The following is a 113,919-nucleotide window of genomic DNA, read 5'->3' as shown; positions in this document are numbered from 1 at the left end:
AAAGCCCGTACTTGCGTACGAGCTCTTCTTAAAATATGGCGGTGAGGGGGGGATTCGAACCCCCGATACGTTGCCGTATACACACTTTCCAGGCGTGCTCCTTCAGCCACTCGGACACCTCACCATATTGTTTTGTCGCTCACCTTGGGTGGGCAACGGGGCGCTACTATAGGGAGTTGCGCTAAAACGGTCAAGCAGTATTTATGCTTTCGCTATCGTTCGGTTAAGCAATGAACACTGCCCCGCCGTAGCACGGCGGGGCAGTCATTTTAACGCTGTGAATCAAGCTGTTCGTTATTCTTCACCACGTCCTGAGCTTTGGCGTAGCTCTCAATCAGCAGCTGGTATGCCGGGAAGACCTTGGTATACACCTCGGCCCACTCAGCGGCATCCGGGCGATTCCAGGTGCGCTGCAGTTCAGAAGCAACCGCTGCGGTATCCATCGGTACGACGCCCGCCTGAACAACCCGGGCGAGGGTGATTTCCTGCGCCATCTTGCTATAGGTACCGGAAGCATCAATGACGGCAAAAACCTTATAGCCATCGGCGACGGCGGCAATGGACGGGAACGCCATGCAGACGCTGGTAATGGTACCGGCGATAATCAGCGTTTTACGCCCGGTTGCTTTTACTGCGGCAACAAATTCCGGGTTATCCCACGCGTTAATCTCTCCTTTACGCGCAATATATTGCGCATGGGGCGCGTTCGCATGAATCTCAGGGATCAGCGGGCCGTTTGGTCCCTGCGGCACTGACGCCGTGGTGATCACCGGGATCCCGGCTAATGAAGCCATCTTCGCCAGCGCGGCGGCGCGCGCCCGCAGCTCCGGCATCGGCATATCACCCACGGTCTGGAACAGACCGCTCTGGTGGTCAATCAGCAGCATGGCGGTATCATTGACATCAATAACCGGACGAGAACCATTAAAGTTAGCTGGGGTAGACATATTATTCACCTCATTCAATATCAGATTTGGCCGAAGCGGCCGCTATTAAAATCACGAACCGCTTCCGCGATTTGTGCTTTGGTATTCATCACAAAGGGGCCATAGCCCACGATCGGCTCCTGCAGCGGTTCACCGGCCATCAGCAGTACTTTTGCGTTGCTACTGGCCGAGAGGTGGAGCGCTTCTCCTTTCTGGCTGAGCACCACCAGCTGACCCTCGCGGGCGCTACCCTCGCCGTTCACCACCACTTCACCTTCCAGAACGACCAGCGCCGTACTCCAGCCGGCAGGCTGATGCAGCGTGATTTCCTGGCTCTGGTTAAGCTGCAGGTCCCAGACGTTAAGCGGAGAAAACGTGTGCGCAGGGCCGACAATATCTTCGTAGCGCCCGGCAATAACCCGCATATGGCCCGCATTATTCGGCAGCTCAACGTCCGGAATCACATCAGCAGTGATGCTCTGGTATCCCGGCTGCGTCATTTTGTCTTTCGCCGGGAGGTTGACCCAGAGCTGAATCATCTTCAGCTCGCCGCCGGTACGGGTAAATTCCGCCGAGTGGAACTCTTCATGCAGGATCCCGGCGCCTGCGGTCATCCACTGCACATCGCCCGGTCCAATGACGCCGCCTCTGCCGGTAGAGTCACGATGTTCAACTTCGCCGGAATAGACCACGGTGACGGTTTCAAATCCGCGATGCGGATGTTCGCCGACGCCGCGTTTGCCTGTCCCCGCCGGGAAGTGATGGGGGCCAGCGTAGTCGAGCAGCAGGAAGGGGCTTAGCTGTTCGCCGTGAGTCTGGTAAGAGAACATTGAGCGAACCGGGAAACCATCGCCTACCCAGTGCTGTGAAGGCGCGGTGTAGATACCTGTAATTTGTTTCATGGTAGTCTCCTGAATAGCTGTTTCTGATGTGAATAAGCATATATTCGCCACTAATAGTCCGCTAGATAGCAAAAATGACCTATACTGTTCTAAAAATGGAACGATGGGGGAAGGATGCAGGATCTCAATGACTTAGCCTGGTTCGTACAGGTGATCGATCACGGTGGTTTTGCCGCGGCGGGCAGGGCGCTCGATCAACCCAAATCCAAGTTGAGCCGTCGTATTGCCCAGCTAGAAGAACGCCTCGGCGTCCGTTTGATTCAACGTACAACCCGGCAGTTTGCGGTAACGGAAGTTGGCCTGACCTTTTATCAGCACTGCAAAGCGATGCTGATCGAGGCGGAAGCGGCAGAACAGGCGGTGGAAACCCTGCGTTCCGAGCCGCGCGGGAGCGTAAAGCTGACCTGCCCGGTAACGCTATTGCATGCGCATATCGGGCCGATGCTGGCACGGTTTATGGTGCGCTATCCGGGCGTGAATCTGCAGCTGGAAGCGACTAACCGACGCGTTGATGTTGTTGGAGAGGGCGTCGACGTCGCGATTCGCGTACGTCCAAGGCCGATAGAAGATAGCGATCTGGTGATGCGTGTTCTGGCCGATCGCGGGCACCGTCTGGTCGCCAGCCCCCGGTTGGTGGAGCGGCAGGGGCAGCCTCAGGTTCCTTCAGCGCTAAGCGATTGGCCGGGGTTAAGCCTGGGGGCGGGCAAGCATCAGCATAAGTGGCAGTTGACCGGCCCGGAGGGGGCAAGGGCGGAAATCTACTTTACTCCCCGGCTGGTCACCACGGATATGCTGGCGCTCCGTGAAGCGGCCATTGCCGGCGTTGGGGTGGTACAGCTTCCTTTATTAATGGTGCGCGATCAGTTGGCCGCCGGAGAGCTGGTGGTTGTCCTCGATGAGTGGCAACCGCGCAGGGAGGTGATCCATGCGGTGTTTGCCTCTCGTCGCGGATTACTCCCCTCGGTCAGGGCGCTGGTGGATTTTCTCAGCGAAGAGTATCAGCGGATGGAGGAGGATTAGCATTTGCCACAATCCCGGCGGCGGCGCGATGCGCCTGTCCGGGCTCGGATTACCGGCGATCTGCGGCCCGGTAGCCCGGCTAAGCGCAGCGCAAGCCGGGAAGAAGCCACCGCAATACCACCTCACGGCATATTCCCCGGGTTGCGGCGTAAACGCCTTACCCGGGCTACGGGCTATCGGCAATCTGCGGTACTGTAGCCCGGGCACGCGCATCGCGCCGCCCCCGGGAGAAGAGCATGGAGTAGAAGAATTTCCCGGAGGCGATGCTGCGCATCTGTCCGGGCTACCGGACGGGGTGCTATATGCGAAAAAAAAGCCCGTACTTGCGTACGAGCTCTTCTTAAAATATGGCGGTGAGGGGGGGATTCGAACCCCCGATACGTTGCCGTATACACACTTTCCAGGCGTGCTCCTTCAGCCACTCGGACACCTCACCATATTGTCTTTCCCGTTGTTGCCGGGAACGGGCGCTAATTTAGGGAAATACGTATCTCCCGTCAATCAACTTTTTTAAAAAATCGCGCGTTTAGCCAAACTTCAAGCAACTTGCTCCCTAAATGGGCGAAAATCGATTTTTTTATCGCCATTCCCTTTTTCGCACGCTCGGCGAATGAAATTTGCTATGCTGGCAATCCAATAGAAAACAACGAGTAAAACGCGACGCTAACCTAACCTGCCAGCAGCGTCGGCTATCAGGAGCCTTTATGGATATCATCTTTTACCACCCCACGTTCGACACCCCTTTCTGGATTACGGAACTGGAAAAACAGCTGCCCGGCTCGCGCGTCCGCGAGTGGAAACCCGGAGATAATCAACCCGCTGACTATGCGCTGGTCTGGCATCCGCCGGTAGAAATGCTCCAGGGCCGCCAGCTTAAAGCCGTCTTTGCCCTTGGCGCCGGCGTCGATTCAATCCTCAGCAAACTGCGGGAACACCCGGAAATGCTGCCGCTGTCAACTCCGCTGTTCCGTCTGGAAGACACCGGCATGGGGCTGCAGATGCAAGAATACGCGGTGAGCCAGGTGTTGCACTGGTTCCGTCGTTTTGATGACTATCAGGCATTAAAACAAGAGGCGCGGTGGCAGCCGCTGGAGGAGTATCAGCGTGAAGATTTCACCATCGGCATTATGGGCGCGGGCGTGCTTGGCGCGAAAGTGGCCGAAGCCCTGCAAAGCTGGGGTTTTCCGTTACGCATCTGGAGCCGCAGCCGCAAATCCTGGCCGCAGGTCACCAGCTTTGCCGGAGAAGAGGAGCTGAATGCGTTCCTCAACGGAACACGAGTGCTGATAAACCTGCTGCCCAACACGGCGGAAACCGTTGGAATTATTAATAGCGCGCGCCTGGCGCAGCTGCCGGATAACAGCTACGTGCTGAATCTGGCTCGCGGTGTTCATGTGGTGGAAGACGATCTGCTGGACGCGCTGAATAGCGGCAAGTTGAAAGGCGCGATGCTGGATGTGTACAGCCGCGAACCGCTGCCTGAAGCGAGCCCGCTTTGGCGGCATCCGCGAGTGGCGATGACGCCGCATGTTGCCGCCGTCACCCGGCCTCTGGAAGCCATGGCTTATATCGCCAAAACCATCGGTCAGTTAGAACGAGGTCAAACGGTCAGCGGGCAGGTCGATCGCCAGCTGGGATACTAAGCGACAGCCCCGCGTGAGCGGGGTTTTTGCTGATCACAGGCGCAGATTCCTGCTATTCTTGCCACAAACAGAGAAGGAGATTGTGATGTATCCTGTTGACCTGCACATGCATACCGTCGCCAGCACCCACGCCTACAGTACCCTGCACGATTATATTGCAGAAGCAAAGCGCAAGGGGATCAAACTCTTTGCCATTACCGACCACGGGCCCGATATGGCCGATGCGCCTCACTACTGGCATTTTATTAATATGCGTATCTGGCCGCGGCTGGTGGAGGGCGTTGGTATCCTGCGCGGTATCGAAGCCAATATCAAAAATACCCAGGGCGAAATTGACTGTACCGGCCCGATGCTCAACTCGCTGGACCTGATCATTGCCGGTTTTCACGAGCCGGTGTTCCCTCCAAAGGATAAAGCAACGCATACCGAAGCGATGATCGCCACGATAGCGAGCGGCGCGGTGCATATCATTAGCCATCCGGGTAATCCTAAGTTTCCCGTTGATATCCCGGCCATTGCCGCGGCAGCGGCGAAGCACCACGTGGCGCTGGAAATCAATAACTCATCCTTTGTTTCGTCGCGCATTGGCAGCGAAGATAACTGCCGTGCCGTTGCCGCGGCCGTACGCGATGCCGGCGGCTGGGTTGCGCTGGGCTCGGATTCCCATACGGCATTCACGCTTGGTGAATTTAGCGAATGTCGCAAAATCCTCGATGCTGTTGATTTTCCGGAAGAGCGAATTCTTAACGTGACGCCGCGGCGTCTGCTTAATTTTCTTGAATCGCGTGGGATGCCTGCGATTCCTGAGTTTGCTGAACTTTAATTTGAATAACTGGAATAAATGAATGAACGAGTTTTCAATCCTCTGCCGCGTGCTGGGCTCTCTCTATTATCGTCAGCCGCAGGACCCGCTGCTGGTGCCGCTGTTTACCCTTATTCGCGAAGGGAAGCTGGCAGCGAGCTGGCCGCTGGAGCAGGATGAACTGCTGGAGCGTCTGCAAAAAAGCTGCGATATGCCGTCTCTGGCCGCCGAATACAACGCGCTGTTTGTCGGTGAAGAGTGCCGCGTGGCGCCTTACCGTAGCGCATGGGTAGAAGGCGCTACGGAAGCTGACGTTCGTACTTTCCTCAGCGCGCATGGTGTCCCCACGGGGGAGGGCGCCGCGGATCATTTAGGCTCCTTGCTGCTGGCCGCTTCGTGGCTGGAAGATCACGCGCCGGAAGATGAAAGCGACGTTCTGGAAACCCTTTTCGCTGAGTATATTCTGCCGTGGTGCGGCGAGTTCCTGGGCAAAGTTGAAGCCCATGCAACCACGCCGTTCTGGCGCGCCATGGCCCCGCTGACTCGTGAAGCCCTCTCCGCCATGTGGGATGAGCTGCAGGAAGAAAATGAGCAATAAATTGTGATTAAAGTCACAATTTAGTTGCAACAAAACATTCTAAATTTCATTTAGTGTGCTCTGTGTCGCATTTGACGGGCGCGTTTCTGCTATGATACGCGCCATGAACATACTCTTCGCAATCGCATTAACGACGGGCATTCTCTCCGGTATCTGGGGATGGGTGGCGGTCGCATTGGGTCTGCTGAGCTGGGCAGGTTTCCTCGGCTGTACGGCTTACTTTGCCTGTCCGCAAGGTGGGTTAAAAGGGCTGCTTATTTCGACCTGTACGGTCATGAGCGGCGTGGTGTGGGCGCTGGTGATTATTCACGGGAGCGCGCTGGCGCCGCAGCTGGAAGTGGTTAGCTATATCATGACCGGCGTCGTGGCGTTTTTGATGTGTATCCAGGCGCGTCAGCTGATTCTCTCTTTTGTGCCGGGTACTTTTATCGGCGCGTGTGCGACGTTTGCCGCCGGCGGCGACTGGCGTTTAGTTGTGCCTTCACTCGCGCTGGGCCTGGTATTTGGCTATGCCATGAAAAATAGCGGCCTGTGGCTGGCGACCCGGGCGGAGAAAAATAAATCTCTGGCTAATCAAAGTCGCGAATCTTTTTAACCTATCCCACTTTTCATCACCAAAGAGCCCGTCGGGCTCTTTGGCTGTTTTTGCTGCCAGGTATTACCTCATCATAAATCTTCCCGCCATTTTGTTTTTCCTTATATATCCGCAACTTTAACTGTACCGGGAGTTAGTGAATCGATTTTGTTAGCACATTTAAACAAATGATATTTTTTGTTTTTAAATTGTTAATATAATTAAATTGAAGTAAAAAAAATTAACTCGTCGCACTCATGGATGGCTGGTGCTCTTCAGTAGCTATACCGATATGCAGAGGAGTTTTATAATGAAAACAATTAGATATGCTTCGCTTGCAGCCCTGTTTATATTACCCTCGTTTATTAGCCCTGCGATCGCCGAACAGACCGTGGCTGGCGTCGTCCATTTTTACGGACGGGTGGTGGAAGCACCCTGCCAGCTCGATGCAATCAATAATCAGGTTATTATGGATTGCCCGCGGGCGGAGACGATTAAAATTTCCGCTCAGCAGCTTGAGAAAGGGAATATCCGCAACGAAAATATCCGTTCTGCGCAATTACGCTATATTAATCCGCAACGGACCCTCGCCATTCTGGATGTTGATTATCGGTAACCCTCTGCCCCCGGGCTTTCGCCCCGGGGGCTATCGTGCCATATTATCCTCCTGTATTCCTTTCAAGACGTATGCCGACAGGAGGAGAAATGGCTGTTCAACCTGAAGTGGTTCTCGGCGATATTACCAGGCTTGAGGTCGATGTTATCGTCAACGCGGCTAATCCGTCGCTGCTTGGCGGCGGCGGGGTGGACGGGGCGATTCACCGCGCGGCAGGGCCGGAACTGCTGGCTGCCTGCAAAGTTGTGCGGCAACAGCAGGGAGAGTGTCCGCCGGGCCATGCGGTGATTACGGCGGCAGGAAATCTGCCCGCCAGCGCGGTGATTCACGCCGTAGGGCCGGTCTGGCACGGCGGTGACAGGCAGGAGGCGGAATTACTGGCTGACGTTTACAAAAATAGCCTGCTGCTGGCCTCGGCAAATAATTACCGATCCATCGCATTTCCTGCTATCAGCACCGGCGTATATGGTTACCCTAAACAGGCCGCCGCGGAGATAGCCGTGCGGACGGTAACTGCCTTTCTCACTCGCTACAATCCGCTGGAGCGCGTTTATTTCGTTTGTTTTGATAGCGAAACCGCCGGCATCTATACCCAATTACTCGAGGCGAGTCGCGCGCAACTCGGCCATCAGAATAAGATATGATAGTTTCCTGCGAAGACGGGAAACTATCATAACGGGAGAGTCATCGGTGACTGAAGGGAAGGTTCTACAAAAACAACGGCTTCGCCGGATGGAAATTGTTGCCGCGGCACAAAAATGTTTCGCGGAAAAGGGCCTGCATGGCGCCTCCGTAGCGGATATTGCGCGTCAGGCTGGCCTTAGCGTAGGCCAGCTATATCGCGTTTTCGCCAGCAAAGAAGAGATCATCGAAGTTATCGTCAGCGAGATCGTTAATGCGAGAGTAGGCGAAATGGTTGCCGGGAATCATGATTTAGCCCGCATGGCTTCAGTTTTAGCCGGCGTGCTCCCCGCGACCGAGTCTACGAAAAACGATAATTATCTGCTGATGGAAATTAACGCCGAGGCGTCCCGAAATCCGCGCCTGCGTGAAATTATGATCCAGGCCGATCGTCGCCTGAAAGAGGAGGGCGGACGGCTTACCCGCCACTACCATCCTGAGATGACCGCGGAGCAAATTAGCGTCGCCTGCGAATTTATCGCAATATTAACGGAAGGGGCGGCATACCGTTGCGACCTGGCGACGGCTCCGACGGTAGATAAAGCGGCGATGGAGAGCCTGTACCGCGATGTCTTTCAGCTGTTGTTTGCGCAAAAATAGCGCTGCTTGTGCGTTCCACACAGCAGCGCCCTGTTTTAACTGGCGGAAATTTGCGGCTTAGCCGTCTTTTGCTGGAATTTTCCGGAAAAAAGAAAGCGCAACAGCGGTATCCGCAGATGAATTTCATACAGCACCAGTGCAATCCCGACAACAAAAACCAGCCCGGTGATAAATCCAAGGGTATTTGATTGAATGACCGGGGTTATCCATGCCCCGTAGAGCAGGGTCAGAGGGTGGTGCACCAGGTAGATAAATAGCGATGCGTTGACGAAGTAGGTCACCCGCGCGGACTGGAAATTCAACAAACGGTGGCCAAGCGAAAAGACCACGTTGACCATCCATAGCCCCAGCACCATCGTAATCACGTACTCCGTTTCGTACATCCAGCCATCGCCCGAGCCGTACTGCTGATTCAGTCGGTAGGCGATAAATCCCAGGAAAGCCGCCACAAAGCACCACGGCGAGGGGGTCGTGAACATCGTCTTCAGCCGCGCGTTAATAAACGTCTGGGCGCCCAGGATAAAGAAAGGCAGATAGAACAGCGTCTGCATCACGATAAAGTTGAACAGACCGTTGCTGAGAATGGGCGGATAGAGAATAAAAATAGTGCGGCGGATGACCGCGTACAGCACGCCCAGAGCGAGAAAAATCATCGACAGCTGGCCTAATGTGACGGTGTCACCAAAGGTGGGCGCAGCGGCAGAACGCGGTCGCGTCAGCCATTTGAACATCACCACGCCCAGCGACGTCAGGACCACCAGCACCAACAAAAACCACAGATGAGAGATCAGCTCCCAGGCGAGGGTGTTGAACTTGTCATAGCCTGACAGCGTATGCCAGTTATCCGCTTTACCGTTGACGTACTGCAGCATAATAAACTGCGGCAGGGTCAGGAGCGGGATCGCCGTTAACATGGGAATGCCGACGCGCTCAACGCGTACTTTCCACCATTTTTTCAGCGGATAGCGCAGAAAAAGCATGTAGGAAAAATAGCCGGAAATCACAAAGAAGACCTGCATGCGAAAGGCATGGATGAAGTCGTTAAATAACGTCAGCCACCACGAGGGCTCGGCGCTGTTAACATGCCAGCTGTGGCTGGAGTAAATGAGCGAAATGTGAAAAGGGATGCCCAATAGCATCAGCCAGGCGCGGATGCTATCGAAAAAATATTCACGCTGTACCGGAGTATTATTCATACAATATCACTACATTCTCAGACAATTCGTCTTATCACTCAACGTGATAACGTTTAAATTCTCTGCAACCCTACATGAACTCTGGTTAACTGTCTCCAGGATAAGCACGCAAAGTGCAAACGGGGCAGTAACTGTGTATTCCCTGTGCCGCGATGCCGAACAATGCAGGGATTATGTTGTCGGAATGCCTGAGTTTCCATTAAAATAGATCGGATCGATTTAAGCACACAAAGGGGGAAGTGCTTACTTATATGAAACATAAACCACAGATGATGAAAATGCGTTGGTTAAGCGCAGCCGTAATGTTGTCCCTGTGTACTTCATCTGCATGGGCATTCAGCATTGATGACGTCGCAAAAGAGGCACAAACGTTAGCCGGCAAAGGCTTTGAAGCGCCTAAAAGTAACCTGCCCTCTGCCTTCCGCGACATGAAGTATGCGGACTATCAGCAAATTCAGTTTAATCACGACAAAGCCTATTGGAATAATCTGAAAAGCCCGTTCAAGCTCGAGTTTTATCACCAGGGAATGTATTTCGATACGCCGGTCACCATTAATGAAGTGACGGCAACCAGCGTACGTAAAATTAAATATAGCCCGGACTATTTTAATTTTGGCAACGTTCAGCACGATAAAGACACGGTTAAAGACCTCGGTTTTGCGGGCTTTAAGGTTCTGTATCCGATCAACAGCAAAGACAAGAACGATGAGATCGTCAGCATGCTCGGAGCCAGCTATTTCCGCGTGCTCGGTCAGGGCCAGGTATATGGGCTTTCTGCCCGCGGACTGGCTATCGATACCGCGCTGCCGTCCGGAGAAGAGTTCCCGCGCTTCCGTGAGTTCTGGATTGAGCGTCCTAAAGCCACCGATAAACGCCTGACGATTTATGCGCTGCTTGATTCCCCGCGCGCAACCGGCGCCTATCGCTTTGTGATCATGCCCGGTCGCGATACCGTGGTGGACGTGCAGTCTAAGGTCTATCTGCGTGACAAAGTCGGTAAACTGGGCGTGGCGCCGTTGACCAGCATGTTCCTGTTCGGGCCGCATCAGCCGTCTCCGACCACCAACTACCGCCCGGCGCTGCACGACTCCAACGGGCTGTCCATTCTTGCCGGTAACGGTGAGTGGATCTGGCGTCCGCTCAATAACCCGAAACACCTGGCCGTCAGCAGCTACGCAATGGAAAACCCGCAGGGGTTTGGCCTGCTGCAGCGCGGCCGTCAGTTCTCGCGTTTTGAAGACCTCGACGACCGCTACGATCTGCGCCCAAGCGCGTGGATTACGCCGAAAGGTGATTGGGGCAAAGGGAAAATCGAACTGGTCGAGATCCCAACCAACGATGAAACCAACGATAACATCGTCACCTACTGGACGCCGGATCAGCTGCCGGAACCCGGCAAAGAGATGAACTTCAAATACACCATCACTTTCAGCCGTGACGAAGACAAACTGCATGCGCCGGATAACGCTTACGTTATGCAGACCCGCCGTTCTACCGGCGACGTCAAGCAATCGAACCTGATCCGCCAGCCTGATGGCACCATTGCCTTTATTGTCGATTTCACCGGCGCCGAGATGAAAAAGCTGCCCGCAGATACGCCAGTGACTGCCCAGGCCAGCATCGGCGATAACGCTGAAATCGTCGAAAATACCGTGCGCTACAACCCAGTAACGAAAGGCTGGCGTATGATCCTGCGCGTCAAAGTGAAAGATCCTAAGAAAACCACGGATATGCGAGCAGCCCTGGTCAATACCGACCAGACGCTGAGCGAAACCTGGAGCTATCAGCTGCCTGCCAATGAATAAGATAACGAAGTACATCGACGCATTGCCGCTGTCGGATGCAGAAAAACGCGCGTTACCTGACGCAAGTCTGCAGGCCGTACATCAAGCACTGGACGCTGAACATCACGTTTACCACCGCGAAGACGACTCCCCGCTGGGGTCGGTAAAATCGCGGCTGGAGCACAGCTGGCCAGATTCACTGGCCGGTAACCAGCTGGTTAAGGATGACGAAGGGCGCACTCAGCTCAACGCCATGCCGAAAGCAAAACGCTCCTCCATGTTTCCGGACCCCTGGCGGACTAACCCGGTCGGGCGCTTCTGGGATCGGCTGCGCGGACGCGACGTGACGCCGCGCTATCTTTCTCGCCTGAGCCAGGAAGAGCAGGAGAGCGAGCAGAAATGGCGTACCGTCGGCTCTATCCGCCGCTACATTCTGCTGCTGCTGACGCTGGCGCAGACCGTGGTGGCGACGTGGTACATGAAAACCATTTTGCCCTACCAGGGCTGGGCGCTGATTAACCCGGCGGATATGGTGGGGCAGAACCTGTGGATCTCCTTTATGCAGCTGCTGCCCTATGTGCTGCAGTCGGGGATCCTGATCCTGTTCGCCGTGCTTTTTTGCTGGGTCTCAGCGGGGTTCTGGACCGCGCTGATGGGCTTCCTGCAGCTGCTCATCGGGCGTGATAAGTACAGTATCTCAGCCTCCACCGTCGGGAATGAGCCGTTGAACCCGGAGCATCGCACGGCGCTGATCATGCCGATCTGCAACGAAGACGTTGACCGCGTATTCGCCGGCCTGCGTGCGACCTGGGAGTCGGTAAAGGCCAGCGGCAACGCCGAGCACTTTGATGTCTATATCCTGAGCGATAGCTACAACCCGGATATCTGCGTGGCAGAGCAAAAGGCGTGGATGGAGCTCATTGCCGAAGTGCAGGGCGAAGGGCAGATCTTCTATCGCCGCCGCCGCCGCCGCGTGAAGCGCAAAAGCGGTAACATTGATGACTTCTGCCGCCGTTGGGGTAGCCAGTATAGCTACATGGTGGTGCTGGATGCCGACTCCGTCATGAGCGGTGAGTGCCTGAGCGGCCTGGTGCGCCTGATGGAAGCGAACCCGAATGCCGGTATCATCCAGTCATCGCCTCGCGCGTCGGGCATGGATACGCTGTATGCTCGCTGTCAGCAATTTGCCACCCGCGTCTACGGCCCGCTGTTTACCGCCGGGCTGCACTTCTGGCAGCTGGGTGAGTCGCACTACTGGGGACACAACGCCATTATCCGGGTGAAACCGTTTATTGAGCACTGTGCCCTCGCGCCGCTGCCGGGTGAGGGTAACTTCGCGGGTTCCATTCTGTCGCACGACTTCGTCGAAGCCGCATTGATGCGTCGCGCCGGATGGGGGGTCTGGATTGCTTACGATCTCCCCGGATCTTATGAAGAGCTGCCGCCGAACCTGCTGGACGAGCTGAAGCGCGATCGCCGCTGGTGTCAGGGGAACCTGATGAACTTCCGCCTGTTCCTGGTTAAAGGGATGCACCCGGTTCACCGCGCGGTGTTCCTGACCGGCGTGATGTCATACCTGTCGGCGCCGCTGTGGTTTATGTTCCTTGCGCTCTCAACTGCCCTGCAGGTGGTGCATGCGTTGACCGAACCGCAGTACTTTCTGCAGCCGCGGCAGCTGTTCCCGGTCTGGCCGCAGTGGCGTCCGGAGCTGGCCATTGCCCTGTTTGCTTCCACCATGGTGCTGCTGTTTCTGCCGAAGCTGCTGAGTATTATCCTGGTGTGGTGTAAAGGGCCAAAAGAGTACGGCGGATTTATCCGCGTGACCCTTTCTCTGCTGCTGGAGGTGCTCTTTTCGGTGCTGCTGGCGCCGGTGCGTATGCTGTTCCATACCGTGTTTGTGGTCAGCGCGTTCCTCGGCTGGGAAGTGGTGTGGAACTCGCCGCAGCGTGATGACGACTCTACCCCGTGGGGCGAAGCGTTTATGCGTCACGGCTCGCAGATGCTGTTGGGTCTGGTCTGGGCGGTGGGCATGGCATGGCTGGATCTGCGCTTCCTGTTCTGGCTGGCGCCGATTGTGGTGTCGCTGATTCTGTCGCCGTTCGTGTCGGCCATTTCCAGCCGCGCCACCATCGGCCTGCGCACTAAACGCTGGAAGCTGTTCCTGATCCCGGAAGAGTACTCCCCGCCGCAGGTGCTTAAAGATACTGACGCTTACCTGACGCTTAACCGTCAGCGTTCGCTGGACGACGGCTTTATGCATGCGGTATTTAACCCGTCGTTTAACGCGCTGGCAACGGCGATGGCCACCGCGCGCCACCGTCACGGGCATATTCTGGATATCGCTCGCGAACGTCACGTTGAGCAGGCGCTGAACGAGACGCCGGATAAACTAAACCGCGATCGTCGTCTGGTATTGCTGAGCGACCCGGTCACGATGTCACGCTTGCACTATCGCGTGTGGGCCGCGCCGGAGAAATACTCTTCGTGGGTAGGCGCCTATCAGCAGCTGACGTTGAATCCGCTGGCGTTAAAAACGAAGTAAGCCGTACGTTAAGGAAAATACCGGCAATGGTGCCGGTATTTTTTTACCTGAAAATCGAGGTTGTTGATGAGAGTTTTACTGGTTATCGCAATGACGCTGTTTCTCAGCGGCTGCGGGAGTATTATCAGCCGCACAGTGCCTGGCCAGGGCCATGGAAACCAGTACTATCCCGGCGTTCAGTGGGATGTTCGTGATTCAGCATGGCGCTATATCACTATTCTCGATCTGCCCTTTTCGCTGGTGTTTGATACGCTACTGCTGCCGCTTGACGCCAGCCACGGCCCCTATAACTAATTAGCGTTCATCCCATTCATCGGCGGCAGCCTGGCCCTCCTCGGTATCGAGAGAGGGTTCAAGCTGAAACTCGCCTTCATCCCATTCATGCAGCGTGTTTTCTTCCAGCCACTCCTGGCGAAGCTCAATCTCATCATAATCGCCGTCAAAGACGCTCTGCGCAGCCTGACCGCTGAGGACCGGCAGACATTCGCCCTGTTCATCCTCGTCGGCGAAAAATTCGGCCTGCCAGGCAATATCACCGTCCTGGAGTACGTACTTCTGGATATTTAGCTGCTCAATGCTGGCGCTCTCTTCGTCGCTATCGGGATTATTAGCCAGAAACTCCTCGCGGGCTGCATCGATTGCTTCTTCAAGCGTGGCATAGAACATCGAATCCTTTGGCATGGCTAACCTCCTAAGATGAATAGAAATGAACACGATTCAATCTATAGAAGGCGGTTGGCAATGCGTCAAGGAGGTGAACGCCACACGGACATTAATTTACCGAATGCGTGCCGGAACCCGGATTGTCCGTTGCCCGGGGGCGGCGGGAGCGACCGAGGGTCAGGGTCGAGTAGACCGCATTGAACAGCACCACACCGGCGGTGACTAAAAAGACTGCCCGGAAGCCGTAGTTGGCGGAAACCGATGCGCCGATGAGCGGGCCCGTGACGTTGCCGATATCGCGGAACGACTGGTTATAGCTGAATATTCTGCCCGAGATTTGGCTGGTGGAGTTGTACACCAGCAGCGTTTGCACTGCCGGCAGCAGCGCGCCGTCGGCGGCGCCTAACAGGAAGCGCAGGATCCCCAGCTGCAGCGGCGTCTGGACAAACGACATGGGAATCAGGAGCAGGACAGAAATCACCAGCGCAACGATCAGGATCTTTTCCGGACCGATACGGTCGCCGAGTTTACCGAGGCGAGGGGCGCTAAGCAGGGCGGCAATACCGGGGACTGAAGCTATCATGCCGCTGATAAACGCAATATTACTGACGTTGCCGGCGAGATCGCGCACGTAAAGCGTCAAAATCGGCGCGATGGAACCGGTAGCCACCTGGATAATCAGCGATGTCACAAACAGACTCAGCACCAGCTTCGGATTTTTAAGCGACGTGAAAACGTCTTTCGCGCTGAGCATCTCTTTTGTACTGACGGCGACAAAATTTTCGCGGATGAGAAAAAGGGTAAATAAGAAACAAATAAACAGCACGCCTGCCGTCATAAAGAAGACGGTACGCAATCCCCAGTGATCGGCCAGGAAACCGCCGGCCAGCGGCCCCAGCAGCGCGCCGCTGACCGCCCCGGTAGAGAGAGTCCCCAGCGCCCAGCCGCTCTTATGACGGGGAATTTGCGTCGCTATCAGCGCATTGGCGTTAGGAATAAATCCGCCGAGCAGACCTAACAGCGCGCGCAGGATCAGAAACTGCCAGATATTCTGCGCCAGGCCCATCAGCAGCATGACGATTGCCATACCGAGGGCCGAGCGCAGCAGCATAATTTTGCGCCCTTTGCGGTCCGCGAGACCGCCCCAGAAGGGGGAGGCCACGGCGGAAAATAAAAAGGTAATGCTGAAAACCAGCCCTGACCACATATTGAGGGCGCTATGGCCGGTTACGCCGAGTTGTTCGACGTAGAGCGGGAGGAACGGCATCACCAGGCTAAAGGCGGCGCCGGTTAAAAAGCAGCCGAGCCAGGTGACGGTGAGATTACGTTTCCAGTTAATGGGGGTATCAGCAGAGGGCATAGGATTCCACTGGCCTGCCGCGCAGGTCAAATAATTGAAAATATGAGCCTGCTAATTATGCGCCTGAGAAATGGTTGCCGCAATGGAGGAGAGCTTTTAAAGCTAAAGGAGGGCTCTGAACGGTGGGGCTTACTCCGCATCCGGATTCAGATGCGGAGCCATTGCGCGAGCGCGCGCCGGGAGGCGCTAGTAACGAGAAGGAATGCCTTCAGGACGCGTTTTAAAGCGGCGATGCATCCACATATACTGTTCCGGCGCCATCAATATGCACTTCTCTACCACTTTGTTCATCCAGACGGCGGTAGTCTCCGCATCGTCCAGCGGCGGATCGCACTCCGGCGGCAGGATAATCAGCTCATAGCCTTTACCGTCCGGTTTACGGCGCGGCACGAACGGCACAACGCAGGCTTTAGACATCTTTGCCAGCATCCAGGTGCCCGAAGTGGTCGCGGCCTGGTCAACGGCGAAAAACGGCACAAATACGCTGGCGGCCGGGCCATAGTCGTGATCCGGCGCATACCAGATCACTTCACCCTTTTTCAGCGCGCGGATCATGCCTTTCAGATCCTTACGATCGATCATGTCTTTGTTGGAGCGCAGGCGTCCCCATGTCTGCAGCCAGTCGATAACCGGGTTATCGTTTGGACGATAAACGCCAATGCCCGGCTCGTTGATACCGAACATGCGCGCGCCCATCTCCAGCGTGAGGAAATGAATGCCAATCAGCAAAATGCCGCGCTTTTGCGCCTGAACATCACGGATATGCTCGACGCCGATGGAGTCAGTCCAGCGCGCAATACGCTTCGTCGGCCAGAACCAGGCCATGCCGGTTTCCATTAACCCCATGCCAACGGATTCAAAGTTTGCCACGACCATGCGGTGACGCTCTTGTTCGCTCTTATCGGGAAAACAGAGCTCCAGATTCCGGTTGGCTATTTTGGCCCGGCGCTTCATTAGCCGCATGGCGAGGCGGCCAAGACCGGTTCCGAGGCGATAAATCAGCGGATAAGGCAGCTGAACAACCAACCAGAGCAGGCCGATCCCGAGCCAAAGCAACCAGTAACGCGGGTGCAGCAACGCTGCGGAAAATTTAGGTAAATGGGTCATCTCATACCTGTTTAATTAAGCAACGTGTTCTATTATCGCATTTTTTTATGCCTCAGCCAAAATACCGGCCGCAGATGGCATTTAATGTTAACGCAAGCAAATATGGGTGAGAAAAATGTAGCGCAAAATGTGGGGATGTAAATTAAGCGTGTTTGCTATATGATGCCCGCCGTTTATTTTACTCATTGACTATGCCGAGCAGGTACACCATGCCAGTGTTACATAACCGCATTTCAAATGAGACGTTAAAGGCGCAAATGTTGGCTGAGACCGAGCCGCGCACGACGATCTCGTTTTATAAATATTTCACTATTATCGACCCAAAAGCCACGCGCGATGCGCTGTGGATTGCGTTGACTAAGCTGAACGTTTTTGGCCGAATTTATCTGGCTCACGAAGGTATTAACGCGCAAATTAGCGTTCCGCAAAGCCGGGTCGATGCGCTGCGCGAATTCTTATACGCTTTTGATCCCGCCCTGAATGGCCTGCGCCTGAATATCGCCCTCGATGATGACGGTAAATCCTTCTGGGTTCTGCGTCTCAAGGTACGCGATCGGATCGTCGCGGATGGGATTGACGATCCGACGTTTGATGCATCGGACGTGGGCGATTATTTAAAGGCTGCGGAAGTCAACGCGATGCTGGACGACCCGGATGCGGTCTTTATTGATATGCGTAACCATTACGAATATGAGGTCGGCCATTTCGAGAACGCGCTGGAGATCCCGGCGGATACGTTTCGCGACCAGCTGCCGAAGGCCGTTGAGATGATGCAGGAACATAAAGATAAAAATATCGTGATGTACTGCACCGGCGGTATCCGCTGCGAAAAAGCCAGCGCGTGGATGAAGCACAATGGGTTCACTAAGGTCTCGCATATTGAGGGCGGGATTATCGAATACGCGCGACGCGCGCGCGAACAGGGGCTGCCGGTTCGCTTTGTCGGTAAGAACTTTGTATTCGATGAGCGTATGGGAGAGCGTATCTCAGATGATGTTATCGCCCATTGCCATCAGTGCGGCGCTCCCTGCGACAGCCATACCAACTGCCTGAACGATGGTTGCCACCTGCTGTTTATTCAGTGTCCTGCCTGCGCGGAGAAATTCGCCGGCTGCTGTAGCGAAGCCTGCATGGAAGAGCATAAGCTGCCGGAAGAGGAGCAGCGAAAACTGCGCGCCGGCCGCGAGAATGGCAATAAGATCTTTAATAAATCTCGCGGTCGGTTGAATACGAAGCTGGGGATCCCGGATCCTGAGCCTTCAGAAAAACCATAGCCAGATAAGATCGATAAACGCCAGCAGAAGCCACAGCGCCAGATAAATCATAAAATGTTCGCGGACGTTGTTAACCAGTAATTCGAACAGGCGACGCATCATCTCTCTCATCATTCACGGCCTCAAGCGAGGCCGTTTCTTTAGCGTGGTTGTCAGGTTGTACGGCGGGCGATTATTTCTTAAACCGCGCCAGTGAAAACGGGGATAGATCAAACCCAAAGGGTTCTTCAAGCGCGAACCGTGTGGCCAGTTCACCGAGTACCGGTGCGAACTTAAAGCCGTGTCCGCTCAGGCCGGTAATCAATAGCGTATCCGGCTGGCCGGGCAGCGTATCAATGATAAAGTCCTCGTCGGCGGTGTTGTCATAGGTACAGGATGCGCCATGCAGGCAGCCGCCGATACCGGGCAACACATTACGCAAGAAGCTAAAAGCTTCAGAGCCGTCCGTTGCAACGGCACCAAACGGCTTACGTTCTTCCGGCGTGGAAATAGGCTGCCCGCCGTTATGCTTGCCGATTTTCAATTCGTTATCTTCTGCCGGGAAACCGTAAAACTGATCGCCATTCGCTAACTCACCGGTAAACGCCGGGAAATTATTTTTGCTGCTGTAGCGGCCATCCGCCTGAAACCAGGCGAAAATTTTACGTACCGGCTGGACAGGGAGTTCTGGCATCAGCCGGGTAACCCAGGTACCGGCGCTAACCAGCAGTTTTTTGCCGCTGTACTCACCATCAAGCGTATCGACGGTTACGCCGTTCGGCGTGTGGTGAATGGCCGACACCGGGCAGTTGAAGAGCTGTGCGGCGCCCGCTTCGCGTGCCAGACGGATCCAGCTTTCAACGGCCAGTTCGCTGCGCAGTATGCCGGATGCGGGTTCAAATATCGCCCGATAATCATCAGGAATACGAATTTCCGGCCAGCGAGTCATCACCGTCTGCGCATCCATTTCTTCGATATTGAGCTGGAACTCGCGCGCGCTGCTGGCAACATTGCGCAGAAAGTCGGAACCGGCAGGCCCGAGGTTAATCACTCCTGTACGTTCAAAGACGGCTTCACCGCTGGCGGCGGCAAACTCATCCCATAGCTGTTGCGCGCGCAGTACCAGGGGGACATATCTTTCGCCTTCGCCGTAGGCGTGACGAATGAGGCGGGTGCTGCCGTGATGGCTGCCTTCCTGATGCGGCGGCTGATGGGCATCAATCATCAGTACATTGAGCCCTGCCTGCCGCGCATAATAGCCTGCGGCAGCGCCGACCGAGCCGCTACCGATAATGATAAGATCGTATTGCATGGTGAGTTCCAGGTTATTGCTTTATTAGCAGGGTAATTAACAACCTGCTGTTATACAAGCCCGAAAATAATTCAGGCACCCGAGGGTGCCTGTTAAGTGAATATTCTGACATTAGCGCTAAATTTTAATGCCTTCGATACTCATTTTCCTGGTATTCGCCAGATTCAATCTTCGCAATACCTGCTTCCAGAATCGAAATAAACTGACGTGCGACGTCCGTCGTTAGCCATAGCGTCTGGCCAATCTCTGCGTCTCTACTGCTTTCTTGAGCGGGGTTTTGGTAGTGCAGGCGCAACATCAGCGCATCGTAACTATCAACGGTGCTGATGTCCCATCCGACGAGGGGATGGGTCTGGATGACTTCATTATTCTTTTCCATCATAACCCCTTATTCATATGTTAAAAGACAACAGTTCTCGAGGTTTAATGCGTGTTTTTTGAAGCAAGTTAATTATATCAGTAGTCAAGAATAAACTCGAGAAATTAAATGAAATAGAGACACATACGCGCTCATGTGCTGATTTTTTAGGCAAATCAGGGAGGGTTATTTGTTATTTATGAAGGTGCTAAGGAAAAGCAATAGGGGAGAGTCTGACTATGAAAAAAATAAAAAAGCCGGGGCGACCCGGCAAAAAATTGCACAATGAGGGAGCAAACTTAATTGACTAGTCGCGGACAAACCAGTCGTCAGCGCTTTCCCAGGTTTCTTGCAGGATTTCGCTAATCCGGTCTTTGTCTTCTTTCAGGCCGCCGATAACCGACAGATTGTTATTAGCCGCGTACCGAACCGTTACCTGACTTGAGGTAGAGGGAAACTGCTGTTCGATACGACGCGAGAGTTCATTGTTCAGCGCATCTAAGGCGCCGTTGGGTAAGGCTGTTGATTTGGCGATAGAGACTTCAATACGCATAATTGCCCCCTGGATAATGTACTGTTTATTTATACAGTACACTCTGAAGATTTACAACAGGGGGCGGGCTATTTATTTTTTCATCGTCCAGCGCACGGTTTCCCCGGCAAGGAACGGCACCAGCGCGTCGCCTGGCAGGGCTATACTCTCGACCACCTGGCTCTCTTCGCGCACCAGCTCCACGTAGCCTTCATTGACCGGCAGGCCATAGAAGCGGGGGCCGTTAAGCGAGCAGAAGGCTTCAAAGTGTTGCAGGGCGTTCATCTCCTCAAATACCGTGGCGTAGCTGCCCAGCGCGGTCGGCGCGTTAAAACAGCCTGCGCATCCGCAGCTGGCTTCCTTACGATGGCGGGCATGGGGAGCGGAATCCGTACCGAGGAAAGCGCGGTCAAAACCGCTGGCAACCAGTTCGCGCAGCGCCTGCTGGTGAATATTGCGTTTCAGGATCGGCAGGCAATATAGGTGGGGGCGCACGCCGCCAACCAGCATATGGTTGCGGTTGAACATCAGATGCTGCGGAGTGATGGTGGCCGCCAGCAGCTCGTTACCGTCGCGTACGTATTCAGCGGCATCTTTGGTCGTGATGTGTTCGAAGACCACCTTCAGGCCTGGCAGGCGCTGACGCAGCGGCTCCATGACCGTTTCAATAAAGCGCGCTTCCCGGTCAAAAATATCGATATCAGCATGGGTGACCTCACCGTGAACCAGCAGAGGCATCCCCAGCTTTTCCATGCGTTCCAGCACCGGCATAATGGCATCCGTACTGGTGACGCCGTGGCTGGAGTTGGTTGTAGCGTTGGCCGGATAGAGCTTGGCGGCAGTGAATACGCCTTCGTTAAATCCGCGCTCCAGCTCAGCCGGGTCGAGCGTATCCGTCAGATAGCAGGTCATCAGCGGCGTAAAATCATGGCCCGCAGGGATCGCATCAACGATACGCTGGCGATAGGCGAGGGCGGCTTCGACGGTAGTGACAGGCGGTACCAGGTTCGGCATCACGATCGCCCGGCCATAAAATTCACTGGTATAAGGCACGACGGTTTTTAACATATCGTCATCGCGCAGATGGATATGCCAGTCGTCAGGGCGGCGGATTTTCAATACCTGGGATTGTGCTGTCATGGAAGGCTCCGGCTAATAGGTTCTGTCATCAGGGCTGTTTTTGCCGGGCACTAAGGATAAGCGTAAACGTTTTCCTTTGCATCAACTTCCGTAAAAAATCGGGCGCTTCAGCGCCCGAGCCATCAGTTGGTGAACGGGATAATAATCTCGCCGGGCTTCACTTCAATCCCTTTAGCATACTTTTTCGCCAGCGCTTCACCGGTGCTGGCATCCTCGCGCAGGACGTAGGCAGGCTGCTGATTGAAGTAGCTACGCAGGGACTGATTCAGGTAAGGGATCAGCGTCTGTACGACAGACTGGAGCTTTTCCGGCTGAACTTTAGCATCGACGACTTCCATCTCCTGCAGGAAAATGGCCCCCTTTTCTTTATTGAAAGCCGGCAGCGCTTTGAGCTTCAGATCGATGGTCGCTTTCTGGTTCCCGAAAAGTGAATTCAGATCTAAATTGGCCACGCCGCTTAACGTGACTTTGTTTGGTTCTTCACGGCCAATAGCGCTGGTAAGATTTTGCAGTTCAATATGGGCATCCGCTACGCCTGGCAGGCCAATATCCTTAGCGAAGTGGTTACGTTTCTGCAGCGCCTGATTGATTTCCTGCTCGCTCACGGAATATTGCGTGAGCTGATTACAGGCGCTAAGCAGGCCGCTAACGATAAGCGCGGCCGCGATAAACATCTTTTTCATTGGATTCCTTAATGTCATGCCATGGGTTCATCCTGACACAAAGCAGCATGGCCCGCCAGCGCAGGAGGTGCTAGCGGAAAAGACTGAAAAAGAGGCGTTCGGCAGCGAAGGGCCAAACCATCCGCTGCCTTGAGGTTAAATAGCCATTGAAGAAAGCAGGTTGATCTGCGTCTGTTTGGCCATGTTGTCACGATAGGCGGCCACCCGACTCGGCCAGTTCACGCCGGCAACCAGCGTCAGATTCCTCAGCAGAGGAAAGAGCTGAATATCATCTTCAGAGAGTTCTCCGTTGACGGCGTTCGGCTGGACAATCAGTTTATCCAGCGCCCGCAGATCGTCGCTGATGTTCTTCACCAGACCGGGGGAATGGGCGAGATGGTCAGCAAAGCTGCCGATAGCCGCCTCTTTCTTTTTCACAAAATAGGCGCGCGCCTCTGGCGTGGCGAATTCATCAAACGCGGATTTGGCAAAGCGGGGGATCAGCAGGCGGTTCGCGTAGACGTTGACCTTCCGCAGCCAGGTTTCCACCGCCGGATTACGCGGGCCGGTAAGCAGCGGTTTGCCGTCCAGCTTATCGACATAGTGCACGATATCCATGCTTTCCGGCATATAGCGGCTATCGTCTTTTTGCAGGATTGGCGCCATTTTCTGGCCGATCATTCGGGTGGGGGTTAATTCATCATCGTTCAGGAGCACAATCAGTTCGACGGGGATATTTTTCAGGCCGAAAATCATGCGGGCTTTAAGGCAGAACGGGCAGTGATCGTAGATATATAACTTCACGTTTCTCCTCCATTGTTGCTGAACATCCTCAATTCAGTATGGAGGAGAAAGGAAGGCCCGGCAAATCAGGTTCGCGGCTCCAGCATTCCGGAGGCCGAACGTTTTGGGCTGAACTGCCACCACAGCGCAATAAACGTCGCGAGGCCGATAATGCCCAGCATCAGCCACGGCAGCTCAGGCTGCCCGACGGCCTTCCCGGCATCGAACAGCCAGCCGCCGCCTGCGTAGCCGAAAGCGCCGCCGAAGGCCAGGCCTAACCGGCTAAAGCCCATATAGCTGCCGCGCGCTCTCGCATCCGCCAGCGACGCCCCCAGCGTCTCACGCGCGGGTTCAGCGATGATTGACCCCATATAAAATACGCAGATCAGCGTAAACAGCTGCTGCAAATTGCTGCTCAGGCCAATTGGCATCATCGCGAGCGTCATGATCAGCAGGCCGGCCATCAGGCGCTGCTCCAGGCGAAAACGCTTTTCGCTCCAGCGGGCAATCGGATACAGCAGCGTTAGCGAAATGGTGGCTTCAATGGCGTACATCCATTTGACCGCCGCCGGAGAACCCGCAATATCATTAACCATAATCGGCAGCATCAGCATCACCTGCACCGCCAGCATATAATACCCGGTCAGCGTCAGCACATAGGTGACAAAGCGTTTGTCGCGCAACACGCGCCCCAGTCCTTCACGAACCGGCGTTTTGACCGTCGACAGCTTCCAGGCGGGAAGATACCAGGCGTTGAATGCCGCACAGGCGATAAACAGCGCCGCTCCGGCGCTGCACACCAGGCGAAAATCATATTGCAGCAGCCAGCTGCCCAGCAGCGCGCCGATCACCGCTCCTGCGCTGTCCTGCATCATCAGGATAGAGAAGAAACGTCCGCGCTGGTGCGGGCGTACCAGCTTGACCACCAGCGCCGCCCGCGGGGGATCGAATAGCGTGCCGCCGAGGCCAGAAAGAATACAGGAGAGCCACAGCACCCAGGGTTCATGAGCGACGGCCATCGCCGCGAAGCCGGCCGCGCGCATCAGCATACCGGTAACGATCATCGGTTTGGCGCCAAAACGGTCGGCAATGGCGCCGCCAAATATTCCTAAGCCTTGCTGCACCAGCTGACGCAGGCCGAGCGCAATCCCGACCATCAGCGCAGCCCATCCCATCTGGTCGACAAAGCGAATGGAGATAAGCGGGAACACAACGAAAAAGCCGAGTACGACCAGCATGTTATCGACTAACAGGAAATATTTACCCAGGCTCCTTGCCTGCGATACGCGGGACATTTCCCCTCCAGGGAAAAATAAGAATAAGCTCTGACATTTTGCGGGGTTAATGGCTATTTTCCCAGCGCGCTCGCGACAATATTTTTTTATCAAAATGCAAGAACGATAGAGGCTATTCATCGAAAAGCAGAGATGGTGCAGAAAATGGTATGTTGCTGTTTTCACACCGCCGTGCAGGACAGGTATAGTAAAGTCAGCAAGTATTGCGTCAGGGGAACAGGAGAGGGGAATGTTTGGCTATCGCAGTAACGTACCGAAGGTGCGTTTGACGACGGACCGGCTGGTGGTTCGGCTGGTGCACGATCGTGACGCCTGGCGTCTGGCCGATTATTACGCGGAAAATAAAGGGTTCTTAAAACCCTGGGAACCGGTGCGCGATGACAGCCACTGTTATCCTTCCGGCTGGCAGGCGCGTTTATCGATGATTTCTGAGTTTCATAAGCAGGGCTCGGCGTTCTATTTTGCTCTGCTTGACCCGGAAGAAAAAGAGATCATCGGCGTGGCGAATTTTTCGAACGTGGTGCGCGGATCGTTTCATGCCTGCTATCTCGGCTACTCCATCGGGGAGAAATGGCAAGGGCAGGGGCTGATGTATGAAGCGCTGACGTCGGCCATTCGCTATATGCAGCGCACGCAACATATCCATCGCATAATGGCAAACTATATGCCGCATAATCAGCGCAGCGGCGATTTGCTGGCGCGGCTGGGCTTTGAAAAAGAGGGTTACGCCAAAGATTACCTGCTCATTGATGGGCAGTGGCGCGATCACGTACTGACGGCGTTGACGACACCGGACTGGACCCCGGGTCGCTAAGGAGACATCATGAAATATCAGTTAACCGCGCATGAGGCGCGGGTCATTGGCTGCCTGCTGGAAAAGCAGGTCACCACGCCGGAGCAGTACCCCCTGTCGGTCAACGCGGTGGTCACCGCCTGTAACCAGAAAACAAACCGTGAACCGGTAATGTCGCTCAGCGATAGTGAAGTTCAGGATCTGCTCGATACGCTAGTCAAGCGCCATTATTTGCGTACGGTCAGCGGTTTCGGCAATCGGGTGACCAAGTATGAACAACGCTTCTGCAACTCTGAATTCGGCGATCTGAAATTCACGCCGGCGGAAGTCGCTATCGTGACCACACTGCTGCTGCGCGGGGCGCAGACGCCTGGCGAACTCCGCGGTCGCGCGCAGCGAATGCATGAATTCAGCGATATGGCCGAGGTTGAAAGCGTCCTCGAAAACCTGGCTTCGCGAGAAGATGGCCCCTATGTTGCGCGTCTGCCGCGGGAGCCTGGCAAGCGTGAAAGCCGCTATATGCATCTGTTCTGCGATGATATGGATTCACTGATTACCGTCGTGGAGGCCGTGTCGCCGCCCGGCGACGATCTTCAGATGCGCGTTGAGGCGCTGGAGGCGGAAGTTGCCGAGCTAAAAGCGCGTCTCGATTCACTGCTGGCTCACCTGGGAGATTAAGCATGTCGGCGAAACTACGTATAGGAGTGGTTGGCCTGGGCGGTATCGCGCAAAAGGCGTGGTTACCGGTGCTGGGGGCCGCAGATGACTGGACGCTGCAGGCGGCATGGTCGCCCGGGAAAGAGAAAGCGCTGCGTATCTGTGAAACCTGGCGTATTCCCTATGCGGATTCTCTGGAACAGCTGGCGGCGCAGTGTGATGCCGTATTCGTGCATACTTCAACGGCTTCACATTATGAAGTGGTTTCCCGCCTGCTCAATGCCGGAGTGCATGTCTGCGTTGATAAACCGCTGGCGGATAAACTCAGCGATGCGGAGGCGCTGGTTGAGCTGGCCGCTCGCCGTCATCTCACGCTAATGGTCGGGTTTAACCGCCGTTTTGCCCCCCTCTATCGCGAGCTGAAGGCCCAGCTCGGGAGCGCTGCGTCGCTGCGGATGGATAAGCACCGTAGCGACAGCGTGGGCCACGATCTGCGCTTCACGCTGTTGGATGACTATCTGCACGTCGTCGATACCGCGCTATGGCTGGCGGGCGATAAAGCGCGTTTAAGCGGCAGTGCGCTGCACACCACCGCTCAAGGGGAGATGCTGTATGCCGAACACCATTTCAGTTGCGGAATGATGCAGATAACCACCAGTATGCACCGCCGCGCCGGAAGCCAGCGGGAGTGGGTACAGGCGGTAACCGACGGCGGATTATATGAAGTCCGGGATATGCGGGAGTGGCAGGAGGAGCGGGGGCGCGGCGTGATCCAGCGCCCGATCCCTGGCTGGCAGACCACCCTTGAGCAGCGTGGATTTACCGGCTGCGCGCGGCATTTTATCGAATGCGTGCAAAATCAGACGGTTCCTGAAACGTCCGGCGAGCAGGCGCTGCTTGCTCAGCGCGTTATAGAGAAACTCTGGCGCGAAGCGATGAGCGAATAATCCGTTGTAACAACTGACAGTAGTAATTCATTATGAACCCGGTAGACTATCGCCACTTTCCAGCGCCCGCATTTGCGGGCGTTTTACTCCAGGGTTGTGGAATAACACGTTAATGAATCTTTTAAAATCACTGGCGGCCGTCAGTTCGATGACCATGTTCTCGCGCGTGCTGGGCTTTGCGCGCGATGCGATTGTGGCGCGTATTTTTGGCGCGGGGATGGCCACCGACGCCTTCTTCGTTGCTTTTAAACTCCCGAACCTTTTACGGCGTATTTTTGCTGAAGGCGCTTTCTCACAGGCTTTTGTGCCGATTCTGGCGGAGTATAAAAGCAAGCAGGGTGAAGATGCGACCCGGGTTTTCGTCGCCTATGTTTCGGGGCTGCTGACGCTGGTTCTGGCGCTGGTCACCGTCGCCGGTATGCTGGCGGCACCGTGGGTGATTACTATCACCGCGCCGGGATTTGCCAATACGCCCGAAAAGTTCGCCCTGACCACGCAGCTCTTGCGCATCACTTTTCCCTATATTCTGTTGATCTCCCTGGCTTCACTCGTGGGCGCCATCCTGAATACCTGGAACCGCTTTTCGGTGCCTGCTTTTGCCCCGACCTTCCTGAACGTCAGCATGATTGGTTTTGCGCTGTTTGCCGCGCCCTATTTTAATCCGCCGATGCTGGCAATGGCGTGGGCGGTAACGGTTGGCGGTATTTTGCAGCTCGCCTGGCAGCTGCCGCATCTGAAAAAAATCGGCATGCTGGTGCTGCCGCGGGTCAACCTTAAAGATGCTGGCGCGGTGCGGGTGGTAAAACAGATGGGCCCGGCGATTCTCGGCGTCTCAGTCAGCCAAATCTCGCTGATCATTAACACGATTTTTGCCTCATTCCTCGTTTCCGGCTCCGTATCGTGGATGTACTACGCCGATCGTCTGATGGAGTTTCCGTCCGGCGTACTGGGCGTGGCGCTGGGGACCATTTTGCTACCTTCGCTGTCTAAAAGCTTCGCCAGCGGCAATCACGATGAATATTGCCGTTTGATGGACTGGGGATTACGCCTGTGCTTCCTGCTCGCGCTACCGAGCGCGGTGGCGTTAGGGATCCTGGCCAAGCCGCTGACGGTCGCGTTATTCCAGTACGGGAAATTTACCGCTTTTGATGCCGCGATGACCCAGCGCGCGCTGGTGGCATATTCTGTCGGGCTTATGGGGCTCATCGTCGTGAAGGTGCTGGCTCCCGGATTCTATTCACGGCAGGACATTAAAACGCCGGTGAAAATTGCCATCGTCACGCTGATCATGACGCAGGTGATGAACCTCGCCTTTATTGGCCCCCTGAAGCACGCTGGTCTGTCGTTGTCGATTGGTCTGGCGGCCTGCCTGAACGCCGCGCTGCTCTACTGGCAGCTGCGGAAACAGAAAATTTTTACGCCTCAGCCGGGCTGGTTCCTGTTCCTGCTGCGCCTGGTCATCGCGGTGATTATTATGTCAGCGGCGCTGCTGGGTGTGATGTACCTGATGCCGGAGTGGTCGCAGGGGACGATGCCGTTCCGCCTGCTGCGCTTGATGGTGGTCGTGGTGGCCGGCGTTGTCGCCTATTTCGCGACGCTGCTGCTGCTGGGCTTTCGCGTGAAAGAGTTTGCTCGCCGCACGGTTTGAGTTGTTCTGATGAAAGAAAAGCCGCTCTGCAGGAATTGCACAGCGGCTTTTTTTACCTGACGGTTCGCTCTTTATCTGGCGGTTCGCTGCGCCGATACGACCCTGGCGCTTTCCAGCAGGCGGATCCCAAGGGCAATCGCACCGGTTACGACGGCGAGGGTCACCACGCCGCTCCAGCCTGCGAGCACATACAGTTTGCTTCCCAGTACTGAACCCAGCGACATCCCAATAAACACGCCGGTGAACAGCAGCGCGTTGAGGCGTCCGCGCGCCTGCGGCTCCAGGCCATACACCAGATTCTGGTGCGCCACGAGGCTGGATTGCAGCCCCAGGTCAAAACCGACGGCCGAGATGGCAATCAGGATTAGCTGACCATGCGGCGGTAGCGCAGGCAGCAAAAACATCAGGGCAAACGAAACCGTCACCAGCGCCGCGCCCATTTGCGTGACTTTTTCTGCGCCGAACTTGTCGGCCAGGCCGCCGGCCAGCGGGGCGGCAAGCGCCCCGGCAGCCCCTGCGATACCGAAGCCACCGGCTACCGCGCTGCCCATCTGATAGTGCGCCAACAGCATGACCGCAAGCGTAGACCAGAAGGCGCTAAAGGCGATAGAGAGGAATCCCTGGGCGAATGCGGCGCGACGCAGTGCCGGATAGCGTTTCCACAGATGCGCCATCGATTTCATCAGCTGCGGGTAGCTGAGGGTTGAGTGAATTTCGAAGCGCGGCAGCACGCGCCACATCACCACGCCAATCATCGCGATGCTGACCGCAGCCGCCTGATACATTACCCGCCAGCCGAATAGCGCCCCCACCAGACCACTAACGGTTCGCGACAGCAGGATCCCCAGCAGCAGGCCGGTCATCACCGTACCCACCATTTTCCCCTGCTTGCCCGCGGGAGCCAGAATCGCGGCTGCCGGTACGATATCCTGCGCCATGGTCGCGGCCATACCGATAAGCAGGCTGACAATCAGCAGAGAGCTTAGCTGAGCGGTAAGGCTGCAGAGCAGCAACAGGACGGCCAGCGCGGCGCTTTTCATCAGGATCAGCTTTCTGCGGTCGTGGCGGTCGCCAAGCGGGAGAAGGAAAAGTATGCCCAGCGCGTAGCCGGCCTGGGTCAGGGTCGGAACCAGACCCATACCCTCAACGCTCAAATGGAGGTTAGCCCCCATCAGCGGCAGCAGCGGTTGCGCGTAATAGATTGAGGCGACGCTGAAGCCCGCGCCCAGCGCAAGGATGAAAATGACCCACCCGGCGGCGCGGGAGGTGAGTGGAGTTGGTGTCATGGTGGATTCCTCTTAGAAGCGATGGCGCTATTTTTCCCGTAATCCGGCTGGCGCGGTAGATAGCCCGGTGGTAAAACGGTTATACGCTAAACGTATAGGCAAAATATAAATGAAGAAGCAAGAGCGTATAGATCGTATCGAACTGATGCGTACGTTCATTCGTATCGTGGAGGCCGGGTCTCTCTCCGCCGCCGCGGTACAGATGAATACGACCCAGGCGACGGTAAGTCGACGGCTTCAGTCTCTGGAGGGGCTGCTTGGCGCAAAGCTGATTCTGCGCACGACTCACGCGATGAAGCTGACCGATGACGGTGAGCGCTGTTATCAGCATGCCCGCCAGGTCGTCGATGCCTGGCTGGCGCTGGAGGACGACCTGCGGATCACCGATGACCGGCCGGTGGGGATTTTAAGGGTGCGGGCCCCGCATGCGTTTGGTCAGCAACAGCTGCTGGGGCCGCTGGTGGATTTTTTGCAGCGCTATCCCCAGCTGGCGGTTGAATGGATGCTGAACGATAAGACGGTCGATTTTCTGAGCGATGGTATCGACTGCGCGATTCGCGTGGGGGCCGAGGTGGATCCGGCTACGGTATCGGTACTGCTGGCCGAGGTTCCCCGCAGCGTGGTGGCATCCCCATCGCTGCTGGCGAACTTGCCGCCGTTAAGCGCGCCGCAGGAGATGTCGTTGCTGCCGTGGATAGCCATCAGCACGTTCTATCAGCATGAGGTGAGGCTGCAGTCGCAGGTGGATGAGCAGCTTATTACCTTTGCCATCGCGCCGTGTCTGAGTACCGATAGCGTGCATGTGGCGCGTAATACCGCGCTGGCGGGGCTGGGCGCGGCGATTGTGTCGAGCTGGGCGGTAGCGGACGATATTGCCGCCGGGCGGCTGGTGGAGCTGTTCCCGCAGTGGCGAGCCTCACCGCTGCCGGTACACCTGGTGTATCCCTGGGCGCGCTACTATCCGACGCGGTTGCGTAAGTTTCTCGATCTGATGCGTGAGGTCATGCCGCAGATTGCGGGGATGCAGCGTCCGGAAGGGGAATAAAAAAAGACCGGCCGCGGGGGCCGGTCTTGTCGAGGTGACGTTACTCTACGGGCTGCGGACGAGTAGGTCCGGCAGCGGCTTTGTGCGTGGCGCTATGACCGCCAGCAGAACCTTTACCGTCAAAATCAAAGTTCGGGCGAACCCACTCGCTTTGACGAGGCGCTTCAGGTACGTAGTCTGGCGCTGGGGCGCGGGTCATCGGCGCCGTGGCGTGACGATTGGCGACCTTAACGACCGGCGCAGCCGTGACAACAGGTTGAGTCGCAACGACCGGCTCCGCCGCTGGTGCAGGTTCAACCACCGGTTCGGAAACAACAGGCGCTTCCTCAACAACCACCGCAGTCTCTTCAACCGCAACAGGTTCAGCGACCGCAGCTTCCGGTTCGACAGCCTCTTGCGCAACGACGTCAACGGCTTCTGCGACAACTTCTTCGGCCACGGCTTCATCGGCTTCGGCAATCAGCTGCGGCTGTTCATCAACCGGGGCGGCGATAGCCTCCGGATGCGTGGTTTCTACGACCGGAACTTCAGGTTCGTTAATCACCGCCACAGGCTCGGTAGTGGCCACTGGCTCGACTGCGCTTTCTGCGGCGACAGCCGGGGCAATGACGTCAGAGACAGCCGGCTCAGCGGCAGCCACTGGCGCGACGACGGGCTCAGCCGCAGTGGTTGAGAACTCCTGAACCTGCACGTCTTCCTGCTGCTGGTCCTGAGGGCGAACCACCGGGTAGCGGATCCACACTTTACCAGACGCCATTTCCGGCGATGCGCAGGCTACGGTCAGCGGCATCGGGGATTGCGTCGGGTAACGCTCATCACGGTAGCGACGACGGCGCTGGCCGCTGACGCGCAGGTGACGAGGGGAACGACGTGAACGACGCGGCATACCGTTAGATTCGCGGGCTTCACCGTTGTCGTCATGTTCCGCAGCGGGTTCAACAACCGCCGGCAGATCGACTTTCGCCAGTTCAGTGCGCGGCGCTGCGGCTTCCGGCTGGACGACCGGCGCTTCGGCGACCTGAGGCGCGGCTACCGGCTCGACAACCTGTTCAGCGGCGGCGGATTCAATACGCACCTTCTGCGCCAGCTGGCGAGGTTTACGACGCGGCATCGTCTGCACGCGCTCTTCCTGCTCGCTCTCCTGAACAACCGGCTCTTCGCGGGTTTGCGCTTTGGCTTCCTGCTGAACCTGACGTTTATCATCGTTACGACGGCGATTACGTTCGCGGCGCGGCTGCTGCTCGTCGCGCGCTTTGCCTTTTTCGCTATCTTCGACCGTTGTCTGGCGGATTTCGCGCGGCTCAGCGTTCTGCTGCTGCTTCTCACGACGGTTGCGGCGGTTTTCTTCACGAGACTCGCGGCCTTCGCTGTTCTCGGCACGACTATCGCGGTTCTCGCGGCTATCGCGATTATCCCGGTTGTCGCGGCGGTCATTGCGATCGCGGCGGTTGTTGGAGCGCGGTTTACGACGATCCTGCTGACGCTCGGATTTCTCTTCCGCTTTTTTCTCAACCTGAACTTCTGCCGGTTTAGTCTCTTCCTCGCTGGAGAACATATTTTTCAGCGCGCTGAAGAAGCGGGCAACCAGGCCAGGCTGCGCCGGCGCTGCCGCTTTCGGTGCGGATGCGGCAGGCGCAACGGTAGCCGCGGCTCTGGCCGGCTCTTCCTGGGCCGGAGCCGGAGGCGCGTCAGGCATGACAAAAGCAGCCAGCGCCGGTTGTTCCGGGAGTTTACGCTCGGCCGGCTCTTCATCAGAAGGCATGGCCATCTCTTCTTCGTGCAGTTTCGGCAGCAGATAGCTCAGCGTGGAGGTCTCTTCGCCCTTACGCACGCGCAGAACAGAGTAGTGCGGCGTTTCCATCTGGTCGTTTGGCACGATAATAACGCGCACATCGGCCTGACGGGTTTCAATCGCGCTTACCGCGGCACGTTTTTCGTTCAGCAGGTAAGAGGCAATCGGCACCGGTACGATAGCGTGAACTTCTTTGGTGTTCTCTTTCAGCGCTTCTTCTTCGATCAAACGCAGAATAGAAAGCGACAGCGATTCGTTATCGCGCACGGTACCCGTTCCGCTACAGCGCGGGCAGACGTGATGGCTGGACTCCCCGAGCGACGGGCTCAGGCGCTGACGCGACATCTCCAGCAGTCCAAAGCGGGAAATATGGCTGATCTGGATGCGCGCTCTGTCCTGACGGACGGCTTCGCGCAGGCGGTTTTCTACCGCACGCTGGTGGCGAACCGGGGTCATATCGATGAAGTCGATAACGATCAGGCCGCCAAGGTCGCGCAGACGCAGCTGACGAGCGATTTCATCGGCTGCTTCAAGGTTGGTATTAAACGCCGTTTCTTCGATGTCGCCGCCGCGGGTGGCGCGTGCGGAGTTGATATCGATAGCGGTCAGCGCTTCGGTGCTGTCGATAACGATAGAACCGCCGGAAGGCAGACGCACTTCACGCTGGAAAGCGGACTCAATCTGCGATTCGATTTGATAGTGGCTGAACAGCGGGATTTCCCCGGTGTACAGTTTGATTTTGCTGCTGAAATCCGGACGACCCAGCGCCGCAATGTGCTGGCGAGCCAGCTCAAGCACCTTCGGGTTGTCGATAAGGATTTCGCCGATATCCTGACGCAGATAGTCGCGGAAAGCGCGCACGATGACGTTGCTTTCCTGATGGATCAGGAACGGAGCAGGGCGGCTGTCTGCGGCTTTCTGGATGGCTTCCCAGTGCTTCAGGCGGAAGCTTAAGTCCCACTGCAGCGCTTCGGCGGATTTGCCGACGCCAGCGGTGCGGACGATAAGTCCCATGCCGTCCGGCAGCTCAAGGCTGGCCAGCGCTTCTTTGAGTTCGGTGCGATCGTCACCCTCGATGCGGCGTGAAATACCGCCAGCGCGTGGGTTATTCGGCATCAGCACCAGATAGCTACCCGCCAGGCTGATAAAGGTGGTCAGCGCGGCGCCTTTATTGCCACGCTCTTCTTTATCGATCTGGACAATCACTTCCTGGCCTTCACGCAGCACGTCCTTGATGTTTGGACGACCGTGAGAATTGTAGTTGGCAGGGAAGTATTCGCGGGCAATTTCTTTGAGAGGGAGGAAACCATGACGCTCGGCACCATAATCAACAAATGCGGCTTCGAGGCTAGGTTCAATACGAGTGATTTTGCCTTTGTAGATGTTCGCTTTTTTCTGTTCGTGCCCGGGGCTTTCGATATCCAGGTCGTACAGGCGCTGCCCATCAACAAGGGCGACGCGCAACTCTTCCTGCTGAGTTGCGTTGATTAACATTCTTTTCATCGTAACTTACTCATTATTCTTACATTGACGACTAAGCTACGGGCAGAGTAACGCCTTACCGGGGAAAACCGATGGCCTCGTGTCTGTTTCACGTCGCCAACCTCACGGCTGTCGCGCGCTTAAGAGGCGCAGAGTGTCGGTCGCCTGTATTTCAAACGGAAACACAGCGCACTTATCAGGGGAACTGCCTGGGATGTATCACCAGAGAAGATTCCATTTATACCCATCGTTTTTCATGCAGCAGGCGTGGCGGCTTAACCTGCTCATCTTAATCATTTGATCCAGATGAGCGCCGGGATATCCCAGTGTGAACGCCTTCCTGCGACGTGAAATCCATAGAGCCTGTACCGGTAAGGACTGCAACCCGCAGCCCGCTAACTGTCTGAAAGATCAATACGTCTTACGCCATTGCTGCGTTGATGATCGGTCAGACAAAATTGGTCATTCCGCTAATTTCTTGTTCTAACAAGTTTCAGCACGGAATACTGCATCATTATTCCATTGCTAAGCTCGTTATAGCAAGTTGACTTTCACCTTTTATCACCCGGTTACTCACAGTTTTTTCACCCGCGTATACAGATTGTTCTAATAACAAACAAAACGATGATGAAGCGTACTGTGAAATCCGGATGATGATAAATATAAGCATATAAAAATGAGTGGCGCTAATGCGTCGGGCTATTTAGAATCGCGCACCATGAAAACTGAGATCCCAAGCGTAAAAATGGTTGCCATTGCTGATGATGAAGCCGGGCAACGTATCGACAACTTTTTGCGTACGCAGCTGAAGGGCGTACCGAAGAGCATGATTTATCGCATCTTGCGTAAAGGCGAGGTGCGGGTTAACAAAAAGCGCGTGAAGCCGGAATATAAGCTGGAAGCCGGCGACGAAGTGCGCATCCCGCCGGTTCGCGTCTCTGAGAAAGAAGAAGAGGCGGTCTCTCCACACCTGCAAAAAGTAGCCGCGCTGGCCGATGTGATTTTATATGAAGACGATCATATCCTGGTGCTTAACAAGCCTTCCGGAACGGCGGTACACGGCGGCAGCGGATTGAGCTTTGGCGTAATTGAAGGTCTGCGCGCGCTGCGTCCGGAAGCGCGTTTCCTGGAGCTGGTGCATCGCCTGGATCGCGACACCTCCGGCGTGCTGCTGGTCGCCAAAAAGCGTTCCGCGCTGCGTTCCCTGCACGAGCAGCTGCGCGACAAAGGAATGCAGAAGGATTACCTGGCGCTGGTGCGCGGGCAGTGGCAGTCGCATACTAAAGTGGTGCAGGCGCCGCTGCTGAAAAATATTCTGCAGAGCGGTGAGCGCATTGTGCGGGTTAACCAGGAGGGGAAACCGTCGGAGACGCGCTTTAAAGTTGAAGAGCGTTATACCCATGCGACGCTGGTGCGCTGCAGTCCGGTGACCGGTCGTACGCATCAAATCCGCGTACATACGCAATACGCCGGCCACCCTATTGCTTTTGACGACCGCTACGGCGACCGTGAATTTGATAAGCAGCTGGCGGGCACCGGCCTTAACCGGCTGTTTCTGCATGCGGCGGCGCTGAAGTTTACCCATCCGGGTAGCGGGGAGATTATGCGCATTGAAGCCCCCTTAGATAATCAGCTTAAGCGCTGCCTGCAGGTCTTGCGTAACGCGAAATGACCGCGCTCAGGCTCAGGGTTTGAGCCACCTGGCAAGCCAGGGGAAAACTTCATCCTGCTGTTGTTGATTAAAAACGTGGCCCAGTTCCGGCCACGTTTTTGTTTCCAGCTTATCCTGCGCGTTTTGCGACGCCCACACTTTATGTACTTTTGCGAAGGCGTCGTTAACGGCTTCCGCCGGGAAGAGCTTATCTTGTCCGCCGCTGTAAATAAGCATCGGTTTTGGCGCGGCAATGCTGGCGATATCGGGAATATCGAGGCGTCCGGATAAGCCAGGGTGAAGCATATAAAACGCCGACTGGCCGCGCAAAACGTTGTTGCCAGGCTGCATCAGGCCGTTCCAGGTTCCAAACCAGGAGATAACCGCAGTCGCGGCGACTTTGTCAGACAGGGCGGCCAGCTGCCAGGCGCGAAAACCGCCCATTGAGAAACCCACGACCCCAATGCGTTGACTATCAACCGTTTTTAAAGTGCTGAGGAAATCGACGGTACGCAGATCTTCATAGGCAACTTCACCAGCCAGCGAGCGCCCCAGGTTAAAGTAGTTGCTGGCGAGGGCCTGCTGCTGCTCGTAGACCATCGGCCCTCGGTCCCCCCAACCCGGGCTATCAATGGCGATGACGACATAGCCGCGCTGCGCCAGTTCATCGCCGATAAACCGACCGCTGAAAAATTTATCCGCCCACGCCTCGGCGCTGGCCAGCCGTGCAGCGTCGTTCCACGGACGGATTAGCTTCTCCTTACCGATATCAAACTTTGAGCCATGGTCGTGCAGCAGAACAATTGCCGGGTGAGGGCCGGGGGAATTTGGCGTCAACATCAGCGCGGCAATCCTGTTATCGTCGGTTACGTTGAAGGCCAGCTTCTCGGCGGTATACGCGCCTCGATTTTCTCTCATCAGCGTTTGCGGCGCGAAGGGGAGTGTCGACGCCGGGGTTAGCAGAGACTGCCGAAGCAGCGTACGAGCCTGCTGTCGCCATTGCTCAAAATCACGGTAGTGGCCAGAGAGCCACGAGTCCGGGTAGGTCATCTGCGCTTTCAACTGCTGCCAGGAGGCGGGGAGATTGCCCTCTACGATGCCCTGGCGCTGCCAGTCATGGGCATTAACGCCGGCGGCGGCCAGCAGGGTGAGGGTCAAAAGCGTAGCGCGGGTTGGCATAGTGGCTCCATTTAAAAATAAAACAACGTTTCATAATGGATTCTAATGGCGCGGGTAAAATAAACTGTGACAGGCGATGCATTAATTAAGTTGGGGTAAACCTGCTCTGCTCCGTTGGGCAGCGGGTAAAACGCGTTGTAAAGTGGCGGCACGCGGCCTCAGGAAGAGACCGCGTGGGATCGGGAGGCCTTTATCATGTTTACGTGAGCAGGGGATTCAACGCTTCCCGGCGCAGCATCTGGCACAGGGCAATGAGCGGCAAACCGACCAGCGCGTTGGGATCGCGCCCCTCAAGCCGTTCGAATAGCGTGATGCCTAAACCTTCGCTTTTAAAGCTTCCGGCGCACTGCAGCGGGTTTTCCTTGCGGATATAGCTCTCAATTTCCTGGTCGCTTAAACGGCGGAAATGAACGTCGAAAGGTTCGCATTCCGTTTGTAGATGACCGTTGGCGGAATTGTACAGCGCCAGGCCGGTATAGAACGTGACGATGGTGCCGCTGGCCTTTCTCAGCTGGCGATGGGCGTTTTCTTCCGTATGCGGTTTGCCGGTAATTTCACCGTCCAGGACACAAACCTGATCGGAGCCTATAATGAGGTGCTGTGGGTAGCGTGCGGCAAGGGCCTGCGCCTTTGCCTGCGCCAGACGCATCACCAGCTGGCGGGCAGGTTCGCCGGGCAGCGGGGTTTCATCAACGTTCGGCGCAGCGCATTCAAAAGGCACCGACAGTTTTTCCAGCAGCATTCGCCGCCACGGCGAGGTTGACGCGAGGATTAGTTCAGACATATTTTTTCATCCACATATAGCGCTTCGCAGAGCATCATTTTAAACTATGCGCCGCAATGTGTGCGAATAAATGGCAAAAGGCAACCTGAGGCTGCCTTTTTCTTTGACTCTATGACGTTACAAAGTTAATATGCGCGCCCTATGCAAAAGGTAAAATTACCCCTGACTCTCGATCCGGTTCGCACGGCTCAAAAACGCTTAGATTACCAAGGTATCTATACCCGTGATCAGGCTGTGCGTGTCGCTGATTCTGTTGTCAGCGTGGACAGCGATGTGGAATGCAGCATGTCGTTCGCTATCGATAACCAGCGTCTTGCCGTTTTAAGCGGCGATGCGACGGTATCGGTAACCCTCGAATGTCAGCGTTGCGGGAAACCGTTCCCCCATCATGTTCACACAACGTATTGTTTCAGCCCCGTCAGAAATGACGAACAGGCCGAAGCACTGCCGGAAGCGTATGAGCCGATTGAGGTTAACGAATTCGGTGAAATCGATCTGCTGGCGCTGGTTGAAGATGAAATCATCCTCGCCTTGCCCGTAGTTCCGGTGCATGATTCTGAACACTGTGAAGTGTCCGACGCGGACATGGTCTTTGGTGAACTGCCTGAAGAGGCACAAAAACCAAATCCATTTGCCGTATTAGCCAGCTTAAAGCATAAGTAATTGAGGAGTAAGGTCCATGGCCGTACAACAGAATAAACCAACCCGTTCCAAACGTGGCATGCGTCGTTCCCATGACGCGCTGACCGCAGTCACCAGCCTGTCTGTAGACAAAGCTTCTGGTGAAAAACACCTGCGTCACCACATCACTGCCGACGGTTTCTACCGCGGTCGCAAGGTTATCGCTAAGTAATCACGCATTACTCCATGGATTTCGCGTTGCAAGAAGACGCAAGCGAGAGAAGCACCAGGAGCATAGCTCACTATGTGACTGGTGTGAACGAGCGCAGTCAACGCACTTGCCGCGTGAAAGACGAAGAGTAAAAGCGTGATGAAGCTTAGTGAGGATCTCCCCGGGTAACTGGGGAATAACCGAACCGAGCAGCGACGATACCTTGACACGTCTAACCCTGGCGTTAGATGTCATGGGCGGGGATTTTGGCCCTTCCGTGACAGTGCCTGCAGCATTGCAGGCACTGAACTCTAATTCACAACTCACACTTCTTTTAGTCGGCGATCCCGACACTATCGCGCCATTACTTGCCAAAGCTGATTTTGAACAACGTTCACGTCTGCAGGTTATCCCTGCGCAGTCAGTTATTGCCAGTGATGCTCGACCCGCGCAAGCGATTCGCGCCAGTCGCGGTAGCTCAATGCGCATTGCGCTTGAGTTAGTGAAAGAAGGGCGGGCGGAGGCCTGCGTCAGTGCGGGTAATACCGGAGCGCTGATGGGGCTGGCGAAGCTGCTGCTTAAGCCCATTGAGGGGATTGAGCGCCCTGCGCTGGTTACTATGTTGCCGCATCAGCTGAAGGGCAAAACGGTGGTGCTGGATTTAGGCGCTAACGTGGATTGCGATAGCACAATGCTGGTGCAGTTTGCCATCATGGGGGCGGTTCTTGCCGAAGAAGCGATCGGTATTAAGGATCCCCGCGTTGCGCTTCTGAATATCGGCGAAGAAGAGATGAAAGGTCTCAGCAGCATTCGCGACGCGGCGGCGGTTTTGAAGACCCTGCCAACCCTCAACTATATTGGGTATCTGGAAGCCAACGAATTGTTGACGGGCAAGACGGATGTTTTGGTTTGTGATGGATTCACGGGCAACGTCACATTAAAAACGATGGAAGGTGTTGTCAGAATGTTCCTTTCACTGTTGAAATCACAGGGAGAGGGGAAAAAAAGGTCGTGGTGGCTGCTTTTATTAAAGCGTTGGTTACAAAAAAGCCTGTCGAGGCGATTCAGTCACCTCAACCCCGACCAGTATAATGGTGCCTGTCTGTTAGGATTACGCGGTTCCGTGATTAAAAGTCATGGGGCTGCCAATCAGCGCGCTTTTTGCGTCGCGATAGAGCAGGCAGTGCAGGCTGTGCAGCGGCAGGTTCCTCAGCGAATTGCCGCTCGCCTGGAATCTTTATACCCTGCAGGTTTCGAATTGCCTGAAGGCGGCAGAAGCGGAAATTCCAGGCCTCAAACCCGGATGACCGGCAACGACTGACGCCTCGCAGTTTGAGTTAACCCGGTATATTACCCAAGAGTGACTGAGCGTACATGTATACGAAGATTATTGGTACCGGCAGCTATCTGCCTGAGCACGTGCGTACGAACGCTGAACTGGAAAATATGGTCGATACGTCTGACGAGTGGATTGTTACTCGTACCGGTATCCGCGAGCGTCGTATTGCCGCACCGAATGAAACAGTTGCTACGATGGGCCTTGAAGCCGCTAAGAATGCGCTGGACATGGCGGGCGTCAAGCCGGAGCAAATTGGTCTGATTATTGTTGCGACCACCTCCGGTACCCATGCGTTTCCTAGCTCGGCATGCCAGATTCAATCAATGTTGGGTATTAAAGGCTGCCCGGCGTTTGACGTCGCTGCGGCCTGCGCGGGGTTCACCTACGCGCTCAGCGTTGCCGATCAATACGTGAAAAACGGTGCGGTGGATTACGCGCTGGTGATCGGCGCTGACGTGCTGGCGCGCACCTGCGATCCTGCCGATCGCGGAACCATTATTATTTTTGGCGATGGCGCCGGTGCCGTGGTGCTGGGCGCTTCTGAAGAGCCGGGCATCATCTCCACCCATCTGCACGCAGATGGCAGCTACGGCGAGCTGCTGACGCTGCCGAACGCCGATCGCGTCGAACCGGAAAACCCCATCTATCTGACGATGGCGGGTAATGAAGTCTTTAAGGTGGCGGTAACCGAGCTGGCGCACATCGTGGACGAGACTTTAGCTGCGAACAACCTCGAGCGCTCTGCACTTGACTGGCTGGTGCCGCATCAGGCCAACCTGCGTATTATCAGCGCCACGGCGAAGAAGCTGGGCATGTCGATGGACAACGTGGTCGTCACGCTCGACAGACACGGCAATACGTCGGCGGCATCTGTTCCCTGTGCGCTGGATGAAGCCGTTCGCGATGGCCGCATTCAACGTGGTCAGCTTATTCTGCTGGAAGCCTTCGGTGGTGGTTTCACCTGGGGTTCCGCGCTGGTTCGTTTTTAGGATAAGGATTTAAACATGACGCAATTTGCTTTTGTGTTCCCGGGACAGGGCTCTCAGAGTGTCGGGATGCTGTCAGATATGGCGGCCGCTTACCCGGTCATTGAAGAGACGTTCCGTGAAGCCTCTGCGGCGTTGGGTTACGATCTGTGGGCGCTTGCACAGCAGGGCCCGGCGGAAGAGTTGAACAAAACCTGGCAGACGCAGCCGGCTCTGCTGACCGCCTCCGTAGCGCTGTATCGCGTCTGGCAGCAGCAGGGCGGTAAAGCGCCCGCTTTGCTGGCGGGCCACAGCCTCGGCGAATACTCTGCGCTGGTATGCGCAGGCGTTATCGATTTTGCTGATGCCGTCCGCCTGGTTGAGATGCGCGGCAGGTTTATGCAGGAAGCGGTACCGGAAGGTACCGGTGCGATGTCCGCGATCATCGGGCTTGACGACGCTGCGATTGCCAAAGCCTGCGAAGAATCTGCTGAAGGGCAGGTGGTTTCTCCGGTAAACTTTAACTCGCCAGGACAGGTGGTTATTGCGGGTAACAAAGAGGCCGTCGAGCGCGCGGGAGCCGCCTGTAAGGCTGCGGGTGCGAAACGTGCCCTGCCGCTGCCGGTCAGCGTACCGTCCCACTGCGCGCTGATGAAGCCGGCGGCGGAAAAACTGGCGGTTGAGCTGCAGAAAATCACCTTTAACGCGCCGACGATTGCGGTGGTAAACAACGTCGACGTGAAAAGTGAAACGGCGCCTGATGCTATCCGTGATGCCCTGGTTCGCCAGCTGTATAGTCCGGTTCAGTGGACCAAAACCGTTGAGTTTATGGCATCACAGGGCGTAGAGCATCTGTATGAAGTTGGTCCGGGTAAAGTCCTCACCGGTCTGACTAAACGTATTGTTGACACCCTGACCGCTTCCGCGCTTAACGAGCCGGCGGCGATGTCTGCGGCGCTTGAGCAATAAAAGAGGAAAACCATGAGTTTTGAAGGAAAAATCGCGCTGGTTACCGGTGCAAGTCGCGGGATTGGCCGCGCAATCGCTGAAACGCTCGTTGCCCGTGGCGCGAAAGTTATCGGTACTGCGACCAGCGAGAGCGGTGCGCAGGCGATCAGCGATTATTTAGGTGCTAACGGTAAAGGTCTGCTGCTGAATGTGACCGATCCTGCATCTATCGAATCTGTTCTGGGAAATATTCGCGCAGAATTTGGTGAAGTTGATATCCTGGTGAACAATGCCGGGATTACTCGTGATAACCTGTTAATGCGCATGAAAGATGATGAGTGGAACGATATTATCGAAACCAACCTGTCATCTGTTTTCCGTCTGTCAAAAGCGGTAATGCGCGCTATGATGAAAAAGCGTCATGGACGTATTATCACTATCGGTTCTGTGGTTGGTACCATGGGAAATGCGGGTCAGGCCAACTACGCTGCGGCGAAAGCGGGTCTGATTGGCTTCAGTAAATCACTGGCTCGCGAAGTTGCGTCCCGCGGTATTACTGTAAACGTTGTTGCTCCGGGCTTTATTGAAACGGACATGACGCGTGCGCTGACCGATGAGCAGCGTGCGGGTACGCTGGCGGCAGTTCCTGCGGGGCGCTTAGGCTCTCCAAATGAAATCGCCAGCGCGGTGGCATTTTTAGCCTCTGACGAAGCGAGTTACATCACCGGTGAAACTCTGCACGTCAACGGCGGAATGTATATGGTCTGACCGAGATTTGTGCAAAACGCTCAGGAACCGCGCAGTCTGTGCGGTTCACCGTAATGTTTTGTACAAAATGATTTGCGTTATGAGGGCAAACAGCCGCAAAATAGCGTAAAATCGTGGTAAGACCTGCCGGGATTTAGTTGCAAATTTTTCAACATTTTATACACTACGAAAACCATCGCGAAAGCGAGTTTTGATAGGAAATTTAAGAGTATGAGCACTATCGAAGAACGCGTTAAGAAAATTATCGGCGAACAGCTGGGCGTTAAGCAGGAAGAAGTTACCAACAATGCTTCCTTCGTTGAAGACCTGGGCGCTGATTCTCTTGACACCGTTGAGCTGGTAATGGCTCTGGAAGAAGAGTTTGATACTGAGATTCCGGACGAAGAAGCTGAGAAAATCACTACTGTTCAGGCTGCCATTGATTACATCAACGGCCACCAGGCGTAAGTGAACATCTCCAGGCGGTCATTCGACCGCCTGAGTTTTATCTATATTTTGTCCCACAAGAATCTATTTTCCCTCCCTGGAGGACAACCGTGTCTAAGCGTCGTGTAGTTGTGACCGGACTGGGCATGTTGTCTCCTGTCGGCAATACCGTAGAGTCTACCTGGAAAGCTCTCCTTGCCGGTCAGAGTGGCATCAGCCTGATCGACCATTTCGATACTAGCGCCTATGCAACGAAATTTGCTGGCTTAGTAAAGGATTTTAACTGTGATGACTTCATCTCGCGCAAAGAACAGCGCAAGATGGACGCCTTCATTCAATATGGAATTGTCGCTGGCATTCAGGCCATGCAGGATTCTGGCCTTGAAGTGACGGAAGAGAATGCTACCCGCATCGGTGCCGCTATTGGTTCCGGTATTGGCGGGCTTGGCCTGATCGAAGAAAACCACAGTTCGCTGGTAAAAGGCGGACCGCGTAAGATCAGCCCGTTCTTTGTTCCTTCCACAATCGTTAACATGGTGGCCGGGCATCTGACCATCATGTTTGGTCTGCGTGGACCAAGCATTTCCATCGCAACCGCCTGCACGTCTGGCGTACACAACATTGGTCACGCCGCGCGCGTTATCGCCTATGGCGATGCTGACGCAATGGTCGCCGGTGGTGCGGAAAAAGCCAGTACCCCGCTGGGCGTAGGCGGCTTTGGTGCAGCGCGCGCGCTGTCCACGCGCAATGACAACCCGCAGGCGGCAAGCCGTCCATGGGATAAAGAGCGTGACGGTTTCGTGCTCGGCGACGGCGCCGGCATGGTCGTGCTGGAAGAGTATGAGCACGCGAAAAAACGCGGCGCGAAAATCTATGCGGAAATCGTCGGCTTTGGTATGAGCAGCGATGCCTACCATATGACTTCGCCACCGGAAGATGGTGCTGGAGCCGCGCTGGCGATGGTGAACGCCATTCGTGATGCTGGCATTGAAGCTAGCCAGATTGGCTACGTCAACGCCCACGGCACCTCTACGCCGGCAGGCGATAAAGCAGAAGCGCAGGCGGTGAAATCTGTCTTCGGTGACGCTGCCAGCCGCGTCATGGTCAGCTCGACTAAGTCAATGACCGGCCACCTGCTGGGCGCCGCGGGCGCAGTAGAGTCTATCTACTCCATCCTCGCGCTGCGCGATCGGGCGGTTCCGCCAACCATCAACCTGGATAACCCGGATGACGGTTGCGATCTGGACTTCGTTCCGCACGAAGCGCGTCAGGTTAGCGATCTGGAGTATACCCTGTGTAACTCCTTCGGCTTCGGCGGCACTAACGGCTCGCTAATCTTTAAAAGGGTGTGATGCGCGCCTGACGCCACGTCTTTGCTGACGTCAATGCTCATCGAAAAACTGGCCCGCTCGTCGGGCCTTTTTTTATTCAGTTTTCTCCGCTTGTTCAATGTATCTCCTCCTGCGAAACTAACCGGCCAGCGATAAGGAGACTTTTATGTATTTGATAAATGGCGCTGAAAGTGAAACGCTTGCGGTGAACGATCGCAGCGTTCAGTTCGGCGATGGCTGCTTTACCACGGCGCGCATCGTCAGAGGCCGGGTTCAGCTGCTGTCAGCCCATCTGGCCCGCCTGCAGAAGGCCTGTGAACAGCTCTTTATCCCCTACGACGACTGGGCGCTATTAGCGCAGGAGATGGCGCATCTGGCACAGCCCCATCAGGATGGCGTGCTGAAGGTCATCATCACGCGCGGGGCGGGGGGGCGCGGATACAGCGCTGCCGGCTGCGTGAATCCCGTGAGAATCCTCAGCGTATCGCCCTGGCCGGAGCACTATCTTCGCTGGCGCGAGGAGGGGATCTCTGTGACGTTGAGCCCTGTCAGGCTGGGACGCAATCCCTCGCTCGCCGGCCTCAAACACCTTAATCGGCTGGAGCAGGTGCTGATTCGTTCTCATCTTGAGCAGACGGACGCCGATGAAGCGCTGGTCCTTGACAGCGACGGGTGGCTTACGGAATGCTGTGCCGCGAACTTATTCTGGCGTAAAGGATGCGACGTCTTTACCCCGCGCCTCGATCAGGCGGGGGTCAACGGTATTATGCGCCAGTACATTCTCGCTAGGCTGGCACCATCGCCGTTTCGCGTTGTCGAAGCCACCATGCGCCCAGAGGCGTTACGCGAAGCCGACGAGGTCCTTGTCTGTAACGCATTAATGCCGCTGGTGCCTGTTCGCCGCTGGAACGATAAACGTTGGTCCACGCGCGAGCTTTATCATTTTTTAGCCCCCTTGTGTGAGCTGTCTGATTAGCCATGAAGAAAATGTTACGTTTCATTCTGCTGTTGGTGGTGGTGCTGGGCATCGCCGCGGGCATCGGTATGTGGAAAGTTCGCCAGCTGGCGGACAGTAAGTTACTGATTAAAGAAGAGACCATCTTTACCCTTGAGGCCGGAACGGGGCGCCTGGCGCTTGGGCAACAGCTGTATAGCGATAAAGTCATTAACCGCCCTCGGGTGTTCCAGTGGCTGCTGCGCATCAAGCCTGAGCTGTCCCACTTTAAAGCCGGGACCTATCGCTTCACGCCTGATATGACGGTACGCCAGATGCTGCAGCTGCTCGCCAGCGGTAAAGAGGCGCAGTTTCCGCTGCGCTTCGTTGAAGGTATGCGGGTGAGTGACTACCTGCGTCAGCTGCGCGATGCGCCTTACGTCAAGCATACGCTGGCGGATGACAGCTATGAAACCGTGGCGAAGGCCCTTGAACTGGAACATCCCGATTGGGTCGAAGGCTGGTTCTGGCCGGATACCTGGATGTATACCGCCAATACCAGCGATGTGGCGATCCTTAAGCGCGCGCATCAGAAGATGGTTGCCGCGGTCGATAAAGCCTGGGAAGGGCGGATGGAGAATCTGCCGTATCATGATAAGAATCAGCTGCTGACGATGGCCTCTATCATTGAAAAAGAGACGGCGCTGCCGGAAGAGCGCGACCGCGTCGCATCGGTATTTATTAATCGTTTACGTATCGGCATGCGTCTGCAAACCGATCCCACCGTGATTTACGGGATGGGGGAGAGTTATAATGGCAAATTGACGCGTAAAGACCTGGAAACGCCGACCGCTTACAATACCTATGCCATTAACGGTATGCCGCCCGGACCCATTGCCGCACCGGGCGAGGCCTCGCTGAACGCCGCCGCGCATCCGGCGAAAACGCCGTATCTTTATTTTGTCGCGGACGGTAAGGGCGGGCATACGTTTAACACCAACCTGGCCAGCCATAACCGCTCGGTTCAGGATTATTTGAAAGTACTTAAGGAAAAAAATGCGCAGTAACTATATCGTCATCGAGGGCCTGGAGGGCGCAGGGAAAACCACCGCGCGTGAATGTGTGGTAGAGACGCTAAAACAGCTGGGCGTTAGCGATATGGTGTTTACCCGCGAACCGGGCGGCACCATTCTGGCCGAGAAGCTGCGCAGCCTGGTGCTGGATATTCAGTCCACCGGCGATGAAGTGATTAATGATAAAGCGGAAGTGCTGATGTTTTACGCGGCGCGCGTACAGCTGGTAGAGACGGTGATTAAACCCGCTCTGGCGCGCGGTCAATGGGTCATTGGCGATCGTCACGATCTCTCTACCCAGGCCTATCAGGGCGGCGGTCGCGGTATCGACCAGACGATGCTGGCGACCCTGCGTGACGCGGTACTGGGAGACTTTCGTCCCCATCTGACGCTTTATCTTGATGTGACTCCGGAGGTGGGCCTGAAGCGCGCCCGCGCCCGCGGCGAACTTGACCGAATTGAGCAGGAGTCGCTGGATTTCTTTAATCGAACTCGTGCGCGCTACCTTGAACTGGCGGCGCAGGATCCCACCATCCGCACCGTTGACGCCACCCAGCCGCTGGAGGCCGTCGAGCGCGACATCCGTGCGGTGGTGAATCGGTGGGTTGCGGAGCAACTCCCATGAAATGGTATCCGTGGTTACGCCCGCCCTTTGAACAGCTGGTTGCCAGCTATCAGGCGGGACGGGGCCACCATGCGCTGATGGTCCAGGCGCTGCCGGGCATGGGGAGCGATGCGCTGATTTACGCGCTTTGTCGCTTTCTGATGTGCCGCCAGCCGGAAGGGCATAAAAGCTGCGGTCATTGCCACAGCTGTCAGCTGATGCAGGCCGGTACCCATCCTGATTATTATGCGTTGACCCCGGAAAAGGGGAAGAGCTCGCTCGGGATCGATGCCGTGCGCGAAGTGAGCGAAAAGCTTTATGAGCACGCCCGGCTTGGCGGCGCGAAGGTGGTGTGGATAGGCGATGCCGCTATGCTGACGGATGCGGCGGCAAACGCGCTGCTGAAAACGCTGGAGGAGCCGCCGGAGAATACCTGGTTCTTCCTGGCCTGTCAGGAGCCAGCGCGCCTGCTGGCAACGCTGCGCAGCCGCTGTCGTTTGTATCACCTTGCTCCGCCTTCAGAACGTTACGCGCTGGCGTGGTTAGAGCGGGAAGTGACGATGTCACAAGACGCGCTGCTCGCGGCGCTGCGGCTGAGCGCCAACGCGCCAGCGGCAGCGCTGGATCTGCTGCAGGATGCTCACTGGGCACCGCGCCAGCAGCTTTGTCAGATCCTGGGTAATATTTTAACTCACGGCGACTGGCTGACGCTGTTGCCGATTTTGAACCATGAACAGGCCGCGATTCGCCTGCACTGGCTGGCATCGCTGCTGGTCGATGCGCAAAAAAGGCAGCAGGGGATTACGCTTATCAGCAATCCGGACGCCTGGCCACTGGTCAATCAGCTGGCCGCTGCGCTGCCGGCGGCGCGCCTGCAGGCGATTGCGCGTGACGTCAGCGCCTGCCGCGAACAGCTTTTGAGCGTTGTCGGCATTAATCGCGAACTGCTGCTAACCGAGCGCCTTCTGCGCTGGGAACATTACCTGCAACCCGGGGCGGTTCTTCCCGTATCCCACCTCTGAGAGAGACATCATGTTTTTAGTCGACTCCCATTGCCATCTCGATGGCCTGGATTATCAAACGCTGCATAAAGATGTGGACGATGTACTGGCAAAGGCTTCCGCGCGCGATGTGAAATTTTGCCTGGCGGTGGCGACGACGCTGCCGGGATACCGCGGTATGCGCGAGCTGGTGGGGCAGCGTCACGACGTCGTTTTTTCCTGCGGCGTCCATCCGTTAAACCAGGATGAAGAGTATGACGTTGAAGAGCTGCGCAAACTCGCAGCAGAGGACGGCGTCGTCGCGATGGGCGAGACCGGGCTCGATTATTTCTACACGCCGGAAACAAAAGCGCGTCAGCAGGCGTCGTTTCGCGATCATATCCGTATAGGCCGGGAGCTGAATAAGCCGGTTATTGTTCACACCCGCGATGCCCGCGCCGATACGCTGGAAATTTTACGCGAAGAAAAAGTGACGGATTGCGGTGGCGTACTACACTGTTTCACTGAGGATAGGGAGACAGCGGGTAAGCTGCTGGATATGGGGTTCTATATCTCGTTTTCCGGCATTGTGACGTTCCGTAATGCGGAGCAACTTCGCGATGCTGCGCGCTATGTACCTCTCGATCGCCTGCTGGTGGAGACCGATTCGCCGTATCTGGCGCCGGTACCGCATCGCGGCAAAGAGAACCAGCCGGCGATGGTCCGGGACGTCGCCGAGTATATGGCGGTCCTCAAGGGCGTATCGCTGGAGCAGCTGGCACAACAGACGACTGAAAATTTCGCGACGCTTTTTCATATTGACCCCTCCCGGCTGCAACCTCTCTGATATTGCTTATTATTTTAAGGCTCGTAATTAATAGCTAAAGCGAGTAAAGTTCACCGCCACAAATGGGGCGGTGAAGGTTTTTTGGCAACATTCAGACACGAGTTATGTAAATCAATGTCAGTTTTTAATGGGTGTCTGATTGAAACGTGATAGCCGTCAAACAATCATCCCGGTAATTATTTTACTCTGTGTAATAAATAAAGGGCGCTTAGATGTCCTGTCCACGGCGCGGTTCTCCCCCCGGGCCAATGCGTGAAAACGTAAAAAAGCACCAAATACTCAGGAGCACTCTCAATTATGTTTAAGAATGCATTTGCTAACCTGCAGAAGGTCGGTAAATCGCTGATGCTGCCGGTATCCGTACTGCCTATCGCAGGTATCCTGCTGGGCGTCGGTTCCGCAAACTTCAGCTGGCTGCCAGCCGTAGTTTCCCACGTCATGGCGGAAGCGGGCGGTTCGGTCTTCGCTAACATGCCGCTGATTTTTGCTATCGGTGTCGCACTTGGCTTCACCAATAACGACGGCGTATCCGCTCTGGCATCGGTCGTCGCTTACGGCATCATGGTGAAAACCATGGCCGTGGTTGCACCTCTGGTTCTGCATTTACCTGCTGAAGAGATTGCGGCTAAACACCTGGCGGATACCGGCGTCCTCGGCGGTATCATCTCCGGTGCCATCGCAGCCTACATGTTCAACCGCTTCTATCGCATTAAGCTGCCTGAGTATCTGGGCTTCTTTGCGGGCAAGCGTTTTGTGCCAATTATCTCCGGCCTGGCAGCGATCTTCACTGGCGTGATCCTGTCCTTTATCTGGCCACCGATCGGTACCGCAATCCAGACTTTCTCCCAGTGGGCCGCTTACCAGAACCCGGTTGTCGCGTTCGGTATCTACGGGTTCATTGAGCGCTGCCTGGTGCCGTTTGGTCTGCACCACATCTGGAACGTTCCTTTCCAGATGCAGATTGGTGAATACACCAACGCAGCAGGTCAGGTCTTCCACGGTGATATTCCGCGCTATATGGCAGGCGACCCGACTGCGGGCAAACTGTCCGGCGGCTTCCTGTTCAAAATGTACGGTCTGCCGGCCGCCGCTATCGCTATCTGGCACTCTGCTAAACCAGAAAACCGCGCGAAAGTGGGCGGTATCATGATCTCCGCAGCGCTGACCTCGTTCCTGACCGGTATTACCGAGCCGATCGAGTTCTCGTTCATGTTCGTTGCGCCGATCCTGTACATCATCCACGCGATTCTGGCAGGTCTGGCCTTCCCGATCTGTATCCTGCTGGGTATGCGTGACGGTACGTCGTTCTCTCACGGCCTGATCGACTTCATCGTTCTGTCTGGCAACAGCAGCAAGCTGTGGCTGTTCCCGATCGTCGGTATCTGCTACGCGATTGTTTACTACGTGGTGTTCCGCGTGCTGATCAAAGCGCTGGATCTGAAAACCCCGGGTCGTGAAGACGCCACCGAAGACAGCAAAGCTGGCGCGACCAGCGAAATGGCTCCGGCTCTGATTGCCGCGTTCGGCGGTAAAGAGAACATTACTAACCTCGACGCATGTATCACTCGTCTGCGCGTGAGCGTGGCGGATGTGGCGAAAGTTGATCAGGCTGGCCTGAAAAAACTGGGTGCCGCAGGCGTGGTTGTTGCAGGTTCAGGCGTTCAGGCTATTTTCGGTACCAAATCCGATAACCTGAAAACTGAAATGGATGAATACATCCGCAACAGCTAAGTTGTGATATGGGGAGACTAAGGCAGCCTACGGGCTGCCTTTTTTAATGGCCGCAGGCGTTAAAAAGCGCGCCCGCGGCTTTTGTCACGTTAAGCCGAGATCAGAACTGATAGCTGGCCGTAATGCTGACGTTGCGCGGTTCGCCGTAGACGATGGAACCATCGACGTTGGTGTCGTAGGTTTTGTCGAACAGGTTATTGACGTTACCCTGCACAGCAAAATTTTTAGTGACCTGGTAGCGAGTGAACACATCCACCAGCGCGTAGCTGCCTTGTTCCGCACGGAACGTCCCGTACGGCGTCGCGGTATCTTTATACACCCGGTTCTGCCAGTTAACGCCGCCGCCGACGGTCAGTTCAGGCATTACCGGCAGACGGTAGCGGGTGAACAGCTTGACGCTGGTACGCGGCAGGTTGGGATTCACCGCATTGCCTTCATTGTCTTCAGCGACAAAACGCGTCGCCCCAAAGGTCATCTGCCAGTTATCGGTAATCGCCCCGTTGATTTCGAACTCCACCCCTTTGCTTACGGTACCGTCGACGGTTTTATAGGCTGCTTCGCCGTTACTGCCGGGGATTTGCCCGCCGGTCGCCTGGCCGAGGTTATCCTGCTCGATGCGGAATAGGGCGAGCGTCGTCGTTAACCGGCTGTCCATCCAGTCCGACTTCAGGCCCACTTCATAGTTGTTTCCGGTAACCGGGGTCAGGTATTTACCGGAACTATCGCGCTTATTCTGCGGCTGGAAGACCGAGGTATAGCTGGTGTAGGCCGACCAGCTGTCGTTGATGTCGTAAACCAGCCCGGCGTACGGGGTGGTATGGTTTTTCTCCATCGTGTAGGTCAGCGTCTCGATGCTCCAGTTGTTATAGCGGACGCCAAGAATCAGATGCAGCGGGTCAAGCAGGGAAAAACGCGTCGCCGCATACAGCGACTTCATTCGCGTGGTATCGTCCTGCGCCAGGCTCTGCGGGCCCCAGCTGGTTTCCGGGAATGTCGCGCTATTGAAGCTATAGAAGCTGCCAACCTCATCGGGAAAGACGTTTGCCCACGAACTGAAATAGCGGTTGTTTTGTTTACTGTAGCTGGTGCCGATCATCAGGTTGTGCTGGCGACCAAACAGGTCGTAGCCGCCGTCGGCGAACAGGTCAACGGCGTCGACTTTACGTTTGCCGCTATTCCAGCCGGTACCGCCGACGTAATCATAGCCCGGGCCGTAGCTGCTATAGGGGCCCACCAGCATTCCGGTCGCTTTGTTGACGTACGCGTCCACGTACATCATCTTGCTGTCGAACGTGATCTCAGAATGGGTGGCATTCATCGTTGCCTGCCAGGTATCGGCAAAGCGCTGTTTTAGCGTGACGAAGACCTTGTTGATCTCTTTGTCGTTATAGGCCCAGTCGGGCGCGGTGCTGTGGGCGCGGTCATAGCGGTTCTTGCTGCCATCGGTATTCCAGCGAGGCAGGCCACCCCATGTCGGGCTATTCACGTCGATACGCTGATACTCGTAGCCAGCGGATAAAGCGGACGACGTACCGAGATCGGCATCAAGAATGCCGGAGAAGAACGTTTTTTCGCTGTTATAGCGATCCAGCCACGAGTCATTATTTTGATAACCGGCGATAATGCGCGCCCGTACGCTGCCATCGTCAGTCAGCGGGCTTTGCATATCAGCAACGTAGCGCTGCTTATTCCAGCTGCCGTACTCCGCAGAGACATTTCCCTTGAACTCCCGACTGGTCGCGTGCTTGCGGATCATATTGACCGACGCGGCAGGGTTGCCGGTACCGGTCAGCAAGCCGTTGGCGCCGCGTACGACCTCAACCCGTTCGAAGAGGGCCATATCGGAAAGCGCGTCGCCCAGATTCCAGCGAGATTCAAACCAGGTCGGAATGCCATCGACCATATAATTGTCGATCTCAAAACCGCGGGAATAATAGCTGGTGCGGTCTGAGTCCGCCTGGCTGCTGCTGATCCCCATGGTATGGTCCATGACGTCGCCCAGCGTTTGCAGCTGCTGATCCCGCATCCGCTGTTCGGTAATGATACTGACCGATTGCGGGATATCGCGCTGGGCCATCTCCATTTTAGTCCCGGCTGAGGTGGTTCTGACGCTGTAGTCCTGCTCTTGTGTCTCCGAGGCGCTATCTGCGGAACCTTCTACAATAATAGTGTCTTCGGACGTGCCGGCTGCCTGACTGAGGTTGGGAAAGATCGCCAGCGCGATACCCATAGCAAGCAGGGACGGCGCGTTACGCCCATCCCGAAAGTTGGTGGAGAGAGACATCATAAGCCCTTGATCGTGTGATTGTTGTTATTTGCTGCGGCGCGATGGCCGCGGTAGATCGTCAGTGCACTGTATTTGCTTTGAATGCAAATGAGAAATATACGCATTAATATTTAATGTGTAAACAAGCGGGAAAACGGCTGTACCCGGGTCTTGTTGACCGGTACCGGGGGGGCATACAGCGAAGAAACGCTTAATCCGTCAGCAGCTAAGCGCTTGGTCGCGTAAGAAAAAACGCATTCAGGTTGAAAGAGGGGGAGTAACTCGCTCATACTCTTAGGGGAATCCTGTGCATCCGCGTTTACCTGCAGAGGCAGGCCAGAGCACGGTATAAAAATTATTAAGGAATCAGTCATGGCAGAAGAAACGATTTTCAGCAAAATCATTCGCCGGGAAATCCCGTCGGATGTGGTTTATCAGGATGAGCTCGTGACCGCTTTTCGCGACATCTCTCCGCAGGCGCCAACCCATATTCTGATCGTTCCCAATATCCTGATTCCCACCGTCAACGATGTGACCGCAGAGCACGAGCTTGCCCTGGGACGCATGATGACCGTCGCGGCGAAAATCGCCCGCGATGAGGAGCTTGCCGACGATGGCTATCGCCTGATCGTCAACTGCAATCGCCACGGGGGCCAGGAGGTCTACCATGTCCATATGCACCTGCTGGGCGGCCGTCCGTTAGGCCCGATGCTGGCTCATAAAGGTTAACATTCATGCGCGCAGCCCACTTCGGCGCACTTCTGGCCGTGACGTTACTGGTCGGGTGCAGTTCACATCCGGAAATTCCGGTCAGCGATCAGCAAAGTCTGGTGATGGAATCAAACGTACTGGCAGCGGGCATCAGCGCTGAAGTACCGACGGTGACCGCATCCGAGATTCAGGCGACGGCGACCACCCGATTGTTCAATGAACGCCAGGTACCGGTGACCGTGCATTATCGCTTTTTCTGGTATGACGCCAGAGGGCTGGAAATGCATCCGCTGGAGTCCGCGCGCAGCATAACGGTGCCTGCGCACTCTTCCGTTACGCTTTATGGCAGCGCCAATATTCTGGGGGCGCACAAGGCCCGTCTTTATCTTTATCTGTAAGAGGTAATCGTAATGATTAAACTATGTCGCTATGCATTAGTTACCGCACTGGCGATATTCCTTGCCGGATGCGTGGGTCAACGTCAGGAACCCGCTCCCGTTGAGGAAGCGCAGCCGAAGCCGCAGCAGCCCGTTCAGCCGCAGCCGACTGTGCCGACTATTCCCGTGATACCTACGCAGCCGGGTCCGATTGAACACGGCGAGCAGCCAGCGCAGCCGGCGCCGCGCGTGCGTCATTTTGACTGGAATTCCGCGGTGCAGCCGATGATTGGGCAGATGCTGCAGGCCAGCGGCGTAAATGCGGGCAGCATTTTGCTGGTCGACAGCGTCAATAACCGCACCAACGGCACGTTGAATGCGGGAGAGGCCACCACGGCGCTGCGCAACGCGCTGGAAGGCAATGGAAAATTCACCCTGGTCTCGCAGCAGCAGCTGGGCGTAGCTAAACAGCAGCTTGGCCTGTCGCCGCAGGATAGCCTTGGCAGCCGCAGTAAAGCGATGGGTATTGCGCGTACCGTTGGCGCACAGTACGTGCTCTATTCCAACGCGACCGGCAACGTCAATTCCCCTGAGCTGAAAATGCAGCTAATGCTGGTCCAGACCGGCGAAATTATCTGGTCAGGCAAAGGTGCTGTTCAGCAACAATAAGCTCACGCGCGATGAAGTGTTGTCGCGCTTTTTCCCGCGCTATACGCCTGTCGCCGCGCCGTCCCAAATCGGGCTGAGCGGCGGCAGCTGCATTCTCAGCGATGGTCGGCAAAAGCGGGTGCTGCGCCAGCCGCACGATCCGCATGCGCCGGCCTGCGACTTTCGCCGTCAATATCACGTCCTGTCACGCCTTCCCGATTCGTTAGCGCCCGCGCCGGTGTTTTATTCTCCCGCCTGGATGGTGGTGGAATATTGCTCAGGCGATGTGGTTACCGCATTACCGGAGTGTCCGGCGCTCGCAGGGTTACTGTATCATCTGCACCAGCAGCCGCGCTTTGGCTGGCGTATCGCGCTGCGGCCGCTGCTTGAGCGGTACTGGCAACAGTGCAGCCCCGCGCGGCGCACACCGCAGTGGCTACGCTGGCACAAACGGCTGCTGCGTCGCGGCGAGCCCCGGCCGCTGCGTCTCGCCCCGTTACATATGGATGTCCATGCGGGCAACATTGTTCACGGCGAGGCGGGACTGCGGCTGATTGACTGGGAATATGCGGGCGATGGCGATGTCGCGCTGGAGCTGGCGGCGGTGTGGATCGAGCCCGCCGCGCATCGTCGGCTAGCCGCAGAATACGCGAGACGGGCGAGCATCGATGAGCTTCAGCTCTGGCGGCAAATTCAGCGCTGGCGTCCGTGGGTGCAGCTGCTGATGGCGGGCTGGTACGAGCGGCGCTGGCAGCAAACCGGCGACCGGCAGTTTATTGCGCTGGCGGATGAGGCATGGCGCCAGTTAGACAAAAAGTAAAAGGATAAGAGAGGTGGATGTGGGCCCGGTAATGTTGGATGTCGAAGGTTTTGAACTGGATGCGGAAGAGCGTGAGATTCTGGCGCATCCTTTGGTTGGCGGGCTGATCCTGTTTACCCGCAACTATCACGATCCGGCGCAGCTGCGTGAGCTGGTCCGCCAGATCCGCGAGGCTTCGCGCAACCATCTGGTGGTGGCGGTAGATCAGGAAGGCGGGCGCGTGCAGCGTTTCCGCGAGGGTTTTACCCGCCTCCCCGCGGCGCAATCTTTCGCCGCGCAGCTCGGCATGGAGGAGGGCGGTAAGCTGGCCGCAGAGGCCGGCTGGCTGATGGCCAGCGAAATGATCGCCATGGATATTGATATCAGCTTTGCGCCGGTTCTGGACGTTGGGCATATCAGCGCCGCTATTGGCGAGCGATCCTATCACGACGATCCCGACAAAGCCCTGGCGATAGCTCGTCATTTTATTGACGGCATGCACGCCGCGGGAATGAAAACCACCGGTAAGCACTTTCCCGGACACGGCGCGGTGACGGCCGATTCCCATAAAGAGACGCCGCGCGATCCGCGCGCGGAAGCGGAAATTCGCGCCAGAGATATGGCCATCTTCCGTACGCTGATTGGCGAGCAGCGGCTTGATGCGATCATGCCCGCCCACGTCATCTACAGCGACGTTGACCCGCGTCCGGCCAGCGGATCTGCGCACTGGCTAAAAACGGTTCTGCGCGGTGAGCTGGGATTTGAAGGGGTGATTTTCTCTGACGATCTGTCGATGGAAGGGGCGGCGATTATGGGCAGCTACGCCGAGCGCGGCCAGGCATCGCTGGATGCGGGTTGCGATATGATCCTTGTCTGCAATAATCGTAAGGGTGCGGTCAGCGTGCTGGATAACCTGTCGCCGATCAAAGCAGAACGTGTTACGAAATTGTATCATAAAGGTTCCTTTAGCCGTCAGGCGTTAAGGGATTCCGCCCGCTGGAAGACGATCAGCGCGCAGCTTGAGCAGCTTCACGCGCGCTGGCAAGAGGCGAAATCCGCGTAATAAACCTGAAAGGCGTTGTTGTCTGGTGAGGATGCGATGATTATCTATTTACATGGTTTTGACTCAAACAGCCCCGGTAACCATGAGAAGGTGCTTCAGCTTCAGTTTATTGACCCCGATGTTCGGTTGATTAGCTACAGCACGCGGCATCCCAAACATGATATGCAGCACTTATTAAAAGAGGTCGATAAGATGCTGCAGCTGAGCGCCGACGATCGGCCGCTGATTTGCGGCGTGGGTCTCGGCGGCTTCTGGGCGGAGCGAATTGGCTTTCTTTGCGATATCCGCCAGGCCATTTTTAACCCGAACCTGTTTCCCAATGAAAACATGGAAGGGAAAATTGATCGGCCGGAAGAGTATGCGGATATTGCCACCAAATGCGTGAATAATTTCCGCGAAAAAAACCGCGATCGCTGCCTGGTGGTGCTATCTCGTCAGGACGAAGCGCTGAATAGCCAGCGTTCGGCGGACCTGCTGCACCATTACTATGAGATAATCTGGGATGAAGAGCAGACCCACAAGTTCAAGAATATCTCCCCGCATCTCCAGCGCATAAAAGCCTTCAAAACCCTCGGCTAAACGCGCGCCGGCCCGCAATGTGAAAACATCGCGGGCTTTTTTTTATTCATTTTTGCGATTCTGCGCTCAAAAAATATGCGGTAAAACTTGATGCATATCAATTTTGGTATGACCAATGCACCGTTCATGTTATTCTCGATCTCGCTGAATGGTTTCACTGCCGTAACCTGTTGTTAATTAAAGGTTATATGTATAACTTTTAGTTAACAATTGGTTAATAATTTTAGGGGGTCGCGTGACTACGCCATTGAAAAAAATAGTGATTGTGGGTGGTGGTGCCGGTGGGCTGGAGCTGGCTACCCAGTTGGGTAAAAAGCTGGGCCGTAATAAAAAGGCCAAAATCACGCTGGTTGATCGTAACCACAGCCACCTGTGGAAACCGCTGCTGCATGAAGTGGCGACCGGTTCACTTGATGAAGGTGTAGACGCGCTGAGCTACCTTGCTCACGCCCGTAACCACGACTTCCAGTTCCAGCTGGGATCGGTGGTGGATATTAACCGTGAAACCAAAACGATCACCCTCGCCGAGCTGCATAACGAGAAGGGCGAGCTGCTGGTGCCCGAGCGTAAGCTGCCGTACGACACGCTGGTCATGGCGCTGGGAAGTACGTCGAACGACTTCAACACGCCTGGCGTGAAAGAGAACTGCATCTTCCTCGATAATCCGCATCAGGCGCGTCGTTTCCATCAGGAAATGCTGGATCTGTTCCTCAAGTATTCGGCGAACCTCGGGGCGAACGGTAAGGTGAATATCGCCATCGTCGGCGGCGGCGCGACCGGCGTTGAGCTGTCGGCCGAGCTGCACAATGCGGTGAAACAGCTGCACAGCTACGGCTACAAAGGTCTGACTAACGAAGCTCTGAACGTGACGCTGGTTGAAGCTGGCGAGCGTATTCTGCCCGCGCTGCCGCCACGCATTTCCGGCGCCGCGCACAGCGAGCTGACCAAGCTTGGCGTTCGCGTATTGACCAAAACCATGGTCACCAGCGCCGATGCAAACGGTCTGCACACGAAAGAAGGCGAATTTATCAACGCTGACCTGATGGTCTGGGCGGCCGGGATTAAGGCGCCGGACTTTATGAAAGAGATTGGCGGACTGGAGACTAACCGTATTAACCAGCTGGTGGTCGAACCGACGCTGCAAACGACGCGCGATGCGGATATTTACGCCATCGGCGACTGCGCGTCCTGCGCGCGCCCGGAAGGCGGTTTTGTCCCGCCGCGCGCTCAGGCTGCGCACCAGATGGCGACCTGCGCCCTGCACAATATTCTGGCGCAGATGAAAGGTAAGCCGCTGAAAGCTTATACCTATAAAGATCACGGTTCGCTGGTGTCGCTCTCTAACTATTCCACCGTGGGCAGCCTGATGGGCAACCTGATGCGCGGTTCAATGATGATCGAAGGTCGCATTGCGCGCTTCGTCTATATCTCTCTGTATCGCATGCACCAGATTGCGCTGCACGGCTACTTTAAAACCGGCCTGATGATGCTGGTAGGACGTATCAACCGCATTATTCGTCCGCGCCTGAAGCTGCATTAATGTCTCTGGGCGGCAAAGCCAGAAGGTTTTGTCCGCCCGTTTGCTTTTCGCATTAAGAGACTCATAACCAGAATATCCTCCTTTCCTTGCCGGGAAACCCTCTCAGATTCCTCCGAATCCCGTTGATTTGCCACACGTTCACGCACTTTTCATCCGCTTTCTTATTTGCAAGCCTGATGCCTGGATTGCAAAATTACGGGCAATAGCAACGAAGGAGGAAGTCCCGTGAATAAATCAATGTTGGCGGGTATAGGAATTGGCGTGGCTGCCGCGCTGGGCGTCGCAGCCGTTGCCGGTCTTAACGTGTTAGATCGCGGCCCGCAGTATGCACAGGTAGTATCCAGTACGCCGATAAAAGAGAGCGTCAAAACCCCGCGTCAGGAGTGCCGGAACGTCACCGTGACCCATCGTCGACCGGTGCAGGATGAAAACCGCATCGCCGGATCCGTGCTGGGCGCGGTGGCCGGTGGGGTTATTGGCCATCAGTTCGGCGGCGGACGCGGCCGCGACGTTGCCACCGTTGTGGGCGCGCTGGGCGGCGGCTATGCCGGTAACCAGATTCAGGGCTCAATGCAGGAAGGGGATACCTACACCACGACGCAGCAGCGCTGCAAAACGGTGTACGATAAATCAGAAAAAATGCTCGGCTACGATGTCACTTACAAAATCGGCGACCAGCAGGGCAAAATCCGTATGGATCGCGACCCTGGTACGCAAATCCCGCTGGACAGCAATGGCCAACTGATTCTGACTAACAAAGCGTAAAAAAGATGTGTATCTTTATTCGCCCCTCAGGCTCTCTGGCTGAGGGGCTTTTTTTATCAGAAGCTCAAAGCGTAGTTCAGGCCGAAGGTGCGTCCGCGACCTTTATACTCGTAGAGAGAGCTGCTGCCGTAGGTCGGGCTATACAGCAGCGGCGCGCGCTGGCCCCAGAGGGTGACATAATCTTCATTGAGCAGGTTCTCAATGCTGAAGGTCAGCTTGCCGAGAGGGAGCGCGTAGCTGCCGATAAAGTCTACCGTATTGTAGCCGTCGAGCTTATTGCCGCTGGCATCGCTGATATCAAACACCTGCTGGCTCTGCACCCGCAGCGACCACGGCTCCGGCGCCCAGCCAACCCACGCGGTGGCTTTTGACGGCGAGGCGAGAGTGACGTCCCACTTCTGCCAGCTACCGTCGCTTTTCACCTGCGATTTCAGTACGTTAAAGTTAGCTCCGGCGCTCCAGTCGCTGTTCGGGAAGTAGTAGTCCACCGCGCCCTCTACGCCATAAATACGGCGTTTATCGGACTGCACATCGATGGTCATATCGGTACGGTTAACGACGATCGTTTTATCGGAGGTCGAGTAGTAAGCCGCCAGCTGAGTGCGTAGATTATCGCCGGTGTAGCGCCAGCCCAGTTCGTACGAGTTAACTTTAATTCCCTGCAGCGGCGAATCGCCAACGTTCACGCTTGAGAGAAGCGGAAGATGGCCGTTGACCGCCGCGCCGTACTTACCGATGCCGTAGTATTTGCCCGGATCCGGCAGCTCAACGCCCTGAGAGAAGTTAAACCAGGTCTGCTGACGATCGGTGAGATGGGCAACAATCCCGGCGTTAAACAGGAAGTTGTCGTAATCGGTTTTTCCGCCCGGAATGGCATCCGCTGAGCTGACCTTGCCGCTGGCGACATCCTGCTGCTGGGCATAGCCGACAAAATCATCGACCCGGTTTTCCGTCCACTGATAACGTACGCCACCGCTGATAGTGAAGATGTCGTTCAGGTCATAGCTGGACTGCAGGAACGGCGCCAGGTTGGTAATGCTGTAGCCGGGATAACGGCCGGTGGTGTAGATAGCCTGGTTATTCAGACCGCCGGAAGACATAGACTGGCCCAAATCGAAGAACATCTGATTGGCGTTGAAGGTTTCGTGGTCGGCGTCCACTCCCCAGGTCAGATCCCAGCCATCCAGCGGCTGGCTATTCAGGGTGATCTTCGCGCCGTACTGATCGGTATCCTGTTTTGAAGAGGAGAAGCTGCTGACCTGGCCTTTGCTGAGCGTAGGGAAAGGGTAAAAAGTCAGGGATTCATCACGATAATAGACCTGGCTGACCAGATTCTGGCCGAGGAAATCGGCATCGGAATACTGCAGGCTTATCAGGTGACGTTCGGTGCCGGGGACGCGGTCGGAGTTCAGGCCATCGGTGGTAAAGGCTTTGCCGTCGCCGGTCACCGCCGACATATTTTTCCCGAGGTACAGACCGTAATCGTCGCCCTGGCTTTTATAGTACTGGGTTACCAGCTGCAGCTGACGGTTCTCGTCAATCTCAATGGTTCCCGTTCCCATCACATCCAGGCGGTCGGAATGCTGAAGCCCGGTCTGGGTATTATCAAGGATCAGCGCATCGTTATTGCCATCATACCAGCCGCCAAAACGCTGATAGGCGACCGATAAACGGCCGGAAGCGTGGTCGGTACCGCCGCTGACCGCTGCCGCCACGCGTTCATGATGATCGTTGCTGTTGGCAAAACCGGTTTTGCTCCCCAGCTCCAGGTCAACCTGGCGCTCCTGCTGGCCCTTTTTGGTGACGATATTAATAAGGCCGCCGGTACTACCGCCGCCGTACAGCGATGTGGCGCCGGAGATCACCTCGATATGCTCAATGTTAAACGGATCGATAGAATCCAGCTGGCGGCTATCGGTACGGGAAGAGTTAAGGCGAACGCCGTCAATCAGCACGACAATCGCGCGGCCGCGCATATTCATGCCGTAGTTGGTGCGTCCCTGGCTGCTGACGTCGATGCCGGGGATCAGCTGCGCCAGCACGTCTTTAAATTCTTTTCCGCCCTGAACTTGCTGTTCAATTTCCTGGCCTTCGATAACCCAGGTGGTCTGGGCCATTTCAGCGACGGTGCGGTGCGTTCGGTTTGCGCTGACGATCATGCTGTCATCAGCGGCCCAGGCGGGCAGGGCGGTTGCCAGCAGCAGTGGGTTAAGCACCCAGAGACGCTTGTTCATGCTCATTCCTTTTATGAGTTTATGCCCCTCATTCTTCAAGTTGCAGGTGTGTTGACTGCGGATTACTCGGCCCATCCATGGGCCTCGCCCCTACGGGGCCAGCGCTAGCGCAGATCAAGGCACAAGCGCCATGTCCTGCAACTCGAATTATTTAGGGCTTACGATATCGTTGTTTTCGTTATTCGGTACGGGCGTACCGGTTGTTACATGGTGAAATATACAGAAACGTTTAAGACTGAATTTTGCCCGTATTGATTATTGTTATCAATATCATTCTCGCGAAATGAACAAAATAAATGACTGAAAACATTGCGTTATGTAGGGATAAAGGGGAGGGGAACCGGTGGGGAGCCCACCGGTAAGCGAGGTCTTAGCGCTGAAGAACCTGGGGCCACAGACGCAGCGTGGTCTCGGCGATTTGCATGATTTTAGTGAAGTCGGCGCCTTCGCGGGCGCTGATCGACATGCCTTGTAATATGCAGTTGAGGAACTGCGCCAGCTGACGTACGTCACCGTCTGGCGGCAGCTCGCCGCGCAGCTGCCGCTGCTGGAGAAACTGCGTTAGCGTCTGTTCCTGCATTGCGTGCCGGGACTTAACGGTATTGGCGATATCGGTGGACGCCGCCGCCAGCGCTGCGGAGGTATTAATCATAAAGCAGCCTGCCGGCGTTTCTTTGCTGGTAAAGCAAGTCGCGACGGCGGTGAAGTAGTCGCGTAACGCCCGATCGACGCTTTTCTCTTCGTCAAAGAGGAGCGCTTCGTGCCTGGCGGCAAAACGCGCGATGTAGCGATCCAGCACCGCGCGAAACAACCCCTCTTTATTCACAAATTCCGCGTAAAGCGTAGGCGCTTTTGCGCCCGTCGCCTCCACTAAATCGGCGAGAGAGGTCGCTTCATAGCCGTGCTGCCAGAAGAGTGTCATGGCCTTATCCAGCGCCGCTTCCCTGTCGAACACTTTAGGTCGGCCACGGCTTTTTTTCGTGCAACTTTGAACGTCAGTTGTCATGGTGCCGCTGTACCTGTGTTGGTTTGTTGAAAGGGCATTATAAAAATAAACCTTACGTGCTACCAGCGATGTTGCTCTAAAAATAAATAATTCATATATGTATGAATTTTAAGCTGTTTATAAATAGTTAAACGGTCGTTATAAAAATAGTTTGACGTGTGATGTGGATCACATTATCATTTCCCTATCGATCGTTAATTAAATGCGTTCGCCCCCTACAAAAACATTCATCTGCACAGGTATAACAATCATGAAAAATGTTAAAACACTCGCTATCGCCGCTGTTCTTAGCTCACTCTCTTTCGCCAGCTTCGCCGCTGTAGAAGTTCAGTCAACGCCGGCGGGTCAGCATAAAATCGGTACCGTTTCCGCCTCAGCCGGGACCAACCTGGGTTCGCTGGAAGATCAGCTGGCGCAAAAAGCGGAAGAGATGGGCGCAACCTCTTACCGTATTACGTCCGTAACCGGTCCTAACACCCTTCACGGGACTGCGGTTATCTACAAATAATTTTTTGAACTACCCCTGTTATGCCACTGACCACGCGCGGATCTGACCCCCTTCAGCAGTCCGCGTAAAGTAAGAAGTACGTTGTTCTCTGACGAGAGGCGGTGCCCACCCCTTATATGGCGCCGCAACCCGCAGAAAAGCAGGACCCTGTTTGATTATTGCCATAAAAAAACCGCCTCAGTGAACTGAAGGCGGTTTTTTTTCGTCGGCAGTTTAGCGAACTAGAGCGGCTGCTCCGTTACGCGATGGTGGCGGGTGACGTCAATCGGCATGCCCGAACGCAGCATCATCGCGCGTTCCATTACCTCGGTGTCGGTCAACTGTGCCTGCTTAAACGCCTGCATGCTGTCGGTAAGGGTAATGGGCAGCGTCTGCGGGTCGTCATCAATATGTTTTGACAGCGGCTGATGGACCTCCACCAGACGGGTGCCGTTCGGCTCCACGGACACCTTGATTGGCGTATTGATAATCGTCACCCTGGTGCCAGGGGTGATTTCGTTGTACAACGCTTTGATGTCGTCATCGCGCAGGCGAATACAGCCGGAGCTGACGCGCATGCCGATGCCGAAGTCGGCGTTGGTGCCGTGCAGCAGATACACGCCGCCGTACGCCGCCAGGCGAATAGCGTGGTGCCCCATGGGGTTATCCGGGCCAGCGGGCATGACGGCGGGCAGGTCAATGCCCATTGCTTTATAGCGGGCGCGAATATTGGCCGTCGGCGTCCAGGTCGGGTTGGCGCGTTTGTCGGAGACGGTGGTGACCATCGTCGGCGTGATGGTATCGCCGCCGAGCTGACCAATGCCGATAGGATAAACGGTCACTTCACTTCTTCCTGGCGGATAGTAATAGAGGCGAAGTTCGGCCAGGTTAAGGACTAATCCTTCGCGCGGCGCGTCGGGCAGCAGGGTTTGCAGCGGAATCGTCAGCACGCTACCGGCTCGTGGAACATACGGATCCACCCCGGGGTTAGCCTGGAGCAGGGCCAGAAAACCGACGTTGTACTTTTTGGCGATCGCTTCGAGCGAGCCGCCGTTATTCTCGACGACATGAAACTGGTTTTGCCCGACCAGACGGCTGCCCGGAGGCGGCAGGGGCCAGGTATTGGCGCGAGCGGGCAGCGCCAGCGCGGCGGCGATAGCCATCATCCCCAGCCAGAGAGAAATTCGCGTAAAGCTTTTCATCACCCTAATTCCATAATAAGTAAGTGGTTATTTTTATACGAAAAGTCCCTGAGATTATGGCGAAGAGAGTGTCTGGAAGTTCAGAGGGATTGCAAAATGTTTGTAAATTTTGCCGAACAAGTGGGGAGGGGCGGGATACGACGCACAGGCCGTATCCCGCTTGCTATCAGGCGGCGGCGTTCTCTTCGAGCTGGCGCATAAACTGGCGCACCCACTCCATCCGCGTTTTACGCTCGGCAAGGTCCTGCGTAAACTTGAGGCGCGTTGGGCCATCCAGGCGATAGTGCTGAGGCTGCTTTTGCAACAGGCCAATCAGCCACATCGGATTCACGTTATTCTTCTCGTTAAACTCAATGGTGCCGCCCTTTTCGTTGCTCTCCAGCTTGCGGATCCCCAGCTTCTGCGCCTGCTGGCGCAGTCGGGCGATATCGAGCAGGTTTCTTGCCGGGTCGGGCAGCAGGCCAAAGCGATCGATAAGCTCGACTTTGATCTCCTCCAGCTCATTCTCGTTCTTCGCGCTGGCAATGCGTTTGTAGAACGACAGGCGCGTATTCACATCCGGGATAAAGTCATCCGGCAGCAGCGACGGCATCCGTAGCTCAACTTCGGTCTGCTGACTGGTAAGATCCTCCAGCGAGGGTTCGCGGCCTGCTTTCAGCGCGTCAACGGCATTTTCCAGCAGCTCCATATAGAGGGAGAAGCCGATGGTTTCCATGGAACCGCTCTGATCCTCGCCCAACAGTTCACCCGCGCCGCGAATTTCGAGGTCATGCGTTGCCAGAGCGAAGCCAGCTCCGAGATCTTCCAGCGATGCAATAGCCTCAAGGCGTTTTTGCGCATCGGTGGTCATCGCCTTCGGATGCGGCGTCAGCAGCCAGGCATAAGCCTGATGGTGCGAACGACCGACGCGACCGCGCAGCTGGTGCAGCTGTGCGAGACCGAAGTGATCGGCGCGTTCGATAATAATGGTGTTCGCCGTTGGAATGTCGATCCCGGTTTCGATAATGGTGGTGCACACCAGTACGTTAAAGCGCTGGTGATGGAAATCGTTCATCACCCGTTCGAGTTCGCGCTCGCGCATCTGGCCGTGACCGATGGTAATGCGCGCTTCCGGCACCAGCTCCGCCAGCCTCTCGGCGGCTTTCTGGATGTTTTCCACGTCATTATAGAGGTAGTAAACCTGGCCGCCGCGCAGTACCTCACGCAGGATCGCCTCGCGGACCACCAGCGCGTCATATTCGCGGACGAAGGTTTTGACCGCCAGACGGCGGGCGGGCGGGGTGGCGATGATCGACAGATCGCGCATACCGCTCATCGCCATATTCAGCGTACGCGGAATAGGCGTGGCGGTCAGGGTCAGGATATCGACGTCGGCGCGCATCGCCTTGATGCGCTCTTTATGGCGCACGCCAAAGCGGTGCTCTTCATCAACAATCAGCAGGCCGAGATCGCGCAGCTTAACGTCCGGCTGCAGCAGTTTATGGGTGCCGATAAGAATATCGACTTTCCCTTCCGCGACCTGCTCGAGGATCTGCGCCTGCTCTTTGGCGCTACGAAAGCGCGAGAGCATCTCGATGCGCACCGGCCAGTTGGCGAAGCGATCGCGAAAGTTATCGAAGTGCTGCTGGGCGAGCAGGGTGGTCGGCACCAGCACTGCCACCTGCTTATGGTTTTCAACCGCCAGAAACGCGGCGCGCATCGCCACTTCCGTTTTGCCGAAGCCGACATCGCCGCACACCAGACGGTCCATCGCCAGCGGCTGACACATATCGCTCAGTACGGCGTTAATAGCCTGCGCCTGATCGGGCGTGGTCTCGAACGGGAAGCCGTCGCAGAACAGCTGATATTGCTCTTTATCATGTTTAAACGCGTAGCCCGCTTTCGCCGCGCGCTGGGCGTAGATATCCAGCAGTTCGGCGGCCACGTCGCGCACTTTCTCGGCGGCTTTCTGCCGCGCCCGCGCCCAGACGTCGCCGCCCAGTTTATGCAGCGGCGCATTCTCTTCCGCGCCGCCCGCATAGCGGCTAATCAGATGCAGCGACGACACCGGCACGTACAGTTTGGCATCGTTGGCGTAGGTCAGCATCAGGTATTCGCCATTGATGCCGCCCGCTTCAAGGGTGGTCATTCCGGCGTAGCGCCCAACTCCATGCTCAAGATGCACCACCGGTTGGCCGATATGCAGCTCCGCCAGGTTACGAATCAACGTATCGGGATTGATGGTTCGGCGAGAGTCCTGACGACGGCGCGCGACGCGCTCGCCCAGCAGGTCGCTTTCGCAAATCAGCGCCAGATTACGCTGGCTATCGACGAAACCATGCTCGGCGGCGCCGATCATCAGATAGCGGCCATTACCCGTCGCCTCTTCAAGACGCAGGATATGCTTTGGCGCGATCTTAATACGCGCCAGCATTTCGCCAAGCGCCTCTCGACGCCCCTCGCTCTCGACCGAAAAAATCACCGGCCCGCTGAAGGACTCGAGGAATCGGCGCAGGTTATCCAGCGGCGCTTTGTTCTGCGCCTGGATCGCCAGCTCGGGTAATTTCTGATAACCGAGATTGGTGTTGGCGGCTTTTTCCGCCAGACGCTCGGTTTTGAGCTGGACGCGCGGCCATTTTTTGAGCTCGCTAAACAGCTCATCGCTGCGCAGCCACAGCTGTTCCGGCGGCAAAAGCGGGCGCATCGGGTCGACGCCGCGGTTTTCAAAGCGGGCGCGGGTTTCGTTCTGGAAGCGTTCGGCGCTGGCCTCCAGATCGCCGGTATTAACGATCAGCGTTTTCGCCGGGAAATAGCTGAACAGCGGCGGCAGCGGCTCGTTAAAGAACAGCGGCTGCCAGTATTCGATTCCCGCGGGCAGCGTGCCTTTACTGACCTGCTGATAAATATGCTCGGCGTCGCGTTTGACCTCAAAGCGGTCGCGCCACTGGCTGCGGAATAGCTCGATAGCGGCCTGATCCGTCGGGAATTCGTGCGCCGGAAGCAGGTTAATGCTGGCGACTTCCTCCAGCGTACGCTGGCTGTCGACGTCGAACAGACGCAGGCTGTCTATCTCATCATCAAAAAAATCGAGACGGTAGGGCTGCTCGCTGCCCATAGGAAAAAGGTCAAGCAATGCGCCGCGCGTGGCGTACTCGCCGTGCTCCATCACCTGGTCGACGTGACGATAGCCGGCGCTATCCAGCTGGGAGCGCAGCGCATCCCGCGACAGGCGCTGGCCTTTTTTCATCACCAGCGCGTGGCCGTGGAGGAAATTATGCGGACAGACGCGCTGCATCAGGGTGCTGACCGGGATAATCAGTACGCCGCGTTCCATGGTCGGGAGCTGGTACAGGGTGGCGAGACGGGAAGAGATAATGTCCTGGTGCGGGGAAAAGCTATCGTAGGGGAGGGTTTCCCAATCCGCCAGGCCCGCCACCATGCTATCGGTAAACTGCCTGATTTCATCATTCAGACGCAGGGCGTTTTGCATATCGGGGGCAATCAGTACCACCGGTCCGCCGTGGCGCTCGGCCATTTCCGCCACCAGAGTGGCGCAGGCCGCGCCGGTCAGTTCGCCAATCTGGCGCTGATCGCCGGCTTTAACCGGCAGAGAGTATCGGTATTGTTCAGGCATAGACGGTATCATGATCTCTTGGGTATTCGCTCTGCCGATATGGAGGGCAACTCGCTGATATTCAATAGTGAGATTATCCGCGATCGACCCGGATTCGCCAACCCGTATCGCAAACATCCTGTCGTGGCCAAAAATGTAACGAACTCCGATAAGCGTAAAGTTAAATAATGACTTACCTGTCTATCTTGTTGTTTATATTGATGTTTTGCTATTTTTGTCAATAAAATCTACAGGTATCAGTCATTTACGCTGCCCATAATCGCTTATATACTCGGGCATCGGCTATCAGCAATCAGATGGATTACATGTATCAACCTGCCGCACTCTTTATCGGCCTTCGCTATATGCGTGGGCGCGCAGCCGACCGCTTCGGTCGTTTCGTCTCCTGGCTTTCGACCATCGGCATTACGCTTGGCGTGATGGCGCTGGTGACCGTTCTTTCGGTGATGAACGGCTTTGAACGCGAGCTGCAAAACAACATCCTGGGGCTGATGCCGCAGGCCATTCTTAGCGCCAAGCAGGGGTCTGTAAACCCGCAACAGCTGCCGGAAAGCGCGGCCAGATTACAGGGGGTCACCCGCGTGGCGCCGCTGACCACCGGCGATGTGGTGCTGCAAAGCGCCCGCAGCGTGGCGGTCGGCGTGATGCTCGGCATCGACCCGGCGCAAAAAGATCCCCTGACGCCCTACCTGGTTAACGTCAAGCAGAGCGATCTGCAGGCCGGCAAGTATAACGTCATCCTGGGTGAACAGCTGGCAGGACAGCTGGGCGTCAATTGCGGCGATCAAATCCGCGTGATGGTGCCTTCCGCCAGCCAGTTTACCCCGATGGGGCGGCTTCCCAGCCAGCGCCTGTTTAACGTGATCGGTACCTTTGCCGCCAGCAGTGAAGTCGATGGTTATCAAATGTTGACCAACATCGACGACGCCTCGCGCCTGATGCGCTACCCGCAGGGAAATATTACCGGCTGGCGGCTGTGGCTGAATCAGCCTTTACAGGTGGATACCCTCAGCCAGCAGACGCTGCCGGAAGGGACCAAATGGCAGGACTGGCGCGAGCGTAAAGGCGAACTGTTCCAGGCCGTGCGGATGGAAAAAAATATGATGGGCCTGCTGCTGAGCCTGATCGTCGCCGTCGCCGCCTTTAACATCATTACCTCTCTGGGAATGATGGTGATGGAAAAGCAGGGCGAGGTGGCGATTCTCCAGACCCTCGGCCTGACGCCGCGGCAGATCATGCTGGTCTTTATGGTCCAGGGCGCGAGCGCCGGGATCGTCGGCGCGCTGCTTGGCGCCGTGCTGGGCGCGCTGCTGGCCAGCCAGCTGAATAATTTGATGCCGATTATCGGCGCGTTCCTCGACGGCGCCGCGCTGCCGGTGGCCATTGAGCCGCTGCAGGTCATTGTGATTGCCCTGGTGGCAATGGTGCTGGCATTACTCTCTACGTTGTATCCTTCATGGCGCGCTGCCGCCACTCAACCCGCTGAGGCTTTACGTTATGAATAAGATCCTGCTGCAATGCGACAACCTGTGCAAACGCTATCAGGAAGGCACCGTGCAAACCGACGTGTTGCATGATGTCAGCTTCAGCATTGAGGAGGGCGAGATGATGGCGATTGTCGGTACCTCCGGTTCCGGCAAAAGTACGCTGCTGCATCTGCTTGGCGGGCTGGATACGCCGACCTCCGGCGACGTTATCTTTTCCGGCCAGCCGATGAGCCAGCTCTCCGCCGCCGCCCGCGCCGATCTGCGCAACCGCGAACTGGGCTTTATCTATCAGTTTCACCACCTCTTACCGGATTTCACCGCGCTGGAAAACGTGGCGATGCCGCTGCTGATTGGTAAGCAGAAGGCGGCGGATATCGAGCGGCAGGCGAAAGCGATGCTGCGCGCCGTCGGGCTTGAGCACCGCAGCGACCACCGTCCGTCGGAGCTCTCCGGCGGCGAGCGTCAGCGCGTTGCGATTGCCCGCGCGCTGGTGAATAAACCGCGCCTGGTGCTGGCGGACGAGCCCACCGGTAACCTTGACGCCCGCAACGCCGACAGCATTTTTCAGCTGCTTGGCGAGCTGAACGTGGCGCAGCGTACCGCCTTCCTGGTGGTGACCCACGACCTGCAGCTGGCAAAACGCATGAGCCGCCAGCTGGAGATGCGCGACGGGCGCCTGACAGCCGAACTCTCCCTGATGGGGGCTGAGTAATGGCTTCTCCGTTATCGTTATTGATTGCCCTGCGCTTCAGCCGTGGACGGCGGCGCGGTGGGATGGTGTCGCTGATTTCGGTTATTTCGACGATCGGTATCGCGCTGGGCGTGGCGGTGTTGATCGTTGGCCTGAGCGCGATGAACGGCTTCGAACGCGAGCTCAACAACCGCATTCTGGCGGTGGTCCCGCACGGTGAGATTGAACCGGTGAACCAGCCGTGGAACAACTGGAACGAGGCGCTGGCGAAGGTTGAGAAGGTCAAAGGCATCGTTGCCGCGGCGCCATATATTAACTTCACCGGGCTGGTGGAGAGCGGCAGCAATATGCGCGCCATCCAGGTGAAAGGCGTTGACCCGCAGCAGGAGAGCCGTCTCAGTTCGCTGCCCAACTTTGTGCAGAACAATGCGTGGGCCAGCTTTAAAGCCGGCGAACAGCAGGTGATCCTTGGTAAAGGCGTCGCCGATGCCCTGCACGTTAAGCAGGGGGACTGGGTGTCAATTATGATCCCTAACTCCGATGCCGAGCATCAGCTGCTGCAGCCAAAGCGCGTCAGGCTTCACGTTGCCGGTATTTTGCAGCTCAGCGGTCAGCTCGATCATAGTTTTGCCATGATTCCCATGCAGGATGCGCAGCAGTACCTTGATATGGGCAGCAGCGTGACGGGGATCGCCATCAAAGTGACCGACGTGTTTCATGCCAACACCCTGGTACGCGATGCGGGCCAGGTGACCAATAGCTACGTTTATATCAAGAGCTGGATAGGCACCTACGGCTATATGTACCGGGACATTCAGATGATCCGCGCCATTATGTACCTGGCGATGGTGCTGGTGATTGGCGTGGCCTGCTTTAACATCGTCTCGACCCTGGTGATGGCGGTGAAAGATAAAAGCGGCGATATTGCGGTGCTGCGCACGCTTGGCGCAAAAGACGGGCTGATCCGCGCGATTTTCGTATGGTATGGTTTACTTGCCGGTTCGGTAGGGAGCCTGATTGGGGTGGCGATTGGCGTTATCTGCGCCTTTAAGCTGACCGCAATCATTAACGGTATTGAGAACCTGATCGGGCATAAATTCCTCTCCGGCGACATCTATTTTATTGACTTCCTGCCGTCTGAACTGCACTGGCTGGACGTCGTTTACGTGCTGGTGACGGCACTGTTGCTGAGTTTGCTGGCCAGCTGGTATCCCGCCCGCCGCGCCAGCCGCATTGACCCGGCGAGGGTGCTGAGTGGCCAGTAATTTATCGTCATGGTCGGCTTTGCTGACCAGTAAAGAGGAATTGCTGAAATGTACTATGGATTTGACATTGGCGGCAGCAAGATAGCGCTGGGCGTATTTGATAAAGCGCGGCGGCTGCAGTGGGAAAAACGCGTCGCCACGCCGAAAGAGAGCTACGAAGCATTTTTGCAGGCGGTAGAGGAGCTGGTTGAGGAAGCCGACCAGCGCTTCGGCTGCCAGGGCTCGGTGGGCATCGGTATTCCGGGCATGCCGGAGACGGAAGACGGCACGCTCTACGCCGCCAACGTGCCCGCCGCCAGCGGCAGGCGGCTGCGGGCCGATCTGAGCGAACGTCTGGGCCGCGATGTGCGGCTTGATAACGACGCCAACTGTTTTGCCCTCTCCGAAGCGTGGGATGACGAGTTCACCCAATATCCGCTGGTGATGGGGATGATCCTCGGCACCGGGGTTGGCGGGGGGCTGGTGCTCAACGGAAAATCGATTACCGGGCATCGCTATATTACCGGCGAATTCGGCCATATCCGCCTGCCGGTGGATGCGCTGGAGGTGGTGGGGCGCGATTTTCCGCTTACGCGCTGCGGCTGCGGCCAGCTGGGCTGCATTGAAAACTACCTTTCCGGACGCGGCTTCGCCTGGCTGTATGAACATTTTTACCAACACGCTTTAACCTCGCCCGAGATCGTCGCGCTATGGCAGCAGGGCGACGCGAAGGCGCGCGAGCACGTCGAGCGCTATCTCGATTTACTGGCGGTATGCCTGGGCAATATTTTAACGATTGTCGACCCGGATCTGCTGGTGCTTGGCGGTGGATTGTCTAACTTTACAGCAATAACCGAAGGGCTGGCGCAGCGCCTGCCGCGACATCTGCTTCCCGTTGCCAGCGTGCCGCGCATTGAGCGCGCGCGCCATGGCGATGCCGGAGGCATGCGCGGTGCGGCCTTCCTTCATCTGACTCAATAACGACAGAGGTAGCTATGCAGTCGCGCCGCTTACATCGATTAAGCCGATTTCGCCGCAATAAGCGTCGGTTACGAGACCGTCTGCGTCAGCGGATTTTCTTCGGCGAAGATAAGGAGACCCCTGAAACGATGGAAAAACCAAGAGTCGTGGTGCTAACCGGCGCGGGTATTTCGGCAGAGTCGGGAATTAAAACCTTCCGCGCCGCCGATGGCCTGTGGGAAGAGCATAGGGTGGAAGACGTGGCGACGCCGGAAGGCTTCGCCCGCGATCCGGCGCTGGTGCAGGCGTTTTACAATGACCGCCGCCGCCAGCTGCAAGGACCGGACATCGTGCCCAACGCGGCGCATCAGGCGCTGGCGCGGCTGGAAGAGGCGCTGGGCGATCGTTTTCTGCTGGTCACCCAGAATATCGATAATCTGCACGAGCGCGCGGGCAATCGCCGGGTGATTCATATGCACGGCGAGCTGCTGAAGGTGCGCTGCTCGTGGAGCGGCCAGGTGCTGGCGTGGACCGGCGATGTGACGACGGAGGACAAATGCCACTGCTGCCAGTTCCCCGCGCCGCTGCGCCCGCACGTGGTGTGGTTCGGCGAGATGCCGCTGGATATGGATGAGATCTACCTTGCGCTGGCCGAGTGCGATATCTTTATCGCCATCGGCACTTCCGGGCACGTTTATCCGGCGGCAGGCTTTGTTCACGAAGCGCGGCTGCAGGGCGCCCATACGGTAGAACTCAACCTCGAGCCAAGTCAGGTGGGCAGCGAATTTGCCGAAAAACACTACGGCCTGGCAAGCGAAGTGGTGCCGGAGTTTATAGGCAAGCTACTGAAAGCGTTTTAACGTTTTAGCGCAGCGGCTTTCTGCTGCTTGCGCGGACCTTCAGGCTGGAGGGGAGCTCAATGGCGCTCTCCAGCGTATTTCCAGCCAGTAAATCCAGCAGCGTTTTACCAGCAACGGTTCCCGCCTCGCTCCATGGAAACTCTACCGCAGTTAACGCCGGCGAGCAGACCGCGGCAAGCGTACCGCCGCTTAGGCTGGCCAACGCCAGGGTATCCGGAACCTTAATTCCCGCGTTATGACAGGCCATAATACAGCCGCAGGCCAGCTCGTCCGAGGTACAGATCAGCGCATCCAGCTCTGGCCAGGTGATGCGAATATCATTCAGCAGATTGAAACCGGTGGTGATCCCTGAAGGTAAATGCGGCGTCACTACCCGGTGCGGAGAGTGGTTGATTGAGAGCATTGCACTATTCCAGCCGCTTAATACCTGCCTGAACATGATGTTGTTTGACGCCGTGCAGAGTAAACCAAGGTTTTTATAGCCCGCCTGTGCCAGCGATGAGACCAGTTTTTTTAGCGCGGCGGAGTAGTCTACTCCAATGCTAATTCCGGCCGTTTCGTGGTTAATCGCGCCGATTTCTACCATCGGTATACCGGCATTCATCAGCATCTGCGAACATCTGTCAACGTTATCGATATTGAACTGAACGATTGCCGCCGGATTATAGGCCAGCATCTGCCGAAAAGCCTTCTCTTCACTTTGCCCGCCCTGACCAGATTCGATAAACATCATGGTATAGCCCTGCGGTGCGAGGACGGTTTGTAGCGTTTCCGAGGCGGCGATAAAACCGGGCGATGAAAAAGAGGGGACAACGCCCATAACCAGCGTTGAGTCCGCTGAAGCCAGACTTCGGGCCTGCAAATTGGGCACATAGCCGAGTTCGCTGACCGCGGCTTCGATGCGCGTGCGTAGTTCTGGGTTGACCTTTTCAGGCATACGTAACGCGCGGGATACGGTCATAGTACTGACGCCCACCAGCTTTGCGACTTCTGCCAGCGTGATTTTGCCGGTGTTCTTTCTGCGTTTTTCTTTTGCGCCGTCATCCGTTTGTAACGTCTGCACTGATTTCCTCCTGTTTACCCAATCGCACCGGTCTATTGTAAATGATGGCGAGCGACCAGGGCACTACTAATGCTCATGCGTAAAGCTCACCAGGAGTATGGTTAATAAAGTTAGCGGTAACAAGTATTTTAACATTTTATCGTGTTAGCGCTAACTTTGCGATACAGATCACGGTAAGTCCGGAAAGTATTCCACTATAGTAGGCCCACATTGAAATAGAGCGGGGGATTTATGATTTCCACCTGGTTAACAGAAAAGAAGATTCAAATCGTTGATAGCGTCAGCGACTGGAAACAGGCGATTACTATTTCTGCGCAGCCGTTGCTAGTCGATGAATCAATTAATGAAAACTATGTTGAAGCTATTTTTCGTAGCCATGAAGAATTAGGTCCGTATTATGTTTTAGCCCCCGGTCTGGCAATGCCTCACGCACGCCCGGAGCAGGGAGCTAAAAAAAATGGGTTATCCTTATTGCACATAAAGGAAGGCGTTTCTTTTGATGCTGATGAAAATGATCCCATCTTTGTCGTGATTATGCTATGCGCGGTTTCTGGCGATGAACATATCCGAATGATTACCGCGCTGGCGGAAATTTTCTGCGACGAAGCGCGTCTTGATGGCCTGCTTAAGGCATCGACGAAAGAAAAAATAAACAATATTATCAATGGCTAATGAGGTTTGTGATGAAAAAGATTTTGATTGTATGCGGTAATGGCTTAGGCAGCAGCTTCATTGTTGAAATGAACGTCAAAAAAATCATTACTGAGTTAGGTAAAGAGGCGGAAGTCTCGCATACCGATCTCACTTCGGCAAAAAGCGAATCTGCAGATATTATTTTAAGCGCTAAAGATATCGCTGAGCACCTGACCGGGCACAGCGCTCAGGTTTTTGGTTTAAATAACCTGCTGGATAATAATAAAATTAAAGAAATTCTTGTGGCTAACCTTTAATTAATTCCTTGTGGCCCTACGGAGTCATTCTATGCTGCAGTTTATTATTCATGATGTGCTTGGCACACCAGCAATACTGGTCGGTCTTTTTTCTTTAATTGGTTTGCTATTACAGAAAAAGGCTATCTCTGATGTTATTTCCGGGACCCTGAAAACGATTATGGGTTTCGTCATATTAACATCAGGGGCGGCGATTATTGCCACGACGTTAACAACATTTAGCCAGCTGTTTGAACATTCATTCCATATTCAGGGCGTGGTGCCCAACACCGATGCGATGGCCGCGCTGGCGCAAAAAAACTACGGTACGGCGACCGCGATGATCATGGTGCTGGGGATGCTGTTTAACATCGTTCTGGCGCGCATTACTCCGCTGAAATATATCTTTTTGACCGGTCACCATACGCTGTATATGTCGGCAATGCTGGCAGTGATCCTGTCCGTTGGCGGCCTGACGCCTTTCTGGGTTGTTGCTCTCGGCGCGGCGATCCTCGGCGCGATGATGGTAGTTTCCCCGGCAATCCTGCAGCCCTTTACCCGTAAAATTACCGGCACTGACGATCTGGCTCTGGGACACTTTGGTTCCACCGGCTATCTGCTGTCGGCGCTGGTCGGTAAAGCGATAGGTAAAGGCAGCCCGTCGATTGAAGAATTGAAGGTACCGAAATCGCTGAACTTTCTGCGTGATTCATCGGTGGCCATCTCGCTGACTATGATGATTCTGTTCCTGATTCTGGTACTGGTGGCGGGGAAAAACTTTGTTGAAACCAGCATTAGCGGCGGTCAGAACTTCATTATCTTCGCCATTATTCAGTCGCTAACCTTTGCCGCAGGGGTATGGATCATTCTTGCCGGCGTACGCATGGTGATTGCCGAAATCGTCCCGGCCTTTAAAGGTATTGCCGATAAGCTGGTCAAAGACGCTAAACCGGCGCTTGATTGCCCAACGGTATTCCCGTTCGCGCCGAATGCGGTCATCGTCGGCTTCTTGTCGAGTTTTGCCGCTGGTCTGGTAAGCATGTTCCTGTGTCCACTGTTTGGCCTCAGCGTGATTGTTCCCGGCCTGGTTCCGCACTTCTTCTGCGGCGCAACCGCGGGCGTATACGGCAATATCTGCGGCGGCCGCCGTGGCGCCATTGTTGGCGCGTTTGCACAAGGCTTACTGATTTCTTTCTTGCCCGCCATTCTGCTGCCGCTGATGGGCGACCTGGGCTTTGCATCCACCACTTTCGGTGATGCGGACTTTGGCGTGGTTGGCATCGTGCTCGGACACGTTGTGGCCTGGTTTAATTAATTGATTTTTTTGGCGGAGGGATACGGCTGCTCAGTTTTCACCCTCGTTGATGTGCATCTGATGGTTAACCACCCGGAAGATATTATTCCGCTGCGGCGTGGTACTGAGCCCGGCTACGCCTGGGATAATAGGATGACTCTCTTCGAGGGTGAGGTTAACGCATAAAATTTACAGCGTCCTCAATCGGCACGTCAATACGGGTTTAAGCAGAGGTCTATTTAACCGGTCCGGCTTTCTGTTTTCCCGCATTGCCGCAGTTGCGTTGGGGACGCTGTAACCTTTCTGTCTGCCAGGAGCAGTATGATGTTCGCAAGATGTGAACTTGCTAACGCTATTCGTACGCTGAGCATGAACGCAGTACAGCAAGCCAAAACCGTTCACCCGGGTGCCCCGATGGGTATGGCTGACATTGCCGAAGTCCTGTGGCGTGCTTTCCTGAATCGTAATTCGCAGAACCTGTCCTGGAGCGACCGCGATTGTTGGCATGACCAGCTTCGGTGAGTCTGCGCCGGCGGAGCCGCTGTTTGAAGAGTTTGGCTTCACCGTGCATGACACCGTTGCCAAAGCGGCAGCGCTGGTATTAATTTGGCCGTTAATATATTTCACATATATGTAACGCTGTGATTAACAAAACAGTATCAGACAGACATTTGTGGCATGTTTCTTCACTCGGACAACAGAGAAGGAATAACACCATGGCCACTGAATATGTTGACTACCTGATCCTCGGCGACGAGCATCACGGCGAAATCCACAGGGATATTAAAAGCCACTCTCTCCGGGTCCGTTCGAAATACGCCGCCGGTTCCGTCCGGGGAGACGCCTCTGCCGAGCAGCCAAAAATGGTGAACTACAACGTCCATGAATATCCGGCGCAGGATGGGCGATTTTATCTGGTGGCGACCAACTATCCGCTGGCCGATTTTGACGTTGAAGACGCGCTGGTTAAATCAAGAATTCATCCGTTGAGAAGCTAGAAACGCACTTCCCGAAGCGGTCGGGTAAGCACCATGCTACCCGACCTGTGAGGTGATTAACGACCCGCTTTCAGCTTCTGATAATACTCTTCATAAAGCGTACTGGCGCTGCCGACATCGTTCTGCCATTCGCCTTTCTGAATCGTTGCGGCGTCCGGGTAGAGCGATTTATCGTTGGCGACTTCCGGGCTTAGCATCTTCCGCGCGGCAAGGTTTGGCGTCGGGTAGCCGATGGTTTCCGCGACCTGTTTAGCCACTTCCGGGCGCAGCAGGAAGTTGATCAGCTTCAGCGCGCCATCGACGTTTTTGGCGTTTGCCGGAATCGACAGGCTATCCATCCAGAAGATGCCGCCTTCTTTCGGCCATACGATTTCCAGCGGCGTACCGGCCTGACGCGCAACCCACGCGGAGCCATTCCACACCATGCCGAGGTTGACCTCGCCTTCCATATACGGGTTCGCCGGGTTATCGGAGTTGAACGCCGCGACGTTCGGCATCAGTTTTTTCAACTCGTTATAGGCCGCTTCAATCTCTTTCGGATCGGTGGTATTACCGGAGTAGCCCAGTTTACGCAGTGCGACCTGGAACACTTCGCGCGCGTCGTCGGTCAGCAGCAGGCTGCTCTTATACTCGGGTTTCCACAGATCCGCCCAGCTGGTGACGGTCTTCGGATCGATCTCTTCGCTATTCACCCCAATGGCCGTCGCGCCCCAGATGTACGGAATGGAGTAGTCGTTGTTGGGGTCGAACGGTTTGTTGAGCATTTCAGGGTCAAGATTGCTGAAGTTGCTCAGTTTGCTTTTGTCGATCTTCTGCAGCATGCCCTCTTTACGCATTTTGTCGACGAAGTAGGTAGAAGGCACGACCAGGTCGTAGGCGCCGTCTTTATAGGTTTTGAGCTTGGCGTACATGGTTTCGTTCGACTCGTAGGTCGAATAGATCACCTTGATACCGGTCTCTTTGGTGAACTGTTCCAGCAGCCCCGGCGGGACATACTCGGTCCAGTTGTAGAAATAGAGCGTTTTGCTATCGTCCGCGTGCGCGGCGCTCATACCGACTGCCAGAGCGCCCGCAGCGAGCAGGTGGCGTGACCATTTTTTCATTTTAACGTCCCCTGAGTTTTATCACGTGCAATTATCTGGCTGGCAATAACCATCACCAGCGACAGAACCAACAGAATGGTCGCCAGCGCATTAACCTCCGGCGATACCCCAACTTTAACCATCGAATAGATCTTCAGCGGCAGGATCTCATAACCCGGCCCGGTGACGAATGAAGAGACCACCACATCATCCATCGACAGGGTAAAGCTCAGCAGCCACCCTGCGGCCACCGCGGGCAGCGCCAGCGGCAAAATGATCTTTCGCAGAATGGTCAGTTCGCTGGCGCCGAGATCTTTCGCTGCTTCCAGCATCCGCACGTCAAAACCTTTCAGGCGCGAAAATACCGTGACCACCACGAAGGGCAGGCAAAAGGTGATGTGGGAAAACAGCAGCGACCAGAATCCCAGCTGAATACCGATCAGCATAAACAGCACCAGCAGCGAAATCGCCATCACGATATCCGGCGACATCATCACCACAAACAGCATCCCGCTGACGAACGGCTTGCCGCGAAAGCGATAGCGGTACAGCGCCACGGCGGTCAGCGAGCCGATAAGCGTAGCGAAGGTCGCCGAGAGCACCGCCATGGTCAGCGAGTGCTGCGCCGCCTGCAGCAGGCTGTCGTTGTTCATCAGCAGGCTATACCAGTTGGTGGTAAAACCCTGCCAGTTAATGCCAAAGCGTGAACTGTTAAACGAGTTAACGATCAGAATAATAATGGGAATATAGAGATACGCGTAAATAGCGGTCATAAAGCCGCCGCGCAGCAGTCGACCGATCATTCCAGCTCCACCTTTTTATTCAGTAAACGCGCCGCGCGCCAGTAAATCAGCAGCATCAGGCCCATCACCAGCGTGAGCGTGATGCTGGTCGCCGCGCCAAACGGCCAGTCGCGGATGTTGAGGAACTGGCTCTTAATCACGTTACCAATCAGCAGGTTCTTCGCGCCGCCCATCAGGTCGGAAACGTAGAACAGCCCCATGGCCGGAAGCATCACCAGCAGACAGCCGGCGATAATCCCCGGCATGGTCAGCGGAATGATGATACGGATAAAGGTTTGTAGCTTACCGGCGCCAAGGTCTTTTGCCGCTTCCAGCAGCGGGCGATCGAGCTTCTCGATGCTCGAGTAGAGCGGCATCACCATAAACGGCAGCAGAATATAGACCAGGCCGATAATCACCGCCGAGGGGGTGTACATGATGCGCAGCGGCGTATCGATGATACCCAGCCATAGCAAAAATTCATTAAGGTAGCCCTTGGTGCTGAGGAAAATCTTCAGGCCGTAGATACGAATCAGCGAATTGGTCCAGAACGGCACGATCAGCAGAAACAGCATCAGCGGGCGCACCTTCTCCGGTAGCCTGGCCAGGAACCAGGCGAAAGGGTAGCCGAGCGCCAGGCAGGCCAGCGTCGCCAGCAGCGCCATATTCAACGAATGCAGCAGCACGTCGTAGTAGAGCGGGTCGAGCAGGCGCGCGTAGTTGTCCAGCGTAAAGACCAGCTTGACGAAGTTGGTGTCGTCGCGGGTCAGAAAGCTGGTGGCGATGATCATCAGGTTGGGCAGAAAGACAAACAGCACAAGCCAGCCCACGATGGTGGCGATCGCCACATTCTGGAATTTACTGGTGTTCTTCATCGGCCAGCACAACCTCCCAGCTTTCTACCCAGTTAATGGCCATTTTCTGGTCGAGAGAGTGGTCAAAATCAGGGTCGTCCTCATTAAAGAATTCGCTGACCATCACCATTTTACCGTTTTCCAGTTCAACCACCGATTCCAGCGTCATGCCTTTATAGTTGCGTTCGCGGATATAGCCTATCAGGCCATCGGCGTCATTACTGTCGTGGATCTCGTCCACGCGCAGGTCTTCCGGGCGCAGCAGAACGTTAAGCCGCTGGCCTTTTTCAACGGCGAAGTTGACGTAGATATTGCACTCGCGGCCTTCGACGCTGGCGCGCACCCGCCGATCGTCAATCCGTTCAATGACCGTGGCGCTGAAAATGTTGATTTCGCCGATAAAGCTGGCGACGAACAGGTTTTTCGGTTCTTCGTAGATTTCGCGCGGCGTACCGTCCTGCTCGATTTTACCCTCGCGCATCACCACGATACGGTCGGACATGGTCAGCGCTTCTTCCTGATCGTGGGTCACGAAGACGAAGGTGATGCCGAGCTTACGCTGTAGCGCCTTCAGTTCGTTCTGCATCTGCTTGCGCAGTTTATAATCAAGGGCGGAGAGGGATTCATCAAGCAGCAGCAGGCGCGGTTTATTTACCACCGCGCGGGCAATCGCCACGCGCTGCTGCTGGCCGCCGGACAGCTGATGCGGTTTACGTTGAGCAAACGCTTCAAGCTGCACCATGCGCAGGGCATCGTGCACGCGGGGCGCGATGTCCGCCGTCGGGGTGTTCTGCATACGCAGGCCGAAGGCGACGTTTTCAAACACCGTCATGTGCGGAAACAGCGCATAGCTTTGAAAGACGGTGTTCACGTGGCGGTTTTCCGCCGGGATATGGGTGATATCGTGATCTTCGAGATGGATTTGGCCGCTATCGACGCTTTCCAGTCCGGCGATAAGACGAAGAACGGTTGTTTTACCGCAGCCAGAGGGGCCAAGCAGGGTGAGAAACTCACCGTTGTTGATGGTCAGATTGAGGTCGGAGATAACCGTTTTACCATCAAAGCTTTTGCGAATTCCCGCCAGCTGAACCAGCGGAGAACGCGAACGCGGTTGTGTATTCAATTTTCGACTCTGTCCCATGTAGACGCAGCGGAAAGCTTACCGATGCGGGGTTTGTGGTTAACCACCTTTGGTTTTGCACATAAAATAATAAGGCCGAGCATTCTACGGCAAACGATTGTAATCGCCAATGATTGATGCGCCATGATGAACTACCTTTACAACATTATCGTGTGAAATGTATTAAATTCTCATTTGCCGGGCTAAAAATGACCTGACGCAATATTTGGTTTTTCCGGCTTATCAATAATGTTGTCACAAAAGAAGAGGGTGGCTACATGGATAAATTGCTTGAGCGTTTTTTGCAGTACGTTTCTTTAGACACGCAGTCGAAACCGGGCGTGCGTCAGGTACCGAGCACGGAAGGTCAGTGGAAGCTGCTACGTCTGCTTCAGGCGCAGCTGCAAGAAATGGGACTGGTGAATGTGACGCTGAGTGAGAAAGGGACGGTCATGGGCACCCTGCCAGCTAACGTTGAGGGTGATATTCCGGCCATTGGCTTTATTTCTCATGTCGATACGTCGCCTGACTTCAGCGGCAAGAACGTGAATCCGCAGATCGTAGAAAACTATCGCGGCGGCGATATCGCGCTTGGTATTGGCGATGAGGTCCTCTCGCCGGTGATGTTCCCGATACTGCACCAGCTGCTCGGGCAGACGCTGATCACCACCGATGGTAAAACGCTCCTCGGCGCCGATGATAAAGCCGGTATCGCAGAGATCATGACCGCGCTGGCGACGCTAAAGGCGAAGAATATTCCTCACGGCGATATTCGCGTGGCCTTTACCCCGGATGAAGAGGTGGGCAAAGGGGCGAAGCATTTCGATGTTGCCGCGTTTGACGCCTGCTGGGCCTATACCGTCGACGGTGGCGGCGTAGGTGAGCTGGAGTTCGAGAACTTTAACGCCGCGTCGGTGACGATTAAGATCGTTGGCAACAATGTTCATCCCGGTACGGCGAAAGGGGTGATGGTCAACGCGCTGTCGCTGGCGGCGCGCATTCATGCCGAAGTCCCAGCGGACGAAGCGCCGGAAACCACCGAAGGCTATGAGGGCTTCTACCATCTGGCCAGCATCAAAGGCACGGTCGACCGGGCCGATATGCACTACATCATCCGCGATTTTGACCGCAAGCAGTTTGAGGCCCGCAAGCGCAAAATGATGGAGATCGCCAAAAAGGTCGGCAAGGGGCTGCATCCGGATTGCTATATTGAGCTGGTCATCGAAGACAGCTATTACAATATGCATGAAAAAGTGATGGCGCACCCGCACGTGGTGGAGATTGCCCGTCAGGCGATGGTGGATTGCCAGATCGATCCGCAGATGAAGCCGATTCGCGGCGGTACCGACGGCGCGCAGCTCTCCTTTATGGGTCTGCCGTGTCCGAATCTGTTTACCGGCGGCTATAACTACCACGGCAAGCATGAGTTTGTGACGCTTGAAGGCATGGAGAAGGCGGTGCGGGTGATTGTACGTATTGCGGAGCTGACGGCGAAACGAGGCGCATGAAGGCTATAAGCTACGGGCCCGGTGAGGCGTCAGCCGTCACCGGGTCATGGCTCGACTCACTCGCGGTATTATATCCGCTACTACGGCTCTACCTGGAAAATAGAAATTATCCAACGTTAAGAGATTTAATCTTCACAGCTAATTTTGTACCGTTGAACGTGTCCCCCTATCCTGAAGGGGGGCACATTATGCGTTGGGGAATGACGTTGAATGCAATATATTATTATCAATATCCTGTTGGGAATGTATATTTTACGGCTTTCTCAAAATAAGAAGCTGTAAACCAAAACCGATGAAGAAAAGAGAGGATATTTTGCTTACTACCCTTTCTGCAGTTTTATTTTTTGCGAAAATATCGGTAATATATTTAGAGAAAAATATGAAAAACAGTTCTATAAATATTTTGACAACAACAACAAGGACGCCGAGAATGAACATTTGGATCTGCGGGTGCGCATTGTCGCTTCGGACGAATACTGGCAGGAAGGCCATAAAAAATAATGCCGCTTTAGGGTTTGAAATATTAACAAGAAAACCGCTGGCAAAGCTTTTAAACCGTCCTTCCTGCACCTGCGTTGCAATTGATATGGTTTGAGCGCTAAAAAATAACTTTATACCCAACCATATTAGATATAAAGCACCAACGTATTTTATCAGCGTGAACATAGTTTGTGAGGCAAAAATAATCGCTGACAATCCGATAGAAACAGCACTGACATGTGTCAGTGCCGCTGTCCATAGACCAACAGCCCCCCAGAAAGCAGTCCTTCTTCCAGAGCGGCCGGATCTAGATAATATGAACAGAAGGTCGGGGCCCGGAGTAATATTGATCAACACGGCGGCTGAAAGAAAGGCAACCCAGTATTCGACAGTCACAATTCAGTCCTTTACTTAAAAGTATTTTTATAACATACCGCTCAATTTTAAATGACGCAACTGAAATTATTTCATGTATTTTTCTTGTCCTGAGACAGCACTTCCGAAATTAAGTCTGTAGTGACTGGCTTCATGTCTGACCTCTTTGGCTGCATTGATTATAATGTCGTAGTTAACAGGGCAATATTTTTCAATATAAGCTCTGGAAATTTCATCGACATTAAATGGCCAGTCATTTTTTGAAAATTTCAAACCATCAGCAATCATTCGTTTCCCGTAGTAATTTTGCGGCGTAGGTAAAATAGGCTGTATTTCTATATCACTAATTAACCCTTCCCGTATAATCTTCTTGATCCATTCTATAGTTTCTCTTAACGTTGATTCGGTTTCAAACTCTGTTCCGAGAACGAATGAACCGTAGACATATACACCTGCGTCTTTAAGTTTTCGCAATGCTGCATAATTTACCTCAACGGAGTCTCTCTTCCCCTTCATCATTTTTAATGTATGGTCAGAACCTGATTCAAGGCCAATGTTCATCTTAAATACATTGAGTTTTTTAAGTGTATTCTCTAAATCTTGATTTCTGACTATATCAAGAGCTTGACCATAAATGAAAAAATAAGGGTCAAAACCTAAATCTAAAGGCTTATACTTAACCAGCTTTTTCATGTATGTAGCAAAACTAGTAAGACTGTCGCAAACTTCGTAAAATAATTCAGCGTGAATCTGTTGGTTTGCAAATCTCACTTCCTCCCAGAAACGATGCGGACTTGAGAAAGAGATATCTAACAACATATCGCAATGTTTACATTTTATTTTTTCATTGGCGCGACTGCATCCTCTCACCCTGTTCATCGTAGTGATACCCGAGGGAAGTCGTCCATGATGTAAATGCCCGAAGGATTTTTTATAGTTATTTAATGCTTTAGCCCATATTTCATCTGGATAAAGTTGGCGATCGGTTACTGGGAAAATATCTAATGCAGTATCTCTATTCCTGCCGTTAAGTAATTCATGGTTAAGAATGCCAAGTGTGTTCTTGTCTGTATCATAATTAAACCCTAAAATGTCACCATTTTCATTTCTCCATGATAATGAAGGGATGTCACCAAATTCACAGTCATCATATGCAAGTTTCCGTATTAATTTTTCTAACGGAAACTCTCCATACTCAGCAGCTAATACAAAATCAACATCTTTTCTATACTGCAGTATCTTATAAGAGAGTTGAGCAGCCTGATCATTTCCAAACGTGGTATATGCACCATGTTTTTTTGCTTCAGAAGCTATACGAAGCGCCGGGGCATATGTTGGTGCAAGGACACTAATGCCGACAAACCAAGGCTTGAGTCTTTTTATGTCTGCTAATATTTCCGCTTCACCAGTGATTCCCCCATCACTACATATAATCTCAAATTCAGGCAGTCTTGCTTTTAACCAAGTGCCAAGCACCAACATATTCAGTGAGGGAAAACAATGCTCATTTGCAATTTTGGACATTGATGGATCGTTGGGTGAGTTAACCAAGTAAATAATCATTGTTAAAATCCATTCCTTTTTTTGTTCAGCAATAATTAATAGCATAATCGCTGAGCTCAATAATGCGGGATAATCCATCCATTTATTGATTTAAAGCAGTTAAAGTAAATTATGAAAAAATGTCATGATTGTATCATCACCCAACAGTGATAACGTAAAAAGTTTAAATGCTAAAAGTAGGCCTAAAAAATCACAATATTAATAATAGAGGAGTGGAATAAATTAGATATGCTTATTATGTGGCTGTGCTTATAAGATATTCAACTGCTTACCGCATTCATTTTGATATACGTATTGGGTTATATTTCTTATCATGATGACTTTTTTAAAATTGCTGAAATCAACCCTACATAGTTGATGGTGATGCCTGCAATGCCTTTACCCTAGCCGTTTTATGCATCGATTGGGGAGTTCAGGGGGCGTGGACTGGAAAAACAGAGCCATTGTGCCAGCGGTCTGATATTGCTGGCTGAGGCGATCTCGCGGCGGGATACGGTGTCAATTTTGACGCCGGAGGGTGCTGATAAAACGCCGGGTGGCGGCTGGCGCCTACCCGGGCAGTCGAAGACTCAGTCTTCAAAGAACCAGTAGCCGCTGTTGACCAGCGCGGCCAGCAGGGCGAGGAAGGAGGGATCTTCCAGCGCATCGCCGAGATGCTCAGCGTTTAGCGTCAGGTGGGTTGCCAGAGCATCCAGCGCCGGACGGTGCGGAGAGTTGATCTTCTCGCCGTTGACGAATACCTGGCCATCAATCCGCAGCACGCGCAGGCCCCCAAGACGCGTCAGCTTATCTCCCTGCAGCAGGGCATCGTAAATTTCATCCGGCTGATACGGTGGCTCCGGCGGCGCCACGTCCAGCTCGTGCCGGGACTGGGTGATAAATTCGCCGAACCACTGCTTAAAGTGCTCCGGCTGATTAATCAGCCCCAGCATCATATCGCGCAGGCGATCCAGCTCCGCGGGCAGAATATCCGCAGGGTGCTCGCGAGACGGTACGTCCGGGTCGGCGTAACGCTGGCTGCCCAGTTCACGCTGCAAAATATAATCAGCAAAGCCGCTGAACAGCTCACGCGCGTTAGGCGCGCGATAGCCAACTGAATAGTTGAGCGAGTTTTCCAGCGAGTAGCCTTCGTGCGGGAACCCCGGCGGAATATACAGAATATCGCCCGGCTCCATCTCTTCATCAATGATGGCTTCAAACGGGTCGACCTGCAGCAGGTCCGGGTGCGGGCAGTGCTGTTTCATCGGCACTTTTTCACCCACGCGCCAGCGGCGGCGGCCGGTACCCTGAATGATAAACACATCGTACTGGTCGAGATGCGGACCGACGCCGCCGCCGGGGACGGAGAACGAGATCATCAGATCGTCGATGCGCCAGTCGGGCAGGGCGCGGAACGGATGCATGAGCGCCGCCGTTGGCTGATGCCAGTTATTGACTGCCTGTACCAGCAGCGACCAGTTATTCTCGCTCAGGTGATCGTAGCTCTCAAAGGGGCCGTGACTGACCTGCCATTTACCGTCTTGATGACTGACCAGGCGACTGTCGACTTCGCTCTCCATCGCCAGTCCGGCCAGTTCGTCCGGGCTTAACGGATCGACGAAATTAGCAAAGCCCCGTTTCAGCACCACCGGGCGTTTTTGCCAGTAGCGTTCGATAAAGTCGGGCCAGTTAAGCGTTAATTGATAATCCATATTTATATTCCACAGCAGGTGTCTGTTAGGGATTATAACGGATGCGGCACCAGCATGATGCAGGCGCCGTTAAAAAACCGACGGTTTTAGCTCTCTTTATCTTCCAGTGCCTGGCGACCAAAAATAACTTCCATGCAGGCGCCGCCGAGCAGGCTCTCTTCGGCGAGGATGCGGCCATCGTACTGGGCTACGATATCGCGGGCAACCGAGAGACCGACGCCCTGTCCGGGGCGCAGCGTATCTGCGCGCTGGCCGCGGTCGAACACCGCGCTGCGCATCGCGGCAGGGATCCCCGGGCCATCATCTTCAACCAGAATATGCAGATGGTTGTCGTTGGTCTGCCGGACGGAGACTTCCACAAACTCAAGGCAGTATTTACAGGCGTTATCGAGCACATTGCCCATAACCTCCATAAAATCATTCTTTTCACCGACAAAACTGATTTCCGGCGAGATATCCAGGGTAATGTTCACGCCTTTACGTTGATAGACCTTATTCAGCGCCGAGGTCAGGCTGTCGAGGAGCGGAGCGATGGGATGCAGCTCGCGACTGAGCAGCGAACCGCCGCTGCGCATGCTGGCGCGGTGCAGATAGTAGCCAATCTGCTGCGAGATGCGGCTAATCTGCTCCAGCATCACCGGCTCTGCTTCATTGACGCTCATTTTCTCACCGCGCATGGAACGCAGCGTGCTCTGCATCACCGCAAGCGGGGTTTTCAGACTGTGGGTGAGGTCGGTCAGCGTCGTGCGGTATTTATCATAGCGTTCGCGTTCGCTTTTCAGCAGGCGGTTGAGGTTGCTGACCAGCCGCGTCAGCTCGCGGGTGGTATTCGGATTGAGCATCTCGCGGTGATGCTCCTCCAGTTCGCGCACCTCTTTGGCCAGCGATTCGATAGGGCGCAAGCTCCACCATGCCGCGACCCACAGTAGCGGGATCACCAGCAGCAGGTTAGCCGCGAGGACATAGATAAACCAGCTCCACACCATGTAGGAGCGCTTAAGCTCTACCGGAATGGTGTCGACAACCACGATACTGAGCTGCGGCATGGTGCTGGTGGCCGGATAGATATTGATCGCCACCGAGTGGGTCATTTCGGAGCCATCGTCCTCTTGCCGAATGGCGTCCAGCTGTTGCTGAATCTCATGGTTGTTGTGCTGCAGCATACTGCTGCTGTCAACGTCGGCCTCAATTTCGTGAAAGCCGTTGTTTTTGAGCCAGTCCGGTTGAATACGTTTTACCAGCCAGGGTACGTCGCGCTGTGCCCACAGCAGCTGGCCGCGGGCGTCGTAAATGAGCGTCACCGTGGGGCTTTGCATATTCAGGTTTTCGGGGATATCAACATCGATGGTGTTGTTTTCCCATTTCGCCAGCATATAGAACAGATTGCTCTCGCCGCGCAGCAGGCGGAAGGTGGTTTTATCGAAACTGACGCTATACCCCACCAGCGCGACCATGCCATAGGAGAGTGACAACACCAGCACCACGGCGGCCGTCGCCAGCAGAAAGCGAACGCGTAACGACAGCGGCAGAATATGCCGCAGCACCCCTTTCATCCGCGCAGTTCGAACAGATAGCCCTGACCGCGCACGGTGGTAATCACATCCTGCGGATACTCAGCCTGTATTTTTTTGCGCAATCGTCCCATCAGCACATCGATGGTATGGCTTTCGCGCAGCTCGGCGTCGGGATAGAGCTGCAGCATCAGCGAATCTTTGCTGACCACTTTGCCCCGATTGCGGATCAGGGTTTCCATAATGGTGTATTCAAATGCCGTCAGCTTGATGGGCTGGTCGTTGACCGACAGCTCGCGACGCGACAGATCCACCTGGAAAGGCGGAATGGAGATAACCTGTGATGCCAGGCCGCTATTACGCCGCAGAAGCGCCTGCATGCGGGCGGCAACCTCTTCGATATGGAACGGCTTAGTGACGTAATCATCCGCTCCGGCGCTCAGGACCTCAACCTTATCCTGCCAGCCTTCGCGGGCGGTCAGCACCAGCACCGGTACCGACACGTCGTGGCTGCGCCAGCGACGAATCAGCGAAAGGCCGTCTTCATCCGGCAGGCCAAGATCGACGATGGCGATGTCCGGAACGTGCTCACCCAGATAGTAATCCGCTTCCTTTGCGTCTTCCGCCGCATCGACCTGATGTCCCAGCTCCTGCAGCTGAACTTTCAGGTGGTGGCGCAGCAGAGCGTTATCCTCAACCACGAGTACGCGCATGCCAGTTCTCCATTTTATTTATGATATTGAACAGTTTAGCGTTTATTATACACCTTTAATATAAACAGCTGTTAAATAAAGAATTTTATTCGATTTTTTGTACCTCGGTCTCTTGGGCGGTGAGGACGAGTCCATCTTCGGCCGCGGGCGACATCATCGGTATCGGGCGCAGCGTACGTTTATCGATCAGTACGGAATGGGGTTCCCCATGGGCAAACAGATGCAGCTCTCCCCACTGGCGTAGCGCAACGACAACGGGGAACAAACGCTCTCCTTTTGCCGTCAGTACGTATTCCTGATAAGCCGTGCCATCCGAGGCGGATTGCATAGTGAGAATACCTGAGTTTACCAATTTGTGCAGACGGTCAGAGAGAATATTACGTGCCATACCGAGGCTTCGCTGAAAATCGCTGAAGCGGCGTATGCCATCAAAGGCGTCGCGTACAATCAACAAGGACCAGCGATCGCCGATAATATCCACGCTTCGGGCGACGGGGCAGGTTTCGTTTTTCATTTTTTCACGCGCTGGCATGGGCTCTCCGAACGGTCTGTTAAGTAGTTGCATTTTAAAACTTGATGTTCTAGCCTTCAACTGGTTTTATTTTGAAACCAGATAACCAAGGTGGGCATCATGAAAGCGACACTGATATCTCCAACGCTAAGCGATCCGCAAACGGTTATGCCTCGCAGCCTGGTCTGGCTGTTTGCTATCGCCAGCGGCCTGAGCGTGGCAAACGTGTATTACGCGCAACCGCTGCTCGACGCGCTAGCGCGAGATTTTGCGATCGGCGACGCCGCGATTGGCGGGGTGATTGCGGCGACCCAGATTGGCTGCGCAATGGCGTTGCTACTGCTGGTGCCGCTGGGCGACAGGGTGAATCGCCGCCGCCTGATGGCGACGCAGGTGATTTTACTGATCGCTGCCCTGGCGGCGGTGAGTATGGCTTCCACCGCCGTGATGCTATTGGGCTGTATGCTTGCCGTTGGCCTGCTGGGTACCGCGATGACCCAGGGGCTAATCGCGTATGCCGCCAGCGCCGCCGCGCCCCATGAACAGGGGCGCGTGGTGGGCGCTGCGCAAAGCGGTGTATTTATCGGGCTGCTGCTGGCGCGGGTATTCTCCGGGTCGATTAGCGATCTCTTCGGCTGGCGCGGGGTGTACATCTTGGCCGCTTTACTGATGCTGGGTATTGCGCTTCCGCTGTGGCGTCGGCTGCCGGTATTGGCGGCTGCGCCGAACCCCCTGAGCTATCCGCGGCTGTTGATATCCATGCTGGCTCTGCTGCGCCAGGAAAAAGTGCTTCAGGTGCGCGGCGTGCTGGCATTACTGATGTTTGCCGCTTTCAATATCTTCTGGAGTGCGCTGGTTTTGCCATTAAGCGCTCCGCCCTTTCGCTTTTCCCATACTGAGATTGGCGCCCTGGGCCTGGTCGGGGTCATCGGCGCTCTGGCAGCGGGGCGTGCCGGTAAATGGGCCGATCGCGGATATGGGCAGCGCACCAGCGCCGCGGCTCTGGTGATGTTGCTGATAGCCTGGTGGCCGCTGTCGCTGATGGCATGGTCGCCCGCGGCGCTGTTGGTCGGCATTGTACTGCTGGATCTCGGCGGTCAGGCGCTGCATGTCACCAATCAAAGCATGATTTTCCGTACCCGTCCCGAAGCGCACAGCAGGCTGGTCGGTTTGTATATGCTGTTTTATGCACTTGGCAGCGGTTTGGGTGCGGTGAGTACGACAGCGGTATATGCGCGCGGAGGATGGCAGGGCGTTTGCCTGCTGGGGGCTTCGGTCAGTCTGCTGGCGCTGCTGTTCTGGTTGATGACCCGTGGCGTGATGTCGAGCCATGACGGTGGAGAAGGTTAGCGGAGAGCGCGTGGGTGATGTTAGTTTTTTGTGTAATATAGCAGGCGTTGTTTTTCATGGCGCGCGGGAGCGTAAATCATGTCGCAATATCAACGTGCGGATTGGGTCCGCTTAGCGCAGTCGCCCACCCGGATTGAGCGTATCGAAGCCTTTTTCGGCGGCCACGGCTATGAGCCTCACCGGCATGACACCTACGCCATTGGCCAGACGCTCTCCGGCGTGCAACGTTTTCACTATCGCGGAGGTCTGCAGCACAGCCTTCCTGGTGGAACGATGGTTTTGCACCCCGATGAGGTCCATGACGGCGATGCCGGGACCGAAGAGGGGTTTCGCTACCGGATGGTTTATATTGAGCCCGCGCTGATTCAACAGATCCTCGGCGGCAGGCCATTGCCCTTTATCCCCGGCGGCATTTCCAGCGATCCGCGATTGCTGCGCGCTGCGCTGCCGTTGCTGAAAGACGTCAATGCGGTCTTCGCGCCTCTGGAGGAGGAGGATGCGCTTTACGATCTGGCGCAGACCCTGGCCGCCGTCGGCGGCCAGCGCTTTCGACGCCGGGCCTTCGATTATCCCGCCGCGGAAAGGGCCCGGGAGTATATCCACGCCTGTTTTGCGCAGAATATCACCCTCGACACCCTGGCGAACGTCAGCGGCAGAGACCGCTGGAGCCTGAGCCGTGATTTCAGAGCGCTGTTTGGCGCCAGCCCCTGGCGTTACGTGATGATGCGGCGCCTCGATTTTTGCCGCCAGCGGATGCTGGCTGGGGATAATCTGGCGGATATCGCAGCGCACGCAGGCTTTGCCGATCAAAGCCATATGACGCGCCAGTTCATCAGCCGCTTTGGCCTCTCTCCCGGCCGCTGGCTCAGGTTTGTCCGCGCATAATGCGTCGCGAGTTGCACAATCGTTCAATCTTTGCGGCCAGGACCTTATCTATGCTGACAGCCTTTATCACAAGGAGTCAGCTTATGTATCAATCGATTAATATTGCGCAGAAATTCACCCTCTTTACCGAGCAATGGCAGCCGAAGGTGGTGGCTGAAATGAATGACTATCAGTTCAAGGTGGTCAGGATCCTCGGCGACTTTATCTGGCATAGCCACCCGGAAACGGATGAAACGTTGATCGTACTGGAGGGCGTGTTGCGCCTGGATTTTCGCGATAACTGTCTGCTGCTGCAGGCCGGTGAGATGATCGTTGTACCTCGCGGCGTTGAACATAAAACCTCAGCGGAAACGGAAACCAAACTTATGCTGATTGAGCCACGCGGCGTCCTGAATACCGGGCACGAGGGCGGAGAACGCACCGCGGTGAATGACGTCTGGATTTAACGTTCGCGCGGGCGGGGAAGGGAGATGAAACCCTCTTTCCTGAGCGGAAAGAGGGTGGAAAGGTTTACTTCAGTTCGTCAACCATGGTGGTCGCACGGCCGATATAGTTAGCCGGGGTCATGGCCTTCAGGCGAACTTTTTCCGCTTCCGGCAGCGCCAGGCTGTCGATGAACTGCTGCATGCCTTCGGCATCAACGCGCTTGCCGCGGGTCAGCTCTTTCAGCTTCTCGTACGGCTTCTCGATGCCGTAGCGACGCATGACGGTCTGAATCGGCTCGGCCAGAACTTCCCAGTTGTGGTCCAGTTCATCCAGCAGGCGGTCCTGATTCAGCTCCAGCTTGCTCACGCCTTTCAGGGTGGATTGATACGCGATCAGCGCGTAGCCGATGCCCACGCCGAGGTTACGCAGGACGGTGGAGTCGGTCAGGTCGCGCTGCCAGCGGGAAACCGGCAGTTTGCTTGCCAGATGCTGCATCACCGCATTGGCCAGACCGAGGTTACCTTCGGAGTTCTCGAAGTCGATCGGGTTCACTTTATGCGGCATGGTGGAAGAGCCGATTTCGCCGGCAATGGTCTTCTGCTTGAAATGGTTGAGCGCGATATAGCCCCACACGTCACGATCGAAATCAATCAGGATGGTGTTGAAGCGGGCGACGCAGTCAAACAGCTCGGCGATATAGTCGTGCGGTTCAATCTGGGTGGTGTACGGGTTCCACTGGATACCCAGCGAGGTGACGAACTCTTCGCTGAACTGGTGCCAGTCGACTTCCGGGTAGGCGGCGATGTGGGCGTTATAGTTCCCCACCGCGCCGTTGATTTTGCCAAGAATTTCAATCTGATTCAGCTGACGATACTGGCGCTCCATACGGTAAGCGACGTTCGCCATCTCTTTACCCATGGTGGACGGCGTGGCCGGCTGGCCGTGGGTGCGGGAAAGCAGCGGGATATCGCGATACTGTACCGCCAGGTCCTTAACCGCGTCGATCAGCTTGCGCCAGTATGGCAGGATCACTTCGTCGCGGGCGGTTTTCAGCATCAGCGCGTGGGACAGATTGTTGATGTCCTCGGAGGTGCAGGCGAAGTGGATAAACTCGGAGACCGCGTGCAGTTCTGCCACGTCGGCGACTTTTTCCTTGAGGAAATACTCAACCGCTTTGACGTCGTGGTTGGTGGTGCGCTCGATCGTTTTGATGCGCTCTGCATCTTCTACGCTGAAATCGGCGACGATTTTATCAAGGTAACCGTTTGCGTCGGCAGCAAAAGCAGGAACTTCCTTGATCGCTGCGTGCGCGGCCAGTTTTTGCAACCAACGCACTTCTACCTGAACGCGGAATTTCAGCAAACCGAATTCGCTGAAGATACCGCGCAGCGCGCTGACTTTGTCGCCGTAGCGGCCGTCGACTGGGGAAACGGCGGTCAGTGAGGATAATTCCATAGATCACAACTCCGGGGTTAAATGAGCAAGAATTTGTTTTGCCTGGTTAACCAGACGATTACGGGAAAACATCAGCTGCAGACGTCCGCCGCCGACCTGGTGCCAGAGCACCGCGGAGCGAATACCTGCCAGCAGGGCAGAACGAACCTTCGCCTGAACCTGAGGGCTTTGCAGCACGGCTGGAGAGCCGGTCACCTGAATCCGCGGGCCCAGCGGGCTAATGACATCAACATAGATGCCGGCCATTGCGCTGAGCAGGGTCTCGGATTGCAGGTCGAAATGTTCAAGCTGACGGCGCAGGCCACCGATACGGTTGCCGAGGGTATCCATGGCCCCTTTGCTGGCGGCAAGCTTACGCTCGAGCACCATCAGGCTTAGAGTATAGCGGGTGAGTTCGGCGTTCAGTCCCTGGCGACTGCTGGTATTCAGCACGCCAATGAGAGTTTCCAGCCCGAGACGAAGATTGGCTTCACTACCACCGAACACCGCCAGCGTTGAATCCGGGTCGAGGTCGATGATGCTGTTCAGCGACACATGCAGGGCGTCGCTATCGCAGTGCCCCTGGTGCGCCAGTTCCTGAACCAGACGCGCGGCCTGGCAAACGCCGGCCAGCGCCAGCGTAATGTCATAATAATTCTTCGCCACACATTCTCCTTGTAAACCGCCGAATACCCGGTTGAGGCATTCCGCGGCTAATATGTCTGTCAAGCCTGCAGCGGCAAGCGCTGTTCGATAATCCCACCGCCGAGGCAGACTTCGTCGCGGTAAAAGACCGCAGACTGGCCAGGCGTGACGGCGGCAACCGGCTCATCAAAGATCACTTCAATGCGGTCGTCATCCAGCGCTTTTACGCTGCAGGGGATATCGGTCTGGCGGTAGCGGGTTTTCACCGTGCAGCGCAGCGTGCCGGTCAGCGGCTCGCGGTCTACCCAGTGCAGCTGTTGAGCAATCAACCCCACGGACATCAGACGCGGATGGTCGTGGCCCTGGGCGACAATCAGAATATTGTTTTCGACGTCTTTGTCGACCACGTACCACGGGTCTTCGCCGCCGTCTTTGATGCCGCCGATGCCCAGGCCTTTACGCTGACCCAGCGTGTGGTACATCAGGCCCTGGTGCTCGCCAACTTCGTCGCCGTCAACGCTGATAATTTTACCCGGCTGGGCGGGCAGGTAGCGGCCAAGGAATTCACGGAATTTACGTTCGCCGATAAAACAGATACCGGTCGAGTCTTTTTTCTTCGCGGTGATGAGATCCAGCTCTTCGGCGATTTTACGCACCTGCGGCTTTTCCAGCTCTCCTACCGGGAACAGGCTTTGCGCGATCTGTTCGTGGCTGAGAGTATAAAGGAAGTAGCTCTGGTCTTTGTTACCGTCGAGGCCGCGCAGCAGCTGGCTCTTGCCGTTAACGTCGGCGCGGCGCACGTAGTGCCCGGTGGCGATGTAGTCAGCGCCGAGGTCTTCTGCGGCAAATTCGAGGAAGGCTTTAAATTTAATTTCTTTATTGCACAGAATATCCGGGTTCGGCGTGCGGCCGGCTTTATATTCTTCAAGGAACAATTCGAATACGTTGTCCCAGTATTCTGCGGCAAAGTTGACGGTGTGAAGTTCAATTCCCAGCTTATCGCAAACGGCCTGCGCGTCGGCAAGATCCGCCGCTGCGGTGCAGTATTCCTCGCCGTCGTCCTCTTCCCAGTTCTTCATGAACAGGCCTTCCACCTTATACCCTTGCTGGAGCAGCAGGTAAGCGGAAACTGAGGAATCAACCCCGCCGGACATGCCGACGATCACTTTTTTCTGGCTTTCTGACATTGGAATACTCACTACATTGAACTTCGAGGCGGCGTATTCTAGCACGCGTCATCCGTCGAGGCACCCCCTGTAAACGGCCAGTTAAATTCGCCGATGAGCGACAGCGGGTAGCGCGGATCCTGCTGATAGCTGCGAATGCTCTCGGCAACCAGTTGAGAACGCAGGTTTGTTGCGTTAAGAATTTCCTCAGCACTGAGCCACAGGCAGCGATCGATATCGCTATCATGGGGCTCGGTGACGCACGTATCGTTAAGCTCGATAGTAAAGAGGAAGCGCAAAAACGGGGTGCGATCCGGGGCTATCCACTGATGCAGGCGAAGAAAGTGCTGCGGCGTCGCGCGAATGCCGGTCTCTTCCCAGAGCTCGCGCTCTGCGGCCTGAACCAGGGTTTCGTCGGCTTCGAGGTGACCTGCAGGCTGGTTCCACAGCGCTTTTCCGTTGATCGTTTCTTCAACAACGAGGAATTTGCCTTTCGCGTGAACCACGCAGGCGACGGTGACGTGCGGCTTAAACATTGTTTTTCCTTAGGCTACGGTTAATCAATTTTGCGCCATTCGCCGTTGGCCAGGCCATCCAGCGTATAGCCGCCCATCGCATAGCGAATCAGGCGCAGCGTCGGAAAGCCGACGTGGGCGGTCATCCGCCGTACCTGGCGGTTGCGTCCCTCATAGAGGGTGATTTTCAGCCAGCTGGTGGGGATAGATTTGCGCTCGCGGATGGGCGGATTCCGCGGCCACAGCCACTCTGGTTCCGCAACCCGCTCCACGCCGGCGGGCAGAGTAGGGCCGTCATTAAGCGTGACGCCGTCGCGGAGCGCGGCCAGCGCGTCCGCCGTGGGTTCACCTTCCACCTGAACATAATAAATTTTACCGGTGCGCTTACCCGGTTGAGTGAGCGCCGCCTGCAGCGCGCCGTCGTTGGTCAGTACCAGCAGGCCTTCGCTATCGCGATCCAACCGACCGGCAGCGTAGACGCCGGCAACCGGAATAAAATCTTTTAGCGTGCTGCGTCCGGCTTCATCGGTAAATTGCGGCAATACATCGTATGGTTTATTGAACAAGATCACAGTTTTTGGCTGGCGTTCTTTGCGTTGTCTGGTGACTTGTTGCGTGCTGAATCGCTCAACGCGATGTTTTCTAAATGAAGTTTTTTGCATGGTATTTTCAGACTCAATCAATTGCCGCATTATAGCCTAATTACGAATGCCTTTCATGGATGCAAACATTCAGGTAGTATTGACATGCTCATTACAACTTATTAACAAAAAGGTTGCTCAAACCGATTCGCATTACAGGAAGGCGACACGGACGCGAAATCTCCGGTTAGCGGCATATTCCGATGACGGGAGTGGGCGAGTAAAGCCAACGCCCGGCTAGCGTGAAGAGGGAAGAGCAGAACCAGAAGCGCTCGAAGGAGAGGTTAATGGAAAGCAAAGTAGTAGTTCCGGCGGAAGGTCAAAAAATCACCCTGCAAAACGGCAAGCTGAACGTCCCTAATAACCCGATTATCCCGTTCATCGAAGGTGATGGTATCGGCGTTGACGTGACTCCGGCGATGCTGAAAGTGGTTGATGCTGCCGTTGAGAAAGCCTATAAGGGCGAGCGTAAAATTTCCTGGATGGAAGTTTACACCGGTGAAAAATCGACCCAGGTTTATGGCCAGGATGTCTGGCTGCCTGCCGAAACTCTTGATCTGATTCGTGAATATCGTGTTGCTATCAAAGGCCCTCTGACCACCCCAGTCGGTGGCGGCATCCGTTCTCTGAACGTTGCTCTGCGTCAGGAACTGGACCTCTACGTTTGCCTGCGCCCGGTTCGTTATTATCAGGGTACCCCGAGCCCGGTTAAGCATCCTGAACTGACCGATATGGTTATCTTCCGCGAAAACTCTGAAGACATCTACGCCGGTATCGAGTGGAAAGCCGATTCTGCTGAAGCAGATAAAGTGATCAAATTCCTGCGCGATGAAATGGGCGTGAAGAAAATTCGCTTCCCGGAACATTGCGGTATCGGCATCAAGCCGTGCTCTGAAGAAGGCACTAAACGCCTGGTTCGCGCCGCCATCGAATACGCTATCACCAACGATCGCGATTCTCTGACTCTGGTGCACAAAGGCAACATCATGAAATTCACCGAAGGCGCGTTCAAAGACTGGGGCTACCAGCTGGCACGCGAAGAGTTCGGCGGTGAGCTGATTGACGGCGGCCCGTGGCTGAAGATTAAAAACCCGAACACCGGGAAAGAGATCGTCGTTAAAGACGTTATCGCCGACGCCTTCCTGCAGCAGATCCTGCTGCGTCCGGCGGAATACGATGTTATCGCCTGTATGAACCTGAACGGTGACTATATCTCTGATGCCCTGGCGGCGCAGGTTGGCGGTATCGGTATTGCCCCGGGTGCGAACATCGGTGACGAGTGCGCGCTGTTTGAAGCCACCCACGGTACTGCGCCGAAATATGCCGGCCAGGACAAAGTGAACCCAGGTTCCATCATCCTGTCCGCTGAGATGATGCTGCGCCACATGCAGTGGTTCGAAGCGGCAGACCTGATCGTTAAAGGCACCGAAGGCGCTATCGCCGCCAAGACCGTGACCTATGACTTTGAACGTCTGATGGAAGGCGCTAAGCTGCTGAAATGTTCAGAGTTTGGCGACGCGATTATCGCGAACATGTAATCCAGTCTCTGGGTTAAACAAAAACGGGAGCCGGTGGGTTCCCGTTTTTTTATTCTCCGGGGAGAATCGCGTCCGTTACGCGGGTCTAAAAGGAGGGGTATAGCGGTCTCTCGTCCAGTTTTACGCGGTAGTGTGACTGTCGACTCAATCCGCCTTTAACATCCCAAAGCTCACAATTCTCGACCGCCCCAGCTCTTTTGCCCGGTAGAGCGCAGCGTCAGCCGCGCGCAGCAGGCTATCGCTTTGCGTATGCTGCGGGTAGCTGGCGATGCCGATGGACACATCGACCTGACCAATTTCAGCCAGGCCATAGCGTAGCGTCAGCAGTTGAACGCTGTGATAGATGTCGGTCGCGCAGGCCATCGCGGCCTCTTCATCGGTTCCGCCCAGCAATACCAGGAACTCTTCGCCGCCATAGCGGAAGGCCATCCCAATATCGCGCACCGCACGTTGAATAATCGCCGCGACGTTTTTAATGACCAGATCGCCCGCTTCGTGACCATAACTATCATTAATCGCCTTAAAGTGATCGATATCGATCATCAGGCAGCTCAGCGGCGTACCGTTGCGTACCGCCAGATTCATTTGCGTATGCAGAGCGTCATCCAGGTGGTGGCGGTTGCGCAGGCCGGTTAATGAATCAAACAGCGCCTTTTCCAGCAGCGCGTTGCGTAAACGCTGGTTCGCCAGCGCCAGACCCAGGGCTTCGGCCATCAGTTCAAGATAGGCGCGGGACGGGGCGGTCGCGGAGGTGACGTTGCTGAAGGAGAGCAGACCAATCGCTTCTCCTTGCGCAATCAGCGGCACGCATAGCGACCGTTGAGCCTGCGATTCCGACAGGTGATAACAGGCGATATCCGGCTCACCGTTGACCGGCGGATGGCTCAGCCCGCGCCGCACGGCCCAGCAGTTATCCGGATGGAAGACGTCGGCTTCAAGCGGCGGAGAAAGCCACTGCGCCACGCAGCGCATCTGCCAGGGATCGGTATCGAGAATATACAGCCGGCCCGGGATCTCCGGGGCGATATTTGGCGCGAACAGTTCGGCAACCTTGATCACATCCTCGAACGATTCGCAGCCCTGCAAACGCTGGGTCATCCTCGCCAGCAGCTCGCGGACCGCCCAGTCCGCATCGCGCTCTTGTTCCAGCCGCTGCCGCGCCAGCCCGTTCTCGCGAAAGATACGAATGGCCTGGGCCATATCGCCAATTTCATCAATCTGGGTAAACTGCGGCGTCTCAACCGCATAATCCTGCGATGCTAGCCGCTGCACCACGTCGCTCAGGCGAACGACGGGATAGAGCACCCGCCGCTTAAGAATAAACCCCAGCACAAACAGGAACATCAGCGCGGTGAGCCCAACCATGATCTCAGAAAGCGTACGCCAGATCCGTGATTTCTCCGTAGCCTCGGCAATGGTTTTATTCACCCGGCCTTCGAGCATCAGGCGAAAGTGATCGAGCTGCGTCTGGACCCGCTCAAGCTCCTGCTCATAGGCAGCGCCGTAAAGCAGGCTGACCGCCGCTTTTTCTTCTCCCCTGGCAACCTGCGCCAGCGCCGTTAGCTGTTCATCCTGAAGTTCATCGGCTATCTGTAAACCCTCGCGCAGCAGCGCCAGCTCTTCAGCGGTTGCGCCACTGTCTTTCAGCTTTTCCAGACGATGTTCAATGGCGGCGGTGGCCTGGGCTTGCTGCCGGTACTCCTGCAGCACATCCTGATTTTTTTGAATGATGTAAAGTCGCGCGAGATCGGAAAGCTCCCAGGCGCCGCTTTCTACTTCTTCGCTTAGCTGGTCAAACGCCTGGCGTTGTTCGACGGCGCGGCGTTCGGCATTATCCGCACTTGAGGCCATCAGCATGGCGATGCCTGAGGCGAGGGTCAGGGCGACGGTGATCCCGTAGGCCCAGTTAGTCATGGTGGCGATTCTCACCGGATATTCCTTGCGTGCAGATGAATTAATTATTTTTTTATCGTCACACTCCGGCTTCACCGGAAAAAAACGGTGATTACGGGTGTAGCGTGTGAGTAATAATAGCGTGCAGCGCTTCGGCATGGTGATGCAAAATGCGGTACACGTCTTTATCCAGCGCGCCATTTATAACATCACTCTCTATCAGCTGTAACGCTTGCTGACGGCTCATTCCGGGGCGATAGGGGCGGTCTTCGGTAAGCGCGGTGAAAATATCCGCGATGGCGATAATCCGATCCGGGAGCTGCAGGTAATGCTCATTGAGATGAAGCGGATAGCCGCTGCCATCCAGCTTTTCATGATGATTCGCGGCCCAGTTAATTATTTCGCCGAGTTCGCTGAAGGTGCTAAGAATTTCGCCGGTCATATAGCTATGTTCCCGCACCTGAAGCAGCTCTTCGTCATTCAGTTCGCCCTGTTTCTCCAGGATTTTCAGCGGAATGTGTACTTTGCCAATATCGTGTAAATAGCCGGCAATCTCAATTTTCTTACACTCCATCTCCGGCAGATTCATATAAGCGGCGAGGGTGCGCGAAATTCGCCCGACCTTCAGACTATGGCTGGCGGTGAAGCTGCTGTAGGTATCGACGATTTTGGCAATTAACAGGCAGATATCTTTCAGACCGTCGATATCGATATAAACATGGTTGATAGGGCCGATGATCTCCAGCATTCGCTGAATATGTCCGGGATTGAGGTGCAGCCAAAAATGCTCTTTTTGTGCGAGCTGGCACAAAGTCTGGCATAGCGGCGGATCTATCGCCTGGTAAAGCGCGCGAAATTTACCAATAATCATATCGGTTTGAAAGGTTGTCGCGTGCTTATCGCCAGCAAGCAGGCGTTCAAACACGTCGGCGAAATAGACGATATGCTGTTCGAGGCTGCCTTTGTGGTGTGGGCTAAAATGGTGATCGCGGATAATCGGCAGGATGGGGGCCAGGGTCGCTAACCCGGCCAGCATTTCTGCTCCCCGGTGCTGATGCGGGTCGTTAAGGTTATCGATGGCGTTCAGCGAGGAGAACACTCGTTTATCGCCCAGAACGCCAATGTCGTGCAGCAGCGCGGCGCAAAAGATCGTCTGCTGCTGCTGACGCGAGAGCCCTGACGCCTGCGCAAGCTCCAGCGCGATCAGCGCCGTTCGTTGCATATGCAGGTGTAATTCAGGGTTAATAATTTGTATGACGCGGGTGGTAAGCATCAATGCTGATTTTAAGGCGATATTATGCATCGTTTTTCTCCATCGCATTACCCGCACCGTTTTGCTCTATTTCGTTGATAGCGATGCCGACATGACAAAATAGATTGAATAAGTCCATTCGGGTTTCGCATTTTTATCCTGCCCATTTTTAGCGCGTCCCTGCACCAAAGTAGCGCTCCGGGCGAAGTAAAAATCCTTTTTTGTCCGATAGTTAATCATTTTTACCGAGTAAAATACATTAAATCCTGGCAAGCCGTTTGCATTCTCTCTGCGCGAATTTATTTAATATCTATTTTGGGATGAGTCATGATGAATTTTAGAGCATTACTGGCAATTACGTTACTGGCGATAAGCGCTTTCGCTTCGAGTGAGACGCGTCTGCCGCATATCGTAATCCTGGCGACCGGAGGGACGATTGCCGGTTCAGCGGCCAGCAATACCCAGACTACCGGGTACAAAGCCGGCGCGATTGGCGTACAGACGCTGATTAATGCCGTGCCTGAGATGAGCAAAGTCGCACGCGTTGACGGCGAGCAGGTCGCTAATATCGGCAGCGAAAATATGACCAGCGACATCATTCTCAAACTGTCAAAGCGCGTCAATGAACTGCTGGCACGCGATGATGTGGACGGCGTAGTGATTACCCATGGTACCGACACCCTGGACGAGACGCCTTATTTCCTCAACCTGACGGTAAAAAGCAATAAGCCGGTCGTTTTCACGGCGGCAATGCGTCCGGCCACGGCCATCAGCGCCGACGGTCCGATGAATCTGCTGGAAGCGGTGACCGTGGCGGCCGACCCGGAAGCGAAGGGCCGCGGCGTGATGGTGGTGCTTAATGACCGCATCGGCGCGGCGCGTTTTGTCACTAAGACCAACGCCACGACGCTGGATACCTTCAAGGCGCCGGAGGAGGGCTATCTGGGCGTTATCGTGAGCGGCAAACCGCAGTTCGAAACTCGCGTGGATAAAATTCACACCGTGCGTTCGGTTTTTGACGTCCGCAATCTTAACGCGCTACCGAAAGTGGTCATTATTTATGGCTACCAGGATGACCCTGAATATATGTATGACGCGGCGATCGCGCACCATGCCGACGGGATTATCTATGCGGGCACCGGCGCGGGGTCGGTCTCCGTACGCAGCGCGGCGGGGATCGAAAAGGCGGAAAAAGCCGGTATCGTGGTGGTTCGCGCCTCGCGTACCGGCAGCGGCGTCGTGCCTGTTGATGACGGCCAGCCTGGGCTGGTAGCCGATTCGCTCAACCCGGCAAAAGCGCGCATCCTGCTGATGACGGCGCTGACGCAAACGAAAAATCCGCAGGTGATCCAGCAGTACTTCCACACCTACTGATCAACTTCGGGTAGGGCGCAGCGCGCCTTACCCGGGTTATTTCACCACGCACATCGGGCGCTGCGACACCGGCTCCGGGTGAATCTCCGCCTCCAGGTGAAAAATCTCCCGCAGCATCTCCGGCGTCAGTACCGTTTCCGCCAGGCCCTGAGCCTGCACCCGGCCCCCTTCAAGCACCACCAGATGGTCGCAGTAGCGGCTGGCCTGGTTCAGGTCGTGCAGTACGGTGACCACGGTCTTGCCCATCGTCTGCAGCTCGCGCATCAGCGTCATCAGCGCCACTTGATGATGAATATCCAGCCAGGTCGTTGGCTCATCGAGCAGCACCAGCGGCGTATCCTGCGCCAGCAGCAGCGCCAGAAAAGCCCGCTGCCGCTGGCCGCCGGAAAGGGCGGTCAGCGGTTGTTCCGCCAGCGCAGCTATGCCGGTTCGTTGTAGCGCGCTGTTGACCTGCTGTCGATCCTGCGCGGAAAGCCGCCCCCACAGCGGTAGCCACGGACTCCGGCCGTAGCCGACCAGCTCGCGTACGGTGACGCCTTCCGGAACGTGATGCTGCTGCGGCAGCAGCGCCAGTCGCCGCGCCAGCTGACGGGCGGAGAGGCGGTTTAAGGGGACATCATTGAGCCAGACATCGCCGGCGATGGGCGTCAGGAGGCGAGAGAAACACTTCAGCAGCGTTGATTTACCGCAGCCGTTTGGCCCCAGCAGCGCGGTAATTTTCCCGCCCGGTAGCGTCAGATCGAGATTGTTGATAACGCGCTTGCCGCCATAGCCAGCGGTTAGCTTTTCTATTCGCAGTTCCATTTAACGCATTCTCACAAGAAGCCAGATAAACCACGGGGCGCCGATAATCGCCGTCAGCACGCCTGCCGGCAGCTCAAGCGGCGGATGCAGCGTTCGCGCCAGCAGATCGGCGAGCAGCAGAACCAGTCCGCCCGTGAGCGCAGAGAGCGGCAATAAACGGCGATGGCGGCCGCCGAAGAGGCGACGCACAAGATGCGGCACCACAAGGCTGATAAAGGCGACAGGACCGCAGACCGCGACGCCGATCGACGCGAGGGCCACCGCCAGCGTTAAGCCGTAGCCGTTAAGCCAGCGTACGTTGACGCCGAGCGTTCCTGCGCGCTCATGGCCTAGCGCCAGCAGGTCGAGATCGCGACTGAGGGCGAAGCTTAAGGGCAGCAAAATCGCCAGCAGGGGCAGGACGATGATGACGAATGCGCCGTCTCTGGCCCACAGGCTTCCGGTCAGCCACAGCAGCGCGTTATTGATCTCCTGCGGCCGCGACAGTAAGAGGTAGTCGGTCACGCTGGCCCAGCAGGCCGACAGCGCGATGCCGGTCAGCGCCAGGCGCATTGGTCGAGAAAAACCGGCAAGGGCGAGCGGTATTACCATCGCCACCATTCCGCCGATAAAGGCCAGCAGCGGCAGCCACGGCAGGGGCAGGGACGGTAAAAACCACAGTGCCGCCACCGAGGTCAGGCTCGCCCCGTGGTTAATACCCAGAATGTCCGGCGAGGCCAGCGGATTATGCACAATACCCTGAACCAGCGCCCCGGAAACCGCCAGCGCGGCGCCGATAATCAGCGCCAGCACCACGCGCGGCAGGCGATATTGCATAAGGACGTAGTGATACTCGCTGTCCGCATACCATCCGCTGAGCAGCGCTCGCCACGGCAGCGGGATCGCCCCCATCCGCAGCGAGAACAGGGTTAACAGCGCGAGCGCGAGCCATAAAAACACGATGCGTTGTTTCACCCGCGTCTCCTGACCAACCAGACAAAACAGGGCCCGCCCGCCAGCGCCAGCACCGCGCCCGCGGGCAGTTCACCCGGCCAGGCCAACGCTCTGGCGAGCATATCCGCCAGCAGCATAAACAGGGCGCCCAGCAGGGCGCTGACCGGCAAAAAAGTACGATGATCGTGACCCGCCCAAAAACGCGCCAGATGCGGGACCAGCAGGCCAACAAAGGCAATCGGTCCGGCGACGCTGACGCTGGCGCCGGTAAGCAGCAACACGGCCGCGTTGATAAGCAGGCGCAGGCGCGGCAAATTCACCCCCAGCGAATGGGCGGCGGTATCGCTGACGTTGAGCAGATTAAGCGCGTTGGCCAGCAGGAATACGCCGGGGGTAATCAGCGCGACAAAAGGGAAAAGCTGCCAGAACTCGGCCCAGCGCACGTGGGAAACGCCGCCCGCAAGCCAGGTAAGAATGCCCCAGGCGCGATCTTCCGCCAGCTGCAGGGTCATTCTGGTCAACGCCATGCATAGCGCCGAGAGAGCAATACCGGCGAGGATCAACCGTTGGCGATCCTGCTGTTGACGCCAGCCGCCGCCGGCGCTCATCACCAGCAGCCAGCTTATTCCGCCGCCGCAGGCGGCAATCAGCGCCAGCGAAAAGCCCGCCAGCGGTGCCGGACTGAATGCGCTGGTCAGCGCCATCGCCAGCGCCGCGCCGCTATTAATGCCGAGCAGTGAAGGCGATGCCAGCGGATTATGGGTAAGCGTTTGTAATAACGCCCCCGACATTGCCAGCGATGCGCCGAGCATTACCGCCACCATGCTGCGGGGCAGGCGCAGATTAAGCACCAGCGCCTCCGCAAGCGAAGGAGACTCAGGCGCCAGCAGGGCGTGAAGGGCGTTGAGCGGCGAAATCGGGATGGGCGAATAGCAGAACAGGCTCAGCCAGAACAGGCCGCTGAGGGCCAGCAGCGGCCATCCCCAGATAAAAAACGCGCGACGGAACGGTTTCATGGCGTGATATCAACCGCCCGGTGGTGGACAATTTTAACCATATCGCTGGCAATACGCTCGGCGGCGAAGATCCCGCGCATCCGCGCCCAGCTGTTGCTGTCGACGGCGGCGACCTGCCCTTTCTGCTCGGCCTGCAGCATTGGCCACAGGGAGTCCTGCTGCCATTTTTTCACGATACTTTCACTACGGTAATGAGCGACCAGCAGCCATTGCGGATTCAGGGCCAGCAGCTGTTCTAAATTTATCGCCGCCATCGGCGCGCCGCCGATTGGCGGCGGAACCTTCAGGCCAAGCGCCGTCAGCACGCTACCGGTATAAGTTTGCGTTGAGTGAAGATTAAACTGCTGTTCGCGAGAGGTGCCAAACAGCACGCTGGCGCCAGCCGGCAGTTGTCGGGAAAACGCCGCCATTTTTTGCCGATGCAGCGCCAGACGCTGCTGCATCTCCTTATCCTTACCCACTACTTTGCCGATAATCGCCGCTGACTGCAGGTTCTCCTCCCAGGTTTCATTGCGCGATTTCAACAGCAGCACCGGGGCAATTTGCCTCAGGGCGGCGTAAATTCCGGCATGGCGACTGCTATCGGCGACGATCAGATCGGGATGCAGCGCGCTGATGGCCTCCAGTGAGGGCTGGGCGCGGGTGCCCACCGACTGCCAGGGCTTCAGACGTGCGCGTACGTCCGCCAGAATACGCGACGGATCGTTGTCATCGGCCACGCCTGTCGGGCTAACGTCAACCGCCGCCAGCGCGTCGACAAAGGAGAGTTCAAGCACGACGATGCGCTGCGGCGTTTTATCAAGCGTAAAGCGACCGCGCTCATCCTGTACGGTGGCGGCAAAGAGCGGGCCCGCCAGAAACAGCAGGCTGAAAATACACAGACGAACAAGGCTAAACATTATTCACTCCAGCTTGCCGGACAGAGCGCGAATCGCGCTGTCCGGCAACGCTCTATCATCAGAACTTCATTGATCCTTGCAGGTACAGCGTGCGTGGCTGACCGGCGTAAAGCCCTTTGTTGTTATCGTCGTACGAGCGGGTGTAATACGCATGGTCGAAGATGTTTTTCACCCCCAGCGCGAGGTTGAGATTGGCCATCTGCGGGCCAAAGTCATAGGCCACGCGAGCGCCCCACAGCATATAGCCGGGAATGCGGCCGGTACTGCCATCGGCGCTTTCGGCAACGGTATTGGCGTTATCGGCAAACTGGCTCGACTGGAAGTCGCCGTTGAGGTTAAACGTCCAGCTGCCGGGCTTGTAATCGACGCCAAAGGTGCCTTTGCGCTTCGGCGAGAAGGGAACCTGGTTACCGTAGGTGTCGCCTTTCTCGCGGATTTCAGCATTGACGTACGCATAGCTGGCGTAGACAGAGAGATTATCAAGCGCGGGTGAAAGCTCGCCGAGGGCGTAACGGGTTTGCGCTTCCAGGCCGCTATGACGCGTTTTACCCCGGGCGCTGACCGTGTCATTGGTCTGGTTGGAATCGTACTGATTGTTGAAGTTAATCAGGAACAGCCCCATCTCTGCGGTCAGCGCGCCGTCATCGTAGCGGGTGCCTACTTCCCAGGTTCGCGCTTTTTCCGGTTCCACATTGCCGCTTTGCACAGCCTTGCCAATCTGGCTGTACTGTACGGTGCCGAATGAGCCTTCTGTGTTGGCATAAAGATTCCAGCTGTCGGTGAGGTGATAAAGAACATTCAGCGCCGGGAGCGGGGCGTTATAGCTGACCCGTTCGCGGGTGCCCAGCAGATTATTGTCCTGATAAGACTCAATGTGCTCAAAGCGCATACCTGGCGTAATCGTCCAGTTGCCGATATCCACGCGATCGTCGATATACCAGGCGTGGGCTTCGGTGCCGGAACGGGTATCGCGATCGTACGGACTGGCGGTGCTGGGCAGCTCGCCGCTGGTGGTCGCGGTGTAGTAACGCATCTCGTGGGTCGATTCGTTGACGTAGCGATAGCCGACGCCGACTTCGTGGGCGGATGGGCCGATCATAAAGCTTTGGCTGTAGCGCGGCTCGATGCCGCGGACCCAATATTCGCGCGGGGAGAGGGTAATGCGCTTACCCTGTTCCAGGTAGCCGCTGCGCAGGGTATGGGTATAGAACCCCTGAATATTAAATTTATGCTGCGCATCCGGCTGGTACTGGTAGCCGAGGCTGGCGAGCTGGCGGCGCCCCCAAAAGCGGTCATAAGGACGCGTGGACTGCCAGCGGTCGGCGTTGTAGTCGGCGCGGGAGAGGCCGCCGGGCATATCGGCTTCGCCGTCATAGTATTGCAGCAGGCTATTAAAGGTATGGACTTCGTTGGGCGCGTATTTGCTTTTCAGCATCACATCATCAATCCGCGTGGCGCTGTGTTCGCGCCAGTCGCTGCCCCGGGTACCGGAGTAAAGCAGGGCGGATCCGAAACCGTTGTCCGCCGTGCCGCCGATCGCGAGGTTATGCGTCTCTTTCGGGTTGTTTTGCGAAGAGGTGGGGCTGAGCTGCCCTTCAATGCCGCCCTGAATGCCAAAATCCTCGGGGATGGCGCGGGTGACGAAGTTCACCACGCCGCCGACGCTCTGCGGCCCGTAGCGCACCGCGCCGCCGCCGCGCACGACATCGATGGCGTCCATATTGCCGAGCGAGACCGGCGCCAGCGAAAGCTGCGGCTGGCCGTAGGGGGCAAAGGGAACCGGGATACCGTCCATCAGCACCGTGGAACGGCTGGCAAGCCGCGGGTTGAGGCCACGAATACCGAAGTTCATCGCCAGGTCGTGACTGCCGGTGCCGGTATTTTCCGGCGCGTTGACGCCGGGGATCCGGTTCAGCACTTCGCGCATCGTGGCGGCGCCGGTTTTGGCGAAATCCTCCCGACGGATCACGTCGCGGGCGCCGGCGTGCTCAAAGACATCGTTTTCGCGCGCGTCGCCAAGCCAGTCCCCGACGACGGTGAGGGTGGATTCTGCGCTGACGGACGCGGGCTCCAGCTCCAGGGTCCAGACGTTCTTGCCCAGCGGCTTGAGCCGTAATCCGCTGCCGTTCAGCAGCCTGCGTAAACCCTCTTCGGTTTCAAAGCTGCCGTGCAGGCCCGGACTATGCTTGCCGCGCGTCAGGCTGGCGTCGGCGGAAAGCGTGATACCGCTGCGGGCGGCATATTGGTTCAGGGCGTGGTCTAACTCCCCGGCGGCAATATCATACTGCGCGGCGGCGAATACCGGCGCGGCAGCCAGCCCCGCTAGCGGCAGCAGGCTTAAACGGATTGCCATCACCAGAGGCATCGGTTTGCGTAAAACGCGTAAAGGCGTCATCTCTTCTCCACCATCGTTTTTGGTTATATTCATCAGATAAGTCGAACGAGCAGGGGAAAAGGGACAATAGAGAATGAGAATTTTTTCGATTTTTTTCTCAGGCCGGAACGAGCGTGACCCAGTAGCGGGTGATAAACCGCAATGTAATCGGCAGCGTTTGCGCGATAACCTGCAGAATGGCATCAGGATCGCCCAGCGGGAAGGTGCCGCTCAGGCGTAAATCGGCCACGGCGGGATCGCAGCGCAGCACCCCGGAGCGATAGCGGGCGAGGGTTTCGACCACCTCGCTCAGCGGGGCGTCGTGGAAGGTCAGCACGCCCCGGATCCAGCTATCCTCGCCGCCGTTGAGCTTAACCAGGGCGGCGAAGCGATCGCGGGTAAACCACAGGCTTTCCCCGGCGTTAACGCGTTGGGCGCTGCCGGACGGTAAAACCACTTCTACGGCATGCTGCTGTACCGCCAGCCGGGTGCCGCCGGCAAACTGACGGACGGTGAATTCGGTCCCGAGTGCGGTGAGAGTGCCTTCCCGCGTTTGCACCCGGAAAGGCCGCTGCCGGCTGTCGTGAGCGGTCCTGATGGCGATTTCGCCGTAGCGTAAATGAACCATGCGCTGCCGCGCGTCAAAACGGACGTCGGCGGCACTTTCGCTATTCAGCGTCAGCAGCGAACCGTCGGCAAGCCGCTGCGGGCGCGGTATTCCTTTCGCCGTCCGGTAGTCGGCGCGGAGGCCCTCCGCCAGCTCGGACTCCCAGAGCCGCCAGCTGCCTCCGGCCGCCAGCAAAAGCATCAGCCCTTTCAGCACGTGGCGACGCGCCAGACGGCTATCGTGAAGAGCACGGCTGGCCAGCCCGCCCGGCAGTTGCCCCATCTGCTGACGCAGGTTTTCTACCTGCTGCCACGCCCACTGATTTTCGTTGTTTTGCTCATACCACTGCTGCCAGCGGGCCTCCTGCTGCGGACTGACGCGCCCATCGCTGAGGACCGCGTACCAGTGCGAGGCGGAACGCAGCGCCTGACGACGGGATTCGCTTAGCGTCGGTTTCACAGGCCATTCTCCAGACGGAACAGCAGGCAGTGCTCGGTGGCTTTCGCGATATATTTCTTAACCGAACTGATGGAAACCGCCAGGCGGCTGGCGATATCGGCGTAGGTCAGCCCTTCAAGCTGCGAGAGCAAAAACGCTTCCCGGGCTTTTGCGTTAAGCCCGTCCAGCATGGCATCAATCTGCTGTAACAGTTCGAGCTGGCTCTGCCGTAGCTCCGGTGAGGGAGAGAGCTCTGGCGGTAGCTGAGAGAGCATGTCGAGCCAGGCGCGCTCCAGGGCGTTGCGGCGGAACAGGTCGATCATCACCCGTTTAGCAATCGTGCAGAGAAAAGATTTTGGATCGCGAATCGTCAACAGCGACTCGCCGGCCATAATTCGGACAAAGGTGTCCTGCGCTACGTCGTCGGCGTCATAAGCAGATTGCAGCTTATGGGTAAGCCATTTTTTCAGCCAGCCATGATGGTCGCTATAGAGCGAGGCAAGCGTCAGCGGAGAGGCGATGGCGGAAGAAGGTGACATAGCCAGGTTCAGGAGAGTTGATCAATACGGCATATGTTAATATGAGAATGGTTATCATTTCAATAAAGCGCGGCAGGGATAAGGGCCATATAGACTCATAGTAACGATAAGTGATTGTTAAATATTGAATAGATTTTTCCCCTCATTGCATCATTTCTTTCCCTTTCTGCTTAATGCAAATAAAATTCATTATCATTATTCCCTCCTTAACCTTAATGTTGTATTTATAATGCATCTTATGGAGAGTGAGGAAAGTCAAATGAACGCAAGCGAAAAAGCCGGACATACGTTTTTGGCAAGCCTGGGGAAAACCCGCTTACGCCCCGGCGGCATTGAAGCCACAGAGTGGCTATTTCAGCAGGCGGGTTTTACCGCCGACAGTAAAGTTCTGGAGGTAGCCTGTAATATGGGGACAACCTCTATTGAGCTGGCGCAGCGTTTTCGCTGCAGCGTTTACGCCATCGATATGGATAAAGACGCGCTGGCGAAAGCCCGGCAAAATATCGTTCGCGAAGGTGTGGATCATCGGGTGATAGTGATGGAGGCGAATGCCGCTCGGCTGCCATTTGCCGATGCAACGTTTGATATGGTGATAAATGAAGCGATGCTCACCATGTATGCGGATAAAGCCAAAGAGAAACTGGTGGCGGAATATTTTCGCGTTCTTAAGCCCGGCGGTCGTTTGCTGACGCACGATATCATGTATACGCAGGATGCGCTGGGAGAGGACACCCGGCGGCAGCTGCAGGGGGTGGTGAAATCCCACGTCAGCCCGCTGAGCGCCGCCGCCTGGCAGACGCTTTTCCAACGGACCGGCTTTGACGCCGTAAGCATTCATCATGGACCGATGTCGCTGATGTCGCCGCGAGGGTTGATGAAAGATGAAGGTTTTAAACAGGCGCTAAAAATTGTCGGCAATGGTTTGTTGAAGCGCGAGAATCGTCCGAGATTTTTATCTATGTTGCGTTTTTTTCAACGTCATAAAAGGCATTTGAACTTTATTGCCTGCTGTTCTGTTAAAGCAACGGAGGTAAAAAGTCTGAAATAGCCCACCGGCGATATGGATAATTGTCGATAAATATTAATTATTGTCAGGAAAGTAAAATAAGCTGATTCTTATTTTAGTCATTTCTCTGACACTCATTTTTAATATTGCTATTTTATGTCAGTGAGGCTTATGGAAGATAAAGGAATAGCCTGTCCGCAAACGTTGTGAAAAGGATAACAGAAAGCAGAGGCTACCCCGACCTCATCTGGATGCAGCCGTACCTCGACGCGGCTTCAGCTGCGGCCTGCGGGTTACCACGGCGACGTTCTGGTTGGAAAAGACGCATACTTTATGTTGAATGATTAGCGCGTTAATCATTCTTGCGGTGGATATTTGAGGTTTATTATTCACTTTTTTATTTACATTTTGTTACAGGTGTGCTGGTATTGTGTTTTTTTCTGTTGGCCTCTTTTTTTACTTGCCGGAGTGAATTTACCAGGATTATTATTGTCTGAACTGCTACACGTACCGCCTAATGACAGATGAAGGGACTCGTTTTTTCCTTAAGCGTTACCTCATGTTCTAATGTTTACAGGAAAAAACATGTCTTACGCTTTTAATAAAAAACTTCTTCATCCCCGTAATTGGGGGACCTGGTTTGGCCTGGGCGTGCTCTGGCTCATCGTCCAGCTTCCTTATCCCGTCTTGCATCTTATCGGTACCAGCGCCGGTCGCGCATCCCGGCGCTTCCTGAAACGCCGTGAGCATATCGCCAGACGCAATCTCGAACTTTGCTTTCCCACCATGTCGCCCGCGGCGCGCGAAAAGCTTATCGAACAGAACTTCATGTCGCTAGGGATGGGTCTGATTGAAACAGGGATGGCATGGTTCTGGAGCGATGAGCGTGTTAAGAAATGGTTTGACGTGGAAGGTATGGTCAATCTCAATAATGCTCTGAGCGAACAAAAAGGCGTGATGGTCGTTGGCGTCCACTTTATGTCGCTTGAACTGGGTGGCCGTACGATGGGGCTGTGTCGTCCGATGATGGCGACCTACCGTCCGCATAATAGCCCGTTAATTGAGTGGGTGCAGACGCGCGGTCGTTTGCGCTCGAACAAGGCGATGATTGACCGTCGTAATTTATCCGGTCTGGTACATGCCTTAAAGTCGGGTGAAGCGGTGTGGTTTGCGCCGGATCAGGACTACGGCCCGAAGGGGAGCGTATTTGCTCCGTTCTTCTCGGTACAGCAGGCAGCAACGACCAACGGTACCTACGTACTCTCTCGTTTGTCGGGCGCGAAAATGCTCACCATCAGCATGGTGCGTAAAGCGGACCGCAGAGGTTATAGCCTGCACATCAGCGACGTCATGAGCGACTATCCTGGCGAAGATAAACAGGATGCGGCAAGCTATATCAACAAGGTTATTGAGAAAGAGATCCTGCGCGCGCCGGAGCAATACCTGTGGGTTCACCGCCGCTTTAAAACCCGTCCGCTGGGCGAAACTTCGCTCTATTAAGCCCTCCGCACTCGCGGCGCTTTCAAAATGGTCCCGGTTGCGTTAACGTGCGCGGGATCATATTTTTTGTTGTAAGCGAAGGAGTGCGTTGTGTTCGCTGAGTTTGGTGTATTGAATTACCTGACCTATCTGGTCGGCGCTATCTTTATCATCCTGGTTCCCGGCCCGAATACCTTTTTTGTCCTCAAGACCGGCATCGCCCACGGCGTTAAAAAAGGGTATCTGGCGGCGGCAGGCGTGTTTATTGGCGATGCGGTGCTGATGTTTCTGGCTTTTGCCGGCGTCGCGACGCTCATCAAGACTACGCCGGTGCTGTTCAATATCGTGCGTTACCTGGGGGCGATTTATCTGCTGTGGATGGGCGGCAAGATGCTCTACGCGGTGTTAACCCAGCGTGATGGTCATTCGTCTGCTGATTCCGAGCCGGGCAGCGCGATTCTCAAACGTTCGCTGACCCTTAGCCTGACGAATCCAAAAGCGATTCTTTTTTATGTCTCATTCTTCGTGCAGTTTATTGACGTCAGCGCCAAAACGCCCGGGCTGGCGTTCTTTATTCTGGCGCTGACCCTGGAGATAATCAGCTTCATCTATATGAGCTTTTTGATCCTCTCCGGCTCTTTCGTTACGCGTTACGTGAAGACGAAAAAGAAGCTGGCGAAAATCGGCAACAGTCTGATAGGCCTTGTGTTTGTCGGTTTTGCCGCCCGTCTGGCGACGCTCCAGTCGTAATCGTTGGGGGCCGGTACGCGGGACCGGCCCTATAGTGACTGTCACTGCCTCGTAACAAAATCCCTTCAATTTTGATTGCATTGGTGTTACATATACAGCCGATTATCGCTCAGAAAAAAGGGAACCCGGATGATTCTGCAGAAACTCACCAGCAATAAAAACAGCAAGAAGTTCTTTTTGTCGATCGCGGCGATCTTTGCCATCGCGCTTATCGTGGTTGGGCGCGCCACCTTTGGCGGCGTGGTGAGTGAATACAATATGCCGTATTCAGAATGGACGACGTCAATGTTCTTCCTGCAGGGGGCGATGGTCACGGTTTACAGCATTGTGTTTACGCTGCTGTTTTCCATCCCGCTGGGTTTCCTCTTTTTAGGTTCCGACCGCCGGGACTAATTTCATGCAATAAGGCGAACCGAAGTTCGCCTTATTATGTTTCCACGGCTATCGCCAGTCTCTGTCGTCATGATGATGGTGGCGGTGTTGATGGTGATAGCCTGGGTCGACAATACATCCCGATAACAGCGTGCAAAGCGCGAGAATCAACGGCAACACGATCGG

At 55.7% G+C, this 113,919-nt stretch carries 110 protein-coding genes, 2 tRNA genes and 1 pseudogene (1 of these 113 running past the window's edge); 62 read left to right on the top strand and 51 right to left on the bottom strand.

What is annotated here, in order from left to right; translation table 11 throughout:
• Positions 1–36 precede the first annotated feature (36 nt).
• The 3 genes from ABLU67_RS04180 to ABLU67_RS04170 all read right to left on the bottom strand — a co-directional run bounded on the left by ABLU67_RS04180 (position 37) and on the right by ABLU67_RS04170 (position 1,828).
• Positions 37–124: transfer RNA gene (locus ABLU67_RS04180), tRNA-Ser, on the bottom strand.
• Positions 125–269: 145 nt separating this feature from the next.
• Positions 270–947 (bottom strand): isochorismatase family protein, encoded by a 678-nt coding sequence (locus ABLU67_RS04175; RefSeq protein ID WP_014228814.1) that lies wholly within the window; start codon positions 945–947, stop codon positions 270–272.
• 20 nt (positions 948–967) lie between these two features.
• Positions 968–1,828: a pirin family protein gene (locus ABLU67_RS04170; RefSeq protein ID WP_014228815.1), complete on the bottom strand. Its 861-nt coding sequence runs from the start codon at positions 1,826–1,828 to the stop codon at positions 968–970.
• A gap of 114 nt (positions 1,829–1,942) precedes the next feature.
• Here ABLU67_RS04170 and ABLU67_RS04165 point away from each other — a divergent pair, with 114 nt between their 5' ends.
• Positions 1,943–2,848 (top strand): LysR family transcriptional regulator, encoded by a 906-nt coding sequence (locus ABLU67_RS04165; protein WP_014228816.1) that lies wholly within the window; start codon positions 1,943–1,945, stop codon positions 2,846–2,848.
• 348 nt (positions 2,849–3,196) lie between these two features.
• Here ABLU67_RS04165 and ABLU67_RS04160 read toward each other — a convergent pair.
• Positions 3,197–3,284: transfer RNA gene (locus ABLU67_RS04160), tRNA-Ser, on the bottom strand.
• Between the two features lie 268 nt (positions 3,285–3,552).
• Here ABLU67_RS04160 and ghrA point away from each other — a divergent pair.
• The 7 genes from ghrA (at position 3,553) to ABLU67_RS04125 (ending at position 8,362) form a co-directional block, all read left to right on the top strand.
• Positions 3,553–4,491, top strand: a complete 939-nt coding sequence (gene ghrA / locus ABLU67_RS04155) for a glyoxylate/hydroxypyruvate reductase GhrA (RefSeq protein ID WP_048261565.1) — start codon at positions 3,553–3,555, stop codon at positions 4,489–4,491.
• Between the two features lie 85 nt (positions 4,492–4,576).
• Positions 4,577–5,314, top strand: coding sequence for a phosphatase (locus tag ABLU67_RS04150; protein ID WP_025106900.1), 738 nt, complete (start codon positions 4,577–4,579; stop codon positions 5,312–5,314).
• Positions 5,315–5,336: 22 nt separating this feature from the next.
• The gene (locus ABLU67_RS04145; protein WP_025106901.1) at positions 5,337–5,891 is read left to right on the top strand and encodes a molecular chaperone; all 555 of its coding nucleotides are present in this window, start codon (positions 5,337–5,339) and stop codon (positions 5,889–5,891) included.
• Between the two features lie 103 nt (positions 5,892–5,994).
• Entirely contained in the window at positions 5,995–6,486 is a 492-nt protein-coding gene (locus tag ABLU67_RS04140; RefSeq protein WP_014228820.1) for a DUF1097 domain-containing protein, read from the top strand.
• 289 nt (positions 6,487–6,775) lie between these two features.
• Positions 6,776–7,081, top strand: coding sequence for a type 1 fimbrial protein (locus ABLU67_RS04135; RefSeq protein WP_014228821.1), 306 nt, complete (start codon positions 6,776–6,778; stop codon positions 7,079–7,081).
• A gap of 89 nt (positions 7,082–7,170) precedes the next feature.
• The gene (ymdB, locus tag ABLU67_RS04130; RefSeq protein WP_014228822.1) at positions 7,171–7,725 is read left to right on the top strand and encodes an O-acetyl-ADP-ribose deacetylase; all 555 of its coding nucleotides are present in this window, start codon (positions 7,171–7,173) and stop codon (positions 7,723–7,725) included.
• Between the two features lie 46 nt (positions 7,726–7,771).
• Positions 7,772–8,362: a TetR/AcrR family transcriptional regulator gene (locus tag ABLU67_RS04125; RefSeq protein WP_004849849.1), complete on the top strand. Its 591-nt coding sequence runs from the start codon at positions 7,772–7,774 to the stop codon at positions 8,360–8,362.
• A 35-nt stretch (positions 8,363–8,397) separates the two neighbouring features.
• On the opposite strand, the gene mdoC is transcribed toward ABLU67_RS04125, so the two are convergent.
• Complete coding sequence (mdoC, locus tag ABLU67_RS04120) at positions 8,398–9,558, bottom strand: glucans biosynthesis protein MdoC (RefSeq protein WP_046876514.1); 1,161 nt, start codon at positions 9,556–9,558, stop codon at positions 8,398–8,400.
• A gap of 251 nt (positions 9,559–9,809) precedes the next feature.
• Between mdoC and mdoG the strand changes: the two genes are divergently transcribed.
• From mdoG to ABLU67_RS04105, 3 genes are all read left to right on the top strand, one after another.
• Positions 9,810–11,363, top strand: coding sequence for a glucans biosynthesis protein MdoG (gene mdoG, locus ABLU67_RS04115; RefSeq protein ID WP_004101027.1), 1,554 nt, complete (start codon positions 9,810–9,812; stop codon positions 11,361–11,363).
• Complete coding sequence (gene mdoH / locus ABLU67_RS04110; RefSeq protein ID WP_014228826.1) at positions 11,356–13,884, top strand: glucans biosynthesis glucosyltransferase MdoH; 2,529 nt, start codon at positions 11,356–11,358, stop codon at positions 13,882–13,884. Before mdoG ends, mdoH begins: the two co-directional genes overlap by 8 nt.
• Before the next feature lie 66 nt (positions 13,885–13,950).
• Complete coding sequence (locus tag ABLU67_RS04105; protein ID WP_004849859.1) at positions 13,951–14,178, top strand: YceK/YidQ family lipoprotein; 228 nt, start codon at positions 13,951–13,953, stop codon at positions 14,176–14,178.
• Here the strand turns inward: ABLU67_RS04105 and ABLU67_RS04100 are convergent, their stop codons facing one another.
• From ABLU67_RS04100 to ABLU67_RS04090, 3 genes are all read right to left on the bottom strand, one after another.
• A complete protein-coding gene (locus ABLU67_RS04100) occupies positions 14,179–14,565 on the bottom strand; it encodes a MysB family protein (protein ID WP_004137236.1) in 387 nt (128 codons plus the stop codon).
• A gap of 91 nt (positions 14,566–14,656) precedes the next feature.
• On the bottom strand, positions 14,657–15,907 hold the full coding sequence (gene mdtG / locus ABLU67_RS04095) for a multidrug efflux MFS transporter MdtG (RefSeq protein ID WP_348852172.1): 1,251 nt from the start codon (positions 15,905–15,907) through the stop codon (positions 14,657–14,659).
• 186 nt (positions 15,908–16,093) lie between these two features.
• Complete coding sequence (locus tag ABLU67_RS04090) at positions 16,094–17,014, bottom strand: Kdo(2)-lipid IV(A) acyltransferase (RefSeq protein ID WP_047724098.1); 921 nt, start codon at positions 17,012–17,014, stop codon at positions 16,094–16,096.
• 209 nt (positions 17,015–17,223) lie between these two features.
• Here ABLU67_RS04090 and ABLU67_RS04085 point away from each other — a divergent pair, with 209 nt between their 5' ends.
• Positions 17,224–18,288: a rhodanese-related sulfurtransferase gene (locus tag ABLU67_RS04085; RefSeq protein ID WP_004849866.1), complete on the top strand. Its 1,065-nt coding sequence runs from the start codon at positions 17,224–17,226 to the stop codon at positions 18,286–18,288.
• On the opposite strand, the gene ABLU67_RS04080 is transcribed toward ABLU67_RS04085, so the two are convergent.
• From ABLU67_RS04080 to mdtH, 8 genes are all read right to left on the bottom strand, one after another.
• The gene (locus tag ABLU67_RS04080; protein WP_004101037.1) at positions 18,274–18,387 is read right to left on the bottom strand and encodes a YceO family protein; all 114 of its coding nucleotides are present in this window, start codon (positions 18,385–18,387) and stop codon (positions 18,274–18,276) included. The two genes, ABLU67_RS04085 and ABLU67_RS04080, sit on opposite strands and share 15 nt — an antisense overlap.
• A 73-nt stretch (positions 18,388–18,460) precedes the next feature.
• Positions 18,461–19,579 carry an N-methyl-L-tryptophan oxidase gene (gene solA, locus ABLU67_RS04075; protein ID WP_025106904.1) on the bottom strand — a complete coding sequence of 373 codons (1,119 nt, stop codon included), beginning with the start codon at positions 19,577–19,579 and terminating at the stop codon, positions 18,461–18,463.
• Between the two features lie 124 nt (positions 19,580–19,703).
• A complete protein-coding gene (gene bssS / locus ABLU67_RS04070) occupies positions 19,704–19,958 on the bottom strand; it encodes a biofilm formation regulator BssS (RefSeq protein WP_004101039.1) in 255 nt (84 codons plus the stop codon).
• A 286-nt stretch (positions 19,959–20,244) separates the two neighbouring features.
• Positions 20,245–20,490 carry a DNA damage-inducible protein I gene (gene dinI, locus ABLU67_RS04065; protein WP_004101040.1) on the bottom strand — a complete coding sequence of 82 codons (246 nt, stop codon included), beginning with the start codon at positions 20,488–20,490 and terminating at the stop codon, positions 20,245–20,247.
• 72 nt (positions 20,491–20,562) lie between these two features.
• Complete coding sequence (gene pyrC, locus ABLU67_RS04060; protein WP_014838079.1) at positions 20,563–21,609, bottom strand: dihydroorotase; 1,047 nt, start codon at positions 21,607–21,609, stop codon at positions 20,563–20,565.
• Between the two features lie 122 nt (positions 21,610–21,731).
• Entirely contained in the window at positions 21,732–22,292 is a 561-nt protein-coding gene (locus tag ABLU67_RS04055; RefSeq protein WP_004849873.1) for a lipoprotein, read from the bottom strand.
• 135 nt (positions 22,293–22,427) lie between these two features.
• Positions 22,428–23,075, bottom strand: coding sequence for a glutaredoxin 2 (gene grxB, locus ABLU67_RS04050; RefSeq protein ID WP_102802835.1), 648 nt, complete (start codon positions 23,073–23,075; stop codon positions 22,428–22,430).
• A gap of 65 nt (positions 23,076–23,140) precedes the next feature.
• The gene (mdtH, locus tag ABLU67_RS04045) at positions 23,141–24,349 is read right to left on the bottom strand and encodes a multidrug efflux MFS transporter MdtH (RefSeq protein ID WP_004849878.1); all 1,209 of its coding nucleotides are present in this window, start codon (positions 24,347–24,349) and stop codon (positions 23,141–23,143) included.
• A 229-nt stretch (positions 24,350–24,578) separates the two neighbouring features.
• Between mdtH and rimJ the strand changes: the two genes are divergently transcribed.
• The 4 genes from rimJ (at position 24,579) to murJ (ending at position 28,394) form a co-directional block, all read left to right on the top strand.
• Entirely contained in the window at positions 24,579–25,163 is a 585-nt protein-coding gene (gene rimJ / locus ABLU67_RS04040) for a ribosomal protein S5-alanine N-acetyltransferase (protein ID WP_004131378.1), read from the top strand.
• 9 nt (positions 25,164–25,172) lie between these two features.
• Entirely contained in the window at positions 25,173–25,820 is a 648-nt protein-coding gene (locus ABLU67_RS04035) for a YceH family protein (RefSeq protein WP_049071789.1), read from the top strand.
• A gap of 2 nt (positions 25,821–25,822) precedes the next feature.
• Positions 25,823–26,746: a Gfo/Idh/MocA family oxidoreductase gene (locus ABLU67_RS04030; protein ID WP_348852171.1), complete on the top strand. Its 924-nt coding sequence runs from the start codon at positions 25,823–25,825 to the stop codon at positions 26,744–26,746.
• A gap of 112 nt (positions 26,747–26,858) precedes the next feature.
• Positions 26,859–28,394: a murein biosynthesis integral membrane protein MurJ gene (gene murJ / locus ABLU67_RS04025; RefSeq protein WP_004849883.1), complete on the top strand. Its 1,536-nt coding sequence runs from the start codon at positions 26,859–26,861 to the stop codon at positions 28,392–28,394.
• 71 nt (positions 28,395–28,465) lie between these two features.
• Here the strand turns inward: murJ and ABLU67_RS04020 are convergent, their stop codons facing one another.
• On the bottom strand, positions 28,466–29,680 hold the full coding sequence (locus ABLU67_RS04020) for an MFS transporter (RefSeq protein WP_049103763.1): 1,215 nt from the start codon (positions 29,678–29,680) through the stop codon (positions 28,466–28,468).
• Positions 29,681–29,789: 109 nt separating this feature from the next.
• Between ABLU67_RS04020 and ABLU67_RS04015 the strand changes: the two genes are divergently transcribed.
• Positions 29,790–30,725: a LysR family transcriptional regulator gene (locus ABLU67_RS04015; RefSeq protein ID WP_004849886.1), complete on the top strand. Its 936-nt coding sequence runs from the start codon at positions 29,790–29,792 to the stop codon at positions 30,723–30,725.
• A gap of 40 nt (positions 30,726–30,765) precedes the next feature.
• Here ABLU67_RS04015 and rne read toward each other — a convergent pair whose 3' ends face one another.
• On the bottom strand, positions 30,766–34,020 hold the full coding sequence (gene rne, locus ABLU67_RS04010; RefSeq protein ID WP_265810344.1) for a ribonuclease E: 3,255 nt from the start codon (positions 34,018–34,020) through the stop codon (positions 30,766–30,768).
• 697 nt (positions 34,021–34,717) lie between these two features.
• Here rne and rluC point away from each other — a divergent pair.
• A complete protein-coding gene (rluC, locus tag ABLU67_RS04005; protein ID WP_014228836.1) occupies positions 34,718–35,671 on the top strand; it encodes a 23S rRNA pseudouridine(955/2504/2580) synthase RluC in 954 nt (317 codons plus the stop codon).
• 12 nt (positions 35,672–35,683) lie between these two features.
• On the opposite strand, the gene ABLU67_RS04000 is transcribed toward rluC, so the two are convergent.
• Together ABLU67_RS04000 and ABLU67_RS03995 are read right to left on the bottom strand one after the other, a co-directional pair.
• The gene (locus ABLU67_RS04000; RefSeq protein ID WP_014228837.1) at positions 35,684–36,829 is read right to left on the bottom strand and encodes an alpha/beta fold hydrolase; all 1,146 of its coding nucleotides are present in this window, start codon (positions 36,827–36,829) and stop codon (positions 35,684–35,686) included.
• Positions 36,830–37,028: 199 nt separating this feature from the next.
• Positions 37,029–37,613, bottom strand: a complete 585-nt coding sequence (locus ABLU67_RS03995) for a nucleoside triphosphate pyrophosphatase (protein ID WP_004849894.1) — start codon at positions 37,611–37,613, stop codon at positions 37,029–37,031.
• Between the two features lie 141 nt (positions 37,614–37,754).
• Between ABLU67_RS03995 and yceD the strand changes: the two genes are divergently transcribed.
• The 14 genes from yceD (at position 37,755) to ptsG (ending at position 50,391) form a co-directional block, all read left to right on the top strand.
• Positions 37,755–38,276 (top strand): 23S rRNA accumulation protein YceD, encoded by a 522-nt coding sequence (yceD, locus tag ABLU67_RS03990; RefSeq protein ID WP_004849895.1) that lies wholly within the window; start codon positions 37,755–37,757, stop codon positions 38,274–38,276.
• A gap of 16 nt (positions 38,277–38,292) precedes the next feature.
• Complete coding sequence (rpmF, locus tag ABLU67_RS03985) at positions 38,293–38,466, top strand: 50S ribosomal protein L32 (protein ID WP_004101077.1); 174 nt, start codon at positions 38,293–38,295, stop codon at positions 38,464–38,466.
• 202 nt (positions 38,467–38,668) lie between these two features.
• Positions 38,669–39,766, top strand: a complete 1,098-nt coding sequence (gene plsX, locus ABLU67_RS03980; RefSeq protein WP_071846169.1) for a phosphate acyltransferase PlsX — start codon at positions 38,669–38,671, stop codon at positions 39,764–39,766.
• A 53-nt stretch (positions 39,767–39,819) separates the two neighbouring features.
• On the top strand, positions 39,820–40,773 hold the full coding sequence (locus ABLU67_RS03975) for a beta-ketoacyl-ACP synthase III (protein WP_004131395.1): 954 nt from the start codon (positions 39,820–39,822) through the stop codon (positions 40,771–40,773).
• Between the two features lie 15 nt (positions 40,774–40,788).
• Positions 40,789–41,718: an ACP S-malonyltransferase gene (gene fabD / locus ABLU67_RS03970; protein ID WP_025106909.1), complete on the top strand. Its 930-nt coding sequence runs from the start codon at positions 40,789–40,791 to the stop codon at positions 41,716–41,718.
• Positions 41,719–41,730: 12 nt separating this feature from the next.
• Positions 41,731–42,465: a 3-oxoacyl-ACP reductase FabG gene (gene fabG, locus ABLU67_RS03965; RefSeq protein ID WP_004131399.1), complete on the top strand. Its 735-nt coding sequence runs from the start codon at positions 41,731–41,733 to the stop codon at positions 42,463–42,465.
• Positions 42,466–42,675: 210 nt separating this feature from the next.
• Complete coding sequence (gene acpP / locus ABLU67_RS03960) at positions 42,676–42,912, top strand: acyl carrier protein (protein ID WP_000103754.1); 237 nt, start codon at positions 42,676–42,678, stop codon at positions 42,910–42,912.
• Between the two features lie 89 nt (positions 42,913–43,001).
• Positions 43,002–44,243, top strand: coding sequence for a beta-ketoacyl-ACP synthase II (fabF, locus tag ABLU67_RS03955; protein ID WP_004849908.1), 1,242 nt, complete (start codon positions 43,002–43,004; stop codon positions 44,241–44,243).
• A gap of 145 nt (positions 44,244–44,388) precedes the next feature.
• Positions 44,389–45,198, top strand: coding sequence for an aminodeoxychorismate lyase (gene pabC / locus ABLU67_RS03950; protein WP_032749600.1), 810 nt, complete (start codon positions 44,389–44,391; stop codon positions 45,196–45,198).
• Between the two features lie 2 nt (positions 45,199–45,200).
• Complete coding sequence (gene yceG / locus ABLU67_RS03945; RefSeq protein ID WP_004849912.1) at positions 45,201–46,223, top strand: cell division protein YceG; 1,023 nt, start codon at positions 45,201–45,203, stop codon at positions 46,221–46,223.
• Positions 46,213–46,854 carry a dTMP kinase gene (gene tmk / locus ABLU67_RS03940; RefSeq protein WP_025106911.1) on the top strand — a complete coding sequence of 214 codons (642 nt, stop codon included), beginning with the start codon at positions 46,213–46,215 and terminating at the stop codon, positions 46,852–46,854. Before yceG ends, tmk begins: the two co-directional genes overlap by 11 nt.
• Complete coding sequence (gene holB, locus ABLU67_RS03935) at positions 46,851–47,855, top strand: DNA polymerase III subunit delta' (RefSeq protein ID WP_025106912.1); 1,005 nt, start codon at positions 46,851–46,853, stop codon at positions 47,853–47,855. The genes tmk and holB overlap by 4 nt, the downstream gene beginning before the upstream one ends.
• 10 nt (positions 47,856–47,865) lie before the next feature.
• Positions 47,866–48,660 carry a metal-dependent hydrolase gene (locus ABLU67_RS03930; RefSeq protein ID WP_004849918.1) on the top strand — a complete coding sequence of 265 codons (795 nt, stop codon included), beginning with the start codon at positions 47,866–47,868 and terminating at the stop codon, positions 48,658–48,660.
• Positions 48,661–48,957: 297 nt separating this feature from the next.
• The gene (ptsG, locus tag ABLU67_RS03925; RefSeq protein WP_014228844.1) at positions 48,958–50,391 is read left to right on the top strand and encodes a PTS glucose transporter subunit IIBC; all 1,434 of its coding nucleotides are present in this window, start codon (positions 48,958–48,960) and stop codon (positions 50,389–50,391) included.
• Between the two features lie 100 nt (positions 50,392–50,491).
• On the opposite strand, the gene fhuE is transcribed toward ptsG, so the two are convergent.
• Positions 50,492–52,675, bottom strand: a complete 2,184-nt coding sequence (gene fhuE, locus ABLU67_RS03920; RefSeq protein WP_348852174.1) for a ferric-rhodotorulic acid/ferric-coprogen receptor FhuE — start codon at positions 52,673–52,675, stop codon at positions 50,492–50,494.
• Between the two features lie 354 nt (positions 52,676–53,029).
• Here fhuE and hinT point away from each other — a divergent pair, with 354 nt between their 5' ends.
• The 8 genes from hinT to ABLU67_RS03880 all read left to right on the top strand — a co-directional run bounded on the left by hinT (position 53,030) and on the right by ABLU67_RS03880 (position 59,139).
• Positions 53,030–53,386, top strand: a complete 357-nt coding sequence (gene hinT / locus ABLU67_RS03915) for a purine nucleoside phosphoramidase (protein WP_224384730.1) — start codon at positions 53,030–53,032, stop codon at positions 53,384–53,386.
• A 5-nt stretch (positions 53,387–53,391) separates the two neighbouring features.
• Entirely contained in the window at positions 53,392–53,766 is a 375-nt protein-coding gene (locus tag ABLU67_RS03910) for a YcfL family protein (RefSeq protein ID WP_046876504.1), read from the top strand.
• A 12-nt stretch (positions 53,767–53,778) separates the two neighbouring features.
• Positions 53,779–54,414 (top strand): penicillin-binding protein activator LpoB, encoded by a 636-nt coding sequence (lpoB, locus tag ABLU67_RS03905; protein ID WP_014228847.1) that lies wholly within the window; start codon positions 53,779–53,781, stop codon positions 54,412–54,414.
• Positions 54,395–55,213 carry a thiamine kinase gene (gene thiK / locus ABLU67_RS03900; protein WP_064375048.1) on the top strand — a complete coding sequence of 273 codons (819 nt, stop codon included), beginning with the start codon at positions 54,395–54,397 and terminating at the stop codon, positions 55,211–55,213. The genes lpoB and thiK overlap by 20 nt, the downstream gene beginning before the upstream one ends.
• A gap of 31 nt (positions 55,214–55,244) precedes the next feature.
• Positions 55,245–56,255 (top strand): beta-N-acetylhexosaminidase, encoded by a 1,011-nt coding sequence (gene nagZ, locus ABLU67_RS03895; RefSeq protein WP_177950401.1) that lies wholly within the window; start codon positions 55,245–55,247, stop codon positions 56,253–56,255.
• Positions 56,256–56,291: 36 nt separating this feature from the next.
• Complete coding sequence (gene ycfP / locus ABLU67_RS03890; RefSeq protein WP_004849931.1) at positions 56,292–56,834, top strand: alpha/beta hydrolase YcfP; 543 nt, start codon at positions 56,292–56,294, stop codon at positions 56,832–56,834.
• Between the two features lie 235 nt (positions 56,835–57,069).
• Positions 57,070–58,374, top strand: coding sequence for an NAD(P)/FAD-dependent oxidoreductase (locus tag ABLU67_RS03885; RefSeq protein WP_004849932.1), 1,305 nt, complete (start codon positions 57,070–57,072; stop codon positions 58,372–58,374).
• Between the two features lie 225 nt (positions 58,375–58,599).
• Entirely contained in the window at positions 58,600–59,139 is a 540-nt protein-coding gene (locus tag ABLU67_RS03880) for a glycine zipper 2TM domain-containing protein (RefSeq protein ID WP_004131424.1), read from the top strand.
• A 56-nt stretch (positions 59,140–59,195) separates the two neighbouring features.
• On the opposite strand, the gene ABLU67_RS03875 is transcribed toward ABLU67_RS03880, so the two are convergent.
• Together ABLU67_RS03875 and ABLU67_RS03870 are read right to left on the bottom strand one after the other, a co-directional pair.
• Positions 59,196–61,373 (bottom strand): TonB-dependent siderophore receptor, encoded by a 2,178-nt coding sequence (locus ABLU67_RS03875; RefSeq protein WP_348852170.1) that lies wholly within the window; start codon positions 61,371–61,373, stop codon positions 59,196–59,198.
• 370 nt (positions 61,374–61,743) lie between these two features.
• Entirely contained in the window at positions 61,744–62,379 is a 636-nt protein-coding gene (locus ABLU67_RS03870; RefSeq protein ID WP_004849937.1) for a TetR/AcrR family transcriptional regulator, read from the bottom strand.
• Between the two features lie 250 nt (positions 62,380–62,629).
• Between ABLU67_RS03870 and bhsA the strand changes: the two genes are divergently transcribed.
• A complete protein-coding gene (bhsA, locus tag ABLU67_RS03865) occupies positions 62,630–62,887 on the top strand; it encodes a multiple stress resistance protein BhsA (RefSeq protein ID WP_004131427.1) in 258 nt (85 codons plus the stop codon).
• 221 nt (positions 62,888–63,108) lie between these two features.
• Here bhsA and ABLU67_RS03860 read toward each other — a convergent pair whose 3' ends face one another.
• Together ABLU67_RS03860 and mfd are read right to left on the bottom strand one after the other, a co-directional pair.
• Positions 63,109–64,068 (bottom strand): L,D-transpeptidase family protein, encoded by a 960-nt coding sequence (locus ABLU67_RS03860; protein WP_048261592.1) that lies wholly within the window; start codon positions 64,066–64,068, stop codon positions 63,109–63,111.
• A 166-nt stretch (positions 64,069–64,234) separates the two neighbouring features.
• Positions 64,235–67,681, bottom strand: coding sequence for a transcription-repair coupling factor (mfd, locus tag ABLU67_RS03855; protein ID WP_014228854.1), 3,447 nt, complete (start codon positions 67,679–67,681; stop codon positions 64,235–64,237).
• A gap of 305 nt (positions 67,682–67,986) precedes the next feature.
• Between mfd and lolC the strand changes: the two genes are divergently transcribed.
• The 5 genes from lolC to cobB are packed head-to-tail and all read left to right on the top strand — an operon-like array spanning position 67,987 to position 72,923.
• On the top strand, positions 67,987–69,186 hold the full coding sequence (lolC, locus tag ABLU67_RS03850) for a lipoprotein-releasing ABC transporter permease subunit LolC (RefSeq protein ID WP_348852169.1): 1,200 nt from the start codon (positions 67,987–67,989) through the stop codon (positions 69,184–69,186).
• On the top strand, positions 69,179–69,880 hold the full coding sequence (gene lolD, locus ABLU67_RS03845) for a lipoprotein-releasing ABC transporter ATP-binding protein LolD (protein ID WP_014228855.1): 702 nt from the start codon (positions 69,179–69,181) through the stop codon (positions 69,878–69,880). Before lolC ends, lolD begins: the two co-directional genes overlap by 8 nt.
• Positions 69,880–71,124 (top strand): lipoprotein-releasing ABC transporter permease subunit LolE, encoded by a 1,245-nt coding sequence (gene lolE / locus ABLU67_RS03840; protein WP_014228856.1) that lies wholly within the window; start codon positions 69,880–69,882, stop codon positions 71,122–71,124. The genes lolD and lolE overlap by 1 nt, the downstream gene beginning before the upstream one ends.
• Before the next feature lie 48 nt (positions 71,125–71,172).
• Positions 71,173–72,084: an N-acetylglucosamine kinase gene (gene nagK / locus ABLU67_RS03835; RefSeq protein ID WP_025106920.1), complete on the top strand. Its 912-nt coding sequence runs from the start codon at positions 71,173–71,175 to the stop codon at positions 72,082–72,084.
• A gap of 14 nt (positions 72,085–72,098) precedes the next feature.
• Positions 72,099–72,923, top strand: coding sequence for a Sir2 family NAD+-dependent deacetylase (gene cobB, locus ABLU67_RS03830; protein WP_047724090.1), 825 nt, complete (start codon positions 72,099–72,101; stop codon positions 72,921–72,923).
• A gap of 4 nt (positions 72,924–72,927) precedes the next feature.
• Here the strand turns inward: cobB and ABLU67_RS03825 are convergent, their stop codons facing one another.
• Positions 72,928–73,986 (bottom strand): LacI family transcriptional regulator, encoded by a 1,059-nt coding sequence (locus ABLU67_RS03825; protein ID WP_257198404.1) that lies wholly within the window; start codon positions 73,984–73,986, stop codon positions 72,928–72,930.
• 231 nt (positions 73,987–74,217) lie between these two features.
• On the opposite strand from ABLU67_RS03825, the gene ABLU67_RS03820 reads away from it, so the two are divergent.
• The 6 genes and pseudogenes from ABLU67_RS03820 (at position 74,218) to ABLU67_RS03795 (ending at position 77,207) form a co-directional block, all read left to right on the top strand.
• The gene (locus ABLU67_RS03820; protein ID WP_048261594.1) at positions 74,218–74,658 is read left to right on the top strand and encodes a PTS sugar transporter subunit IIA; all 441 of its coding nucleotides are present in this window, start codon (positions 74,218–74,220) and stop codon (positions 74,656–74,658) included.
• Between the two features lie 11 nt (positions 74,659–74,669).
• The gene (locus ABLU67_RS03815) at positions 74,670–74,936 is read left to right on the top strand and encodes a PTS sugar transporter subunit IIB (RefSeq protein WP_025106924.1); all 267 of its coding nucleotides are present in this window, start codon (positions 74,670–74,672) and stop codon (positions 74,934–74,936) included.
• Between the two features lie 31 nt (positions 74,937–74,967).
• Positions 74,968–76,230 (top strand): PTS ascorbate transporter subunit IIC, encoded by a 1,263-nt coding sequence (locus tag ABLU67_RS03810; protein ID WP_025106925.1) that lies wholly within the window; start codon positions 74,968–74,970, stop codon positions 76,228–76,230.
• A gap of 303 nt (positions 76,231–76,533) precedes the next feature.
• Positions 76,534–76,707, top strand: a pseudogene (locus ABLU67_RS03805) (hypothetical protein); the annotation flags it as partial.
• 7 nt (positions 76,708–76,714) lie between these two features.
• Entirely contained in the window at positions 76,715–76,846 is a 132-nt protein-coding gene (locus tag ABLU67_RS03800; protein WP_348852175.1) for a hypothetical protein, read from the top strand.
• 79 nt (positions 76,847–76,925) lie between these two features.
• Positions 76,926–77,207, top strand: a complete 282-nt coding sequence (locus tag ABLU67_RS03795) for a hypothetical protein (protein ID WP_025106927.1) — start codon at positions 76,926–76,928, stop codon at positions 77,205–77,207.
• Between the two features lie 56 nt (positions 77,208–77,263).
• Here ABLU67_RS03795 and potD read toward each other — a convergent pair whose 3' ends face one another.
• The 4 genes from potD to potA are packed head-to-tail and all read right to left on the bottom strand — an operon-like array spanning position 77,264 to position 81,066.
• Positions 77,264–78,310, bottom strand: a complete 1,047-nt coding sequence (potD, locus tag ABLU67_RS03790; protein ID WP_049103777.1) for a spermidine/putrescine ABC transporter substrate-binding protein PotD — start codon at positions 78,308–78,310, stop codon at positions 77,264–77,266.
• On the bottom strand, positions 78,307–79,092 hold the full coding sequence (potC, locus tag ABLU67_RS03785; RefSeq protein ID WP_004849960.1) for a spermidine/putrescine ABC transporter permease PotC: 786 nt from the start codon (positions 79,090–79,092) through the stop codon (positions 78,307–78,309). Before potC ends, potD begins: the two co-directional genes overlap by 4 nt.
• Positions 79,089–79,946 (bottom strand): spermidine/putrescine ABC transporter permease PotB, encoded by an 858-nt coding sequence (potB, locus tag ABLU67_RS03780; protein WP_004849963.1) that lies wholly within the window; start codon positions 79,944–79,946, stop codon positions 79,089–79,091. Before potB ends, potC begins: the two co-directional genes overlap by 4 nt.
• Positions 79,930–81,066 carry a spermidine/putrescine ABC transporter ATP-binding protein PotA gene (gene potA / locus ABLU67_RS03775; protein WP_348852168.1) on the bottom strand — a complete coding sequence of 379 codons (1,137 nt, stop codon included), beginning with the start codon at positions 81,064–81,066 and terminating at the stop codon, positions 79,930–79,932. Before potA ends, potB begins: the two co-directional genes overlap by 17 nt.
• Before the next feature lie 257 nt (positions 81,067–81,323).
• On the opposite strand from potA, the gene pepT reads away from it, so the two are divergent.
• On the top strand, positions 81,324–82,553 hold the full coding sequence (gene pepT, locus ABLU67_RS03770) for a peptidase T (protein ID WP_064375055.1): 1,230 nt from the start codon (positions 81,324–81,326) through the stop codon (positions 82,551–82,553).
• A gap of 252 nt (positions 82,554–82,805) precedes the next feature.
• Here pepT and ABLU67_RS03765 read toward each other — a convergent pair whose 3' ends face one another.
• The 6 genes from ABLU67_RS03765 to ABLU67_RS03740 form a co-directional block, all read right to left on the bottom strand.
• Positions 82,806–83,429 (bottom strand): LysE family translocator, encoded by a 624-nt coding sequence (locus ABLU67_RS03765; RefSeq protein WP_053074109.1) that lies wholly within the window; start codon positions 83,427–83,429, stop codon positions 82,806–82,808.
• A gap of 66 nt (positions 83,430–83,495) precedes the next feature.
• Positions 83,496–85,049: a radical SAM protein gene (locus ABLU67_RS03760; protein ID WP_224271353.1), complete on the bottom strand. Its 1,554-nt coding sequence runs from the start codon at positions 85,047–85,049 to the stop codon at positions 83,496–83,498.
• 491 nt (positions 85,050–85,540) lie between these two features.
• Positions 85,541–86,662, bottom strand: coding sequence for a cupin domain-containing protein (locus ABLU67_RS03755; protein WP_348852167.1), 1,122 nt, complete (start codon positions 86,660–86,662; stop codon positions 85,541–85,543).
• Positions 86,663–86,748: 86 nt separating this feature from the next.
• A complete protein-coding gene (gene phoQ, locus ABLU67_RS03750; protein WP_004849971.1) occupies positions 86,749–88,215 on the bottom strand; it encodes a two-component system sensor histidine kinase PhoQ in 1,467 nt (488 codons plus the stop codon).
• Positions 88,212–88,886, bottom strand: a complete 675-nt coding sequence (gene phoP / locus ABLU67_RS03745) for a two-component system response regulator PhoP (protein ID WP_004101181.1) — start codon at positions 88,884–88,886, stop codon at positions 88,212–88,214. The genes phoQ and phoP overlap by 4 nt, the downstream gene beginning before the upstream one ends.
• 85 nt (positions 88,887–88,971) lie before the next feature.
• A complete protein-coding gene (locus ABLU67_RS03740; RefSeq protein ID WP_009653498.1) occupies positions 88,972–89,418 on the bottom strand; it encodes a helix-turn-helix domain-containing protein in 447 nt (148 codons plus the stop codon).
• Between the two features lie 99 nt (positions 89,419–89,517).
• Here ABLU67_RS03740 and ABLU67_RS03735 point away from each other — a divergent pair, with 99 nt between their 5' ends.
• The 3 genes from ABLU67_RS03735 to ABLU67_RS03725 all read left to right on the top strand — a co-directional run bounded on the left by ABLU67_RS03735 (position 89,518) and on the right by ABLU67_RS03725 (position 92,078).
• Entirely contained in the window at positions 89,518–90,747 is a 1,230-nt protein-coding gene (locus ABLU67_RS03735) for an MFS transporter (RefSeq protein WP_224394653.1), read from the top strand.
• Between the two features lie 78 nt (positions 90,748–90,825).
• Entirely contained in the window at positions 90,826–91,632 is an 807-nt protein-coding gene (locus ABLU67_RS03730; RefSeq protein ID WP_102802823.1) for an AraC family transcriptional regulator, read from the top strand.
• 83 nt (positions 91,633–91,715) lie between these two features.
• Positions 91,716–92,078 (top strand): cupin domain-containing protein, encoded by a 363-nt coding sequence (locus ABLU67_RS03725; RefSeq protein WP_047724083.1) that lies wholly within the window; start codon positions 91,716–91,718, stop codon positions 92,076–92,078.
• 64 nt (positions 92,079–92,142) lie between these two features.
• Here the strand turns inward: ABLU67_RS03725 and purB are convergent, their stop codons facing one another.
• Genes purB through rluE form a run of 5 tightly spaced genes read right to left on the bottom strand, consistent with a single transcriptional unit; the run spans position 92,143 to position 96,510 of the window.
• Positions 92,143–93,513: an adenylosuccinate lyase gene (gene purB / locus ABLU67_RS03720; protein WP_004131470.1), complete on the bottom strand. Its 1,371-nt coding sequence runs from the start codon at positions 93,511–93,513 to the stop codon at positions 92,143–92,145.
• Positions 93,514–93,516: 3 nt separating this feature from the next.
• Positions 93,517–94,158: a high frequency lysogenization protein HflD gene (hflD, locus tag ABLU67_RS03715; RefSeq protein WP_004131471.1), complete on the bottom strand. Its 642-nt coding sequence runs from the start codon at positions 94,156–94,158 to the stop codon at positions 93,517–93,519.
• A 59-nt stretch (positions 94,159–94,217) separates the two neighbouring features.
• Positions 94,218–95,324: a tRNA 2-thiouridine(34) synthase MnmA gene (gene mnmA, locus ABLU67_RS03710; protein ID WP_004849976.1), complete on the bottom strand. Its 1,107-nt coding sequence runs from the start codon at positions 95,322–95,324 to the stop codon at positions 94,218–94,220.
• 38 nt (positions 95,325–95,362) lie between these two features.
• The gene (locus ABLU67_RS03705) at positions 95,363–95,839 is read right to left on the bottom strand and encodes an NUDIX hydrolase (RefSeq protein ID WP_025106932.1); all 477 of its coding nucleotides are present in this window, start codon (positions 95,837–95,839) and stop codon (positions 95,363–95,365) included.
• Positions 95,840–95,859: 20 nt separating this feature from the next.
• Complete coding sequence (rluE, locus tag ABLU67_RS03700; RefSeq protein WP_004138338.1) at positions 95,860–96,510, bottom strand: 23S rRNA pseudouridine(2457) synthase RluE; 651 nt, start codon at positions 96,508–96,510, stop codon at positions 95,860–95,862.
• A gap of 236 nt (positions 96,511–96,746) precedes the next feature.
• Between rluE and icd the strand changes: the two genes are divergently transcribed.
• The gene (gene icd, locus ABLU67_RS03695; protein WP_004131480.1) at positions 96,747–97,997 is read left to right on the top strand and encodes an NADP-dependent isocitrate dehydrogenase; all 1,251 of its coding nucleotides are present in this window, start codon (positions 96,747–96,749) and stop codon (positions 97,995–97,997) included.
• 144 nt (positions 97,998–98,141) lie between these two features.
• On the opposite strand, the gene ABLU67_RS03690 is transcribed toward icd, so the two are convergent.
• Positions 98,142–99,926, bottom strand: a complete 1,785-nt coding sequence (locus ABLU67_RS03690) for a sensor domain-containing diguanylate cyclase (protein ID WP_048261614.1) — start codon at positions 99,924–99,926, stop codon at positions 98,142–98,144.
• A gap of 76 nt (positions 99,927–100,002) precedes the next feature.
• Complete coding sequence (locus ABLU67_RS03685; RefSeq protein WP_014228927.1) at positions 100,003–101,193, bottom strand: HD domain-containing phosphohydrolase; 1,191 nt, start codon at positions 101,191–101,193, stop codon at positions 100,003–100,005.
• A 279-nt stretch (positions 101,194–101,472) separates the two neighbouring features.
• Here ABLU67_RS03685 and fraE point away from each other — a divergent pair, with 279 nt between their 5' ends.
• Positions 101,473–102,516 carry a fructose-asparagine asparaginase gene (gene fraE / locus ABLU67_RS03680; protein WP_009653379.1) on the top strand — a complete coding sequence of 348 codons (1,044 nt, stop codon included), beginning with the start codon at positions 101,473–101,475 and terminating at the stop codon, positions 102,514–102,516.
• 36 nt (positions 102,517–102,552) lie between these two features.
• On the opposite strand, the gene fecE is transcribed toward fraE, so the two are convergent.
• The 7 genes from fecE to fecI form a co-directional block, all read right to left on the bottom strand.
• The gene (gene fecE, locus ABLU67_RS03675) at positions 102,553–103,320 is read right to left on the bottom strand and encodes a Fe(3+) dicitrate ABC transporter ATP-binding protein FecE (protein WP_224384733.1); all 768 of its coding nucleotides are present in this window, start codon (positions 103,318–103,320) and stop codon (positions 102,553–102,555) included.
• Positions 103,321–104,274, bottom strand: coding sequence for a Fe(3+) dicitrate ABC transporter permease subunit FecD (gene fecD / locus ABLU67_RS03670; protein WP_064380627.1), 954 nt, complete (start codon positions 104,272–104,274; stop codon positions 103,321–103,323). It lies immediately after the preceding gene.
• Positions 104,271–105,269: an iron-dicitrate ABC transporter permease FecC gene (gene fecC / locus ABLU67_RS03665; RefSeq protein WP_224384734.1), complete on the bottom strand. Its 999-nt coding sequence runs from the start codon at positions 105,267–105,269 to the stop codon at positions 104,271–104,273. Before fecC ends, fecD begins: the two co-directional genes overlap by 4 nt.
• Positions 105,266–106,168 carry a Fe(3+) dicitrate ABC transporter substrate-binding protein FecB gene (locus tag ABLU67_RS03660; RefSeq protein ID WP_224384735.1) on the bottom strand — a complete coding sequence of 301 codons (903 nt, stop codon included), beginning with the start codon at positions 106,166–106,168 and terminating at the stop codon, positions 105,266–105,268. Before ABLU67_RS03660 ends, fecC begins: the two co-directional genes overlap by 4 nt.
• 58 nt (positions 106,169–106,226) lie before the next feature.
• Positions 106,227–108,563, bottom strand: a complete 2,337-nt coding sequence (fecA, locus tag ABLU67_RS03655; RefSeq protein ID WP_224384736.1) for a TonB-dependent Fe(3+) dicitrate receptor FecA — start codon at positions 108,561–108,563, stop codon at positions 106,227–106,229.
• A 97-nt stretch (positions 108,564–108,660) separates the two neighbouring features.
• Entirely contained in the window at positions 108,661–109,608 is a 948-nt protein-coding gene (gene fecR, locus ABLU67_RS03650) for a ferric citrate uptake sigma factor regulator FecR (protein WP_224384737.1), read from the bottom strand.
• Positions 109,605–110,126: a ferric citrate uptake sigma factor FecI gene (gene fecI, locus ABLU67_RS03645; RefSeq protein WP_032749540.1), complete on the bottom strand. Its 522-nt coding sequence runs from the start codon at positions 110,124–110,126 to the stop codon at positions 109,605–109,607. The genes fecR and fecI overlap by 4 nt, the downstream gene beginning before the upstream one ends.
• Positions 110,127–110,385: 259 nt before the next feature.
• On the opposite strand from fecI, the gene ABLU67_RS03640 reads away from it, so the two are divergent.
• The 4 genes from ABLU67_RS03640 to ABLU67_RS03625 all read left to right on the top strand — a co-directional run bounded on the left by ABLU67_RS03640 (position 110,386) and on the right by ABLU67_RS03625 (position 113,754).
• The gene (locus ABLU67_RS03640; protein WP_224384738.1) at positions 110,386–111,174 is read left to right on the top strand and encodes a class I SAM-dependent methyltransferase; all 789 of its coding nucleotides are present in this window, start codon (positions 110,386–110,388) and stop codon (positions 111,172–111,174) included.
• Between the two features lie 543 nt (positions 111,175–111,717).
• Positions 111,718–112,632 (top strand): kdo(2)-lipid IV(A) palmitoleoyltransferase, encoded by a 915-nt coding sequence (gene lpxP / locus ABLU67_RS03635; RefSeq protein ID WP_348852166.1) that lies wholly within the window; start codon positions 111,718–111,720, stop codon positions 112,630–112,632.
• 90 nt (positions 112,633–112,722) lie between these two features.
• Positions 112,723–113,361, top strand: coding sequence for a leucine efflux protein LeuE (leuE, locus tag ABLU67_RS03630; RefSeq protein ID WP_025106941.1), 639 nt, complete (start codon positions 112,723–112,725; stop codon positions 113,359–113,361).
• Between the two features lie 129 nt (positions 113,362–113,490).
• Complete coding sequence (locus tag ABLU67_RS03625; protein ID WP_004131510.1) at positions 113,491–113,754, top strand: DUF2534 family protein; 264 nt, start codon at positions 113,491–113,493, stop codon at positions 113,752–113,754.
• Between the two features lie 48 nt (positions 113,755–113,802).
• On the opposite strand, the gene ABLU67_RS03620 is transcribed toward ABLU67_RS03625, so the two are convergent.
• On the bottom strand, positions 113,803–113,919 hold the 3' portion of the coding sequence (locus tag ABLU67_RS03620) for a hypothetical protein (RefSeq protein ID WP_086074258.1). 9 nt of this gene lie beyond the right edge of the window; 117 of the gene's 126 nt are visible here — the last part of the coding sequence; the start codon falls outside the window, past its right edge — the gene reads right to left on this strand; its stop codon occupies positions 113,803–113,805.

Source organism: Klebsiella sp. GN_Kp190 (genome assembly GCF_040061795.1).
In the GTDB taxonomy this organism is placed as follows: Bacteria; Pseudomonadota; Gammaproteobacteria; order Enterobacterales; family Enterobacteriaceae; genus Klebsiella; species Klebsiella michiganensis.
This window is presented reverse-complemented; position numbering and strand designations above follow the sequence as displayed.

What these genes read in the sequence shown, in the direction of transcription:
- ABLU67_RS04175 (WP_014228814.1), bottom strand. Translation starts at nt 947, where the DNA reads ATGTCTACCCCAGCTAACTTTAATGGTTCTCGTCCGGTTATTGATGTC.
- ABLU67_RS04170 (WP_014228815.1), bottom strand. Translation starts at nt 1,828, where the DNA reads ATGAAACAAATTACAGGTATCTACACCGCGCCTTCACAGCACTGGGTA.
- ABLU67_RS04165 (WP_014228816.1), top strand. Translation starts at nt 1,943, where the DNA reads ATGCAGGATCTCAATGACTTAGCCTGGTTCGTACAGGTGATCGATCAC.
- ghrA (WP_048261565.1), top strand. Translation starts at nt 3,553, where the DNA reads ATGGATATCATCTTTTACCACCCCACGTTCGACACCCCTTTCTGGATT.
- ABLU67_RS04150 (WP_025106900.1), top strand. Translation starts at nt 4,577, where the DNA reads ATGTATCCTGTTGACCTGCACATGCATACCGTCGCCAGCACCCACGCC.
- ABLU67_RS04145 (WP_025106901.1), top strand. Translation starts at nt 5,337, where the DNA reads ATGAACGAGTTTTCAATCCTCTGCCGCGTGCTGGGCTCTCTCTATTAT.
- ABLU67_RS04140 (WP_014228820.1), top strand. Translation starts at nt 5,995, where the DNA reads ATGAACATACTCTTCGCAATCGCATTAACGACGGGCATTCTCTCCGGT.
- ABLU67_RS04135 (WP_014228821.1), top strand. Translation starts at nt 6,776, where the DNA reads ATGAAAACAATTAGATATGCTTCGCTTGCAGCCCTGTTTATATTACCC.
- ymdB (WP_014228822.1), top strand. Translation starts at nt 7,171, where the DNA reads ATGGCTGTTCAACCTGAAGTGGTTCTCGGCGATATTACCAGGCTTGAG.
- mdoC (WP_046876514.1), bottom strand. Translation starts at nt 9,558, where the DNA reads ATGAATAATACTCCGGTACAGCGTGAATATTTTTTCGATAGCATCCGC.
- mdoG (WP_004101027.1), top strand. Translation starts at nt 9,810, where the DNA reads ATGAAACATAAACCACAGATGATGAAAATGCGTTGGTTAAGCGCAGCC.
- mdoH (WP_014228826.1), top strand. Translation starts at nt 11,356, where the DNA reads ATGAATAAGATAACGAAGTACATCGACGCATTGCCGCTGTCGGATGCA.
- ABLU67_RS04105 (WP_004849859.1), top strand. Translation starts at nt 13,951, where the DNA reads ATGAGAGTTTTACTGGTTATCGCAATGACGCTGTTTCTCAGCGGCTGC.
- ABLU67_RS04100 (WP_004137236.1), bottom strand. Translation starts at nt 14,565, where the DNA reads ATGCCAAAGGATTCGATGTTCTATGCCACGCTTGAAGAAGCAATCGAT.
- mdtG (WP_348852172.1), bottom strand. Translation starts at nt 15,907, where the DNA reads ATGCCCTCTGCTGATACCCCCATTAACTGGAAACGTAATCTCACCGTC.
- ABLU67_RS04090 (WP_047724098.1), bottom strand. Translation starts at nt 17,014, where the DNA reads ATGACCCATTTACCTAAATTTTCCGCAGCGTTGCTGCACCCGCGTTAC.
- ABLU67_RS04085 (WP_004849866.1), top strand. Translation starts at nt 17,224, where the DNA reads ATGCCAGTGTTACATAACCGCATTTCAAATGAGACGTTAAAGGCGCAA.
- ABLU67_RS04080 (WP_004101037.1), bottom strand. Translation starts at nt 18,387, where the DNA reads ATGCGTCGCCTGTTCGAATTACTGGTTAACAACGTCCGCGAACATTTT.
- solA (WP_025106904.1), bottom strand. Translation starts at nt 19,579, where the DNA reads ATGCAATACGATCTTATCATTATCGGTAGCGGCTCGGTCGGCGCTGCC.
- bssS (WP_004101039.1), bottom strand. Translation starts at nt 19,958, where the DNA reads ATGGAAAAGAATAATGAAGTCATCCAGACCCATCCCCTCGTCGGATGG.
- dinI (WP_004101040.1), bottom strand. Translation starts at nt 20,490, where the DNA reads ATGCGTATTGAAGTCTCTATCGCCAAATCAACAGCCTTACCCAACGGC.
- pyrC (WP_014838079.1), bottom strand. Translation starts at nt 21,609, where the DNA reads ATGACAGCACAATCCCAGGTATTGAAAATCCGCCGCCCTGACGACTGG.
- ABLU67_RS04055 (WP_004849873.1), bottom strand. Translation starts at nt 22,292, where the DNA reads ATGAAAAAGATGTTTATCGCGGCCGCGCTTATCGTTAGCGGCCTGCTT.
- mdtH (WP_004849878.1), bottom strand. Translation starts at nt 24,349, where the DNA reads ATGTCCCGCGTATCGCAGGCAAGGAGCCTGGGTAAATATTTCCTGTTA.
- rimJ (WP_004131378.1), top strand. Translation starts at nt 24,579, where the DNA reads ATGTTTGGCTATCGCAGTAACGTACCGAAGGTGCGTTTGACGACGGAC.
- ABLU67_RS04035 (WP_049071789.1), top strand. Translation starts at nt 25,173, where the DNA reads ATGAAATATCAGTTAACCGCGCATGAGGCGCGGGTCATTGGCTGCCTG.
- ABLU67_RS04030 (WP_348852171.1), top strand. Translation starts at nt 25,823, where the DNA reads ATGTCGGCGAAACTACGTATAGGAGTGGTTGGCCTGGGCGGTATCGCG.
- murJ (WP_004849883.1), top strand. Translation starts at nt 26,859, where the DNA reads ATGAATCTTTTAAAATCACTGGCGGCCGTCAGTTCGATGACCATGTTC.
- ABLU67_RS04020 (WP_049103763.1), bottom strand. Translation starts at nt 29,680, where the DNA reads ATGACACCAACTCCACTCACCTCCCGCGCCGCCGGGTGGGTCATTTTC.
- ABLU67_RS04015 (WP_004849886.1), top strand. Translation starts at nt 29,790, where the DNA reads ATGAAGAAGCAAGAGCGTATAGATCGTATCGAACTGATGCGTACGTTC.
- rne (WP_265810344.1), bottom strand. Translation starts at nt 34,020, where the DNA reads ATGAAAAGAATGTTAATCAACGCAACTCAGCAGGAAGAGTTGCGCGTC.
- rluC (WP_014228836.1), top strand. Translation starts at nt 34,718, where the DNA reads ATGAAAACTGAGATCCCAAGCGTAAAAATGGTTGCCATTGCTGATGAT.
- ABLU67_RS04000 (WP_014228837.1), bottom strand. Translation starts at nt 36,829, where the DNA reads ATGCCAACCCGCGCTACGCTTTTGACCCTCACCCTGCTGGCCGCCGCC.
- ABLU67_RS03995 (WP_004849894.1), bottom strand. Translation starts at nt 37,613, where the DNA reads ATGTCTGAACTAATCCTCGCGTCAACCTCGCCGTGGCGGCGAATGCTG.
- yceD (WP_004849895.1), top strand. Translation starts at nt 37,755, where the DNA reads ATGCAAAAGGTAAAATTACCCCTGACTCTCGATCCGGTTCGCACGGCT.
- rpmF (WP_004101077.1), top strand. Translation starts at nt 38,293, where the DNA reads ATGGCCGTACAACAGAATAAACCAACCCGTTCCAAACGTGGCATGCGT.
- ABLU67_RS03975 (WP_004131395.1), top strand. Translation starts at nt 39,820, where the DNA reads ATGTATACGAAGATTATTGGTACCGGCAGCTATCTGCCTGAGCACGTG.
- fabD (WP_025106909.1), top strand. Translation starts at nt 40,789, where the DNA reads ATGACGCAATTTGCTTTTGTGTTCCCGGGACAGGGCTCTCAGAGTGTC.
- fabG (WP_004131399.1), top strand. Translation starts at nt 41,731, where the DNA reads ATGAGTTTTGAAGGAAAAATCGCGCTGGTTACCGGTGCAAGTCGCGGG.
- acpP (WP_000103754.1), top strand. Translation starts at nt 42,676, where the DNA reads ATGAGCACTATCGAAGAACGCGTTAAGAAAATTATCGGCGAACAGCTG.
- pabC (WP_032749600.1), top strand. Translation starts at nt 44,389, where the DNA reads ATGTATTTGATAAATGGCGCTGAAAGTGAAACGCTTGCGGTGAACGAT.
- yceG (WP_004849912.1), top strand. Translation starts at nt 45,201, where the DNA reads ATGAAGAAAATGTTACGTTTCATTCTGCTGTTGGTGGTGGTGCTGGGC.
- tmk (WP_025106911.1), top strand. Translation starts at nt 46,213, where the DNA reads ATGCGCAGTAACTATATCGTCATCGAGGGCCTGGAGGGCGCAGGGAAA.
- holB (WP_025106912.1), top strand. Translation starts at nt 46,851, where the DNA reads ATGAAATGGTATCCGTGGTTACGCCCGCCCTTTGAACAGCTGGTTGCC.
- ABLU67_RS03930 (WP_004849918.1), top strand. Translation starts at nt 47,866, where the DNA reads ATGTTTTTAGTCGACTCCCATTGCCATCTCGATGGCCTGGATTATCAA.
- ptsG (WP_014228844.1), top strand. Translation starts at nt 48,958, where the DNA reads ATGTTTAAGAATGCATTTGCTAACCTGCAGAAGGTCGGTAAATCGCTG.
- fhuE (WP_348852174.1), bottom strand. Translation starts at nt 52,675, where the DNA reads ATGTCTCTCTCCACCAACTTTCGGGATGGGCGTAACGCGCCGTCCCTG.
- hinT (WP_224384730.1), top strand. Translation starts at nt 53,030, where the DNA reads ATGGCAGAAGAAACGATTTTCAGCAAAATCATTCGCCGGGAAATCCCG.
- ABLU67_RS03910 (WP_046876504.1), top strand. Translation starts at nt 53,392, where the DNA reads ATGCGCGCAGCCCACTTCGGCGCACTTCTGGCCGTGACGTTACTGGTC.
- lpoB (WP_014228847.1), top strand. Translation starts at nt 53,779, where the DNA reads ATGATTAAACTATGTCGCTATGCATTAGTTACCGCACTGGCGATATTC.
- nagZ (WP_177950401.1), top strand. Translation starts at nt 55,245, where the DNA reads ATGTTGGATGTCGAAGGTTTTGAACTGGATGCGGAAGAGCGTGAGATT.
- ycfP (WP_004849931.1), top strand. Translation starts at nt 56,292, where the DNA reads ATGATTATCTATTTACATGGTTTTGACTCAAACAGCCCCGGTAACCAT.
- ABLU67_RS03875 (WP_348852170.1), bottom strand. Translation starts at nt 61,373, where the DNA reads ATGAACAAGCGTCTCTGGGTGCTTAACCCACTGCTGCTGGCAACCGCC.
- ABLU67_RS03870 (WP_004849937.1), bottom strand. Translation starts at nt 62,379, where the DNA reads ATGACAACTGACGTTCAAAGTTGCACGAAAAAAAGCCGTGGCCGACCT.
- bhsA (WP_004131427.1), top strand. Translation starts at nt 62,630, where the DNA reads ATGAAAAATGTTAAAACACTCGCTATCGCCGCTGTTCTTAGCTCACTC.
- ABLU67_RS03860 (WP_048261592.1), bottom strand. Translation starts at nt 64,068, where the DNA reads ATGAAAAGCTTTACGCGAATTTCTCTCTGGCTGGGGATGATGGCTATC.
- mfd (WP_014228854.1), bottom strand. Translation starts at nt 67,681, where the DNA reads ATGCCTGAACAATACCGATACTCTCTGCCGGTTAAAGCCGGCGATCAG.
- lolC (WP_348852169.1), top strand. Translation starts at nt 67,987, where the DNA reads ATGTATCAACCTGCCGCACTCTTTATCGGCCTTCGCTATATGCGTGGG.
- lolD (WP_014228855.1), top strand. Translation starts at nt 69,179, where the DNA reads ATGAATAAGATCCTGCTGCAATGCGACAACCTGTGCAAACGCTATCAG.
- lolE (WP_014228856.1), top strand. Translation starts at nt 69,880, where the DNA reads ATGGCTTCTCCGTTATCGTTATTGATTGCCCTGCGCTTCAGCCGTGGA.
- nagK (WP_025106920.1), top strand. Translation starts at nt 71,173, where the DNA reads ATGTACTATGGATTTGACATTGGCGGCAGCAAGATAGCGCTGGGCGTA.
- cobB (WP_047724090.1), top strand. Translation starts at nt 72,099, where the DNA reads ATGCAGTCGCGCCGCTTACATCGATTAAGCCGATTTCGCCGCAATAAG.
- ABLU67_RS03820 (WP_048261594.1), top strand. Translation starts at nt 74,218, where the DNA reads ATGATTTCCACCTGGTTAACAGAAAAGAAGATTCAAATCGTTGATAGC.
- ABLU67_RS03815 (WP_025106924.1), top strand. Translation starts at nt 74,670, where the DNA reads ATGAAAAAGATTTTGATTGTATGCGGTAATGGCTTAGGCAGCAGCTTC.
- ABLU67_RS03810 (WP_025106925.1), top strand. Translation starts at nt 74,968, where the DNA reads ATGCTGCAGTTTATTATTCATGATGTGCTTGGCACACCAGCAATACTG.
- ABLU67_RS03800 (WP_348852175.1), top strand. Translation starts at nt 76,715, where the DNA reads ATGACCAGCTTCGGTGAGTCTGCGCCGGCGGAGCCGCTGTTTGAAGAG.
- ABLU67_RS03795 (WP_025106927.1), top strand. Translation starts at nt 76,926, where the DNA reads ATGGCCACTGAATATGTTGACTACCTGATCCTCGGCGACGAGCATCAC.
- potD (WP_049103777.1), bottom strand. Translation starts at nt 78,310, where the DNA reads ATGAAAAAATGGTCACGCCACCTGCTCGCTGCGGGCGCTCTGGCAGTC.
- potC (WP_004849960.1), bottom strand. Translation starts at nt 79,092, where the DNA reads ATGATCGGTCGACTGCTGCGCGGCGGCTTTATGACCGCTATTTACGCG.
- potB (WP_004849963.1), bottom strand. Translation starts at nt 79,946, where the DNA reads ATGAAGAACACCAGTAAATTCCAGAATGTGGCGATCGCCACCATCGTG.
- potA (WP_348852168.1), bottom strand. Translation starts at nt 81,066, where the DNA reads ATGGGACAGAGTCGAAAATTGAATACACAACCGCGTTCGCGTTCTCCG.
- pepT (WP_064375055.1), top strand. Translation starts at nt 81,324, where the DNA reads ATGGATAAATTGCTTGAGCGTTTTTTGCAGTACGTTTCTTTAGACACG.
- ABLU67_RS03760 (WP_224271353.1), bottom strand. Translation starts at nt 85,049, where the DNA reads ATGGATTATCCCGCATTATTGAGCTCAGCGATTATGCTATTAATTATT.
- ABLU67_RS03755 (WP_348852167.1), bottom strand. Translation starts at nt 86,662, where the DNA reads ATGGATTATCAATTAACGCTTAACTGGCCCGACTTTATCGAACGCTAC.
- phoQ (WP_004849971.1), bottom strand. Translation starts at nt 88,215, where the DNA reads ATGAAAGGGGTGCTGCGGCATATTCTGCCGCTGTCGTTACGCGTTCGC.
- phoP (WP_004101181.1), bottom strand. Translation starts at nt 88,886, where the DNA reads ATGCGCGTACTCGTGGTTGAGGATAACGCTCTGCTGCGCCACCACCTG.
- ABLU67_RS03740 (WP_009653498.1), bottom strand. Translation starts at nt 89,418, where the DNA reads ATGCCAGCGCGTGAAAAAATGAAAAACGAAACCTGCCCCGTCGCCCGA.
- ABLU67_RS03735 (WP_224394653.1), top strand. Translation starts at nt 89,518, where the DNA reads ATGAAAGCGACACTGATATCTCCAACGCTAAGCGATCCGCAAACGGTT.
- ABLU67_RS03730 (WP_102802823.1), top strand. Translation starts at nt 90,826, where the DNA reads ATGTCGCAATATCAACGTGCGGATTGGGTCCGCTTAGCGCAGTCGCCC.
- ABLU67_RS03725 (WP_047724083.1), top strand. Translation starts at nt 91,716, where the DNA reads ATGTATCAATCGATTAATATTGCGCAGAAATTCACCCTCTTTACCGAG.
- purB (WP_004131470.1), bottom strand. Translation starts at nt 93,513, where the DNA reads ATGGAATTATCCTCACTGACCGCCGTTTCCCCAGTCGACGGCCGCTAC.
- mnmA (WP_004849976.1), bottom strand. Translation starts at nt 95,324, where the DNA reads ATGTCAGAAAGCCAGAAAAAAGTGATCGTCGGCATGTCCGGCGGGGTT.
- ABLU67_RS03705 (WP_025106932.1), bottom strand. Translation starts at nt 95,839, where the DNA reads ATGTTTAAGCCGCACGTCACCGTCGCCTGCGTGGTTCACGCGAAAGGC.
- rluE (WP_004138338.1), bottom strand. Translation starts at nt 96,510, where the DNA reads ATGCGGCAATTGATTGAGTCTGAAAATACCATGCAAAAAACTTCATTT.
- icd (WP_004131480.1), top strand. Translation starts at nt 96,747, where the DNA reads ATGGAAAGCAAAGTAGTAGTTCCGGCGGAAGGTCAAAAAATCACCCTG.
- ABLU67_RS03685 (WP_014228927.1), bottom strand. Translation starts at nt 101,193, where the DNA reads ATGCATAATATCGCCTTAAAATCAGCATTGATGCTTACCACCCGCGTC.
- fraE (WP_009653379.1), top strand. Translation starts at nt 101,473, where the DNA reads ATGAATTTTAGAGCATTACTGGCAATTACGTTACTGGCGATAAGCGCT.
- fecE (WP_224384733.1), bottom strand. Translation starts at nt 103,320, where the DNA reads ATGGAACTGCGAATAGAAAAGCTAACCGCTGGCTATGGCGGCAAGCGC.
- fecC (WP_224384734.1), bottom strand. Translation starts at nt 105,269, where the DNA reads ATGAAACCGTTCCGTCGCGCGTTTTTTATCTGGGGATGGCCGCTGCTG.
- ABLU67_RS03660 (WP_224384735.1), bottom strand. Translation starts at nt 106,168, where the DNA reads ATGTTTAGCCTTGTTCGTCTGTGTATTTTCAGCCTGCTGTTTCTGGCG.
- fecA (WP_224384736.1), bottom strand. Translation starts at nt 108,563, where the DNA reads ATGACGCCTTTACGCGTTTTACGCAAACCGATGCCTCTGGTGATGGCA.
- fecI (WP_032749540.1), bottom strand. Translation starts at nt 110,126, where the DNA reads ATGTCACCTTCTTCCGCCATCGCCTCTCCGCTGACGCTTGCCTCGCTC.
- ABLU67_RS03640 (WP_224384738.1), top strand. Translation starts at nt 110,386, where the DNA reads ATGAACGCAAGCGAAAAAGCCGGACATACGTTTTTGGCAAGCCTGGGG.
- lpxP (WP_348852166.1), top strand. Translation starts at nt 111,718, where the DNA reads ATGTCTTACGCTTTTAATAAAAAACTTCTTCATCCCCGTAATTGGGGG.
- ABLU67_RS03625 (WP_004131510.1), top strand. Translation starts at nt 113,491, where the DNA reads ATGATTCTGCAGAAACTCACCAGCAATAAAAACAGCAAGAAGTTCTTT.